The following is a 115,343-nucleotide window of genomic DNA, read 5'->3' as shown; positions in this document are numbered from 1 at the left end:
GCGCATCCTGCACGCAGCCGCGGACAACCTGATCCCGTCGACGGTCGAACTCGGCGGCAAGAGCCCGAACATCTTCTTCGCCGACGTGCTCGATCGCGACGACGCGTTCCTCGACAAGGCGCTCGAAGGTCTCGCGATGTTCGCGCTGAATCAGGGCGAAGTGTGCACGTGCCCGTCGCGCGTGCTGGTTCAGGAGTCGATTTACGAGCGCTTCATCGAGAAGGCGATCGCGCGGGTGGAACGCATCAAGGCTGGCCATCCGCTGAACCTCGAAACGATGATCGGTGCGCAGGCATCGCAGCAGCAGCTCGACAAGATCCTGTCGTATATCGACATCGGCCGGGACGAAGGGGCGCGGTGCCTCGTCGGCGGCGAGCGCGCAACCCCTGGCGCCGGCCTCGGCGAGGGTTTCTACGTGAAGCCGACGATGCTGTTCGGCAACAACGATATGCGTGTGTTCCAGGAGGAGATCTTCGGGCCGGTCGCCTCGGTGATGACGTTCAAGGACGAACAGCAAGCGATCGAACTCGCGAACGACACGTACTATGGCCTGGGCGCGGGCGTGTGGACTCGCGACGGTACCCGCGCTTACAAGTTGGGACGCGAGATCGAGGCGGGACGCGTGTGGACCAACTGCTATCACCTGTATCCGGCGCATGCGGCCTTCGGTGGCTACAAGCAGTCGGGGATCGGGCGCGAAACACACAAGATGGCGTTGTCGAACTATCAGCAGACGAAGTGTCTGCTGGTCAGCTATCAGGCGGAGGCGCTGGGGTTCTTTTAAGCGAAGTGCGCGTCGTCTATGGACGGCGCGTGCCGAAGAATGCAGCCGTGCGGCGTGGTGGCCGCTCCGGCTGCATCAATCGATGCGAAATCACGAAGTCCCCTCAGACCTCAGTCCGCCTCGACTTCTCCGCCAAAGCCGCATTCCGTCATCAGTCTTTCTAAAACCGGAAGCATCGGCTCGCGAGCGCGCTGTTGGCAGGTTCATCCGGGGCCTCGGCGCATGAGGGATGCTTCTTCCTGGAAGCTGTGAGATCCCGTTCGCCCGACAAATCAAATAAATCGCCTACATAGGCTAAAAATTCATCCAATTCCGAATGCTCCTGGTTGCCCCGCTCCCGATACTGTCGTTCGCACATAACAGAGGATGAGCGATGAAGAACGGCAACGGCCAGCCGATGATCCGGCTCGCAGACAAGACGACGCACGACGGCACGGTCATCGAGGCCGCGACAGACCTCATGCACATGGGCATCCCGGTTGCACTCGATGGACACGGCGTCGAGTGTCCGAGGTGTGGCGGTGTCTATCCGATCACCGCGACCGGCCAGCGAACCCACAACGGCAAGCGGGTCAGCCATGCCGGCGACAGGACGGGCTGCGGCGCGATCCTGATCGCTTCATGATCGCTTCCCGATTGCCACGAAACACCGAGCTCCTTGCACGCATGGTCGAACCCGCACAGGACCGCACGCTAGGTCTTTCCAGTGACGCGCTACCCACATGGGGCAATGAGCCTTTGCTGGCTCCGCTACGCCTGCGCGGCACCGAATCCCTGGGCAAGCTCTATCGATACACGCTCGATGTGGCGACGATCGAAAGTCCGACGCTCGGATTGTGGCAAGCCCAGGAACTGGTCGTACCCGATAACCTGATTGGCAAAGTCATCGACATTTCGATCGCGTTCGACGGGAACGGATTGTTCGGTCAACAGGAGTTGGAATCCGGTGACGTGGCACACGCGGGCGCGGGCCGCCGCACGATTTCGGGGCTCGTCACAGGCATGAAACAGACCGGCACCGACGACCGGCGCGCCCATTACCGCTTCGTCGTGCGCCCCTGGCTGTGGCTGGCCACGAAGAACCGCGAAAGCAGGATCTTTCAGGACGCGAGCGTGGTGGACATCACCGACCGGATACTCAAGGAGCGTTATCACTTTCCGGTGGTGATGGAGTTGGGCGCGACCGGTCTGTGCGAAGGCTACCCAAAGCGGGACCATGTCCGGCAGATGTGGGAATCCGATTTCGAATTCCTCACGCGGATCTGGAGAGAATGGGGAATCTACTATCTGTTCGACGGAATGACGCTGGTACTGTGCGATTCGCCCGGCTCGCACAAACAGCACGACAACGGCTACGACACTATCCGCTATCACGCGCCTGACAGCCGGCACGTCGACGAAGAACACATTCACAGGCTCGAGGTCTCGCGTCAGATCACGACGGGCAAGGTCAGTCTGATCGACTACGACTACACGCGCCCCGGCATGCACTTCGAGGGCGAGTACGAGAGCTTCAGCGAACGGGCCTTCGACAACATCGAGCAACACGGCTGGGGCGACTACTCGCAACCGCTCGCCGGCGCGACGGGATTGTCGGGTAGGCCAAATAACTTCCGCAATGAAGCCGAACACCTCGCGAGCGTGCGCGTCGACGCAATGCGCTGCCACCGGCTACGTCTGAAGGGCCGAGGGAATCTGCGCGGCCTGACAACCGGGAAAACATTCTGGCTCGACAACCATCCGCAATGCGACATCAACGCCGAGTACCTGGCGGTATCGACCACACTCGACATTCGCAACGCGCCGCAGAACACACAGCCGTCCGATAACGACACGAACGACGCGTTGCGCCGGTGCGTGACCAGCTTCGTGCTTCAGCCTGCCAATACATTCTTCAGAAACCGCCCGAAGAAAAAGCCGCGCTGCGCGGCGGAAACGGCGATCGTGGTTGGGCCCGAGCACCAGCCGATCTGGGTCGATGGATACGCGCGCGCCAAGGTGCGTTTCGTGTGGGACCGGCTTGGCCCGAAAAACGAGAGCGCCAGTTGCTGGGTGCGCGTGTCGTCGCCGTGGCAAGGCAATGGCTTCGGCGCGATCTATCCGCCGCGTGTCGGTCAGGAGGTCATGGTCAGCTACCACGAAGAGGACCCGGACAAGCCGTACGTATCGGGCCGGATGATCAATGGCTGGAACCAGCCGCCCTGGAAACTACCGGATAACCAGGCACTTTCAGGCGTCTTGAGCAGTGAGCTCAAAGGTGGCTGCGACGGCCAGACCAATCACGTCGTACTGGATGACACGCCGGGCCAACTCCAGGCACAGCTCGCCAGCGATCACGCACGCTCGCGCCTCGTGCTGGGCTACAACACGCGGGTCGTGCGCGAGGCCGGCCGACAGCAGGCCCGCGGCGAAGGCTGGGAACTGGCCACCGACGCTTGGGGTGTCGCGCGCGCCAACAGAGGCATGCTGATCACCACGGAGGCGCGTCGCGGCGCGACCGAGCCGGCAAAGGATCTCGGCGAGACCGTGGCGCGCCTCACGCAGGCGCGCGATATCCACGAGAACCTCGCGGGTCTCGCGCGGCAGTATGAGGCACAGGAGCAGCAGACCAGTCAAAACGACGTATCGCGGGCCATCAAGGCGCAGAACGAGGCGATACGCGGCGTCGCGGCGCGTGCGGACCTTCCCTTCCCGCAACTGGGCGCACCCGACATGGTGCTGGCCAGCGCGGCGGGGGTCGGTCTCACCGCAGCGCAAAGCACGCACGTGGCGAGTATCGAACACATCGCGCTCACAGCGGGCGGACACGTCAGCATGGCGGCGGCGAGATCGCTGCTGGCGTCGGCAATCAACGGCGTGCGGGTGTTCACGCAGAATCTCGGCATCAGGCTCAAGGCCGCGTCAGGCAAGGTGCGAATCGACGCGCAGAGCGACGATGTCGAGATCATCGCGCAGCGGGTCGTCAGCATCATCAGTAGAACCGATTCGATCAATCTGATGGCCAGCAAAGAGATCGTGCTCCATGCGGGAAGCACGAAGGTGGTCATCAATTCGGAAGGGTACAGGGTCTATACGGATGGAGAGCATCGGGTCCATGCGCGTGGTCATCAAACCGACAGGCCAGCGGCGCGGCCTGTCAGTGTGCCGGTAACGCCCGGAAAGCCGGGCAAGCTGGCCGCGCATCATGTTCTGATCGAACACGATACGGGCTTTGCACTGCCGAACCAGCCGTACCGGATCACCCTCGACGATGGTCAGGTGATTCAGGGCGTGACCAATGCGCTGGGAGAAACGAGGCTCGTCACGAGCAATCTGCTTGCATTCGCGACGGTTGAAGTGTTCGCCAAGAGTGAACCGGACAAGGTTATTGCGGTGAGCAGAGGCGCGGTAATCAGGGAGGCGGACGAGCCGTTTGCGGGCGCAGTGCCCAACGCCGAGAAGCGCGCCGCCAGGGTCGCAGGAAAGGCCGTGGCCTCTCCCAATCAAAGCGCGACGACGGAAGACAAGCCGCCCGAATTCGTTTCATGCGATCCGATGAACTTCGGTCTGCGCTTTCATCACTTCATCAACGGTGCGACCGAGGCTGATGCGCCGGCTGGTATATCGATGCGCAAGGATGTTGAATATCCGGTGACCAAGGCTTATACGGCTGCGATCAAGACGGCGTTGCAGGGAATCGATTGGGCCGGGGTGACGTGGCCGTTGACTTCCAGTTTGAGAGACATGATCCAGAATGCGGTCAGGTCGAAATTGGAAGACGCGCTTGCTGCCGGGCCCTTCGGATTGCCACGAAGCGATGCCGCCAACCCGAAAAATGGTGGTGCCATGCCAGAGCTTGTGATTGTCAATCCGCTGCGGGCAACACAGTACGCTCTGCGACAGGATGTCAGCGCAGCGTTCATCGGTGGCGATTGGGTTATCGCCGTCAACGAGAGCGAGATCGCGCACATCGTCGAACTCGGGGGCCAGCCGGCCTCGCTGGATAGCCGTCTCAGGGCATTCGCCGACACGCTATATCACGAGTCTCGCCACTGCCAACAGTACTTCTGGATGGCTTCTTTGCTTCAGCACTTTCCGGACGACTACAGGGACCTGCCAAATGTCCAAACGTTGTATTGGTCGACGATGCTGCAAGAAGCCTATATAGCGGCTGGAAACACACCGCTACCCGACGATCATCGCGTTCACATCGGTCTGCACAGGATGCTTGTATTCCACTACTACTGGCTGACTTCTTACCTGCACGACAAGCCCGGCTGGGAGTATGTCAGGCGAGATCTCCCGCTTGCCGAAAGGAAAGTGTGTGACCTGCTGAACGTCTCTGCTGAAACAGCACGAAAAATGGCGCAATTCGAAACCGGCTACAGGAGCCAACTTCATGAAGAAGATGCCTACGCCTGCGCGGAGGTGGTTCAGGCGTACTGGCAGAATCCTGGTGATCCTCTCGTTCGCAATCCCGGTACATGCACAGCTCAGTACGCCGACGCCCTCAGGACCGTCGGGGCCAGGAGCTGAGATGAGACCGACTGTGACCGATGCTCAGCGCGACATGGCCTTCAGGATACTGATCACGGCAATGGCGATCCTGCGCGACGACCAGCCCTTCAATCCCGTGCATACGATATTCGGCAGCATTCTTGCGGCGCGACGAGAGCGCGGCGTGGTAGGCGTTACGGAGTATTCCTTCGTGAATCCGGTGTTGCCGGACACGCAAATCATCGTAGTTGTGGTACCCGATCCGCTCGACCCCTCGGCCGACCGCACGAAAATCAAGCAGGTCGTGAGGCGCTTCACGATCCGCTTCAATCCACTATTGACGGACATCAACCGCTCGACGCTGGAAGATCTCCTTCAGGTCAATATCGGCTACTGGATCGACGGCAAAGGCGAGCGACGGCCCGGCAATGATATGGGAACCGTGCCTCCACAGATTCGTCTGCATCACTATCGCTATCGTGCTTCGAATCTGCCAACGAGCCGATTTCCGGTGGATGTCGAATTTGCTTTCGGCGACCCCGGCCCAAAGAATCCAGCTCCGGACGAACCCAAAACGCCGGTCCTGATGGACGTTCGCCTCAATCGTGACTATTCCGCGTTGAAACGGCAACACCGTGAATGAAGCCCGTCTTGAACAGCAGGTGGCAAAGCGCCACGGCGCGCGGAAGTGGTTCAGGCCTACTGGCGCAATCCTGGTGATCCTCTCGTTCGCAACCCCGATACATGCACGGCTCAGTACGCTGACGCCCTCAGGATCGTCGGGGCCTGGAGCTGAGATGAGACCGATTGTGACCGACGCCCAGCGCGACATGGCCTTCAGAATATTGACCACGGCAATGGCGATCCTGCGGGACGACCAGCCCTTCGATCCCGCGCATACGATTTTCGGCCGCGTTCTTGCGGCGCGGCCTGAGCGCGGCGTGGTAGGTGTTACGGAGTATTCCTTCGAGAATCCGGCGTTCCCACGGACGGAAATCACCGTAGTTGTGGTACCCGATCCGCTCGACCGCTCTGCCGACCGCGCGCAGGTCAAGCAAGTCATGCTGGACTTCACGATCCGTTTCAGTCCACTGTTGACAGACATTAACCGCTCGACGCTGGAAGACCTCCTCCATGTCGATATCGGCTACTGGGTCGACGGCAACGGCGAGCGCTGGCCCGGCAACGATATGGGAACGACGCCACCGCAGATTCGGCTGCATGGCTATCGCTATCGTGCTTCGAATCTGCCGACGAGCCGATTTCCGGTGGACGTCGAATTTGCTTTCGGCGACCCCGACCCGAACGATCCGGCGCCGGACGAACCCCAAACGCCGGTCCTGATGGACGTTCTCCTCAAGCGTGGCTATTCCGCATTGAAACGGCAACACCGTGAATAGAGCCCGTCTTGAACCGCAGGTGGCAAAGCGCCGCATGTACAGAGACGACATCCGCATTTTCAGCTTTGCATGGACTCGCTTGCGACCACCCTGTTTCGCCCACCCGCCTTCGCGGCGTACAGTCGCTGGTCCGCGACCGCAATCAACCCCTCGAGGTCAAGGCAGTTATCCGAGACACTCTCCGCCACCCCGATCGATATCGTGAACCATATCTCACGGCCTGACGCGGTACGGGTTAATTGCGTCTCCTGAAGGACGCAGGCGTTGCGGGCGACGGCCTCGCGCACGCGCTCCGCAATCCGGGCCGCGTCGTCCGCGGTCGTATCGGGCAGCAGCACACAGAACTCCTCGCCACCCAGACGTGCCATCAGATCCCCCGGGCGCCCGGAGTACTGCCTGGAGCGAGGCATCCGGTGTTCGATCGAGCTGTGCTGTCCGGTCCGCAAGGAGCCCCTCGGCACTCTCGCGAAGAAACTGCAAGTGCTGCCTGTTATTCCGGACCGCGACATCGAGAACCCTGGCCTGAATCTCGAGCCGATGCGAACGGTTATCGAGCTCCCGGGCACGTACGAGAAAATATTGGTGTACGGCAAGAATCAACGTGACAACGAATACCACGCCGAAACACAGGATCACGGTATGCCGCGGACGTGAACTGGCGCGGTCCCAAACCGTTTTCGCAGGCGTTTTGGACGCGGACGGCAGGCGCATGCCGGCTCTCCGGTGATCCAGCTCCAGGTCCAAATACTATTCCTTCCCAACCCCCTCGACATAGCTATCAACCGCACTGTTTACCGTCGGATGAAAGCACGCATCGCCAATCAGATCCGTCAACTCGAAGCGTCTGAGCTTGTCGCGAACCGGATCCTTCACCTCTGCAAAGTGCAGCGCAATCCCGCGCTCGTCGAGCGTGCGCGTCAGTTCCCGCAGCATGTCGGCGGAGGTGACGTCCACGCTCGTCACCGGTTCGGCCGCCACCACCACACGCCGCACCGGTGCCGGCGATTCGGCGACGGCTTCCAGCAGGCGCTCCTGAAACTGCTCGGCATTCGCAAAGAACAGCGGTGCATCCCAGCGAAACAGCACGAGCCCGGGGATTCGCTGGGCATGCGGATAGCGCTGCAAGTCGTGATAGCCGCGCAAACCTTCGACGCGACCGAGCACCGCGTAGTGCGGTCGCCAGCCGTCCCACAGAAATTCGATGACCGCGATCACCACCGCGAAGCAGATGCCGGGAATCGCACCGAACACCGCGACGCCGGCAAAGCAGGCCATCGACAGCCAGAACTCCCATTGCTGGATGCGGAAAATCCGCTTCAGGTCCGTGATCTCGAACAGACCGATCGCCGCCGCGATGACGACCGCGGCGAGCGCACTGTTGGGCAGGTAGCGCATCAGATTGGGCGCGGCCATCAGCAGCGCCGCGACCGCCAGCGCGCCGACGACGCCCGTCAGTTGCGTCTTCGCACCCGCCGCCTCGGCGACCGGCGTGCGCGACGAGCTGCTGCTGATCGGGAAGCCGTGGAACAGGCCGGCCGCAAGATTGGCCGCGCCGAGCCCGACCATCTCCTGATTGGGGTCGACGCGGCTGCGAAAACGTGCCGCGAAAGTTCGCGACAGCACGCTGGTATCCGCGAACGAGATCAGCGCGACCGCGCAGCCGCCGAGCAGAATCTTGACCAGATCGGCGTCGGTGACCCACGGCAGCGCAAAGGTCGGCAAACCTTGAGGAATCTTGCCGAGCACTTTCACACCAATGCTATCGAGGTGCAATGCGGTTACGCACAACGTCGCGACGATCACGGCGATCAGGATGCCCGGCAGCTTTTCGAAGCGCTTGAGAAACAGGATCAGCACGAGGCTTCCAGCGCCCACCGCGAAGCTATACCAGTTGGATTTGCCATCGGCGATGGCCTGCACGAGGCTCACGATGTCCCGCAATGGCCCGCGCTCTTCGATTGAGATGGCAAACAGTTTGGGCAGCTGACTGACCAGCACGGCGAGCGCAATGCCGTTCATATAGCCGTATCGAATGGGTTTCGACAACAATTCAGTGATGAATCCCAGCCGCAGCAAGCCCATCACGATACAGAACAGGCCGGACACGATCGCCATCATGCTGGCCGCCGCAATCGCGCGCGACGGGTCGCCCGCAGCGATTTGCACCACGACCGCCAGAATCGGAGCGGCGAGCGCGGAGTCGGGACCGAGCACGAGAATCCGGCTCGGACCGAACAGCGCATACGCCAACAGCGGAACGATCGTCGCGTAGAGGCCGTACACGCCAGGGACGCCGGATGCCTCCGCGTAAGCGATCCCAACCGGCACCAGCATCGTGGTCAGTACCAGTCCCGCCGTCAGATCGTTCGGCAACCAGCTCAGCCGGTACGTCTTGAGCACCGTCAGTCCCGGCAGCCAGCGCATCCAGCGGCGCGCGCTGCTTACAGCAGTCTGTTCTTTGTGAGGAACTGGCCTGTCCGCGTCCATTTTTGGAATGTTCGTAGTCGAGGACGCCGCGCCACGGTTTGTGGGCGGTACCGTCATTCGAAGGATAGTCCAGACATTCCGTCGGCGACAGAGATGAGGCCGACCGGCCGCGCATCAGGGCCGCTTGCGCCTCAGCAGCCACGCGACGCCCCCCGCCAGCGCCATCGCTGCCGCGCCGTACACCGCATTGCGATGCCGATCGGTGAACATCTGCCAGCAGTACGCACGCGCCTCGTCATCGAAGCGACCATGCGAAGTGTAGTGGCCCGGCACCGGCTCGTAGAGATTCGCGGGCGCATCGGCGGGCAACGGTTCATCGGTCAATTGCCCGTCGTAACCCGCCCGCGCGAGATAGCGGTCGAGCAGCGTCGGCGCGATCCGGTTCGCGAGGATCGCCTTGACCGTCGACCACCCGACCCACACCTGCCGCCGTCGATGGGTGGCCGCAAAGTAGATCGCCCGTGCCGCCACTTCCGGCTGAAACACCGGCGCCACCGGCCGCGCCCTGCGCCCCGTGCGATTGAGCGCCCAGTCGAATTGCGGCGTATTGACCGCGGGCAGATCGACCATCGTCAGATGGATATCGACTCCGTTGTGCAGCAACTCGGAACGCAACGAATCGGTGAAGCCGCGCACGGCAAACTTCGCGCCGCAATAGATCGCCTGCAACGGCACCGACCGGTACCCGAGCGCCGAGCCGACATTGACGATCGTCCCGTGCCCGCGCGCGCGCATCACGGGGAGCGCCGCCAGCATGCCGTTGACCTGCCCCAGATAGGTCACCTGCGTGCCGCGCTCGACATCGCGCGCGCTGAGCGCCGACACCGGCGCAAACGCGGTCGCCATCGCGACGTTGACCCAGACGTCGATGCCGCCCCACTCGCGCTTCACGCGCTGCGCCGCGCGCTCGATCGCGTCGGCATCGGCGACATCGGCCGGAATGGCGAGTGCGCGCACGCCATAGGACGCGGCGATCTCCTCGGCGGCACGAGCGAGCCGTCGCGGCTCGCGCGCGATGAGCCCAACGTCATAGCCCTGCCGCGCGAATTCGGACGCGCTCGCGCGCCCCACGCCGGCACTTGCCCCTGTAATGACGACGACGCCCTTGCGCTCGACGTCGCCGCTGCGGGTCTCGGTTTGCACCGTCACAGCGTCGCTGGCCACTTTGAACACCTCCGAGGTTGCACATCCAGTGAGGTGGTGAAGCAAAGCGCAGTCCCGACGATTCGAGCTCGGGATCTACGAATTGCGCGCGAGTCCAGCGCACGCTCGGCCGCCGGGACGCCGGCCGCGGAAGCCGGAAAAAACAAAAGGCCGCAGCGCGGGGCTGCGGCCATCAGGTAGCGGTTTCCGAGGCTTGCGCGCTTCAGCGCATGGCCGAAAATGCCGAACTCACGTCACGTTCATCGCCAACGCACTCTCGCGATAGTGCTGGCTCGCCTTGTCGGTATCGCCCAGCTGCTCGTGCAGACGCGCGAGCGCGCGATGCGAGCGGATCTTCAGCGTCTCGTTGTCGGCAAGCTTCAGCGCGCGTTCGAGGAACGACTGCGCCTTGCCCCACAACTGCTGATGCAGACACAGACGCCCCAGCGCGAACATCAGGTCCGCGTCTTCCGGCCGATCCTTCTGCCACGCCTCGGCCTTCTGGATCAGCGGCAACGCGTCGCCGCCGGCCGTGTCCGGATAGCGTCGCAACAGGCGCGCATCCCAGTTCTGCGCGAGCGCCTCCTCGACGATCTTGCGCGCCTCCTGCGGACGGTTCAGCGCGACCAGCAGTTCGGCGGCGGTGTCGGCGAGGCGCGGCGAATGACGCTCGGTCGCCGACAGCGAGTTCCACAGTTCGAGCAGCGCGTCCGCATTGTGGCGACGATCGCGCAGCAGATTTTCCGCCGCCAGTTGACGCAGCCGCACCGCGACCGCCGGATGGATCGCCTCGCGCTTCTCCAGCGTCTTCACGAGCTTCAGCACTTCGCCCCAGTTCTTCAGTTGCTGCTGCGCGCGCAGCATGATTTGCTGCGCGTGAATGCGCCGCGCGCCCTGCGATTGCATCTCGGTCAGCGCATTGAGCGCGCCGTCGGCGTCGCGGCCGTCGGCGCGCATGTCGGCGGTGGCCATCAGGCGCGCGTCCTGCCAGTCGGCTTCGTCGATCTGCGCGAGCCATTCGTCGCGCCGCGCGTACTCATGCATGCGATGCGCTGCGGTCGCCGCGATCAAACCGGCCGCGCCCTTGTTGTCGCCATTCGTGAGCGCGTCCTTGGCGGCCTTTTCCGCGCGCGAGAAACGCCCCGCGTACAGGTTGCCGATCGCATCGCGCAACGCCGCATGCGCCTTCGCGACACGCGCGCGTGCGCGGTACGCGGCGACGCGCTGCGGCATGCGCCAGATATTGCGGATGATGCGCAACAGCGCATAGAGCAGGATGAACAGCACCACCAGCCCGACGACGAACAGGTTCAGCGACATGTCGACGCGGTACGGCGGATAGATCAGCAGCACTTGCCCAGCGTCGAAGCGCCCGCCCACCGCGAGCACGACCGCGACGGCGAACAGCGCCGCGAGCCATAGGAGTCCCCGGATCGCCATGATTAACCCCGGTTCCGGTATTGATTGACGGCCTGCAGGCTCGTATCGAGGTTCGGCAGCTCGACCGCGGCCGAATCGGCGTCCACCTGCTTGACCAGATCGATGACCGTCTGCGTGTCTTTCGACGACGCGTCGAAGTAGCGCGTCAACGCGGACTGCGCCGCCTGCAGGTCGGACTTCAGCGTGGTCTGGTTGCGCGACAGCAGCGCGAGACGCGCCGACAGCAGACGCAGCTTCAGGTTCTCGCGCACGAAGTAGCCTTGATCCGGCGTGACCAGCATCGCGTCGGCGTTGTCGATACGGCGCACCTGCACGAGGCTCGTCAGCTGTTCGGCGATGCCGTGCGTGACCTCGTCGATCCACACTTCCCAGCGCGGCTTGCCGGTGGCCGCGGCCACCTTCGCGGTGTCGGCCCACGTGGCCGCATGCGGCGTGGCACGCGGAATCGGTGCTTCACCCGACAGCGGCAGGCCGTTCACGCGATCGATCGCGTTGTCGAGCTTGATCGCGAGGCCGGTCAGATCGGTGGACGGCGCGGCCTTCAGCTTGTCGATGTCCTGCGCGATCGCCTTGCGCACCGCGACCGCCTGCGGACTGTCCGACGCCGCGAGGCGCATATCGGCGCTTTGCAAGGCGAACAGCGCGAGCTGCGTATTGCCGGTCAGCTGCAACTGCTGGCTCGCCGCCGACAGCATCTGCCCGACTTCGGCGAGCGTCCAGTCGTCGCGATTGCGCGCGAGATCCGCGTATTGCTGTTGCAGCGCCTGCTGCGCGGCCTGCGCATCGGCGAGCTTGCCTTCGAGCTGCGCGACCTGCGAGTCCGATTGATGCACGGTGGCGAGCGCCTGGTCGATCTTGATGCGCAGCTCGTTGGTCTGGGTGTCGTTGGCCTGCTGACGCTGCGCGAGTTCCTGCTCGGTGCGCACCAGCTTGCGGTTCATCGCGAAGCCGCCCACGCCCGCCGCGCACGCGATGACCACGATGACCAACCACAGCAGCGGTCCGCTCGCGCTGCGGCGCTTTTGCGCTTCGTACGGCGTGAAGGGTGGGTTCGGCGGCAAGGCGGCGCTTGCTGGCGGCTGGGGTGAGGCGTTCGTGGATGCGTTCGTTTCAGTCATGCGTGGTTGAGCCGGGTTGGACGATACCGGTTGGACGACGGGAGGCACGGCGGCTGCGGCAACGAGGGCTCGAACTATGCGCTCGTCGCCCGCGCCGGACACCGTAATCCTATCAAAACCCAATGCCCGCGCGGTCTGCGCGATGCGCGGATGCGGCGTGACGAGGGGCGCGTGTTTGAGCTGCTCGATCTCGCCGGCGGTCAGATGCTCGTGCGCGAGTTCGTGCAGATTGCGTACGCCTTCGGAGCTGGTCAGAAGCCATGCGTGCGGCGTGCCCGCGAGCAGTTCGTGCACGCGCGCCCATGCGCCGATCGACGGCTCCGGCACGATGCGCCGGTAAGCGGCCACCGCGTCGACTTCGGCGCCGGCTTCACGCAGGCGCTCGCTCAGCCATTCGCGGCCGCCGTCGCCGCGCACGATCAGCACGCGCTTGCCTTCGAGGCCCGCGGCACCGAGTTGCGCCTCGAGCGCGGCAAACAGGCTCTCGGAGTCGAAGCTCGTCGATTCGTCGTCGGCGCCCGCCGCGGGGCTGATCACGCGATGCTCGGGCGCGCTGACGCCGTGGCGCGCGAGCGCTTGCACGCTGCCCGGGCCGACCACGCCGATCGGCAGCGCATGCGGCCAGATATCGTGCTGGCGCGCGAACGCGTGATCGACTGCGTTCGGCGACACGAACACGACGAGCGCGTAGCGTTCGAGCGACGCGAGCGCGGCGCACAACGGCGCGTCGTCGATGACGGGCGCGATGTCGATCAGCGGGAAGTCGAGCGACGCGAGTCCGGCTGCTTCGAGCCGTTCGACGAGTTCGCTCGACTGGCCGGCCGGCCGCGTGATCACGACCGTGAAGGGCGCCTTCTCGGGCGAGACGGCGGCCATCACTCGCTGGCCGCCGCGCCGGGCGCGGCCGCGGGACCGCTCGCCGTACTGAGCGCGCGGACGATGTCGAGGGCGCCCTGCTGCACGAGCGAGTGCGCCACTTCCTCGCCGAGCGCGAGCGCGCGCTCGACGGTGGGCGCCGGCGCCGACGCCTGCGCGCTCAGCACGCGCTGGCCGTCCGGCGTCGCGACGATGCCGCGCAGATGCAGCGCGCCATCGCCCCAGGTTGCGTAGGCCGCGAGCGGCACCTCGCAGCTGCCGCCGAGCACGCGCGATACCATGCGCTCCGCTTCGACGGCGGCCGCCGTGTGCGGATGATGCAGCGGCGCGAGCCATGCGGCGAGGTCCGCGCGATCGGCGCGAATCTCGATGCCGAGCGCGCCCTGGCCCGCCGCGGGCAGACTGTCCTCGGGATCGAGCAGCGCGCGGATGCGATCGGCGAGACCCAGCCGCTTCAGCCCGGCCGCGGCCAGAATGATCGCCGCGTAATCGCCGCGATCGAGCTTGGCGAGTCGGGTATCGAGATTGCCGCGCAACGGCCGCACGTCGAGATGCGCATAGCGCATACGCAGCATCGCCTCACGCCGCAGACTCGAGGTGCCGACCACGGCACCGGCCGGCAGCGCGGCGAGCGAGTCGTACTGATTGGACACGAGCGCGTCGCGTGGGTCCTCGCGCTCCATGATGGTGGACAGAGCGAAACCGGCGGGCAACTCCATCGGCACGTCTTTCAGCGAATGCACCGCGAGGTCGGCGCGGCCATCGGCGAGCGCGGCTTCGAGCTCCTTCACGAAGAGCCCCTTGCCACCCACCTTCGACAGCGTGCGATCGAGAATCTGATCACCGCGTGTCGTCATTCCGAGGATTTTTACGTCACAAGATGGATATAATTTGTGCAGCGCACATCGCACATGCCCGGCTTGCCACATGGCAAGGCGGCTCTCTCGCGACGCAATCACAAGCGTGTGGGGTGGCGTGGAAAACGTCTCGGTGTTCATTAGCTTGCTGCTGGATGTCGGGATGGAATAACAATCAATGTTAGCACGCGCCCTCGTTCGCGCCCTTTGGTTCCAAGGCACGGCGAAGCGCCGTGCGCAAGCGGCATCGACGGAGGAGACGGGCTTCGCGCCACGCGCGAAGGCCCCCATTCCGCGTTGTCACGTACGGTCGTTCGCGCACTGCGCGGCGGCATGCGGGATGATGCAATGCGGCGAACATGCTGAGGCGATGCCTGACGCGTGTTCGGTCCCAGTGCGGGCTGGCAGCCCGTGGCTCCTCTCTCCCTCGTCGGCGTCGCGCGATTCGGCAGCGCTCGTGTCGTTCCGCGTACGCGGTGCGGCACGCGCGGGCCCCGCTTCTAGTGGGTCGAGCAATCGCCGTGTACAGTCGCCGTTTCAAGTCTCCGTTGCAGTTGCACTAGCAGTCCGTCTTGTAGTCCGTTGCGTAGTCCCTGTTGCACGCAGTTCACGTTGCACTTGCTGGTGGCAGTTCCGCAGTCGCAGTTCATCAATCAACAGACCCTGGCTTTCCCGAGGAAACTCATCGTGACGTCTTCCGGATCGGCGCGCCCCGCCCGCCGCAACACTGCCTCGCCCACCGCTCGCCCGGCCGACGCCGCGGCGCCTGACGCCCTGTCCGACGTTGCCGCGCACGCCATATCGTCGAGCGTCGGTCAACATGGCGACACGCGCGCCGACCAGCGCGCCAGGCGCCGCGCCCTCGCCGCTCGCGCCACCAAAGCCCCGAAGGCCGCGCAGACCTCGGTGCCCGTCAAGCAGGACAAGGCGCAAAAGGCGTCGGAAGCCGGCAAGGCCAGCAAGGCTGAACAGGCCGCGACGTCGGCCACCGCGCGCAAGCCGGCCAAGGCCAAGGCCAAGGTCGATGGCGACGCAAGACCCCCGCGCGCCGCGAAACCGTCGAAACCGAAGGACGTGCCGCCGGCTGAGTCCGTCGCCGCGACCACCGCGAAGAGCGGCGGCCGCACGCGCGAGGACAAGGACCACCCGCTGTTCCAGGACATCCGCTATCTCGGGCGTCTGCTCGGCGACGTGCTGCGCGAGCAGGAAGGCGAGGCGGTGTTCGACATCGTCGAGACGATCCGGCAGACGGCAGTGCGTTTCCGTCGCGAGGACGACAGCGCCGCCGCGCAGACGCTCGACAAGAAGCTGCGCACGCTGACGCCCGAGCAGACCGTCAGCGTCGTGCGCGCGTTCAGCTACTTTTCGCATCTCGCGAACATCGCCGAGGACCGTCACCGCAACCGCCGTCACCGAATTCACGCGCTCGCGGGCTCGGCCTCGCAGCCGGGCACGATCGCCCATGCGCTCGAGCGGCTCGCCGCGGCTGGTGCCGCCGCGACACCGGTGCTGCAGCGGTTTTTCGACGACGCGCTGATCATGCCGGTGCTGACCGCGCACCCGACCGAAGTGCAGCGCAAGAGCATTCTCGACGCGCAGCACGACATCGCGCGTCTGCTCGCCGAGCGCGACCAGCCGCTGACGAACCGCGAGCGAGCGCACAACGAAGCGATGCTGCGCGCGCGCGTCACGTCGCTGTGGCAAACGCGCATGCTGCGCGACTCGCGTCTGACGGTCGCCGACGAAATCGAAAACGCGTTGTCGTACTACCGCAGCACCTTCCTCGAAGAACTGCCGGCGCTGTACGCCGACATCGAGGAGGCGCTGAAGGAGCATGGCCTCGAAGCGCGCCTGCCGCCGTTCTTCCAGATGGGCAGCTGGATCGGCGGCGATCGCGACGGCAATCCGAACGTCACCGCCGAAACGCTCGAAAATGCGATCACGCGTCAGGCCGCGGTGATCTTCGAGCACTACCTGGAGCAGGTGCACAAGCTCGGCGAGGAGCTATCGATGTCGAATGTGCTCGTCGGCGCGAGCGATGCGCTGAATGAGCTCGCGGCCATCTCGCCCGACCATTCGCCGCATCGCACCGACGAGCCGTATCGTCGCGCGCTGATCGGCATCTACACGCGGCTCGCGGCAAGCGCGCGCGTGCGCCTCGGCGAAGGCAGCGTGCCGCTGCGCAGCGCCGGCCGCGGCGTCGCGCCGGTCCGCGCGATCCCCTACGACGACGCCGCCGACTTCGTGCGCGATCTCCACGTGCTGATGGATTCGCTCGCCGAGCATCACGGCGCGCCGCTCGCCGCGCCGCGTCTCGCGCCGCTCGCGCGCGCGGCCGAAGTGTTCGGCTTCCATCTCGCGAGCATCGATCTGCGGCAAAGCTCCGACATCCACGAAGCGGTGATCGCCGAGCTGCTCAAGCGCGCCGGTGTCGAGGACGATTACGCGGCGTTGCCGGAAGCCGACAAGCTGACCGTGCTGCTCGCCGAACTCGCGCAGCCGCGCGCGCTGCGCGTGCCCTCCGCCGACTACTCCGAGCTCGTGAAAAGCGAACTCGCGGTGCTCGAGGAAGCGCGCATGACGCGCGAGAAGTTCGGCGCGCGCGCGGTGCGCAACTACATCATTTCGCACACGGAGACCGTTACCGACCTGGTCGAGGTGATGCTGCTGCAGAAGGAAACCGGCCTGTTGCGCGGACGCCTCGGCGACGAGCACGACCCCGCGCGCGCCGGCCTGATGGTGATCCCGCTGTTCGAGACGATCCCCGACCTGCGCAACGCGCCGCACATCATGCGCGATCTGATCGCGCTGCCGGGCATTAGCGCGCTGATCGAACATCAGGGCAACGAGCAGGAAGTGATGCTCGGCTACTCGGACAGCAACAAGGACGGCGGCTTCCTGACGTCGAACTGGGAGCTGTATCGCGCGGAGCTTGCGCTCGTGTCGCTGTTCAACGAACGCGGCGTGACGCTGCGTCTGTTCCATGGGCGCGGCGGCACCGTCGGGCGCGGCGGCGGCCCGACCTACCAGGCGATCCTGTCGCAGCCGCCGGGCACCGTCGACGGTCAGATCCGTTTGACCGAGCAGGGCGAAGTGATCGCGAGCAAGTTCGCGAATCCGGAAATCGGCCGGCGCAATCTGGAAACCGTCGTGGCCGCGACGCTCGAAGCGTCGCTGCTGCCGCACGACCACACGTTGGCCGAGCTGCCGGTGTACGAGGAAACGATGCAGCAGCTGTCCGATACGGCGATGGCCGCGTATCGCGCGCTCGTCTACGAAACGCCGGGCTTCAAGGAGTATTTCTTCGAGTCCACACCGATCGCGGAGATCGCCGAGCTGAACATCGGCAGCCGCCCCGCGTCGCGCAAGCTGCAGGATCCGAAGCAACGCAAGATCGAGGATCTGCGCGCGATTCCGTGGGGCTTCTCGTGGGGTCAATGCCGGCTGCTGCTGACCGGCTGGTACGGCTTCGGCAGCGCGGTCGCCGAGCACCTCGACAGCGCGCCGTCCGACGCCGAACGCGCGCGCCGTCTCGCGCTGCTGCAGAAGATGCACAAGAGCTGGCCGTTCTTTTCGAACCTGATGTCGAACATGGACATGGTCATCGCGAAGACCGACCTCGCGGTCGCGTCGCGTTATGCCGCGCTCGTGACCGACAAGAAGCTGCGCAAGCATGTGTTCGAGCGCATCGTCGCCGAGTGGGAGCGCACGTCGAAGGTGTTGTCGGAGATCACCGGCAAGAGCGAGCGGCTCGCCGAAAATCCGCTGCTCGCGCGCTCGATCAAGAATCGCTTCCCGTACCTCGATCCGCTCAATCACCTGCAGGTCGAACTGCTCAAACGCTATCGCGCGGGCGACACGAATGCGCGCGTGCGGCGCGGCATTCATTTGAGCATCAACGGGATCGCGGCGGGGTTGCGCAATACCGGTTGAGGTTGCCGCATCGGCGGACAAAAGCCGGGTGTGGCCGACGCAGGTCACACCCGGCTTTTCTCATTGCGCGAATCCGGCCGCTACAATAGAGCCCGCCATGTACCAGTACAAGTTCGGCAATTATTCTGGTATCTCTATTACCCCCTCCACGCGCAGCCGATAGCATGACGACGCCGTCTTCCGCCGATCACCCGCCGCCGCTCGACGCCACCCCGGCCCGCGCGCTCGGCGACTTCATCCGCGCCCATCGCGAGCGGCTGTCGCCGCAGGCGGTCGGACTGCCGCCGGGGCCGCGTCGCCGCACGCCCGGTCTGCGGCGCGAGGAAGTCGCGCAGCTGTGCGGCGTGAGCCCGACCTGGTACACGTGGATCGAGCAGGGCCGGCCAGTGTCCGCTTCCGCCGATGCGCTCGCGCGCATCGCGGTCGCGTTGCAGCTGTCGCGCGCCGAGCGCGCGTATCTGTTCGAACTGGCTGCGCAACGCGATCCGGCCGAGCCCGACCCGGCCGCCGCCGATGCGCCCGCCACGCTGCTGCAAACCGTGCAGCTCATCGACACGCCCGCCTACGTGCTCGACCGGCAGTGGAATGCGCTTGCGTGGAACGAGCGCGCGGCCGATCTGTTCGTCGGCTGGCTCGACGGCGCGCACGACCGCAACCTGCTGCGCTACACGTTCACCGAGCCGGCCGCGCGCGCGTTGATCGTCGATTGGGAAACGCGCGCGCGGCGGCTCGCCGCCGAATTCCGCGCCGACTCGATCCGCCATCTGAACGATGCGCCCACACGTGGGCTGATCGATTCGCTGTCGGCCGCGAGCGACGAGTTCGCACGCTACTGGGCGTCCCAGGACGTCGGCGGGCGCGAAGGTGGCAGGCGCGAGTTCAACCATCCGCGCGACGGGCGCATCGTGTGTGACCAGATCACGTTCAAGCCCGCGCATCGCGAGGATCTGAAGCTCGTGGTGCTGGTGCGCGAATAGGCCCGCGATGGACGGCAGCGCTTTGGCCGCCCTCACCCGGTGTTAAAATCTTCGTCTTTCTTCGCTGCGGCGGCGCTCTTGCACGATTCGCGCACTCGCGTTGCCAGCCTCTTCACCGCTCGTTTTTACCGCCCAACACCATGACGTCCCAACTGCACAAAAAAGGCGAAGCCTGGTCGGCCCGCTTCTCGGAGCCGATGTCGGAACTCGTCAAACGCTACACGTCGTCGGTTTTCTTCGACAAGCGTCTGGCGTTCGTCGACATCGAAGGGTCGCTCGCGCACGCGTCGATGCTCGCCGCGCAGAAGATCATTTCCGCCGACGACCTCGCCGCGATCCAGCGCGGCATGGCGCAGATCAAAGGTGAAATCGAGCGCGGCGAGTTCGAATGGCAGCTCGATCTCGAAGACGTGCACCTGAACATCGAAGCGCGCCTGACCGCGCTGATCGGCGACGCCGGCAAGCGCCTGCACACCGGCCGCTCACGCAACGACCAGGTTGCGACCGACATCCGCCTGTGGCTGCGCGGCGAGATCGACCGCATCGGCGAGCTGCTCACCGAACTGCGCGTGGCGCTGCTCGAGATCGCGGAGAAGAACGCCGCGACCATCATGCCGGGCTTCACGCACCTGCAGGTCGCGCAGCCCGTCACGTTCGGCCACCATCTGCTCGCGTACGTCGAAATGTTCTCGCGCGACGCCGAGCGCATGATCGACTGCCGCAAGCGCGTGAACCGTCTGCCGCTCGGCGCGGCCGCGCTCGCCGGCACCAGCTATCCGATCGACCGTCACGCCGTGGCGAAGACGCTCGGCTTCGACGGCATCTGCGCGAACTCGCTCGACGCAGTCTCCGACCGCGACTTCGCGATCGAATTCACGGCCGCCTCCGCGCTCGTCATGACGCACGTGTCGCGCTTCTCCGAAGAGCTGGTGCTGTGGATGAGCCCGCGCGTCGGCTTCATCGATCTGGCCGACCGTTTCTGCACCGGCTCGTCGATCATGCCGCAGAAGAAGAACCCGGACGTGCCCGAACTCGCGCGCGGCAAGACCGGCCGCGTGAACGGCCATCTGATGGCGCTGCTCACGCTGATGAAGGGCCAGCCGCTCGCGTACAACAAGGACAACCAGGAAGACAAGGAGCCGCTGTTCGACACCGTCGATACGGTCGCCGACACGCTGCGCATCTTCGCCGAAATGGTCGCCGGCATCACGGTCAAGCCGCAGGCGATGCGCGACGCCGCGCTGCAAGGCTTCTCGACCGCGACGGACCTCGCCGACTATCTCGTCAAGCGCGGCCTGCCGTTCCGCGACGCGCACGAAGCAGTCGCGCTCGCGGTGCGCGTGTGCGCCGATCGCGGCTGCGATCTCGCGGACCTGACGCTCGACGAAATGCGCGGCGAACTGCCGAACGTCGCGCATCTGATCGGCGACGACGTGTTCTCGTATCTGACGCTCGAGGGCTCGGTGGCGAGCCGCAATCATCCGGGCGGCACCGCGCCCGAGCAGGTGCTGGCCGCGGTGAAAGCGGCGCGTGCGACGTTGAAGTAATCGACGCCTGGGCAGCGCCGTGAGCCTAAGCTTGCGGCGTAGCTGGTTGAACCGGAATCGAAAAGGCGAACCCGCTTGGCGGGTTCGCCTTTTTTATTGCCGCGTGTGAATGGCGAATCGAAGGCAAAAGAAAGCCCGCCAGAAGCGGGCTGAAAAGACTTCCACCGATGCCTCAGCAAGAGGCCATCAGAGTGTAGGCGGGTTTCGCTCGCCGACCAATGCGCGCACATTTCCGGCCATTACATCGGAACGCAAAGCGCCTCAGCGGGGCACGCACGATGACATCCGGCGGGCGAACGCCAATTGAATCCCGGCAGTTTTTGACTACCATTCAATCAGGTTCTCCTCGCGGTTCGTCGACGATGCTCTCTCGCACTTCTCCCCCTCCTGTTTCTCACCGTGTGGCTCTGCGCTCCTTCACGGCCGCTCGCATGCATCGGCTATCGCTCGCCGCGCTCGGTGTTGTCGCCGTGGCCGGTTGCACGATCACACCGCTGACGCCGCACGAAACCGTCAGCACACCGGTGGCCGCGATCAACAGCGCGACGCTCGATCAATATCGCGACGCGGTCGCACGACGGATCGTCGAGCGCAATCCGTCGTATGTGCTCCAGGGCAGGCCTCAGCCGATGCTGCGCTCGCTGGTGGTGGTGTCGTTCACGGTCGATCGTTATGGACACATCGTCGAGTCGTCGGTGTATCGCACGAACGGCGACGACGAAGCCGAAAGCACCGCGCTCGCGACGCTGCGCCGCTCGGCGCCGCTGCCGCTACCGCCCGGCAAGCTGCTCAACGGCCGCGGCCAGCTCGAGCTGTTCGAAGACTGGCTGTTCAACGACAACGGCAAATTCCAGTTGCGCGAACTCGCCTCGCCGCAAGCGGAAACCTACGACTGAGCGCGGTTGGCGCGTGCGCTGACACGCACCGCCCGGCGCAGCCGCGCATGGGTCGGCCACGCGCGAGCTACTCGAGTCATCGCGCATCACTCATAAAGCCGCCCTCGTTGCCGCGCAAACTTACACCGCCATTGCTGCGCGACGAGCGCGCTCGCTATAATTTTCCGATTCCCCGCGCCGGAGCCTTCCGGCATGGCTCACGCCGTCCGCACACCCGCCGGCGCGGCGCATGAACCGACTGCAGTGCCGCACCGCCACCCCGCGTGCGGCGCCCAAACCTATACCTCAACGAGGATGCCGCCCTTGCGCGCCGCCTGTCTGCGACGCACGGCTCAGCGCGCCGCGGCCTCATACAATTGGAGACCCTGCATGTCCACTTCGCCGATTTCCGCCGCTCAGCCCGCAAGCGGGCAAAACAGTAGGGCGCGGATCATCTTCGCGAGCTTCATCGGCACCGCGATCGAGTTCTACGATTTCTATGTCTACGCGACCGCCGCGGCGCTCGTGATCGGACCGGTATTCTTCCCGCATGGCTCGGCCACCGCGCAGGCGCTGTCGGCGTTCGTCACGTTTGGCATCGCGTTCGTCGCGCGACCGATCGGCTCGTTCCTGTTCGGCCACTTCGGCGACCGCATCGGCCGCAAATCGACTCTGGTTGCGTCGCTGCTCGTGATGGGCCTGTCGACCACGCTGATCGGCTTCGTGCCGGGCTACGACGCGATCGGCAGCCTCGCGCCGATCCTGCTGTGCGTGCTGCGTTTCGGCCAGGGTATCGGCCTCGGCGGCGAATGGGGCGGCGCCGCGCTGCTCGCCACCGAAAACGCGCCGGCCGGCAAACGCGGCTGGTTCGGCATGTTCCCGCAGCTCGGGCCCTCGATCGGCTTTCTCGCGGCCAACGGCCTGTTCTTCGCGCTCGCAATGTCGCTCTCCGACGAGCAGTTCCGCAGCTGGGGCTGGCGCGTGCCGTTCATCGTCAGCTCGGTGCTCGTCGCGCTTGGGCTGTACGTGCGGCTGAAGATTGCCGAAACGCCCGCGTTCCAGGTAGCGATCGAGCGCAAGGAGCGCGTGCGCGTGCCGATCGCGACGCTGTTCTCGCAGCACTGGCGGCCAACCGTGCTCGGCGCGCTCGCGATGGTGGTCTGCTACACGCTGTTCTACAACGCGACGACGTTCTCGCTGTCGTACGGCGTCGGGTCGCTGCATATTCCGCGGCAGACGTTCCTCGGCCTGCTGTGCATCGCGGTCGTGTTCATGGCAATCGCGACGCCGCTGTCGGCCCGTGCGAGCGATCACTTCGGGCGTAAGCCGGTGCTGATCGTCGGCATCATCGCGGCGATCCTGTCGGGCTTCACGATGGCGCCGCTGCTCGGCAGCGGCGAGCCGTTGCTCGTGCTGCTGTTTCTCGTGATCCAGCTGTTCCTGATGGGCGTGACCTTCGCGCCGATGGGCGCGCTGCTGCCGGAACTGTTTCCGACCAACGTGCGCTATACGGGCGCCGGCGTCGCGTACAACCTCGGCGGAATTCTCGGCGCGTCGGTCGCACCGTATATCGCGCAGGTGCTCGCCGCGCACGGCGGCTTGGCGTGGGTCGGCGCGTACGTGTCGGTCGCCGCGGCCGTGAGCCTTGTCGGCGTGCTGTGCATGCGCGAGACGCGTGATGAGAGTTTGATGAAATGATGCAACGCGCATCGACGGAACGACGCTTTCGTCGATGCGCGTTTGCCGAGGTTCGATCGATGCTGCACCCGCGCAGTTTTTACGCGTCTGCGGCAGCATGCAGAGAGCATTATTTCCTCGCTGTTTCCGCGGCCCGGCCCGGGTAAAACCCCCGCCTTGCGCGTCCTTTTGACTTGCCTATACTCCCTGACATAACCCTATAAAAAACGGGGAGATCCGCATGAACGTCCATCTTCACAATGCCGATATCGTGACGATCATCGCGCTGGCCTTGCTCGGCTCGCTGCTGCTCGCGCTGCGCTTCCGTCCGAAGACATGGAAATCCGTCGTCGTCGAGGCGCTGGCCGCGAACGCCGCGGCCATTGCCGCGGTGGTCGCGTTCGAAATGCTGGTCGCCTGAGGCTGGTGCTCCGGGCCTGAGCACGGCGCGCGGCTTAGCGGTAGTAGTAGCCGTGATGGTAGTAGCCACCGCCGCCGTAGTAATAGCCCGGCGCCGGCGCGATAACGCAGCCGCCGAGTGCCGATGCGAGCAGCGTGCCGGCCACGAGAGTCAGGATCAAGCGTTTCATGTTGTTCTCCATCGAGTCAGATTGATTCGAGCGCAAACCCCGAATGACCCGATTGGACACGATGCGCGCCGCAGCGAACGTTGCCATTTGTAAGGGAACATCACCGAGCTGTTACAGGACGGGCGCGCTGGATCGGCGCGTTCGATCGACCGCCCCGCTGCCGCCGGATCGCGCCACGATGGCGGAAAACACCGCCTATACTCCGTTGAGCGCACTGTCGCGATAGCAGCCTTGCTGGCCGCGCCAGCGTCGCCGCAATCGAGCGGTTCGACGCGCGCCGTGCGAGCCTCGACGCACCGCGGCGTATCAGCTTGCCGCCCTGGCGTGCGCGCATCGGACGCTTCGGCGTCCAACGAAAAGCGACAGTTTTAACAGACGTGTAATCGATTCCTCTCCGCCCGCTGTTCCCCGACACGGGCGTTCTTTGAGGCGCGACGATGCAGTCCCCGCCAGCAAGGGTGGACTACGCATCGCGCCTCTTTTCTTTTGCGCAAACGATTGCGCGAGCGCGCGAACGAACTCAGGCGGCGGCTGATGCTTGCTGCATCGCGAGCACCGGCTCTGCCGCGTACACGTAGTCGATCGCTTCGAGCGCCGCGCTGATGGGCGGCACCGAGTCGCCGTCGCCGATCGAGGTCGAGCGATACGGCGCCTCGACGCCGCAATGCGATGGCGACGTCGCGACGAAGATCATCACGGTGCGCTTCTGCAGCGCATGCGCGAGGTGCACGAAACCCGTATCGGTACCGACCACGAGCGCGCACGCGCCGATCATCTGCGCAACTTCGGTCACACTCAATGGCGGCAGCACGGTCGCGCCTGGCACCTGCGCGGCGATCTGCCCGGCTTCGGCAAGCTCACCGCCCGAACCCCACGGCAGCACCACACGGAAACCGCGCTCGCTCAACTCGCGTCCAAGCGCCGTCCAGTGCGTGAGCGGCCATTTCTTGTCGGCTTTCGAGGTGGCGTGAAAGAGCGCCGCGACAGGCGCGTCTGGCATCGCGAACGGCTGCGGGACGGTTTCGGGTAGCTGCAGGTCGTAGATGGGCGGTCCTTCCACTTCGTAGCCGAGCGCCTCGCTGGCGCTGATGCGCATGCCGTGCCACGCGTTGCCTTGCGGACGTGGGCCGAAACGCCCGGTGTAGGCGAACGCCGCGCCACGCTCGCCCAGATCCAGGGATTGATAGCCGATGCGCCGCGACGAGCGCGCGAGGAAGGCGATGATCGCGCTCTTGTAGACGCCGTGAATGTCGATGATGTAGTCGTAGCGATACGCGCGCAGCTCGGCGATGGATGCCCAGATCGCCTTCAGATCACTCCAGCGACGCGCCTTCTTGAAGCGGCGCAGCGGCGCGCACAGCACGCGATCGACGCCCTGGCTCCAATGCACGACTTGCGCGAATGCTTCGTCCGCCGCCCAGTCCACCTGAACGCCAGGAAATGCGCGTTTGATGTCGGCGACGACTGGCAACGCCTGCACGATATCGCCTAGTGAAGTGACCTTGACAATAAGTATTCGCTTCATTGAGGGTCTGTTCGTTGTTCCAAGTTGAAACTATTCTAGCTGACGTTTTTACCGATCCCGCCAAATGGCCGTTGCGCGCGCGGTCCGATTTTCAATACGGCACGTTACAGCAAAAAATATCCGCCTGATGATTCACTTCACTTCATTATTTCAAACATCTTTCACGTATTCTGGTCGGTCCCGCACGCTTTATACTTGGCCCTTTGCACGAATCTAATTCATGTCCCGGCCCTTCCCTTCCCGTTCGCCCGCTGTCATGCGTCGCGCAAAACGCCTGTGGCGGCAATACGGCATCTTCTGGCTCGGTGCAATCGCCGTCGGCCTGGTCGCGGTGCTGTACGCGCGTCTGATCGACTGGGGGTATGACGCGTTTCTCGATGTCCGGCAGCGGTATGTGTGGGCGCCGCTCGTGATCACGCCCGCGGTTGCCGCACTCGCGGTCTGGCTCACGCGCAAGTTCTTTCGCGGCTCCGAGGGCAGCGGCATCCCGCAGGTCATCGCAACGCTGCACACGAAACAGCGCGGATACGGCACGCGGCTGCTGTCGCTGCGAATTCTGCTCGGCAAAATCGGCGTGTCGTTTCTCGCGATTCTCGGCGGCTTTACGATCGGCCGTGAAGGACCGACCGTGCAGGTCGGCGCCGCGCTGATGTTCAATCTGCGCCGGTTCTATCCGCGCTCGAATGCACAGATCGAACGGCAGCTCACGTTGGCGGGCGCGGCAGCGGGTTTGTCGGCGGCGTTCAATACACCGCTCGCGGGCGTCGTATTCGCAATCGAGGAATTGACGCGCAGCTTCGAGGCGCGCACGAGTGGCGTGCTGATCACGGCGATCATCATTGCGGGTGTCGTCGCACTGGGCCTGAACGGCAACTACACGTATTTCGGCACGATCCAGATCGGCGCGCATTTCCCTGATCTGCTCGCCGTCGCGGTGGTGCTCACCGCGATCGTCACGGGAATCGCAGGCGGTATCTTCGGCTGGCTGCTGCTCAATACCGCGCGCTGGATTCCGGAGCCGCTGCGTCAGTTGCACGGCGAGCGGCCGGTTGCGTTCGCCGCGCTGTGCGGCTTCGCGATCGCGGTGGTCGGCGTGATCTCGGGCGGCACGACGTTCGGCAGCGGCTATACGGAAGCGCGCGGCCTGCTCGAGGGACACGAGCAGTTGTCGGTGTTCTATCCGTTCCTGAAGATGATCGCGATGGTCGGCTCATACCTGCCGGGCATTCCGGGCGGCATCTTCGCGCCGTCGCTGTCGATCGGCGCGGGCTTCGGCAATCTGCTGCACATGGTGTTCGATTCGATGCAATTGCCGATGCTGATCGCGCTCGCGATGGTCGGCTATCTGGCCGCGGTCACGCAGTCGCCGATCACTTCGTTCGTAATCGTGATGGAGATGATCGACGGCCACGCTCTCGTGATTTCGCTGATGGCCACCGCGTTGATCGCGAGCCGAGTGTCCCGCCTGTTCGCGCCGCCGCTCTATGAGTCGCTCGCCGAGCGCTACGTGGCGCCGCTGCCGCAGCCCACGCCCGCGCCAGTGCCGGAAGTGCCCGAGGTCGAGGTGCCGGAAGCGGAAAGCGAGGACGGCGAGCCGAGCGCCGACGATGCCGCAGGCGACATCACGACGGATACCGCCGACTCGCCGCGTCAGTAGATGCGCGAGGGCGACGCGAGGCTGACGTTGCGCGGGTAACGGCACCGCTGGAGTGCAACGGTTCATTTCGACCGGGAAATGGCGAGCGCCGTGGAGATGCGAAGAGACGGCTTCAGACAGAAGCCAGACGACGAGCCGAACGCCGCACCGCATCACGTCGCTGCGACGCGACGCCCTGCGACGTCCTGCACATGATGCGAGATGGACCGCGGTCCATCCGAAGCTCAGGCCTGGGGTATTTCGATCTTGACTTCGAGCACTTCGAGATCGTCCTGACGCTCGAGACTCACGCGTATGTCGTCGTCGGAAATCTTCACGTACTTCGAGATCACGGCCACCAGTTCGCGTTGCAACGCAGGCAGATAATCGGCGGGCGCATGGCCGCCGGCGCGCTCGTGCGCGATGATCAACTGCAGGCGTTCCTTCGCTACCGACGCGGACTTCTTTTTCTCGCCCAGCAAAAACGAAAGAATCGACATGACGTGCGCTCCCCTTACTTGGTGCCGAAGAGGCGCTGCAGCAGCCCGGGCTTCTGGTAATCGACAAAGCGAAGCGATTTCTGCTCGCCGAGGAAACGCGACACGACGTCCTTATAGGCTTCGGCCACATCGGTGCCGTCCAGATGCACGGCCGGCAGACCCTGGTTCGACGCGTGCAGCACCGCTTCCGATTCCGGAATCACGCCGATCAGATCGATGCGCAGAATTTCCTGGATGTCGGTCAGCGACAGCATTTCGCCTTCGCTGACGCGCTTCGGGTTGTAGCGGGTGATCAGCAGGTGCTCCTTGATCGGTTCCTTGCTTTCGATCGCGCGCTTGGTCTTCGACGACAGGATGCCGAGAATGCGATCGGAGTCGCGCACCGACGACACTTCCGGGTTCGTCACGATCAGCGCTTCGTCGGCGAAGTGCATCGCAAGCAGCGCGCCCGACTCGATACCGGCCGGCGAATCGCAGACGATGTATTCGAAGTCCATCGCGATCAGATCGTTGATGACCTTCTCGACACCTTCCATCGTCAGCGCGTCTTTATCGCGCGTTTGCGAGGCCGGGAGGATGAACAGGTTCTCGCATTTCTTGTCTTTGATCAGCGCCTGGTTCAGATTCGCTTCGCCCTGGATCACGTTGATCAGGTCGTACACGACGCGGCGCTCGCAGCCCATGATGAGGTCGAGGTTGCGCAGGCCGACGTCGAAGTCGATCACGGCGGTCTTGCTGCCGCGCAACGCGAGGGCCGACGCAAAGCTCGCGCTCGTGGTCGTCTTGCCCACGCCACCCTTGCCCGAAGTCACCACAATGATTTTTGCCATTACCCTTACCTTGTGTTCGTCAAATGCGTCAATTGGTGCGCGGCCCGCCTCGCCGTGAAACGCCGCGTGCCGCAATCGCTCGGGGCAGCGCGCGTTTCGCGGCGCTTTACGTGAGCCGCAGCGGTTCGATCATCAGTTTTTCTTCTTCGAGCCAGATCTGCACCGGCTTGCCGAGCACGTCGGCCGGCAGCGGGTTCTCGGTCGTTCGATAGATGCCCGCGATCGAGATCAGTTCCGGTTCGAGACACGTGCAGAAGATGCGCGCGTCGTGATTGCCCTGCACGCCGGCCAACGCCCGGCCGCGCAGCGGCGCGTAAATGTGGATGTTGCCTTCCGCGATCACCTCGGCGCCATAGCTGACCAGACCGAGCACGACCAGATCGCCTTTTGCGTAAATACGCTGACCCGAGCGCAACGGCTTGTCGACCACCATCGTTTGCGGCGACGTGGCAAGACGCACCGGCTCGGCGGCGGGCGTGGGTTCGACGGCGGCGGCAGCGGCCGTGCCCGTGGCCGCGCTAGCGGCTGCGGATGCAGAGCTGGCGGACGCGCTCGTGCCCGCGCTTGCCTCGGTGCCTGCTGCCGCGTTTGCCGCGCTCGCCGTGCTGTCCTCATCGGCCTGCTTCGCCGGCGCGCCGCGGCGATCGCGCGCTTCGAGCAACGGCAATCCCGACTCCGTCGCCCACTGTTGCTCCGCATTCGCGACCACGCCGACCGGACGCATGCGCACGCTGTCGAGCAGTTGCGCGATGTCGGCGAGCGGCACGCGTTCGTTGCCGGCGAGACGCCGCACGTCGATCGCGACGACGTCGTTAGCGAAGAATTCGGGGGTCGCCTCGAAGCGTCGCGTCAGCTCGGCACGCATCGCATCGAGGTCGGTCGTTTTGACCACGAACATCAGCGTGTCGACAGAGCCGCTGCGCAGTTCGAAAAAGGGCGATTTCTTGGGCGACATAGCGTTCGGCGAAAAATTTTGCGTATTTTACAGGCGTACAAGCGCGCGGCCACTATTTTTCCCGGGAGAATCGGTGCTCGCGCGCGCGAGCGCAACGCGTGTCGTCGATGCGATCGACGCGCGACGGTGCGAAAGAAACGCTGGCGGGAAAAAGACCGTGATGAAGGGACGGCGAAGACGAGCGGCGCGCGCGACGCGCCGCTTGGGCGATCACTGCTGTAACACCTGCGAAGTAGTCGGCACGTGCCGCACCAGCAGACTTTCGACCTGCTCGGGTGCGCGCTCGACGCGCCGGTGCTCGCCGGTCGGGCCAAAGCCCAGCGCTTCGTAAAAGCGCATCGCGTTGCGGTTCGCGTCGGCCACCCACGCGTAGATTTCCGTGGCGCCCGCATTCGCGAGCCAGCTGCTCGCGGTATCGACGAGCAGCTCGCCGCCGCGCAGATGGCGCACGGCCGGCGCCACCCACAACTCGCAGACGAACGCGCGACGCGCCGCGGTGTCGTCGAAATGCGCCTCGATCAGCCCGGCCGGATGACCCTCGGTATAGAGCAGGAATGCACCGACGGACTGCGAAACCGCGTGATTCGCCGCGGTCGCGTCGAAACTGGCGGCATCGGCCGACAACGCGTCCTCGAGCGTCGCGCCGAAGGCGTACGGCGCCTCCCGCAGCGAGGCAGTGCGGAGTTCGCGAAAAACGGCGCCCTGATCAGCAGTGATGCGGCGAACGGTCAATGACGGACTCATGCAGACGAAACCCCTGGAAACCCTAACGCGTAGCTTTAACCGAACCGGCCGGCGAGTCAAATTTATTATTGACCAGAATATGCGGTCCCGCTCACGGCGCGTCGTAGTCGCCCGTGCCGTCCGGCCACGGCGTCAGCAGTTCATAGCCGTCGTCGGTCACGGCGACCATGTGCTCCCATTGCGCCGACAGCGAGCGGTCCTTCGTGATCACGGTCCAGCCGTCGCGCTGTACCGACGTGCCGGCGCGGCCCGCGTTGATCATCGGCTCGATCGTGAAGACCATGCCCGGCTTCAGGCGCACCCCCTGCCCCGGCTGCCCATAGTGCAGCACCTGCGGGTCCTCGTGATAGACCTTGCCGATGCCGTGCCCGCAGTAGTCGCGCACGATCGAGAAGCCCTCGCGCTGCGCGACCTTCTGGATCGCGTGGCCGACGTCGCCGAGCGTCGCGCCCGGCTTCACCTCGCGGATGCCGGCCACCATCGCCTCGTAGGTCGTGTCGATCAGCGCACGCGCGACCGTGCTCGACTGGCCGACGCAGTACATGCGGCTCGTGTCGCCGAAATAGCCGTCCTTGATGATCGCGACGTCGATGTTGATGATGTCGCCGTCCTTCAGGATCTCGTTGCGATTCGGGATGCCGTGACACACGACATGATTGACCGACGTGCAGACGGTCTTCGGAAAGCCCAGATAGCCGACATTGGCCGGAATCGCTTTCTGCGTGTGGACGATGTAGTCGTTGCACAGCGCGTCGAGGTCCTCGGTGGAGACGCCTGCCTTGACGTGCTCGCCGATCATTGCCAGCACATCGGCCGCGAGGCGGCCCGCAATGCGCAGCTTCGCGATATCGTCGGGAGTCTTGTAGGTAATGGCCATGAATTCAGTCGATGTGAGTCGCGGGTCAAGCGCGAGACGACCCGCCGCGCCCGAAAGCCCGGCGGCCCGCAACCGCCGCTCGATTGGGCGATTTCGGGCAATTGTACAGAGGATCGCGGATGGACCCCGCGCAAATCGGCTGAAGCGGTGCGCGGCAGGAGGCGGTGGCGCTAGCGGAGCTATGCCGTGGCGCGCGCCCGAATCATAATGACGGGCTTTTGCTCGGCCAGCTTGCGGGCCTGCTCGTTCAGATGGACTGGCGGCAAAGGGACTCGAACGATCATCGAGCCGGACATCGTGATCGTTCAGTTTTCCGAACTAAAATTCGGGCGTCCCGTCATGCCGCCCGCTGCGTTCCGCCCTTCGCCATATCGTACGGATCACGCTGATTGCGGGCGTACTGCTTCGGCGCCATTCCCGACCAGCGCCGGAACGCGCGAATGAATGCCTTCTCCGACGCAGCGGTGCACTATGCGTCGGTCGTCGCGCTCGGCGAGACGGCCTCCGCGATGGAGCAGCTGAGCGCGACCGTGCAGCTCAATGCGAGCAATGTCGAACAGGCGAGCGAACTCGCGCGCGGCGCGTCGAACCTCGCCGCGCATGGCCGCGACGCTGTCGGCAGCAAGATCGAAACGATGTGCGCGATCCACACGGGCTCGGCGCAGATGACGGGCATCATCAGCACGATCGAGAGCATCGCATTTCAAACCAACATCCTCGCGCTCAACGCAGCGGTCGAAGTCGCGCGTGCCGGCGACGAGGGTCGCGGCTTCGCGGTCGTCGCCGGCGAGGTGCGCGGCCTCGCGCGAGATTGGCGCGCTGACCGCCGCTTCGACGTCAAGCGTCGAACGCGGCGCGGGACTCGTCGAAGACGCGGGCGGCACGATGCAGCAGATCGAAGCGGCGATCGCGCGCGTGACCAGCATCGTCGGTGACATTGCGCAGGCGTCGCGTGAGCAGAGCGATGGGATTCAGCAGGTGGGCATCGCGATCACGCAGATGGACGAGGTCACGCAGCAGAATGCGGCGCTCGTCGAGGAAAGCGCGGCGGCCGCCGCGTCGCTCGCGGAACAGGCGCGGGCGTTGAGGGAGGTGATGGAAGGGTTTCGGGTGGGATGAGACGCCCGTCCCCTGGCCTCGATACGCTGAAGGCAACGGTTGGGCGCCGCTGTCAGGCCCGGCGACGTGCTGCCCTTGACACCGGGCAGCATCGACCACAGACGTGCGGGCCTGCTTACGTCAATATCCGCGGCTTAGTTGTCCGGATGGGCCGCCGTGAAGCTTTGGAACGCACTGTACGACGGATTCAACGGCGAGCCGTTCATCATGATGCCGAAGGTCTGGTCGCCGCTGTCGAGCACGTAATACATGACGGCCTGGATATTGTGCGTCTTGCGGTTCTGATAGAACTCGCCGAGCTTCGTCGTGATGTAGTTCCCACGATAGGTCTCGTTTTGCTCCGGTCCGGTGTTCCACTCGGTGATGATGAACGGCACGCCATACCGGGCCTTGCAATAGATCGGCAGATCGAAGCCAGGTTGGGCGCCGTCCGCACCGAGGGAGAACACATCGCCATACACCTCGTAGTTGTGCCACGTGGTGATGTCCCAGCGCACGGTCGGGTGACCGCCGCTGCCATCCGGCTGATTACCGTCCCACAGCGCGTCCGCCGCGCCGACATCGTTCACGCAGAAATTGATGCCGCACTTCGCGTTCGACTGAACCGCTTTCACGCCGTCGATCATCCCGCGCATCACGCCGCGCATCACCGGCCAGTTCGCGTTGTTGAAGTCCGCTGCCTTCGTGCCCGCAGCGTTGAAGTCGAGCACGGTGGCGTTCGTGCGCGTCAACTCGTTGCCGCATTCGTAAATGGTCACGCCATACGGTTTCAGTGCGTTCGCGACCGACTGCGCAACCGCGTAACCCTGGCTGTAAGCGGCATTCTCGCCAGCCAGCAGGTTGCCGTTGGAGTCGTAGACGCCCTGGTCGATCAGCGCGACCAACGTCATGCCCGCCGCCTGGAAAGCCTGTGCGAGCCCGATCGCCGCGTTCAGCTGGTTCGAACTGTTGGTGACGCCGACGCGATAGCTCGTGCAGCCCATGGCCTTCAGGATCGAGACGATCTGCTGGGGCGTGTACGTGTAGTCGAAGTGGCCGTTCATGCCATAGAACATGCCGGCCTGCGGTGTGATCGCGATGCGCGGATCGTTGCAATGCAGCCATAGGTTGGGGACGTCCGCAGTGACGTAGAACTCGCCCCCCGTGCCGCAATGCCAGATCTTGCCGCCGTAGAACAACACGAGCGACACGTTGTACGTGATGCCGAACGTCGCGCCGTTGCGATAAATGACGCCGTTGGAGAGCGTCCACGTCGCGCCGAACTGGTCGATGATGTACGGCGCGGAAGGCAGTGAGGTGCCATCGGGCGACATGTTCGGGACACTCGCCTTCGCGACCGGCGACGTATTGTCCGCGGTGCTGGAGGTAGCGGACGCACCCGAAGCTGCCGCGGCACCGGAAGCACCGGTCGCGGCGGCTGCCTTGCCAGTCGCGTTCGATGACCCACTGCCCCCACCACACGCGGTCAAAAGATAACTTGCGCTCAGGGCCGTCAGGCCCCCAATGAATTGACGTCGTTTTATCATCGCGGAGTAATTCCAAATGTCGGGAAAATTCCCGATAAAAAGACCAAAAGGTGGATTCGCTGTGATTCGACGGACAATCAATAAGGATTCGATGCAAATGAATTTGCAGGCCTTAAAGACTATTGTCCCGAAGTGCTTTGAACGCACGTCTGTGTTGTCCGATTGAACCGAGGCGCGCGAAGGTGCTCCTCGCGGTGGTTCAGATTGACAGGGCTGGGTGCGCGTTGGTTCGCAAACGTTTGCGGTGCAAACGTTTTACTGATTAATTGCCGAAGCTTTCATTTTCAGGAAAATTCTTCCTGTAAAAGCTTCTGACGGCGTAAATCGTACCCTGAACGAATGACCGAGCCCAACCAAAAATCGTATTTATCTGTAAAAAAGGGCAGATCTTGCGGAGATCTGTGGGGTCGGCGAAGATTCGCACTTTCAGAAGTCGATCGGGGGGCGGGTCGCCCGCAAATTTTCTGACTTCGACCCCTTATAGCGTGCAACAGCCACGCCCCGAATATGTCCGGTATATGAATTAGGGGACAGTGCAGTACGGATGACTTAAGATATTTGTATGGAAATGAGATGAAAAAGACCACGAGCAACGAATGGCTTATGTAAAAAATTGAAACAAAGGATTTCGCCAAAATAGAAATGATGCTTGAATAATTTCGAATTGCCTTGGCAAAGCCATTCGAGAACTCAAAGCAAAAACCCCTTGATCTCGGTGAAATCAAGGGGTTTCAGAATTTGGCGGAAAGGGTGGGATTCGAACCCACGGTACGGGGAAACCGTACGCCTGATTTCGAGTCAGGTACATTCGACCACTCTGCCACCTTTCCGGGTATTCCAACTCGCTACTGCATCGTCGGATCCAAGCGGGCCGTTGCTTGGGAGAAAAAGATTATAGAACAGCTCGAATTAGTTTTCCAAGCCCCCTCGTCCAAAAAATTTCTAAAAAATTTTCGCGGGACCTCGATGCCGTTCGCGGCATCCATCGTCAGACACGCGACGACACCGCGCCTGCGCGCGCATCGGCGACGCTCAGGCCGCCGGCACTTGCAGCCGCTCGACGCCGCCGAGGTAAGGCCGCAGTGCCGTGGGCACCGTCACCGAGCCATCGGCGTTCTGGAAGTTCTCGAGCACCGCGACGAGCGTGCGGCCCACCGCGAGACCCGAGCCGTTGAGCGTATGCACGAGCTCCGGCTTGCCCTGCGCGTTGCGGAAGCGTGCCTGCATGCGTCGCGCCTGGAACGACTCGGTATTCGAGCAACTCGAAATCTCACGATAGGTGTTCTGCGCGGGCAGCCACACTTCCAGGTCGTAGGTCTTCGCTGCGGAAAAGCCCATGTCGCCGGTGCACAGCGTGATCACGCGATACGGCAGTTCGAGCTTTTGCAGAATCGCCTCCGCATGGCCGACCATCTGCTCGAGCGCGTCGTACGATGCGCCTGGCGCTACGACCTGCACCATCTCGACCTTGTCGAACTGATGCTGGCGGATCATGCCGCGCGTGTCGCGGCCATACGAGCCCGCTTCCGAGCGGAAGCACGGCGAGTGCGCGGTCAGCCTGATCGGCAGCGCGTCCGCTTCGACGATGCTCTCACGCACCGTGTTCGTCAGCGAAATTTCCGAGGTCGAGATCAGGTACTGCGTGACCGTGTGTTCACCGCCGCCCTTTTCGACGCGGAACATATCGTCCGCGAACTTCGGCAGCTGGCCCGTGCCGTACAGGATGTCGGGATTGACGATGTACGGCGTGTAGATCTCGGTATAGCCGTGCTGCTGCGTGTGCGTGTCGATCATGAACTGCGCGAGCGCGCGATGCAGCCGCGCAATCTGGCCGCGCAGCATCGTGAAGCGCGCGCCCGACAGCTTCGCGCCGGTCTCGAAGTCGAGGCCGAGCGGCGTGCCGACGTCAACGTGATCCTTGACCTCGAAGTCGAACTGGCGCGGCGTGCCCCAGCGGCGCACTTCGACGTTGCCGGCTTCGTCGTTGCCGACCGGCACGCTTTCGTGCGCGAGATTCGGCACGTCGAGCAGCAGATCGGACAGACGCTTCTGGATGTCTTCGAGCTTGACCGCCGACGCCTTCATCTCGTCGCCGATGCCGCCGACTTCGGCCATCACCGCCGACGTGTCTTCGCCGCGTCCTTTCATCGCGCCGATCTGCTTCGACAGGCTGTTACGGCGCGCCTGCAGTTCTTCGGTACGGGTCTGGGTATCGCGGCGTTCCGCTTCGAGCGCGGTGAAGGCCGCGACGTCGAGGGTATAGCCGCGGTCGGCGAGGCGCTTTGCGACGCCGTCGAGGTCTTTGCGCAGCAACTGGATGTCGAGCATGGGATGGGACGGATGTTCGTTGTATGAAAACGCGATTTTAACGCACCGGCAAAGGTGAAACGCCTCAAGCCTTCTTCGGCTTGTTCTCGGCGCGCCACCGCGCATCGAGCTCGCCAAGGCGCGCGAGCTTCTCGCCGATCTTGCCTTCGAGACCACGCGGTGTCGGCTCGTACCAATGCGGCTCGCGCATGCCGTCGGGCAGATAGGTTTCGCCCGCCGCGTACGCATCGGGTTCGTCGTGCGCGTAGCGATAGTCGTGGCCGTAGCCGAGTTCCTTCATCAGCTTCGTCGGCGCGTTGCGCAGATGCACCGGCACCGCGCGCGACTGGTCCTTGCCGACGAAGCGCCGCGCCTCGTTGTACGCGTTGTACCCGGCATTCGATTTCGGCGCGACCGCCAGATAGATGATCGCCTGCGCAAGCGCGAGCTCACCTTCGGGCGAACCGAGACGCTCGTAGGTTTCGGCGGCGTCGAGCGTGATGCGCGCGGCGCGCGGGTCCGCGAGGCCGATGTCTTCCCACGCCATGCGCACGATGCGACGTGCGAGATAGCGCGGGTCCGCGCCGCCGTCGAGCATGCGGCAGAACCAGTACAGCGCGCCGTCCGGGTTGCTGCCGCGCACGGATTTATGCAGCGCGCTGATCTGGTCGTAGAAGGCGTCGCCGCCCTTGTCGAAGCGGCGCAGATTCTCCGCGAGCGCGCTGCCCAATAACGCGCCGTCGATTTCGGTGGTCTTCTGCCGGGCGGCCGCGCGCGCGACGATCTCGAGGTTGTTCAGCAGCTTGCGGCCGTCGCCGTCGGCGGATCCGATCAGCGCGGCGCGCGCTTCGTCGGTGAACGTGAGGCCGCCGAGTTCGTTCCGCGCGCGCTCGAGCAACTCGCCCTGTTCGTCGTCGGTCAGGCTCTTCAGCACGTAGACGGCGGCGCGCGACAGCAACGCGCTATTGACCTCGAACGACGGATTCTCGGTCGTCGCGCCGACGAACACGAACAGGCCCGACTCGACGTGCGGCAAGAACGCGTCTTGCTGGCTCTTGTTGAAGCGATGCACTTCGTCGACGAACACCAGCGTCTGATGGCCGTTCGCGCGATGGATCTGCGCGGTTTCGACCGCCTCGCGGATATCCTTCACGCCCGACAGCACCGCCGACAACGCGATGAACTGCGCATGAAACGCATCGGCCATCAGCCGCGCGAGCGTGGTCTTGCCGACGCCCGGCGGGCCCCACAGGATCATCGAATGGGCCTCGCCCGATTCGAACGCGACCCTGAGCGGCTTGTTCGGACCGAGCAGATGCGACTGGCCGATCACTTCGTCGATATTGCGTGGCCGCAGGCGTTCGGCGAGCGGAACATTGGCACGGGTTTCTTCAAACATGACGTTTTGGGGATAATCTCGGCTTTCCGGGGCACGCACCGCTTCGGAGCAGCGCCTCGCGGGACAAGCGCAAAGCCCGCGTCCGGCCGGAAACACAGGCACGAACGCGGGCAACGTCCTGCATTATGACAGTGACGGCGGCCAAGCGATGGCCGACCCGAGGCGCCGGCAACGCAAAGAATCACAGCACCACCAACAGGAACGAACATCAGATGGCTCAAGATTCCGTCGCCGGCGACGCCGGCTCCACCTACGCGCCGCTCACGCCGGTGCCCGACGCGCGCCGCGCGTTTCGCACCGGCGACGCGTTCGCGCTGTGGTTCTCGCTCGGCATCGGCCTGCTCGTCGCCCAGGCGGGCGCGCTGCTGGTGCCGGGGCTGTCGCTGCCGCATGCGCTCGTCGCGATCGTGCTCGGCAGCGTGATCGGCGTCGTGCTGCTCGCGCTCGTGGGCGTGATCGGCACCGACACCGGGCTCGCGGCGATGTCGTCGCTGCGTCCGACGCTCGGCGTGCGCGGCGCGTCGGTGCCGGCCGTGCTGAACATGGTGCAACTGGTCGGCTGGGGCTCGTTCGAGGTGATCGTGATGCGCGATTCTGCCGATGCGCTCGCGAAACAGGCGTTCGGCCTGTCGATGCCGCTCGTGTGGACCGTGATCTTCGGCGTGCTCGCGACGCTGCTCGCGATCAGCGGCCCGCTGTCGTTCGTGCGGCGCTTTCTGCGCAAGTGGGGGATCTGGCTGCTGCTCGCGGGCGCCGCGTGGCTCACGTGGAACCTGCTCGCGCGCCACAATCTCGCGGACCTGATGCGTCGTCCCGGCACCGGCGAGATGTCGTTCGGCGGCGCGGTCGACCTCGTGGTCGCGATGCCGCTGTCATGGCTGCCGCTGATCGCCGACTACACGCGCTTCGGCCGCCGCGCCGGCGAGACGTTCCGCGGCACGCTATACGGCTATGGCATCGCGAACATCTGGTTCTATGCGCTCGGCGCGGTCTACGGGCTCGCGGCCGGCGGCGGCGATGCATTGCTGACCGGCGCGCTCGCGCAAGCGGGCGGCGGGTTTGCGCTGCTGCTGATTCTGATCGACGAAATCGACAATGCGTTCGCCGACATCCACTCGGCCGCAGTATCGACCGGCACGTTCTGGACACGCGCGAGCGTGCCGTTGCTGTCGGCCGCGTTCGGTGCGCTGTGCACGCTGATCGCGCTGCTCGTGCCGATGGCGAAGTACCAGAACTTCCTGCTGCTGATCGGCTCGGTATTCGCGCCGCTGTTCGGCGTCGTGCTGATGGATCACTTCATCCTGCGCAAGCGTCGCGTCGACGCCGCGGTGCTCGCCGATGTGCGCGGCCGCTACGGCTTCTCGGGCGGCTGGCACCTGAGCGCGTTCGTCGCTTGGGCGATCGGCATCGCCTCGTACCAGGTGATCAATCAATGGCTACCGAATGTCGGCGCGACGCTGCCGTCGCTTGCGATCGGCGCGGTGTGCTATTACGCGTTCGTATCGGCGCGCAAGACCGCGTATGCGTGAGCGCGTCACCCTCAGAGCGTTGCATTAGACGCAGCTGTCACAAAATAAAAAAGACCTGCAATCCAAATGCAGGCCTTTTTTTGTGACCGTCGAACGGCCAATCACAGGGCGCGCCGCGGGCTATTTTTTCGCCGCTTTGCGCCGACGCGATTCGGCCTTGCGACACAGATCCGTGAGCAGCCAACGGGCGACGGTCTCCGGCCGATTCGGCGCGTACGAGGCGAATTTGCTCTCGTTCGCGAAATGGACGACGACGGTGCCCGTCATGACGCGATAAGTTCCGGCGTAGTTTACGCCGTCCAGTTCCACGCTTAGCGCGTGGGTGGTTTCATATTCCGCGAAAGTCAAAATAAATGCGATATCTCGAAACGAGACATTATCGCTACGATTTTTCGGAAGTCAAAAAAATATGCAATTGGTTGCATATTAAATTATCACCGGCGGTAATTCTTGCGTTTCCCGCTCGAAAACCCAAATAACGGGCTGCCGGATACGTTAGATAACCTGACCGCCTTACTGCCGTTCAAGCGGAACCGCCGGCGTATCGGCGAAACGCTCAAGCGCGCGATTGCCTTCCCGATGGGCTTCGGCCTCATCGATAAAGGTTTTTTCACTATATGCAACGACCTTGAAACCACTTCCGGCCGCGCGCGGAACCGTTATTCCCCAATGCCACCCGCCCTCCTGCTGGAACACATGGAGGGATGGGGACAAGCGTGAATCGTGTGAAGAAGACAATCTCATGACATGCCTCACCTTTCCAGACATCTGAAGCGACAACCCAGATTCGATCAGTTTAGGCGTTATTTTGTTGCGTTGCAGCAAAAAAATTGTTAGAGATTGCGTACCCAATCCCGGAAAATGATCGGACGCGCCAACTCCAGCCCATGAGCAATGCCGCTCTTTCCAGTCTCGCACTAAATCATTACGTCTGCCGGTACGACGATTTAATGTTCGTCGCGGCGCCGGGCGCGCATCCCTAAGCAATCCACGCGCCGCGCGAAATAAAAAGCCGCGCTCGACAAGCGCGGCTTCGCGGGCGTTTGCAAAGGCGCCAGTGTCGGCGCCTACCGCGCGGTTTATCCGTTGATCACATCCGCGCCCTTCGGCACCGTGAACTTGAATGCATCGGGCGGCAGTTGCGGATTTTTCTGGATGTTCGAGAACGTGAGCAGCGTCACGTTACCGAACACGTCGTGCAATTCCATCGCTTCGAGATTGCCGTCCTTGAAACCGATGCCGACGCGCTCGAACTGCGTGTCCTTCGCCTTCGGCGTCAGTTCGAGCCAGTCGATGCCGGCCTTCACGCCCGCGTCGCGCAGCGAGAAGTTCTTGTCCAGATCGTTGCTGCCGAACAGGATCGCCGCCGGGCTTGCGCCGAGCGCGTTGCCGAGCGGGCGCACCGTCACCTGGTTCAGATCCTTGTCGTAGACGTAGAACTTGTCGCCGTCCGCCTGCAGCAATTGCGAGTAGGGCTTCTCGTATTGCCAGATGAACTTGCCGGGCCGCGCGAACATGAACGTGCCGCTCGACGTGGTCGGCTTGGCCGGGTTCGCGGTGGACAGCGCGCCGCTCGCCGCGCCCTGCGCCTTGCTCGGCGCGCGCACTTCCTGCTGCACGAAGGTGCCGCGCGCCGAATGGACCTGCGCGATGAATGCCTTCAGTTGCTCGGTGCCGCTCGCGAATGCGTGCGAGGCGACGAACAGAGACGCACCGATCGCGACACTGCCCACGGCGCGCGCGATCTTGCGCATGCCGCGGGACACGCGCTCGCCGAGGCGGCCCGCTCGACGCTGTCGGGCATCCTGCTGCGCGATTGCTTGCATAGGTTTTTCTCCCTTGAATGAATTCGGTGATGGGCTGCGCCGGCTCGATGCACTCGCTGAACACAGCCTGACTGGCCCGGCGTCGAGCCGCAATGGCGCACCGGACGGTGCACGCGGCGTCGCTCGCGATGGCCGCCATGGCTCGTTGCGGCTATTCCGCCTCGCGCGCCGGCGCCAGGATCTCGCGATTGCCGTTCGACGACATCGCCGACACCACGCCCGAATTCTCCATCTGTTCGAGTAGACGCGCCGCCCGGTTGTAGCCGATGCGCAGATGCCGCTGCACGAGTGAAATCGACGCGCGGCGATTCTTCAGCACGACGTCGACCGCCTGATCGTATAACGGGTCCGACTCGCCTTCGGTGGACGCGGTTCCCGCCGAGCCTTCGTCGCCCTCGCCGCTAACGCCGCCTTCGAGAATGCCCTCGATATAGTTCGGCTCGCCCTGCTCCTTGAGCTTGTCGACGACGCGATGCACTTCATCATCCGACACGAACGCGCCGTGCACGCGCACCGGCAAACCGCTGCCTGGCGGCAGATAGAGCATGTCGCCCATGCCGAGCAGCGACTCGGCGCCCTGCTGGTCGAGAATCGTGCGCGAGTCGATCTTCGACGACACCTGGAACGCCATACGGGTCGGCACGTTGGCCTTGATCAGGCCGGTGATCACGTCGACCGACGGACGCTGCGTAGCGAGAATCAGATGGATGCCGGCCGCGCGCGCCTTCTGCGCGATCCGCGCGATCAGCTCTTCGACCTTCTTGCCGACGACCATCATCAGGTCGGCCAGTTCGTCGATGACGATCACGATGTTCGGCAAACGCGTCAGCGGTTCCGGATCGTCCGGCGTCAGGCTGAACGGATTCGGCAGCTTCTCTTCGCGCTTGGCCGCTTCGTCGATCTTGTTGTTGTAGCCGGCGAGGTTACGCACGCCGACCTTGCTCATCAGCTTGTAGCGGCGCTCCATTTCGGCGACCGCCCAGTTCAGCGCGTGGCCCGCCTGGCGCATGTCGGTGACGACCGGACACAGCAGGTGCGGAATGCCTTCGTAGACGCTCATTTCGAGCATCTTCGGATCGATCAGGATCATGCGCACCTGCTCGGCGCTCGCCTTGTACAGCAGCGACAGGATCATCGCGTTGATACCCACGGACTTGCCCGAACCAGTCGTGCCGGCGACGAGCAAATGCGGCATCTTCGCGAGATCCGCGCACACGGGCTTGCCGCCGATGTCCTTGCCGAGACCCATCGTGAGCGGCGACGCGGCATCCGCATACACGGCCGAGCCGAGAATTTCGGACAGGCTCACGGTCTGACGGCGCTGGTTCGGCAGCTCCAACGCCATGTAGTTCTTGCCCGGAATCGTTTCGACGACGCGAATCGACACGAGGGACAGCGAGCGCGCGAGATCCTTCGCGAGATTAACGATCTGACTGCCCTTCACGCCCGTGGCCGGCTCGATTTCATAGCGCGTGACGACGGGCCCCGGATACGCGGCGACCACGCTCACGTCGACACCGAAGTCCTTCAGCTTCTTCTCGATCAGGCGCGACGTGAATTCGAGCGTGTCCGCGGAAATGGTTTCCTGCGCGGCTGGCGCGGGATCGAGCAGCGCGATGGGCGGCAGCGTGGAGTCGCCGGGCAGATCGGTAAAGAGCGGCACCTGGCGTTCCTTCTCGACACGCTCCGACTTCGCCGGCGTGGCGAGCGGCGGCACGATCACTACGGGCTCGTGCTCCTCGATGCGCACGCGGCCCTTCTCGACCTTGCCTTCGCGCTTCACGGCGGCCGCTTCGCCGAGCTTGCGATCGAGCCCGGCCTCGCGGCGCAGCTTCGCGAACGTCACCGCGGAAATGATCGATTCGCCGACCTTCTCCGCGACCGACAGCCACGAAAAACGGAAGTACAGCGACAGCCCGATCCCGAGACCGAGCAGCAGCGCGAGCGTGCCACCGGTGAAGCCGAGCGCATGCGAGATGCCGCGCGCGACAGCCTCGCCGATCACGCCGCCAGGCGCGCGCGGCAACTGCACCTTCAGCGACCACATGCGCAGCGCCTCGAGGCCGTTGCACGACAGCAGCACGAGCATGAACGCGAACGCGTCCGCGAGCCAGCTGACGCCGCGCGGCGCGTCGTCGTCCTGCGGCTCTTCGTTGCGGGTGATGCGCTTGTAGTTCGCGGAGATGTGGCGGCCGAGCAGCACGATCCACCAGTAGGCGGACAGGCCGAACAGCAGCAGCAGGATGTCGGAAGTCCACGCGCCGACGCGGCCCGCCCAGTTCGAGATATGGTCGACCTGCGCGGCATGGGTCCAGCTCGGGTCGTGCCTGCTGTAGCTGACGAGCGACATCAGCAGGAACACGCCGAGGGCCACCTGCAGAATCCAGCGGATTTCGGTGAAGAGGCGCGACATGCGGTGCGGCAATGCCTGCGCGCTCGCGGTATAGGGAGCTTTTGCCATTGATCCTGTTGCCTGGGGTAGCCGGTTCAGGCTGAAACTGCCGCCGGGAACGCGGCCCGAGCCTCGCCGCGCACGGCTTCGGGCCCGATCCCGGCTACCGGAAACTTCGATCCGGGCTATTGTAAACGCTGTGTCCCGCGCGAGGCTGTAAATGACGGTAACCTGGCTGTTTGACCACAGACCACAGACGCATGCGCGAGGCGCGCTGAATTCGTCGTATCGCGCCGCGGGCTCGCCCCGAGCGCCCACGCCGCCACGCTATCGCGGCGATCAGAAAGCTTGATGGCGCAGCGGCACGCCCCGCCCTTTATAATGCCCGACTGATACCCATCTACAGTTTCAGCTCAAAAACGCACGGCTACGCAGCGGCGAGCCGCGCGCCGTACAAGGATTCGATCATGCCCGCAACTGCAACGAAACACGCCAAGGTTCTGATTCTCGGTTCCGGTCCCGCCGGCTACACGGCGGCGGTTTACGCGGCGCGCGCCAACCTCGCGCCGGTGCTCGTCACCGGCATCGCGCAAGGCGGCCAGCTGATGACCACGACCGACGTCGAAAACTGGCCCGCCGACGCCAACGGCGTGCAAGGCCCGGAACTGATGGCGCGCTTCCTCGAGCACGCCGAGCGCTTCAATACCGAGATCATCTTCGACCACATCCACACGGCGAAGCTCGATGAGAAGCCGATTCGCCTGATCGGCGATTCGGGCGAATACGCGTGCGATTCGCTGATCATCTCGACGGGCGCATCGGCGCAGTATCTCGGCCTGCCGTCGGAAGAGGCGTTCATGGGCAAGGGCGTGTCGGCCTGCGCGACCTGCGACGGCTTCTTCTACAAGCAGCAGCACGTCGCCGTGATCGGCGGCGGCAATACGGCCGTCGAAGAGGCGCTGTACCTCGCCGGCATCGCGAAGAAGGTGACCGTGATCCATCGCCGCGACAAGTTCCGCGCCGAGCCGATCCTGATCGACCGTCTGCTCGCGAAGGAGAAGGAAGGCGTCGTCGAGATCAAGTGGAACCATGTGCTCGAAGAAGTAACCGGCGACAACTCCGGCGTGACCGGCCTGCGCATCAAGCACACGCAGAGTGGCGAGACCACTGACATCGCGCTGCAGGGCCTGTTCGTCGCGATCGGCCACAAGCCGAACACGGACATCTTCGAAGGCCAGCTCGAGATGAAGAACGGCTACATCATCACGAAGGGCGGCCTGAACGGTTTCGCGACCGCGACCAGCGTGCCGGGCGTGTTCGCCGCGGGCGACGTGCAGGACCACGTCTATCGCCAGGCGATCACCAGCGCGGGCACCGGCTGTATGGCCGCGCTCGACGCGCAGCGCTATCTCGAGACCATCAACGAGATGGCCGGCGAGCACGCGATGAGCGCGGAAGCGGACCGCTGATCCGCGCCGCGCTGCCGTATGGCGAGACGAAGTCCCGACAAGCGGGCGCGACAGTAAAATGACGGTGGCGCAGCGCTGCTGTCATTGGCTCACGAAGGCCGCGGCTGAAATGCCGGCGGCCTTTGTCGTTTTTGCCGCTTTGTCAATGTGCGTCGAGCGCGTTGGCAGCACCACCGACCGACCTTTCCGCCTGTATTGCCGACATGCCGAAGAATCAGCCCCATCCGAACGAACCGAAACGCCCGCAAGCCGCCACGCGTCCCGCGCCCGCAACGGCTGCGCCCGCCGTCGCCCCGAAGCTCGATCGCGCATCGGGGCTCGCCGGACTCGGTGCGTTGCGTGAAGCGTTGAAGGGCGAAGCCGAGCGGCGCGAGCGCGAACAGGCGGCGACGCGAGCGGCGCAGCGCGAAGCGGCCGCCGACGCCGATCTGTTCCGCCGCGAGATCGGCGAAGTCGCGCCGCTCGCGATTCCGCCGCGCGCGACGCTCACGCGCAATCCCCCGCCGCCGCTGCCGGTGCAGACGCTGCTCGACGAGGAGGCGGTGCTGCACGAAGCGATCTCCGACGAATTCGACCCCGAAGTGCTGCTCGAAACCGACGAAACGCTGTCGTATTGCCGCCCCGGCTTGAGCCGCGACGTAGTGCGCAAGCTGCGGCGCGGCGACTGGATCGTGCAGGCGCAGATCGACCTGCACGGCATGCGGCGCGAAGAGGCACGCGAGGCGCTCGCGGAATTCATCCGCGAATCGGCCAAACGCGGCCTGCGCTGCCTGCGCGTGATTCACGGCAAGGGTCTGGGGTCGATCGGCAAGGAGCCGGTGCTGAAGGGCAAGGTGCGCGCCTGGCTCGTGCAGAAATCCGAAGTGATCGCGTTCTGTCAGGCGCGCCCGCATGACGGCGGCGCCGGTGCGGTGGTCGTGCTGTTGCAGCCGGGGTCGTTGCCGCCGCATGGGGCGAGCGCAAAGGTCTGAGGTCGATTTTTTCGGCCGTCGTTCGTCGTGGGGTAAACGGCCAGCCCGGCCGTCGCGCGGTGTGGCTCTCGTCGTCACTGCGTACTCGTGCTGTGCAACCGTCAAAGGTGATCGCGATGCCCGTGCTGCTTTATGCCCATCCGTTCTCGTCCTACTGCCAGAAGGCCCTCACCGCGCTGTACGAAAACGGTACGCCGTTCGAGATGCGCGTGCTCGCGCATGACGACCCGAAGGTCATGGCCGAATTGGCCGCGCTGTGGCCGATCAGGCGCTTCCCGGTGCTCGTCGACGGCGGGCGCACGGTGGTCGAGGCGAGCATCATCATCGAATATCTGGGCCTGCATTATCCGGGGCCTGTCACGCTGTTGCCCGCCGATCCGCGCGCCGCGCTCGAGGTGCGCACGATGGACCGCTTCTTCGACAACTACATTTCGACTCCACAGCAAAAAGTCGTGTTCGATAGCCTGCGTCCCGAAGCCGAGCGCGACCGGCGTGGCGTCGCCGATGCGCGCGCGCTGCTCGACACTTCGTACGCATGGCTCGACCGTCACATGGCCGAGCGCGAATGGGCCGCCGGCGACAGCTTCAGCCTCGCCGACTGCGGCGCCGCCCCGTTCCTGTTCTACGCCGACTGGACGCACCCGATCGACCCCGCGTTCGCGCACGTGCGCGCGTACCGGCAGCGGCTGCTCGCGCGGCCCTCGTTCGCACGCGCGGTCGACGAGGCGCGGCCCTACCGGCCGTTATTTCCGCTGGGCGCGCCGGAGCGGGATTGAGCCACGAGCGGCGGTGGCAGTTGCGCGCGAACGAGGCCCGGCAGACAAGCTGTTTTGCTGGCTGTAGACTTCCTGTCGTGTCGCAAACCTGTCCCGCCCTTCTTCTGGCTCACCACCCACAAGGCACACCATGGACCGTTTCGAAGCGATGGAGATCTTCACGCGCGTGGTCGAAGCGAACAGCTTCACCAAGGTTTCGGAATCGCTCGATCTGCCGCGCGCGAAGGTCAGCCGCACGATCCAGGCGCTCGAGGAACACGTCGGCGTGCGGCTCCTGAACCGCTCGACGCGCCAGGTCAGCGTGACCGAAGACGGCGCATCGTTCTACGAGCGCTGCGTGCGCATTCTCGCCGACGTCGCCGATGCCGAGTCGTCGCTGTCGAGCAAGCGCGAGAATCCGGCCGGGACGATCCGCGTCGACACCTCCGGCACGCTCGCGCGCTCGCTGCTGCTGCCCGCGCTCGACGACTTCTACGCCCAATACCCCGCGATCGACGTGCGCCTCGGTCTCGCGGACCGCAACATCGATCTGATCCAGGACGCCGTCGATTGCGTCATCCGCATGGGCACGCCCGAAGAATCGAGCCTCGTTGCGAAGCGCATCGGGCTTGCGCGCATCGTCACGTGCGCATCGCCCGCGTATCTGCGCAAGTTCGGCACGCCGACCACACTGGCGGAGCTCGGCGAGCATCGCGCGGTCAACTACGTGTCCGCGCGCAGCGGCAGGACCTTCCCGTTCGAATACGAAGTGGACGGCGAAATCGAGCGCGTCGCGATGGATAGCACGCTCGCCGTCAACGACGGCTCGGTGTACATCACGGCGGCTGTGTTGGGCCACGGCATCATCCAGCCGTCGCGCTTCATGGTCGCCGAGCTGATCGAGCAAGGCGCGCTCACGGAGATTCTCGGCAACTACACGAGCCCCGGTACACCGCTGTCGATTCTGTATGCGCATCGCCGCAATCTGAGTTCGCGGCTGCGCGCGTTTATCGATTGGGTCAGCGAGCTCGCGCGCAACAATCCGGACTTGCGTTTGCCCGAGGCGGCGTAACGCCCGCAAAAGAACAGAAGCCCCATGCGCAATTCAACGCATGGGGCTTTTCTGTAGCGACGGATTCAGCGCTTAGGCGACGACTTACGCAATCCGCTCTTCATTCGCCGGATCGAACAACACCGCCTTCGACGTATCGAACAGCAGCGTCGCATTGTTCTCCGGTTGCGGGTTCGACGCCGGGTGCACGCGGCTCACCACGCGCTTGCCGTTGATCTGCGCGAACACCAGCGTGTCGGGACCGGTCGGCTCGATCACGTCGACCTTCACTTCGACCGGCTGCAGCTTCGAGTCGTCGCCGTGCGCGCCGCGCGCATCGGTGATGCGTTCCGGACGCAGGCCGAGAATCACGTTGTTGCCGACGTGCGAGCGCACCTTCGCCGAATCGAACGGCAGCACCAGCACCTTGCGCGCGACGCCCGTATCGAGTTCGATGCCGACGCCCGAGCCCTGCTCGACCAGCTTGCCTTCGATGAAGTTCATCGGCGGTGCGCCGATGAAGCCCGCGACGAACAGGTTCGACGGCGAGTCGTAGATTTCCTGCGGCGCGCCGAACTGCTGAACGATGCCGTCCTTCATCACCGCGATGCGGTCGCCGAGCGTCATCGCTTCGATCTGGTCGTGCGTCACGTAGACGATCGTCGTGCCGAGGCGTTGATGCAGCAGCTTGATTTCCGAGCGCATCTCGATGCGCAGCTTCGCGTCGAGGTTCGACAGCGGCTCGTCGAACAGGAACATCACCGGATCGCGCGCGAGCGCGCGGCCCATCGCGACGCGCTGACGCTGGCCGCCCGACAGCTGACCCGGCTTGCGATCGAGCAGATGCTTGATCTGCAGCGTGTTCGACACACGCTCGACAATCTGCGTCTGCTGCTGCTTCGGCACCTTGCGGATGTTCAGGCCGAACGAGATGTTGTCGCGCACCGTCATCGACGGATAGAGCGCGTACGACTGGAACACCATCGCGATGTCGCGATCTTTCGGCGACAGGTTGTTGACCGTCTTGCCGTCGATCTGGATCTCGCCCTTGGTCACGGTTTCGAGACCGGCAATCATGTTGAGCAGCGTCGACTTACCGCAGCCTGAGCCGCCGACCAGAATCAGGAACTGGCCGTCTTCGATGTCGATGTTGACACCCTTCAGAACCGGCACCCCGTTCGGGTAGGTCTTGTACACGTCACGGATGGAAAGGCTTGCCATGCTGTGAATCCTCTAGTCTCTGGTACTGCTTGAAAACGTCTTGTCAGGCGACGACGGCACGCGTTCGGTGAAACGCCGTCGCTCCAGGGTGATTTAGCCCTTCACCGCGCCCGCGGTCAGGCCGCGCACGAAGTAACGTCCGGCAATGATGTAGACGAGCAGCGTGGGCAGCGCCGCGATGATCGCGCCGGCCATGTCCACGTTGTATTCCTTCACGCCGGTCGAGGTGTTGACGAGGTTGTTCAGCGCCACGGTGATCGGCATCGAATCGACGCCGGAGAACACGATACCGAACAGGAAGTCGTTCCAGATCTGCGTGAATTGCCAGATCAGGCACACCATGAAGATCGGCAGCGACACCGGCAGCAGGATCTTCGTGAAGATCGTGAAGAAACCCGCGCCGTCGATCCGCGCGGCCTTCACGAGTTCAGCCGGCACGCTCACGTAGAAGTTGCGGAAGAACATCGTCGTGAACGCGATACCGTAGATCACGTGCACGAGCACGAGGCCGCTCACCGTGTTCGCCAGGCCGAGGATGCCTTCGAGGCGCGCCATCGGCAGCAGGATCGCCTGGAACGGAATGAAGCAGCCGACCAGCAGCATCGTGAAGATCGGATCGGCGCCGCGGAACCGCCAGTGCGTGAGCACGTAGCCGTTGAACGCGCCGATGATCGACGAGATCAGCACGGCCGGAATCACCATGCGCACCGAGTTCATGAAGAACGGCTGCATGCCGTCGCAACGCACCCCCGTACACGCGCCGCTCCACGCCTTGAGCCACGGCGCGAAGCTCCAGCTCGTCGGCGGCGTCAGCAGGTTGCCGGTGCGCAACTGGTCGATGTCCTTGAACGACGTCGACAGCATCACGTACAGCGGGAACAGGAAGTACAGCGCGAACAGAACCAGGGCCGCGTAAATGACGGCACGGCTAATCGTCATCTTAGGCTGCATTGCGGGTGCTCCTCGATTCCAGATACATCAGCGGCACGAGCACGGCCACTACGGTAGCGAGCATCATGATCGACGATGCCGCGCCGACGCCGAGCTGCCCACGGTTGAACGAAAACGTGTACATGAAGATGGCCGGCAGCGACGTCGACGTACCCGGACCGCCGGCGGTCAGCGCGACGACCAGGTCGAACGTCTTGATGGTGATGTGACAAAGGATCAGCAGCACGGAGAAGAACACCGGCCGCATGCTCGGTATCACGATCTTGCGGTAGATGGTCGGCAGGTTCGCGCCGTCCATCTGCGCGGCCTTGAAGATCTCGCTGTCGACGCCGCGCAAGCCGGCGAGGAACAGCGCCATCACGAAGCCGGTGGACTGCCAGACCGCCGCGATCACGATACAGAAGATCGCCCTGTCCGGGTCGCCGAGCCAGTTGAACGAGAAGCTCGTCCAGCCCCAGTCGTGAAACACCTTCTCGATGCCGATGCTCGGCGTCAGAATCCATTGCCACGCGGTGCCGGTCACGATGAACGACAGCGCCATCGGATACAGGAACACGGCGCGCAGCGCGCCTTCGTTGCGGATCTGCTGATCGAGCAGGATCGCGAGCAACAGACCCAGACCGATGCAGATACCGATGAACGGAATGCCGAACCAGCCGAGGTTCGCGGCCGAAGTCCAGAACACGTCGTTCTGGAACAGTTCGCGATAGCGGTCGAGACCCGCGAACTCCCAACGAGGCATCAGCCGCGAAGTAGACAGCGACAGATAGCCGGTGATTGCGATAAAGCCATACACGAAGATCAGGCTGATCAAGACGCTGGGTGCGAGCACCAGCTTCGGAATATAGCGATCGGCAAGGGCCGCCATGGGCGACGTGCGGCGGGTGACGGTGGCCGTTTTCCCGTTCCCGCTGATGGAAGCAGTCACTACTCGACTCCTGCTGAAACTGTGCCGTCGGGCTGCCCGTGCACGCATGGCGCGGGACCGCGACAGTCATGGGTGTGACTCCATGAAACCAGGGTGAGCCGGGTGGCGCCGGACTGCGCTGCGAACGAAAGCAGCTCGAGGTCCGACTCGACACGGCCCGAAGGGCGCGCCCGGTGCTTCGGATGCAAGCCGCCGGGCGCAACACTTCGTACTGACGCTTACTTGGTCTTCGCTGCCTTCGCGAGAGCCTGAACCGCGGTCTTCGAATCTTCCTGCGAGTTCATGAACTTCGTGACGACGTCGGAGATCGCGCCTGCCGCGGCATCCGGCTGAGCCATGCCGTGAGCGAGCGACGGCACATAACCGCCGGCCTTGATCGCAATCTGCTCATCCGCGTACGACTTCTTCGCGCAGTCGTCGAACTTGTCCATCGGCACGCCGAGACGCACCGGGATCGAGCCCTTGTACAGGCTGAACTGCTCCTGGAACGCCGGCGACATGATCGTCTTCGCGAGCGCGAGCTGGCCCGGCGTCGCGGCCTTCTGGCCCTTCTGCTGGAAGAACACGAACGAGTCGACGTTGAACGTATAAGCCTTGTCGGTGTTCGGCACCACCGCGCAGATGTAGTCCGTGCCCGACTTCTTGCCAGCGTTGGTGAACTCACCCTTCGCCCAGTCGCCCATGAACTGCATGCCGGCCTTGCCGTTGATGACCATGGCCGTGGCGAGGTTCCAGTCACGGCCCGTACGGCCCGCGTCGAAGTAGCCCTGGATCTTGCGGACCGTGTCGAACACCTGAACCATCTTTTCCGAGGTCAGCGTCTTCTCGTCGAGGTCGACGAGCGCCTTCTTGTAGAAGTCCGCGCCTTCCGACAGCACGACGTCTTCCCACAGCGTCAGGTCTTGCCACGGCTGGCCGCCCATTGCGATCGGCTGAATGCCCGCGGCCTTCATCTTGTCGGCCACCGCGAAGAACTCAGGCCACGTGGTCGGCACCTTGCCGCCGGCCTTGTCCAGCGCTGCCTTGTTGATGTACAGCCAGTTCACGCGGTGCACCGAGAAGGGAGCGGCGACGTAGTGGCCGTCCGCGCGAATGATCTTGTCGATTTCCGGCGGCAGGTTCTTCTTCCAGTCGCCCGCGACCGAGTCGATTGGCACCAGCACGCCCTGCGAAGCCCACTCCTGGATCAGCGGACCCTTGATCTGCGCGGCGCTCGGTGCGTTGCCCGAGATCACCTGCGTCTTCAGTGCCGTCATGGCAGCCGCGCCAGCGCCGCCCGCGACCGCGAAGTCCTTCCACGTGTAGCCCTGCTTCGTCATGTCGTCCTTGAGGACGCCGACGGCCTTGGATTCGCCGCCCGAAGTCCACCAGTGCAGCACTTCGATCGACTCGGCGGCCTGCACGGCCGACACGCCACACATCAGACCCGCAGCGCACAGAGCGCCCATGATCGCGCGAAATTTCATTGCTTATCTCCTCCAGACACCTGAACAAAAAAACGAATGGCCCCTGATGTCGCCAGGGTGCTGTGGTTGGTTCAAACAGGCAAAACACTGGCGATCGAGCACGGTCGGGCGCATGCGCGAGGGCATGTGCCGGCGGACCGATGTCCGGCCGCTGGACGCTCAAGAGGTGAGTGGTTCGGGATGCAACTGACTGTCTCCTCTTTTGATTTTTGCCTGCCCGCATCGCGCTGCAGACTCGAGGTACCTCATACGCCAACTCGACGCCAGCCTGACGTCGGCTGCGGGCAACGACCCGCAAGCCCGTCGACTCCCCGGCTTTCCGTAAGGTCCGCCGGCACCCTGCTGGCGCGTACCGGAAGGCGTTGTCCCATTGTCCGTTAGCGTGCCGGGGACGCCCGCCGATTCGCAAAAAGCGTGCATTCCGTCAGTACAGCGCACGCTTTTTTCATCGAATTAACGCTACCTCTTGATTTGGATTGTAGTTAAACTACAATTCAGTGTCAAAAAATATTTTATCGGACTACGGTCGCTCTTCCGGGGCGCTGCGCGTGCAGTGTCCGATCAGCGCGGCGGCCCTTCAGGACATCGACGGAGACTCATGCATACCGACTCAAGCTTCACCTTCGTTCTCTTCGGCGGAACCGGCGATCTGTCGATGCGCAAGATCCTGCCCGCGCTGTTCGAGGCGCACCGCGCGGGCGGCATGCTCGCCGACAGCGGCAAGATCGTCGCGCTCGCGCGGCACGTCGAGGATCGCGGCGAGTATCTGCAGTGGGTCGACGGGCACGTCAAGCCGCATGTGTCGAAGAACGGCCTCGACGAAGCCGCGTGGACGAGCTTCCTCGCGCGCATCGAGTTCGTGAAGATCGATCTCGGCAATCCGGATGACTTCGCGCAACTGCGCGACGCGATCCAGGAGATGCCCGGCATCCGCGTGTTCTATCTGGCGACGGGTCCGTCGCTGTTCGTGCCGATCTGCCATGCGCTCGCCGCGGTGGGTCTGAACCACAACGCGCGCATCGTGCTCGAGAAGCCGCTCGGCTACGACCTGAAGTCGTCGAACGCAATTAATGATGCGGTCGGCGAAATCTTCGCGGAAGAACAGATCTACCGGATCGACCACTACCTCGGCAAGGAGCCGGTGCAGAACCTGCTCGCGCTGCGCTTCGGCAATGCGCTGTTCGAGCCGCTGTGGCGCCGCGAGTGGGTCGAAAGCATCCAGATCACGATCGCCGAGGAACTCGGCGTCGAAGCGCGCGGCGATTTCTACGACAATACCGGCGCGCTGCGCGACATGGTGCAGAACCACCTGCTGCAGTTGCTGTCGATCGTCGCGATGGAGCCGCCCCACTCGATGGATTCCGACTCGGTACGCGACGAAAAGCTGCGCGTGCTGCGCGCGCTCAAACCAGTCGAGCCGCAGGAAATCGGCAAGGTCGCGGTGCGCGGCCAGTATCATTCGGGCGTGATCCGTGGCAACACGGTCCCGGCCTACGCGACCGAGCACGGCGTGAAGCCCGATAGCTCGACCGAGACCTTCGTCGCGCTGAAGGTCGAGATCGAGAACTGGCGCTGGGCCGGCGTGCCGTTTTTCCTGCGCACGGGCAAGCGGCTCGCCGATCGCGTCGCCGAGATCGTCGTGAATTTCCGTGCGGTGCCGCATTCGGCGCTTGGCGCGTCGGCGCTGCGCGCGGGCGCGAATCGCCTCGTGATCCGTCTGCAGCCGAACGAGACGATTCGTCTGTACTGTCTGGCGAAGCAGCCCGGCGAGGGTATGAACCTCGCGAGCGTATACCTCGATCTCGCGTTCGACCGGTTCTTCCGCGAAGGCCAGATGGAAGCCTATCAGCGGCTGCTGCTCGACGTGATCAACGGGCGCCTCGCGCTGTTCGTGCGGCGCGACGAACAGGAAGCCGCATGGCGCTGGGTCGAACCCATCCTGAACGAATGGAAGGCCTCGACCAAGCCGCCCAAGCCGTACGCGGCGGGCACGTGGGGACCGGCCGCGGCGAGCGCGATGCTCGCCCAGCACGGCACCTGCTGGCTCGAGGAAGAGAATTGAGTTTGATGAATTGATGGACGGCGCCGCGCGCGATGAACACCTCGGCGCGCGGCGCCGGCAACACCACCGACGAACTGAACGGAGTCGCGCCGGTATCGCGTCATGCGTTTGCAGGCCACCCGCCTTGCAGGCATCGTGCGAGAGCAGTCAGGCTGATTCCGCAGACCTAACAAGAAAGCAGCACGGAGGAGAAGTGATCGAGCTTCACGCTTTCGACGACCAGCGCGCCCAATCCGACGCGCTGGCGAAAGCGGTGGGCGACGCGTTACATGCGTCGCTTGCCGCACAGGCGGCCGGCACCGGCACGTCAACCCCGCTCGCGCGCCCGGCCATGCTGGCGGTGTCCGGCGGCAGCAGCCCGCGTCCGTTCCTGCAAACGTTGTCGACGCAGACGTTCGACTGGCCCCGCATCGCGATCACGCTGGTCGACGACCGCTGGGTGCCGGAGACCGATAGCGCGAGCAACGCGCAGCTCGCGCGCGCCACGTTGCTGCAGAACGCGGCGCAACACGCGACCTTCTGGCCGCTCGTCGACACCACCCAGGATCTGCATTCGCACGTCGCCGCGCTGAACGCGGACGCGCGCTTTGCCACGGCGCCCGACGTCGCGGTGCTGGGCATGGGCGAAGACGGCCACACCGCGTCGATCTTCGCCGATGCGCCCGAATGGGATCACGCGATCAACACGACCGAGCGTTTCGTCGCCGTGCATCCGGGCGCGGCGCCGCACGCGCGCGTGAGCTGGTCGCTGTCCGCGCTGAAGGACGTGAAGCATCTGTTTCTGCTGATCGCAGGGCCGCGCAAGATGGACGTGCTCAACGCCGCGTCCGCCGCGCTACAAAAAAATGCCATCTCGCAGCTGGCAAACGACAAGGGAGTGAGACTCGATGTCTACTGGTGTGCAAACTAAAGCTGTGCCGGGCGCGGTCCAGCACGCCGATGGACCGAGGCTCCTGGCCGACATCGGCGGTACCAATGCGCGTTTCGCGCTCGAGACGGGCCCCGGCGAAATCGGCTCGGTGCAGATCTATCCTTGCGCCGACTACCCGAGTGTCGCCGACGTCATCAAGAAGTATCTGAAGGACACGAAGATCGGCCGCGTCAATCACGCGGCGATCGCGATTGCGAACCCGGTCGACGGCGACCAGGTCAGCATGACCAATCACGACTGGACCTTTTCGATCGAAGCGACGCGCCGCGCGCTCGGCTTCGACACGCTGCTCGTCGTCAACGACTTCACCGCGCTCGCGATGGCGCTGCCCGGCCTCACCGATGCTCAGCGCGTGCAGGTGGGCGGTGGCCAGCGCCGGCCGAACAGCGTGATCGGCCTGCTCGGCCCCGGCACCGGCATGGGCGTGTCGGGCCTGATTCCCGCCGACGACCGCTGGATCGCGCTCGGCAGCGAAGGCGGTCACGCCACCTTCGCGCCCGCCGACGAGCGTGAAGATATCGTGCTGCAGTACGCGCGCAAGAAGTGGTCGCACGTGTCGTTCGAACGCGTGGCCGCGGGGCCCGGCATCGAGGTGATCTATCGCGCGCTCGCGGGCCGCGACAAGAAGCGCGTGCCGGCCAGCGTCAATACGGCCGATGTGGTCAAGCGCGCGCTCGAAGGCGAGCCGCTCGCGGCCGAATCGGTCGACGTGTTCTGCGGCATTCTCGGCACCTTCGCCGGCAATATCGCGGTGACGCTCGGCGCGCTCGGCGGCATCTATATCGGCGGCGGCGTCGTGCCACGCCTCGGCGAGTTCTTCGCGCGTTCGTCGTTTCGCCAGCGCTTCGAGGCGAAGGGCCGCTTCGAGGCGTATCTGCAGAACGTGCCGACCTATGTGATTACCGCCGAATACCCGGCGTTCCTCGGCGTATCGGCGATTCTGGCGGAGCAGCTGTCGAACCGCGCGGGCGGCAGCTCGTCGGCGGTGTTCGAGCGGATTCGCCAGATGCGCGAAGCGCTGACGCCGGCCGAGCGCCGCGTCGCCGAACTCGCGCTGAACCACCCGCGTTCGATCATCAACGATCCGATCGTCGACATCGCGCGCAAGGCCGACGTCAGTCAGCCGACCGTGATCCGCTTCTGCCGCTCGCTCGGCTGCCAGGGGCTGTCGGACTTCAAGCTCAAGCTCGCGACCGGTTTGACCGGCACGATTCCGGTCAGCCACAGCCAGGTACATCTCGGCGACACCGCGACCGACTTCGGCGCGAAGGTGCTCGACAACACCGTGTCCGCGATTCTGCAATTGCGCGAGCATCTGAACTTCGAGCACGTGGAACGCGCCATCGACCTGCTGAACGGCGCGCGGCGCATCGAGTTCTACGGACTCGGCAATTCGAACATCGTCGCGCAGGACGCGCACTACAAGTTCTTCCGCTTCGGCATTCCGACCATCGCGTACGGTGACCTGTACATGCAGGCGGCCTCGGCCGCGCTGCTCGGCAAGGGCGACGTGATCGTCGCGGTGTCGAAGTCGGGGCGCGCGCCCGAGCTGCTGCGCGTGCTCGACGTCGCGATGCAGGCCGGCGCGCAGGTGATCGCGATCACGTCGAGCAACACCCCGCTCGCGAAGCGTGCGACGGTCGCGCTGGAAACCGATCACATCGAGATTCGCGAGTCGCAACTGTCGATGATCTCGCGCATCCTGCACCTCGTGATGATCGACATTCTCGCGGTCGGTGTAGCGATTCGGCGCGCGGTGCCGAGCGACGACGTCGCCGAGACGGTCGAAAAAGCCCGCGAAGGCGCCGACGACGACGCGACGGCCGTGCTCGACTGGCTCAGTCACGGCGCTGCTTCGTCGCCGCGCGACTGAGCCTCCGTTAACGGCTGTCCCGATCCGCTCGCGGTGAACGAATCCGCGGCGTGTGCATCGTCTTCGATGCGCCCGCCGCGGGTTTTCCTGTTTGGGGACGCGAAAAGCGACCGATAATAGGCGCTCTATCTCCTGGCCGAACCGCTTTGCCATGATCATCCGCCCGCATCTCCACTGGTTTCACATGCTGCTCGCGTGGCGCGGCTCGGTGCTGCCGCAGTTGCTACCGCGGCTCCTGCTGATCTTCTTCATCTCGATCATTGCGCTCGCCGCACACGATCATCTGCTGCCCGTCAGCCTGAACCTGAACTCGATCGCGCCGTTCTCGCTGGTCGGCATTGCGCTCGCGGTGTTTCTCGGCTTTCGCAACAACGCGAGCTACGACCGCTGGTGGGAGGCGCGCAAGCTGTGGGGGCAGTTGCTCAATGAGTCGCGCTCGCTGACGCGCCAGGCGCTGACGCTGCCGTCGCGCGAGTTGCCCAAAGAAGAAGCCGCCGCGTTTCTGGCGATGCTGAGCGCGCTCCCGCATGCGCTGCGTCATCAGTTGCGCAAGACCGAACCGCGCGACGACCTTGCCGCGCGGCTGCCCCGCGCACTGTTTGAACGTGTGATTGGATCGCGCTACAAGCCAGCCGCGCTGTTGCTGTGCCTCGGCGAATGGGTGCAGCGCGCGGCACGCGCGGGGGCGCTCGATCCGATGGCGGTGCTCGCGTTCGACCGCAATCTGAACGGGCTGTCGGATGTGATCGGCGGGTGCGAGCGCATCGCGTCGACGCCACTGCCGTTCGCGTATTCGGTGATGATCCACCGCACCGTGTACTTCTTCTGCGCGTCGCTGCCATTCGGACTCGTCAATAGCATCGGCATTTTCACGCCGGTGTTCGCGGTGTTCGTCGCGTACACGTTCATGGCGCACGAAGCGATCGCGTCGCAGCTCGAAGAGCCGTTCGGCACCGACGACAATGACCTCGCGCTCAACACGATGTCCGCGATGATCGAGGATGCGATGCGCGATCTGCTCGGCGAGCCGGCGCTCGCGCCGCCGCAGCCGCGCGAAGACCGTTATCAATGGGATTGAATGCGCGGTGGGCCGCGCCGGTCGGCGGCCGTCAGTGGTTGCCGGCCGTTTCGGAGAGCCGTTTGATCGTCGCGACGCGCGCGCCGATGATGTCGATACGCCCGTGCTCGTCGACGAGCCGCGTCGCCGCCGTCAGATACGCGCTCCACGCGCGTTGCGCGTGCACGAGCGTCGGCCGCGATTGCGCCGGCATCTTCGATTCGAGCACACGATAATAGCGGTTCAGATCGAACATCGCGTGTTCGCAACGCGCGTCGGCGTTGCAGGCGCGCGGCCGGCGCGGCGCCGGACCGTTCGCATCGGCGAGCGCGCTGCGCAGCGCGAGCGCGCGGTCGCGCACCGGCTGCAGCTGCATGTCGGCTTCGGAAAGCACGTACATCGAACCCTGGGTCGTGGCGAAGACCGCGGCGAGCAACTGCTTCTCGGCATCGCGCGACGCGAGCCAGCTCGACTGGCTCCTTTCCCACAGCCTGCGCCGCGCGGGCGGCAGCTTCGCGAGCAACTGCTGGTACGCGTTGTCGACCGCGACCTTCCAGCCGATGCGCGCAGTGTCCATGCACTGCACCTGTCCCATCGTCGTCGACATGTCGGCGCGCGCGAGGCACGCGCGCATCGACGCGTCGATCGGATCGGCGGCGGCCACCTCGGCATGCGCCGCCGGACTCGCGATGCCGCCGAACACCACCGTGCCGGCCGCCAGCGCGAAGGCCAGCACGCCGGCCCCGCGCCGCCAGCGGCCGATCGCTGCCAGGGCCGGCAGAAACGTCACCCACCCCATCGTCAGATCCGCACGCAATCGACGAAGTATTCGATGCGCCCGTTGACCATTTCGCCGACGAGCCCGTGGATATCCGTATGGAAGCCCGGGAAGCGCTCGTTGAACTCGCGCGCGAAACGCAGATAGTTGACGATGGTCCTGTTGAAACGCTCGCCCGGAATCAGCAGCGGAATGCCCGGCGGATACGGCGTCAACAGGATCGACGTGACACGGCCTTCGAGCTCGTCGATCGGTACCCGATCGATGTCGCGGTGCGCGAGCTTCGCGAACGCGTCGGAGGGCTTCATCGCCGGCTCCATGCTCGACAGGTACATCTCGGTCGTCAGACGCGCGATGTCGTTCGCGCGATACACGCTGTGGATCTGCTGGCACAGGTCGCGCAGGCCGACACGCTCGTACATCGGATGATGCTGCACGAACTCGGGCAGCACACGCCACAGCGGCTGGTTGTTGTCGTAGTCGTCCTTGAACTGCTGCAGCTCGGTCACCATCGAGTTCCAGCGGCCCTTCGTGATGCCGATCGTAAACATGATGAAGAACGAGTACAGGCCCGTCTTCTCGACGATGATGCCGTGCTCGGCCAGGTACTTCGTGACGATCGCGGCCGGAATGCCGGTTTCGCCGAAGCCGCCGTCCATGTCGAGACCCGGCGTGACGATCGTCGCCTTGATCGGGTCGAGCATGTTGAAGCCTTCGGCGAGCGGGCCGAAGCCGTGCCATGCGTCGTTGGGACGCAGCATCCAGTCGTCGCGCGAGCCGATGCCTTCCTCGGCGAACTGGTCCGGGCCCCACACCTTGAAGAACCAGTCGTCGCCGTATTCGGTGTCGACCTTGGTCATCGCGCGGCGGAAGTCGAGCGCTTCAGCGATCGACTCCTCGACCAGCGCGGTGCCGCCCGGCGCTTCCATCATCGCCGCGGCCACGTCGCACGACGCGATGATCGCGTACTGCGGGCTCGTCGACGTATGCATCAGATACGCCTCGTTGAAGCGATGCTTGTCGAAGCGGCTGTTCTTCGAATCCTGCACGACGATCTGCGACGCCTGCGAGATGCCGGCGAGCAGCTTGTGCGTGGAGTGCGTCGCGTACACCATCGCGCCGATGCGCGGACGGCCCGCGCCGATGGCGTGCATGTCCTGATAGAACTCGTGGAATTCGGCGTGCGGCAGCCACGCTTCGTCGAAGTGCAGCGTGTCGAGCCATTCGCCCAACATCTCCTTGATCATCTCGACGTTGTAGATCACGCCGTCGTAGGTGCTTTGCGTGATAGTCAGAATGCGCGGCTTCAGGTTCGGGTTCTTCGCGAGCGCTTCGCGCGCGAACGGGTTCGCCTCGATCTTCTTGCGGATGTTCTCCGGTTCGAACTCGCTGCGCGGAATCGGGCCGATGATGCCGAAGTTGTTGCGGGTCGGCGTCAGGAACACGGGAATCGCGCCGGTCATCGTGATCGCGTGCAGGATCGACTTGTGGCAGTTGCGGTCGACCAGCACGATGTCGCCCGGCGCCACCGTGCCGTGCCAGACGATCTTGTTCGAGGTGGAGGTGCCGTTGGTCACGAAGAACACGTGGTCGGCGCTGAAGATGCGCGCGGCGTTGCGCTCCGAGGCCGCGACCGGACCGGTATGGTCGAGCAGCTGGCCCAGTTCGTCGACCGCGTTGCAGACGTCGGCGCGCAGCATGTTCTCGCCGAAGAACTGGTGGAACATCTGGCCGAGCGGGCTCTTCAGGAACGCGACGCCGCCCGAGTGACCCGGGCAGTGCCACGAGTACGAACCTTCTTCCGCGTACTGCACCAGTTCCTTGAAGAACGGCGGCGCCAGCGAGTCGAGATACACCTTCGCCTCGCGGATGATATGGCGCGCGACGAACTCCGGCGTGTCCTCGAACATATGGATGAAGCCGTGCAGCTCGCGCAGGATGTCGTTCGGCAGATGGCGCGAGGTGCGCGTTTCGCCGTACAGGAAGATCGGAATATCGGCGTTGCGGCGGCGCACTTCGGTCACGAACGCGCGCAGCGCGACGATCGCGGCGGCAAGCTCGGGCGTCTCGCCTTCGACGACCACGTTATCGACGTACGGCAGCAGCTCGTCGTCGTCGATCGACAGGATGAAGCACGACGCGCGGCTCGACTGCTGCGCGAACGAGGTCAGATCGCCGTAGCTCGTCAACCCGAGCACTTCCGCGCCTTCTTTCTCGATGGCTTCGGCCAAAGCCCGGATGCCGGAACCCGAGATGTTCTCGGAGCGGAAATCTTCGTCGATGATGACGACGGGGAAACGGAACTTCATGGGCGATTCTCCAAAAAGAAAACGACCGCTGCGTTACGCAAAAAAGCGCAGCGGTTACCCGAATAACTAGTGGGTCAAGACGCTGCCGGCGTCACGTTTTCGGCAACGTGACGCCGTGCTGACCTTGATACTTGCCGCCGCGATCCGCGTACGACGTTTCACAAATCTCGTCGCTTTCGAAAAACAGCACCTGGGCGACGCCTTCGTTCGCGTAAATTTTCGCAGGCAAAGGTGTCGTATTCGAGAATTCGAGCGTGACGTGGCCTTCCCATTCCGGCTCGAACGGCGTCACGTTGACGATGATCCCGCAGCGGGCGTAGGTCGATTTGCCGAGGCACACGGTCAGCACGCTGCGCGGAATACGGAAATACTCGACCGTGCGCGCGAGCGCGAACGAGTTCGGCGGGATGATGCAGACGTCGCCCTTGAAATCGACAAACGACTTCTCGTCGAAGTTCTTCGGATCGACGATCGTCGAGTTGATGTTGGTGAAGATCTTGAATTCGTCGGCGCAGCGGATGTCGTAGCCGTAGCTCGAGGTGCCGTAGCTGACAATCTTCCGGCCGTCTTCGGAGACGCGAACCTGATCGGGCGCAAACGGCTCGATCATCTTGTGCGACTCGGCCATGCGCCGGATCCACTTGTCAGATTTGATGGTCATAGGTGAGAGCTGCTCGACGTGAATATCAGGTGTGACGAAAGATAGATGAAAACGGCCGGCGGCGGCGCCCAGCCGGCAAAGGCCGCTTATTTTACGCGATCACGGAGATGCTGCCGCAGATGGCGCGAGGCGCGCCCGATGAAGGGGGTCCGCCGACTGGCACGACGCCGTTGCGGGACGGGCGCGGCGAAAGCGCGCTCGCGCTTCACTGCTGGCGAATCACGCCGCAGGCGATCGCCGCGCCCGCGCCATGCTGAGGGTAAGCGTAGGGATCGGTCGCATCGCGGTGGAGCAGTACCGCGCGCTGCAGCACCGAGCGGATGCCGTCGAGCGACACGTCCGGCGCGACGATGAAGCCGGTGGCCACGCCGTTCGCGTCCGCATGGATGTTGCCGAGATCGCCCTCGACGCGCGCGCCGGCCTTGAGCCGTTCGGCCGCCGGCGAAAACACCGGACCGGCGCTGGAGCCGTCGGCGGCGTTGCAGTCGCCACGCTCGTGCACCTGCAGCGCGTGGTCGCTATTGGGCGGCAAGCCCGTGAGATTGTAGGTGACCTGGACGCCGTCCGAGCGCTCGATAAAGGTCACGAGACCGTGCGCCTGATTGCCCACGGTGGGCAGCAGTTGCGCGTCGGCGCGCTTTTCCTGTGGTCTCAGGAATACGCCACAGCCGCTCAACAGCACACAGCCGGCAGTCAGGACGATGAACGCATGTACCGCGTGCCCGTCGATTCGTTTTCCCATGCGATCCTCTTGTCGGCCTGGCGGCTGCCCCTGCGGCCGCCGAGCCGAACTCGTGAAGTCGACATGATACCGCGAGAGTTCGTGAAAATAGGGATCGAGATCACCCCTAATCCCTCGCCGGAACGGCCGCTCAGGTGTTCTGCACGACGATGTTCGGAAACTTCGAGCTCATGTCGCGCGCGCGTTCGGCGATATGCACCGCGACCTTGCGCGCGATCGAGCGATAGAGCTCCGCAATGCGCCCGTTCGGGTCCGCGACGACCGTGGGACGGCCCGAGTCGGCCTGCTCGCGGATCGTGATGTCGAGCGGCAGGCTGCCGAGCACGTCGACGCCATACTCCTTGCCCATGCGCTCGCCGCCGCCGGCGCCGAAGATGTGCTCCTCGTGCCCGCAATTCGAACAGATGTGCAGGCCCATGTTCTCGACGATGCCGAGAATCGGGATGCCGACCTTTTCGAACATCTTGAGGCCCTTCTTCGCGTCGAGCAGCGCGATGTCCTGCGGCGTCGTGACGATAACGGCGCCCGTAACCGGCACGCGCTGCGCGAGCGTCAGCTGGATGTCGCCGGTGCCCGGCGGCATGTCGACGATCAGATAGTCGAGTTCGTGCCAGTTGGTCTGGCGCAGCAGCTGTTCGAGCGCCGAGGTCGCCATCGGGCCGCGCCACACCATCGGGTTGTCCGCCTCGATCAGGAAACCTATCGAGCTGGCCTGCACGCCGTGGCCGGTCATCGGGTTCATCGATTTGTCGTCGGGCGATTCGGGGCGACCCTCGATGCCGAGCATGGTGGGCAGCGACGGGCCGTAGATGTCGGCGTCGAGAATGCCGACCGCCGCGCCCTCGCTCGCGAGCGCGAGCGCGAGATTCACGGCGGTCGTGCTCTTGCCGACCCCGCCCTTGCCCGAGGCAACCGCGACGATGTTCTTCACGCCGGGCAGCAGTTTCACGCCGCGCTGCACGGTGTGTGCGGCAATCTGTTGCGAAACCTCGACGCGCACGTTCGCGACGCCGGGCACCGCGCGCAACGCGTCGGCGAACCGCTGGCGGATCGCGTCGAACTGGCTTTTCGCCGGGTAGCCGAGCGTCACCTGAAGGTTGACCGCGTCGCCCTCCACAACCACGTTGCGGATGCTCTTCGCGGCCGCGTACGGCGCGCCCGTGTTGGGGTCAGTGACGGCCGCGACGGCGGCGTCGACCAAAGCCCGATCGATACTCATTGATACTCCGTGGGGAAGAGGTGCGGCGCGGCGAGATGGACCGATCGGCCACGCGGCGGAATTTGCAAGAAATTGTTATGCGGCATTGCGAAAATCGAACGTGCCGGGCACCCTTCGGGGCACGCGGGACGCCGTAGGGTCGCATCGCTGTGTGTTTCAGGCACTATTGTAGTGTCTGACGGCACACGGTGCCCGAAGACCCTTCTTCGCTGTAGGACCGCGCGAAGCAAGGCGCAGGAATCGTTCCCGAACTTTCTGAGTGGTCAGTGCATTGCCGTAATGTTCGCTGCATAGACTGACCGCTACCCGCTAGCTCATTCGCACTCGAAAGGAAACCAAAATGAATGCAAGAATCATGACTCGCGTGGCCGTATTCGCCGTGGCCGGCTCGCTGGTGGCAGGCTGCGCAACCCAACAGGGCACCAACACAGCAGTCGGCACCGGCGTGGGCGCTGGTGCCGGCGCGGCGATCGGCGCGATCTTCGGCGGCGGCAAGGGCGCGGCGATCGGCGCGGCCACCGGCGCCGCGGTGGGCGGCATCACCGGCTACAACTGGGACAACATCCGCAACCGCATGTCGGGCGCGACCAAGGGCACCGGCACGCAGATCACCGAGCAACCTGACGGCTCGCTCAAGCTGAACATCCCGAGTTCGGTCACGTTCGACACCAGCAGCTACGCGATCAAGCCGTCGTTCGCACCGGTGCTCGACCAGCTCGCACAGACGCTGCAGCAGAATCCCGAAGTCGTCGCGTCGGTCGTCGGCCATACGGACAGCACCGGCTCGCTGCAATACAACGAGACGCTGTCGGTCAATCGCGCGCAGAGCGTGACCGGCTATCTGGCGCAACGCGGCATCGCGCCGCAACGCCTGTCGGCCACCGGCATGGGCCCGAACCAGCCGATCGCCGACAACAACACCGAAGCCGGCCGTGCGGCCAACCGTCGCGTCGAGATCTATCTGCGCGCCACGGCCCAGCACGCGACCCAATAAGGGCAACTCTCAAGGAGAAGGCACCGCCGGGCCGGCCGGGCGTTTCAGCCGCACGCGCCCGGCTTGCGGCCGGGACGAGCCGCCGGACCGGTTTGTCGACGGATCGAAAAAAATTTCGAACTCTGCGGAAAATCCGCGGTCTGTCTTTACGGTACGTGGCTGGCGAAGCCATCACGTCACCATTCTCCTCTTGTCGTTGTTGCTCCGGGGTTTATCGACCCCGGTTTTTTTTGCCCGCGCGGTTTTGCACCCCGCTTCGCCAGGCATCGTTCCTGGCTGTCCCCCACCGCAGCGCCCGCCCCCATCCCCCTCTGTTCCGCGCGTCCAGCCCGCCGCGCCCGGTCCGCGTGCGGCGTGCGCCCTGCTAAAATCACCGTTTCGTCCCACCGCAGGCACCCCCGATCCTTATGTCAGCACCCGCCACCGACCTCCCAGCAGGCGCGCCGCCCGGCCGCCGTCAGATTCTCGTCACGTCGGCCCTTCCTTACGCGAACGGGCAGATTCATATCGGCCATCTGGTCGAATATATCCAGACGGACATCTGGGTCCGGGCGCTGCGAATGCACGGCCACGAGGTCTACTACGTCGGCGCGGACGACACGCACGGCACGCCGGTGATGCTGCGCGCGGAACAGGAAGGTCTGACGCCGAAACAGCTGATCGATCGCGTCTGGCTGGAACACAAGCGCGACTTCGACAGCTTCGGCATTTCGTTCGACAACTACTACTCGACGGACTCCGAGGAAAACCGCGTGCTCAGCGAAAACGTCTACCTCGCGCTGAAGGAAGCGGGGCTGATCGACGCGCGCGAGATCGAACAGGCGTACGACCCGGTCAAGGAAATGTTCCTGCCGGACCGCTTCATCAAGGGCGAGTGCCCCAAATGCGGCGCCAAAGACCAGTACGGCGACAGCTGCGAAGTCTGCGGCTCGACCTACCAGCCCACCGAGCTCGTCAATCCGTACTCGGTCGTCTCGGGCGCGACGCCGATTCGCAAGACCTCGACGCACTACTTCTTCCGCCTGTCCGATCCGCGCTGCGAGAACTTCCTGCGCGCCTGGGTCGGCGGCCTCGCGCAGCCCGAAGCGACCAACAAGATGCGCGAGTGGCTCGGCGACGCCGGCGAAGCCAAACTCGCCGACTGGGACATCTCGCGCGACGCGCCGTACTTCGGCTTCGAGATTCCGGGCGCGCCCGGTAAGTATTTCTACGTGTGGCTCGACGCGCCGGTCGGCTACTACGCAAGCTTCAGGAACCTCGCCGAAAAACGCGGCCTCGACTTCGACGCGTGGGTCCGCAAGGGCTCGACGGCCGAGCAGTACCACTTCATCGGCAAGGACATCCTGTATTTCCACACGCTGTTCTGGCCCGCGATGCTCGAGTTCTCGGGCCATCGCACGCCGACCAACGTGTTCGCGCACGGCTTTTTGACGGTCGACGGCGCGAAGATGTCGAAGTCGCGCGGCACCTTCATCACCGCGCAAAGCGTGATCGACACCGGCCTGAATCCGGAATGGCTGCGCTACTACTTCGCGGCCAAGCTGAACAGCACGATGGAAGACCTCGACCTGAATCTCGACGACTTCCAGGCGCGCGTGAACAGCGATCTGGTCGGCAAATACGTGAACATCGCGAGCCGCGCGGCCGGCTTCCTGATCAAGCGCTTCGACGGCCGCGTGCAGGACAGCGCGATGCATCATCCGCTGCTCGGCACGCTGCGCGCGGCGCTGCCGCAGATCGCCGCGCACTACGAGGCGCGCGAGTACAGCCGCGCGCTGCGTCAGACCATGGAGCTCGCCGACTCGGTCAACGCCTACGTCGATACCGCCAAGCCCTGGGATCAGGCGAAAGACCCGGCCAACGCGGTCGCGCTGCACGAGACCTGCAGCGTCAGCATCGAGGCGTTCCGTCTGCTGTCGCTGGCCCTGAAGCCGGTGCTGCCGAAGCTCGCCGAAGCGGTCGAGGCTTTCCTCGGCATCGAGCCGCTCGTGTGGGCCGACGCCACCGTGCCGCTCAGCTCGGCGCGCCCGATCAACGCGTACAAGCATCTGATGACGCGCGTCGATCCGAAGCAGATCGAGGCGCTGCTCGCGGCCAATCGCGACTCGCTGCAGGCCACGCCGGAAGCGGCGCCGGCCGATGCGAAGGCGAAGGCGAAGGCCCACGCCAAGGCCGTCGCCGCGAAGGAAGAAGAGGCCGGCATCATCACGATCGACGACTTCGCGAAGGTCGATCTGCGCATCGCGAAGATCGTCGACTGCAAGGCGGTGGAAGGCTCGGACAAGCTGCTGCAACTGACGCTCGACGTCGGCGAAGAGAAGACCCGCAACGTGTTCTCGGGCATCAAGTCCGCGTATCAGCCGGAGCAGCTGATCGGCAAGCTGACCGTGATGGTCGCGAACCTGGCGCCGCGCAAGATGAAGTTCGGCATGTCCGAGGGCATGGTGCTGGCGGCATCGGCGGCGGACGAGAAGGCCGAACCGGGCCTCTACGTGCTCGAGCCGCATAGCGGCGCGAAGCCCGGCATGCGCGTGAAGTAACGCGCGGCGCCTTCGGGCGCCTCGCCCCACCTCGCCGCAGGCAGGTATGACGAAAACGGCACGCTTCCAGGCGTGCCGTTTTTTATGTTGCCCGCGTCACCACGAGATCCGGTCGAAGCGCCGCGTGTACAGCACGTCGGCGCCATAGAACGTGCCGCCATACACGACCAGCGACCAGTATCGCGTCAGATTGATCGTTGCCTTGATCGCATTGCTCGCCGACTGCAACCCCTGCTCGTAGCCGATCACGAGCCGCTCGCTGATCGCCTTCGACACCATCACGACTTGCGGATCGGTCAGGCCGACCTCGCTGCGGCCGATCGAAAACTCGTCGAGCCCGACGGTCTGCGCGATCCGCTGACCCGTCGCGCTGCCGAGCAGCGCGAGCGCGGTCGTCATCGTGCTCTGCTGGCCGAGGTTATTTCCCTGGTCGGTGCCGTGGCCGAACAGCAGCCACGACAGTTTTTCGTTGTCCGGCACGCTTGGCTCCGACACGAGCCGCGCGACCGGCGCCTGCAGCGTGCCCGTTACCTGTACGCCGGCCTCGACCTGCTGGTTGCGGCGCATCGCGAGAATGTTGATGCCCGGATTCGTGACCGGCCCGTTGAACGTGAAGAAGCCGTTCTCGATCGCGAGCTTGCGGCCGAATGCGGTGTAGGTCGAACCCGGCGTGACGCGCACGTTGCCGACCGCGCGCAGCGGCGTATTCGGCGCGCTCGTCGCGGTGATCGTGCCGGCGAGGCCGAGATCGGCGCCCTTCCCACGGAAGCGGAAGTCGTTGCCGAGGCCGATCTCGATGTTCGCGCGCGGCGCGAACGGGCTCGCCGGCGGCTGGCCGCCTTCGCTCGGAGGCGGCCGGCCGCCCGAGCGCGTGCCGTCCGGGCGGATGATCACGACGTCGTCGCCGAGGCTCGGCGCGGCCTGCTCGGGCAGATCGAACCGCGCGCTGTCGACCACGAACTTGCCGTCGATCACGGGGCCGCGCTCCACGCCGCCGTTCGAGATGTTCGCACTGCCCGACAGCGACAGATGGCGGTCCGGCGACGCGAACACATCGAGCTTGTCCGCGACGATGCTCGCGGTCATGTCGGGCTCCGAGCTGTCGAGACGCACGCGGCCGGTCGCGCGCAGCGTGCCGCTCGCGCCGTGGAACTCGACCTGCTGGAAGTCCACCATGTTCTGCGACAGCGCGATGCGCACGACCCCGTCCTTCAGTTGCACGCCCTGGCTCACGACCGTCGCGGACAGACCGTCGCCGGTCAGCGAGCCGGTCACGTTCGGTTTCGCGACCGTGCCGCCGAGCGCGAGCTTCAGCGCGAGATGGCCGTCGAGCAGATAGCTGGGGCCGAGCAGGCCGCCCGTCGTGCGCAGCGACGGCACGTTCGCGTTCACGTTGCCCGACAGCGCGCTTTGCGGATCGACGCTCAACATGCCGTCGCGCAGTACGAGCGGCGTGTGCGCGTCGGCATCGATCACGCCGACGCGGCTCGCCTGCGCATGCACGGTCGCATTGAGCCGGTTGCCGCCGGTGAATTCGGCGCGCGCTCGGATGTCGCCAATGCCCATCGACGCGAGCCCGCGGCCGATCTCGACCGTCACGTCGCCGCTGCGCCGGCGCAGCTCGATGTGGCCGCTCGCCGTCGCGCCGAGCGAGAAGTCCCAGTCGCCGTCGAACACGAGGTCGGTGCGCACGGCGGGCGGCTCGCCGGTGATCTGGCGACGCAGCTCCTGCAAGTGCGCGAGCGACACATCGGTCAGGCTGCCGGCCGACTGGATGCGGCCGTGATCGAACGCGAATGACTTCAGGGTCAGCACCGAGCCTTCGATCGTCAGGCGCGTTGCGCCGAGCGTGAGGTGCCCCGGCCCGGCGCTGAGCGCGAGCGGCGATTCGAGATTGAGCGCCGGCGTGCCGCGATTCTGCAGACGCGTGACGGTGCCGTCCCAGCGCGAGCCGTCGCGCGTGTCGGTCAGCTTGCCGTTGACGGCGAGCGTCAGATCGAGCGGTCGGTCCTGCAGCTTGCCGGTCGCGGCGGCTTCGAGCGTGTGGTTCGCGCGTGTGCCGGACAGGCGGGCGGTCAGCGTGGCGAGGTCGACGCCGCCCGCGTTGACATTGCGCGCGTCGGTCGTGAACGCGAGCGCGCCGTTCGCGCCGTCGCGCAACTCGGCGTGGCCTTCCGCATGGCCGATGCGGTTGCTCGCGAACACGACGCTGTCGGCCTTGTAATTCAGCGTGACGTTCGGATGCGCGAACGAGCCGGTAACGTCGCCGTCCGCGGCGACCTCGCCCGCGAGGCCGAAGCCGAGCCGATCGAGCTGCGGCGCGTCGATGCCGAAGCGCAGCCGGTCGCCGGCCGCGCCGAAGCTGCCTTGCAGAGTCACCTGGTTGCCCGCCACCGAAAGATTCGCGTGGCTCGGCAGGATTCGCGAGCCGGCCAGCTGGATCATGCCGCCGCCCGTGAGCGGCAGGTCGTTGTAGACGCTCGGACCGAGCGTGAATTCGGCGCGCGTCGTGAAGACCGGCGCGAGCACACCTGCTGCCGTGACCGTGGCGTTCACGCGCGCCTCGATCCTGCGCGCTGGCGGACCTGCCTGCGCGGCTGCGCGTGGCGCAGGGCCCGCGCGATGCGCGGGCGGTGGCGTCCTGCGCTCGAGCACTTCGGTCTGCGCCGCGGCTTGCGCTTGCCGCTCGCGTTGCGCGCCGCTCGCGGCGGACGCGCCGGATGTCGTGACAGGCGTGCGGGCGGGCATCTGCGAGGTCAGCGACAGCGGATCGAAATCGGTCAGTTGCGCCTTCAGGTTGTAGGTCGAGTTCTCATCGTGCTTCAGCGCGCCCGATAGATCGATGCGGCCACGGCCCGACGTGACGCGCACGTCGTTGAAGCTGATGCGTGCGGGGTCGAACGTAATCTTGCCCTGGGCGCGCAGCGCGGCGGCGGGGTCGGCGAGATCGAGCGTCAGGGTCTGGATGTCGTCGTTCAGGCGGATGCCGATCGGGCCGGACAGTTGCGTCGGCCGCACGGTCGCCTGCAGCGCGTTCAGGTCGAGCCGCGCGACGCTCAGATCGAGCCGGCCGTGCCGGCCGCTCAGCGTGCCGCCGCCGGTGAGCGTCGCGTTGCGCACGAGCCGCACGTTCAGGTTCGAGATGCTCTGCGTGTGGGCGTCGAGGCGCACGTCGGCGTTCGCATCGATCAGCGGCAGCAGTTTCTGGTCGATTGCGCCGGGTTTCGCGTTGACGATCGAGACATGGCCGGCGACGGCGAAACCCGCCGCCGGTTTGGCCGGCGCGTGGTGGCCGCCGATGATGTGGTGCGGATGGCTGGCGGCCGACGGTTTCGCCGCGCTGGCTGTGCCAGGGGCGGTCGCCGCGCCCTGCTCGACCGGCTGCAGCTCCGCGCGCACCGCCAGATCGGCCAGCGGCGCACCCGGCGCGAAAGCCTGCGGATTCACATGATCGAAGCTCAGCGTCGCGCGCTGCAACGGCACCGCGGCGAACGGCGTCGCTTCGACCCGCGCGTGGCCGGCGAGCTTCATGCCGCTCGCATCGAGCTCGGCGACGAGCTGCTCGAGCGTGCCGCTCAGGTGGCCGGCCACCTGCACCGCTTCATCGTTGACCTTGCCCGCATAACCGACTTCGCCGGTGAGCGGAAACGGCCGCACGCCATCGAGTTTCGCCGCTGCCGTCAGCGCCCCGAACGGCGTATCGAGCCGATCGATCGCGGCCTCGTGATGACGCCCGTCGCTGCGCCCATGAAACGCGAAGCTGGACAGCTCCGTCGTCGACGCGCCCTGGTGCAGCAGCAGCCGCTCGACCTGCACGTCGCGGATCTCCAGCTGCATCGGTAGCTGCAGATCCTGCGGCAAGCTCAGCGGCTCGCTGGTGCTCGCCGACGACGGGCCGACGCGCGCCTCGATCGTGCCGACGTGCAGGTAGTCGATCGTGAACCGCCACGGCTCGCGCGCGAGCGCCCAGCTGCCCGCGACGCGGTCGATCTCGATGTCGGTGCCGCTGCCGTCGAGGCTGCGCCAGCGCACGTCGCGCAGTTGCACGCCGCGCGCGAGCGTGCCGCCGTCGAGCGTGCCGGCGAGCCGGCCGCCGAGCAGCTTCACGGCCGCGTGCCACGCGTACGCGGTGCCGCGCTCGGTCGTCAGCGCCCCGTACAGCAGACCGACCGCGAGTGCGGCGAGCAGTACCAGCATGACCACCGTGCCCGCGACCGACTTCAGCAGCAGCCGGCCCCAGCGCCGCTTCGGCGGCGGCGTGTCGGGCGGCTGCTGCCCCTCCGGCGGTCCTGGCGGCATGGCGCCGGGCGGCTGCGCGGGGGGCGGGGCGGTGACGTCGGTGGTCATGCGTGAATACGGTGGCAAATAAGGTAGTGGGTTGTCGTCAAAACGTCAGAACGCGATGCCGAGCGTGATATACGGCCGCACCCGGTTATCGCGGATCCCGTAAGCGACATCGAGATTGACCGGGCCGACCGGGCTGCGCCAGCGCGCGCCGACGCCGGCGCCCGGATAGAAAACTTTTTCGCCCCAGGTGTCGGTCGCGGTGCCGATGTCGAAGAACACGGCCGCGCCCCAGTTGTGCGAGAACCAGTGCTGGTATTCGGCCGCGCTCGTCACCAGGTACTTGGTCGGCAGGATCGAGCCGGCGACGTTGTTACCGATGCTCTGGAAGCCGTAGCCGCGCACCGAGTTCGAGCCGCCCGCGCGGAACAGCAGCGACGCCGGAATGCCCCTCGAGCTGCCGCTCGTGAATACGCCGCCGAGTTCGGCGCGGATCAGCACGATGTCGTCGACGCCGATCGGGAAATACTGCTGGCCGCGCGCGTAGCCGCGGATGAACGACTGGTCGGCGAGCAGACCTTTCACCGCGAAGCCCGCCTCGACGTGGATCAGGTTGCCGCGGCGCGGGAACAGCGGGTCGTCGGTGTCGCGCCGCGTCCACGACCACCCCGGCACCAGCGCGTGCGCGCGGGTCGGCGGCGCCGCGTTCTGGTCGAGCTGATCGTCGTAGAACAGCAGCGAATAGCTGTAGTCGAGGAACTGCGACGTGCGCGAGCGCTGCACGCCGCCGCGGATGCTGTAGATGCGCGTGTCGGAGACGTCGGTGGTCGTGTACGACGCGAGCACGCTATTGGTCCACCCGCGCTGGCCCGGCGGCATCGACAGCTGGATCTGCCCGTATTGCTGCGTGTTGTCGGCGCGGCCCTCGACGGTGAACGGCCACGCCGCGCCGAACGTGTTCAGATACGTGTAGCCGCCCTGCACGAGCGGGCCGTTGTCGGTCGAATAGCCGACGCCGCCGCGGAAGCTGTGATACGGAAACTCCGACACCTTCACGTGCACCGGCGTGTCGAGCGGCTTGGCGGGGTTGTTGTCGAGGTCGATCGCGACGCTCGCGAAGTACGGCGTGTTCTGCAGTTGCCGCTGCAGTTCGGCGACAGTGCGCGTGTCGTAGATGTCGCCCGGCGAGATCGGATTGACGTTGTGGACGATGCGCTCCGGATAGCGCTTCGTGCCCTGCACGTCGAGTTGGCCCATCGTGAAGGTCGGCCCGCTGTCGTAGATCACCGACAGCTTCGCCGTGTGCGTGCGCGGATCGATCAGCGCCTCCGAGTGGTAGATCTTCGCGGCGAGGTAGCGGCGCGATTGCAGCTCGTGCAGCGACGCGTTCTTCGCGTCGTCCCAGGCGCCCTGCGAGAACGGCTCGCCCTCGTGCAGCGAGAACGCGAAGCGCGTCGCGTTTTCGCGCGATGGGTCTTCGGTCAGCACCGCGCCGCGAAACGACAGATCGACCGACGTGACTTTGGTCTGCGGGCCCGGCTCCACGCGCACGGTGACCTGCCGCAGGTTGTCGACGGTGCGCACGTCGGTGCTGACGAGCGGCGAGAAATAGCCCTGCGTCGCGGCGAGATCGCGCACCTGCTGTGGCGTCGCGGTGATCAGGAACGAGAACTGGTCGTCGGTGACGTCGGGCCGCTTCGCGAAACGCGAGATATCGAGGTTCTGTTCGAGCAGCCGGCGCAGCGCGCGCGGCTCGGCGACCACCTCGACCTTGTAGCTCGGTGCCTTGCTCGCCGCGTGAGCCTTGCCCAAGGCGAGCAGCGACATCAGGAGGCCGAGGCCGATGGCGAGCGACACACGCAGCCAGCACCGCGCGAGCGCCTCGCGCTCACGCGCGCGCCCGCGCGCCTGGCCGGTCTCGCCGCGCAACGCACGCGGCATGTCGATCGTACCTCCCGCCAAACAGGACCTCCGGCCTCAATGAGTGAATTCTCGCGCCCCGGCCGCGCATGCGATCGAGGCATGCTATTTGACCACAACGCGACCCCGATCGGCCTCTCTCGTGCCCCTGGCGGAGCTCCGCGCTTCATCTCAAAAATGGGCGGCCCGCGGCGATTTTCGACCGCCCGCGACGCATGCGGTAAAATCGCGGACGACGGCGCCCTCCCCGCGGCACCGCGCAGCGGCCAGCCCGAGAGCCGCCACCCTACCCACCACGGACGTCGAGCCATGTATCAATCGGACATCACCCAGTTCCTGAACCAGCTCAAACAACAGAAGCCCAATCTGGAGGCCGAGCAACGCAAAGGCCGCGCACTGCTGTGGGACAAACAGCCGATCGATCTGGAAGAGCGCGCCGAGCAGAAAACTTCGCGCGTGCAGCAGACGCCTTACTCGTACTACCAGAACTTCTAAGCTCCCCAGTCACGCCGACGATGAGTCACGCTGACGAGGTGCATGGTCCGCTTCACGGCCCGATACACGGCCCGATACACGGCCCCGTTCACGGCCCGGTTCACGGCCCAGCGCCGGCACCGTCCGACACCGCGCTTTCCACGCCCGCCACCGATTCGACGCCCGACACGGTCGACGGCGTCGCGTTCGCGCGTCTGTACGGCGAGCCGCTGTTCAAGCTGCCGAACGACCTGTACATCCCTCCGGACGCGCTCGAGGTATTCCTCGAGACCTTCGAGGGGCCGCTCGACCTGCTGCTGTACCTGATCCGCAAGCAGAACTTCAACGTGCTCGACATCCCGATGGCGGATGTCACCGTGCAATATCTCGGCTACGTCGAGCAACTGCGCAAGACCAATCTCGAACTCGCGTCCGAGTATCTGCTGATGGCCGCGATGCTGATCGAAATCAAGTCGCGCATGCTGCTGCCGGTCAAGAAGGCCGACACCGGCGAGGAAGCCGAAGACCCGCGCGCCGAACTGGTGCGCCGCCTGCTCGAATACGAGCAGATGAAGCTCGCCGCGCAACGCATCGACCAGTTGCCGCAGCTTGGGCGCGATTTCCTGCGCGCCGAGGTCTACATCGAGCAGAGTGTCGCCCCGCGCTTCCCGGACGTGAACAGCGACGACCTGCGCGCCGCGTGGGCCGACGTGATCAAGCGCGCGAAGCTGGTCCAGCATCACAAGATTTCGCGCGAGGAGTTGTCGGTGCGCGAGCACATGAGCCTGATCCTGCGGCAGTTGCAGAATGCGCGCTTCATCGAGTTTTCCGATCTGTTCGACACGAGCCGCGGCGTGCCGGTCGTCATCGTGAATTTCATCGCCGTGCTCGAGCTGTGCCGTGAATCGCTCGTCGAAATCACCCAGGCGGAGCCGTTCGCGCCGATTTACGTGCGGCTGGCGTATCTGCCGGCCTGAACGCTGAATGACGGCCGCTTGACGGCCGGACCGCGGCCGGACCGTGGAAATCTCGCTACGAACACCGTCGCAGCGAAGCTTGGCGGGCCTCAGCGGGGAGTGCGCGGCAAGCTCGTCGCGCGCCGCTCGGAAGTGCCGCCGCGTTTCGGTGCGTCCGCTGCCCAAATCCACTACAATCCGCGCTCCGAACCCGTCATTTGCCGGTGAGGCGATGACCCGCGCGATTCCGCCAGGTGTCGCGCCAACCGGATCGCGCGGCGCGCGAGCCTATCCCTGCCCGATCATGAAAGTCATCAGCTCGATCCATGAATTGCGCGACCAGTTGCGCGGCCAGAATCGCACGGCCTTCGTGCCGACGATGGGCAACCTGCACGAGGGCCACCTGTCGCTGATGCGCCTCGCGCGCCGGCACGGCGACCCGGTCGTGGCGAGCATCTTCGTCAACCGCCTGCAGTTCGGCCCGAACGAGGATTTCGACAAATATCCGCGCACGCTCGAAGCCGACATCGAGAAGCTGCAGAAGGAAGGGGTCTACGTGCTGTTCGCGCCGACCGAAAGGGACATGTATCCGGAGCCGCAGGAATACCGCGTGCATCCGCCGCACGATCTCGGCGACATCCTCGAGGGCGAATTCCGCCCCGGCTTCTTCCACGGTGTGTGCACGGTCGTGATGAAGCTGATGTCGTGCGTGCAGCCGCGCGTCGCGGTGTTCGGCAAGAAGGATTACCAGCAGCTGATGATCGTGCGCCAGATGTGCCACCAGTTCGCGCTGCCGACCGACATCGTCGCCGCCGAAACCGTGCGCGACACCGACGGCCTCGCGCTCAGCTCGCGCAACCGGTTCCTTTCGGCCGCCGAACGCGCCGAGGCGCCGATGCTGGCCGCCGAACTCAATCGGGTGCGCGACGCGGTGCTCGCGGGCGAGCGCGACTTCGCGAAACTCGAAGAGTCGGCCAAAGCGACGCTCGCGGCGCGCGGCTGGAATCCCGATTACATCGCGATCCGCAAGCGCTCGAACCTGATCGCGCCCGGCGCGCAGGACGCCAGCGCACCGCTCGTGGTGCTGGCCGCCGCGAAGCTCGGCGCGACCCGGCTCATCGACAACCTCGAAATCTGACGCCGCAACCGCCCGCGCGAACACAGTTACACTGCGCAGTCACACAGGATTGGATTGATCATGCAACGCAATATGCTGAAGTCGAAGATTCACCGCGTCGCGGTCACGCACTGCGAGCTCCACTACGAGGGCTCGTGCGCGATCGACGAAGATCTGCTCGAAGCGGCGAACATCGTCGAAAACGAGCGTATCGACATCTGGAACATCAACAACGGCGAGCGCTTCTCGACCTACGCGATCAAGGGCGAGCGCGGCAGCGGCATGATTTCGCTGAACGGCTCGGCCGCGCGTCGCGCGCAGCTCGGCGATCTGGTCATCATCGCGGCGTTCGCGGTGGTCGACGAGGCGGAGTTGAAGGCGGGCTGGAAGCCGGACCTCGTGTTCGTCGATGAAAACAACAAGATCAAGGGCAGCCGCGACCACGTGCCCACGCAGGCCTGGAGCTGAGCGAAGCTCAGCTTGACGCTTGACTGATGGCGGGCAGCCCCCGCCTCAGCCCTTCTTCCCCGCGCCGTTCGTCCACTCGACGATCGGCTGCCACTGCTCCAGATCCTTCTCCACACGGCTTTTCGCGACGTCCCACAGCGTCAGGCCGTGCGCCGCGAGCTGCACGTAGTTCTGCGTGTCGCGCAGAAAACCGAGCACCGGCAGCTTCAATCCCTCGACGAAGCGATGCAGCTGCTCGGCCGAGCGCGTGCGCGCATCGACGCGCATGCCGACCACGCCGACCTCGATCGCGCCCTTCCTGACCGCCTTTTCCTTCGCCAGCCGCTCGAGAAATTCCTGGGTCGCGAGAATATCGAACAGCGACGGCTGCAACGGCACGATCACCTTGTCGGCGAGATCGAGCGCGATGTTCAGGCGATTGCCGTGCAGGCCGGCCGGCGTGTCGACGACCGCGTGCTCGAGGCCTTTCGGCGGCTTGGCCGGCGTGTCGGGATTGACCTCCCAGGTTTCGATGTTCGGCAGCGTGGCGGGCCTTAATTCGAGCCACGCATGCGCGGAGTGCTGCTTGTCGAGGTCGGCCAGCGCGACCCATTCGCCCGCTGCGGCGAAATAGCCGGCCAGATTGGTCGATAGCGTGCTCTTGCCCACGCCGCCCTTCGGATTCGCCACCACGATCACCGACATGAAATCTCCCGGAAAGAAGGCTGGACACCGCCAGCCGGTTTGCCGCGCTATTGCTCCGTCCCCGCCGATCCGCTGTGACCGGCGTCGGCGGGCTCCACGATCGCTGCCGTTCGAAGTTCGGTTTCCAGGGACGCCCACCGGTCCAGCCGTTGATAATATCGACAAATTCAGCGCGGCCGAAGCCCCCGCATCGCGAATCGGCCGCTCCAACCCGCCGTTTTTTTCCACAAGGACCTGAATCTCATGAGCAAACTGCGCCCGGAATACACCGTCGAACGCCTGCTGGAGCGCCAGAAGGGCACGCTGCCGGACCTGCTGGGCCTGCGCGTGCTGACCTTGGAACAAGGCACGCTGGTCGCCGAACTGACCGTGCGCGAGGCGCTGCTCGCGCCGAACGGCTTCCTGCACGCGGCCACGGTGATCGGCCTCGCCGACACCGCGTGCGGCTACGCGTGCATCGCGCATCTGCCCGAAAACTCGCGCAACTTCACGACGATCGAGTTGAAGAGCAACTTCCTCGGCACCGCGACGCAGGGCACGATCCGCGCGGTCGCGAAGGGCGTGCACCTTGGGCGCAGCACGCAGGTCTGGGACGCGACGGTCACCGGTCCGGACGGTAAGACCATCGCGCTGTTTCGTTGCACGCAGATGGTGTTGTACTGAGCGAACCGCGCTCGCAGCAATCGCGTTCAGGCCGATAAAAGAGGCCGGCGCAAAGCGTCACCCCAGCGCCGCGAACAGCCTGCGCATATCGACGTGCCCGGCCAGCGTATCGGCCAGCCGCTCCAGCGACGCCTCGCGCAACGCCGGATAGTCGAGCGCTTCGGCATCGCTCAAACCCGCCCATGCGAGCAGCGCCGCGCACGCGGCCGGCGTGTCGAACAGGCCATGCACGTAGGTCGCGAGAATCTGGCCATCGGCGGACATCGCGCCATCGGGACGGCCAAAGTCCGCGCCGCCCTCGTGCGGGCCAGCGTGGTCGAGTCGCAGCGCCGGCTTGTCCAATGCCGGCCCGCGCGTCTCGCCCATATGAATCTCGTAGCCGGCGACGTCCGGCGTGCCGGGCAGCGCGAGGCGCCCGGTCACATTCTTCAGCGCCTTGTCGCGCGTGAGCACCGTCGCATAGTCGAGCCAGCCGAAGCCCGCGAAGGTGCCGGGTGCGCCCTCGACGCCATGCGGATCCGCGATCTCGCGGCCCAGCATCTGCATGCCGCCGCAAATGCCGATCACGCGGCCGCCGTAGCGCAGATGCCGCGCGAGCACGTCGTCCCAGCCCTGTGCGCGCAGAAACGCGAGGTCGTCCGGCACGTTCTTCGAGCCCGGCAGGATGATCAGATCGGCGGCCGGCGGCGGCGTACCCGCGCGCACATAGTGAAAATCGACCTGCGGATGCGCGCGCAACGCATCGAAGTCGGTGTGATTGCTGATGTGCGGCAGCACCGGAACGACCACGCGCAGCAGACGGCGCGAATCAACGCTCGCCGCCGCGCGCAGCTCGGGCGGCAGCATGTCCTCGGCGTCGAGCGTCAGGCCATGCAGATATGGCACGACACCGAGCACCGGCTTGCCGGTCTTCGCTTCCAGCCAGTCGAGCCCGGGCTTCAGCAGACCGATGTCGCCGCGAAAGCGGTTGATGATGAAGCCGCGCACGCGCGCCTGCTCGCTGTCGGACAGACACGCGAGCGTGCCGGTCAGGTGCGCGAACACGCCACCGCGATCGATGTCGGCGACCAGCACGACCGGGCAGTCGACCGCCTCCGCGAAACCCATGTTCGCGATGTCGCGCTCGCGCAGATTGATCTCGGCCGGACTGCCCGCGCCTTCGACGAAAATCGTGTCGTACGACGCGCGCAGTCGCGCATACGACTCCAGCACCGCCTCGAACGCGACTGGCTTGTAGTCGTGATACGCGCGGGCGTCGAGGTTGATGCGCGCCTTGCCGTGGATGATCACCTGCGCGCCGCGATCGCTGGTCGGCTTCAGCAGCACCGGGTTCAGATCGGTGTGCGCGTCGATGCCCGCGGCGAGCGCCTGCAATGCCTGCGCGCGGCCGATCTCGCCGCCGTCGACGGTCACCGCGCTGTTCAACGCCATGTTCTGCGGCTTGAACGGCGCGACCCGCGCACCCGCGCGCCGCGCGAGGCGGCACAGTCCCGCAACCAGCGTGCTCTTGCCCGCGTCGGACGTGGTGCCCTGGATCATCAGCGTGCCGCGCGGCACGGGCAGGGTGTCGGGAGGAATGGTCATTCGGGTCACGGCGGTGCAGGTGGAAGATGGACAGTGTGGACAGTGGCGTTGCAATGCAATCGAGCGGCATTATCCCATCGCGCCGGTACAATCATAGGATGACTCCCCGCGACCTCACCTTCGTCCTCGGCGGCGCCCGCTCAGGCAAGAGCGCGCATGCCGAGCGGCTCGCCAGCGACAGCGCCTTCCCCGTCATCTACATCGCCACCGCCCGCGTTACCGACGACGCCGAATTCAACGCGCGCATTGCGCATCATCGCGAACGGCGGCCCGCGCATTGGGGGCTCGTCGAAGCGGACGACGACCTCGCCGGCGCGCTCGCGCAACACGACGCGCCGGGCCAGTGTCTGCTGATCGACTGCCTGACGCTGTGGCTCGCAAACCTGCTATGTCCCGCCGACGGCGCAGCGGCGCCGCTGTCGCACTACTACGAGCAGGCCGCCGCGTTCGAAGCGGCGCTCGCCGGCGCGCGCGGCAAGATCATCGTCGTCAGCAACGAGATCGGCCTCGGCGTCGTGCCGCTCGGCGAAGCCACGCGTCTTTACGTCGACGAACTCGGGCGCTTGAATCAGCGCATCGCCGCGTTGAGCAGCGCGGCCACGCTGATGGTCGCGGGACTGCCGCTCGCGCTGAAAAGCGCGAGCCGCGCGTGATGCCGCCGCTGACCATGCCGCTGGTCGCGACGCTCGCGGTCGCGGGCGTCGCCGTCGACCGCTGGTTCGGCGAGCCGAACCGCCGGCATCCGCTGATCGGGTTCGGCAACTGGGCGGCGCGTATCGAGGCGCGCTTCAATCACGACCGGCGTCTGCGGCTCAGGGGCCTGCTCGCATGGGCGCTCGCGGTTCTGCCGCCGGTGTTGATCGCGTGGTGGCTCGTCGCCGTGCTGCCGTTGTTCGCGGCCTGCGCGCTGCATGTCGCGCTGCTGTGGTTCGCGCTCGGCGCGCGCAGCCTGCGCGATCACATCGCGCCGATCGCGCGGGCGCTCGGCCAACGCGATCTGGCCACGGCACGTGAGTTGACCGCACGGATCGTCTCGCGCGACACCGCGCAGTCGGACGAGGCCGCGCTCGCGCGCGCCGCGGTCGAATCGGCGCTCGAAAACGGCAACGACGCGATCTTCGGCGCGCTGTTCTGGTTCGCGCTCGCGGGCGGGCCTGGCGCGCTCGGCTTTCGCCTCGCCAATACGCTCGACGCGATGTGGGGTTATCGCACGCCGCGCTATCTGCGCTTCGGCTGGGCCGCCGCGCGCATCGACGACGTGCTGAACTGGATTCCCGCGCGCCTGACTGCCACGAGCTACGCGCTGCTCGGCGACACGCTGACCGCCTGGCGCTGCTGGCGCGAGCAGGCGCCGCGCTGGGACAGCCCGAACGCGGGCCCGGTGATGGCCGCCGGCGCCGGCAGCCTGAACGTGCTGATCGGCGGGCCGGCCGTGTATCACGGCACGCTCGAGCATCGGCCGACGCTGGGCTTCGGGCGTCCCGCCGAGGCGCGTCATGTGGGCGCCGCGTTGATGCTGGTCGAACGCACGGTGATTCTCTGGCTGGCCGTGCTGATCGTGCTGGCGTTGTTGAGCGTGCCGTTTCATGGCTGAGCGGAACGACGCGCGTAGCGATGGGATGAGCGCATGAGCGACTGGACGCAACCGCGCGAGCACGCCGCAAGCGGCCCGATCGCGCACGGCGGCAACCTGCACGAAGCGGCGGCGCGCTACGGCATTGCGTACGCGCAGTGGCTCGATCTGTCGACCGGCATCAATCCGCACGGCTATCCGGTGCCGCCGCTGCCCGCCGACGCGTGGCGCCGATTGCCCGACGAAGGCGACGGCTTCGCCGAGCGGGCCGCGCGCTACTACGGCGCGCCCGATGCCGCGCACGTGCTGCCCGTCGCCGGCAGCCAGGCGGCGATTCGCGCGCTGCCCGCGTTGCTCTCGCCCGCGACGGTCGGCATCGCGCCGCTGACCTACGGCGAGTACGCGCCCGCGTTCGCGCGCGCCGGACACGCGGTCGCGCCGCTCGACGTGCATCGCGACACGCTGCCCGCCGCGCTCACGCACGTCGCGATCGTCAACCCCGACAATCCGACCGCCACGCATATCGATGCCGCCAGGCTGCTGCACTGGCACGCGCAGCTGCGCGAACGCGGCGGCACGCTGCTCGTCGACGAAGCGTTCGCCGATACGCTGCCGGCCGCGCGGGTCGCGTCGCTGGCGGCGCATACGCATCGGGACGGGCTCGTCGTGTTGCGCTCGCCCGGCAAGTTCTTCGGGCTCGCGGGTGTGCGCGCCGGCTTCGTGCTGGGCGCGCCCGCATTGCTCGCCGCGTTGCGCGACAGGCTGGGGGCGTGGACCGTCAGCGGTCCCGCGCGCCATGCGGTGAGCGCCGCGTTCGACGATGCCGCGTGGCAAACGCGGATGCGTGAGCGGCTCATCGGCGACAGCGCGCGGCTTGCCGGGCTGTTGCATGCGCACGGTTTCGCGACACGGGGCACGCCGCTTTTCGCATGGACCGACGATGCGCGCGCCGCCGCGCTGCATGAAGCGCTCGCGCGGCGCGGCGTGTGGACGCGCCTGTTTCCGCCATCGCTTCGGGTGCCATCGGCCAGTGTGCGCTTCGGGCTGCCGGGCGACGAAGCCGAATGGACCCGCTTCGAGCAACAGTTGCAACAGGCGGTTGACTCGATCGATACCGCGCGGTCGAGTTAGCGCAGTGACCTTCGCACCCAAGCCGCTCAACGCTTCGTGATCCGCCCTCGTCCGATGATCCGCTTTGCTCGTTCCATCCGCTTTGCCCCGCCCGCGCATAGCTTCCTCCATTGGTTCGGCGCCGCAGCCCTCGCGCTGACCGCACTGAGCGCGCACGCCGCGATCACCGTCACCGACGACAGCGGCGCGACCGTCACGCTCGCCGCGCCCGCGCGGCGCGTGATCAGCCTCGCCCCGCACGTGACCGAATTGCTGTACGCCGCGGGCGGCGGCCCAAAGATGGTCGGCGCCGTGTCGTACAGCGACTATCCGCCCGAAGCGAAGCAACTCCCGCGCGTCGGCGACAACAAGGCGCTCGACCTCGAACGCATCGTCGCGCTGAAACCGGACCTGATCGTCGTATGGCGGCACGGCAACGCGCAGCGCCAGCTCGAACGCTTGCGCGAGCTACACGTGCCGCTCTTTTTCAGCGAGCCGCGCCGTCTCGACGATATCGCCGTGTCGCTGACCAGGCTCGGCCGGCTGCTCGGCACATCGGCGAGCGCGGATGCGGCGGCCGCCGCCTTCCGCGACGACATCGCCCGTCTGCGCGCGCGGTATGCGAACCGCCCGGCCGTCAGCGTCTTTTATCAGGTATGGGACCGGCCGCTGATGACGCTCAACGGCGAGCACATGATCAGCGACGTGATCACGCTATGCGGCGGCCGCAATGTGTTCGCGGACCTGCAGCCGCTCGTGCCGACCGTGTCGATCGAAGCGGTGCTCGCGGCGAATCCGCAGGCGATCGTCACCGCCGCACCCGGCGCGACGCGGCCCGACACGATGCTGCCGCAACTCGACACATGGCGCGCATGGCCGGGCCTCGCGGCCGTCGCGAACAACAACCTGTTTGCGATCGACGGCGATCTGATCAATCGCCCCGCGCCGCGCATCGCGCAAGGCGCGCGGCAACTGTGCGAGGACCTCGAACTGGCGCGCTCGCGCAGCAAGCAGCCCGCGCCATGACGGCGCCGCGTGTGGCGAGAAAAAAGGATCGGTTTTCCGGATGACCACGCGGGTCACGCATTCCATCGCACGAGCGACCACTGCAGCGTCTCGTCGTTACGTCGCAACCAGACGATCCCCGTCATATCTAGCGACCACTGCAGGCAATGCGCGAGCGGCACCTCCAGCACCCACGACGCGATCGCGCGCATCACGCCCGCGTGCGTGACCACGTATGCGGGCGACAGCTCGCGCGTCAGCGCGAACGCATCGAACCACGCTCGCACACGCGCGACGAATTGCGCGACGCTCTCGCCGCCGTGCGCGCGCGCATGTTCGAAATTGGCGGCCCAGTCGTCGAGCAGCGCGCGATCGATCGTATCCCAGCGCTGCGCTTCCCACTCGCCGAAATCCATTTCCTTCAAGCGCTCGTCGTGGCTGACCACGCAGCCGAAGTCGTTCGCGATCTCGGTCGCTAGCGCGGCGCAGCGCGTAAGCGGACTCGTGATCAGCACACGCGGCGCCGGCACCTGCAAGCTCGCGAGCTTCACCGCCAACGCATTGGACGTGACCTCGGCGCTTTCCGCCAACGCGACATCACTATGGCCGTAACAAATCCCCGCCTCGAGCGCGACAGCGGGATGTCGAATCAGGACGATATCCATGCAAGCCCCACCAGGTAGATGCTCAATTCGAAGATCTGCTGCGCGAAGCCGAGGCAATCGCCGGTATAGCCGCCGATGCGTCTGACGAAATAACGGCCCATCGCAAAGCGCAGTGCGAACAGCACAGCACACGTGAGCGCGGCAAAACGCCAGTCGGGCATGCCGGGGCCGTTCGGCCACAGCAGCCAGGGCAGCCCGAACAGCGCGGCGCACAGCAGCGCCGGCCCGCTCAAACGCTGCGCGACCGGCTTGGCTTTGCCGGCCGCGCGCACATAGTCGAGCGTGGCCAGGTAACTGATCGCGCACGCGCGGCTCGCGCCATGCGCCGCAAGCATCAGGCTTGCGGCACGCAGCGGTGGCAACGCCGCGAGCGTTTGCCACTTGATCGCCAGGGCGATCACGAGCGCGATGGCACCAAAAGCACCGATGCGCGAGTCTTGCATGATGCGCAGCGCATCGTCGCGCGTATAGGCGCCACCGAACGCATCGATGCAATCGGCGAGACCGTCCTCGTGAAATGCGCCCGTGACCACGAGCGACGCGGCCATCGACAGCAGCACCGCGACACTCGCCGGAAACACGCACAGCGCGGCCAGATAGACGAGCGCGCTGAAGCCGCCGACCAACACGCCGACGAGCGGAAAATAGCGCGCCGCGGCGTTCAGATAATGCGGCTCGAAACCGACCCAGCGCGGCACGGGCACGCGCGTGAAGTAACCGAGCGCCGTGAAGAAATAGCGCAGTTCCGCGAGCGGGTTCATGAACGTGGCGAGTGCAGGTTCACGGCGCTGCGGGCCGAGCTTCGCGTTATCGCGAAGCGCGTGCTCACGCGCTTCACGGTTCGCGATCGGCGACGCCCGCCGAATCGAAGCTGGCCATCTCGTTGACGAAGGCCACCGCCGCGCGCAGCAACGGCACCGCGAGCGCGGCGCCCGTGCCTTCGCCGAGCCGCATGTCGAGCGACAGCAGCGGCTGCGCGCCGAAATGATCGAGCATGCGCCGATGCCCGGCCTCGTTCGACGCATGCGCGAACACGCAGTACTCGCGCACGTCGGGCGAGAACGCATCGGCGACCAGCAGCGCGGACGTCGCGATGAAGCCATCGACGAGGATGGTCATGCGCGCCTCGGCGGCCGCCAGATACGCGCCCGCCATCATCGCGATTTCGAAGCCGCCGAAGGTCGCGAGCACGTCGAGCGGCGCGCGTGCATCCGCATGGCGCGCGAGCGCCGCCGCGAGCACGTTGCGCTTCTTCGCGAGTCCGGCATTGTCGAGACCCGTGCCGCGGCCGACGCAGTCGTCGATCGGCACACCGCACAGGCGGCTCATCAGACACGCGGCCGCCGAGGTGTTCGCGATGCCCATCTCGCCGAAGCCGATCACGTTCGTGCTGAGCGCCGCGTGATGACGCACGCGCGCGGCGCCCGCCTGCATCGCGGCGAGCACTTCGGCGTGCGTCATCGCGGCTTCGTGTGCGAAGTTGCGCGTGCCGGGCCCGACCGGAATGTCGACGAGTCGGTCCGTGGACGGCAGCGGCGTCGCGATGCCCGCGTTGACCACTTCGAGTTCGAGACCCGCGACGCGACTGAGCGCGTTGATCGCCGCGCCGCCCGCGATGAAGTTCGCGACCATCTGCGCGGTCACCGCTTGCGGATAGGGGCTCACGCCTTCGGCGGCGATGCCGTGGTCGCCCGCGAAAACGATCATCGCGGGACGCTGCACGGTGGGACGCGTACTACGCTGGATCAGGCCCATCTGGCGCGCGAGGGTTTCGAGCCGGCCGAGGCTGCCGGGCGGTTTGGTGCGCGTATCGATGATCCGCTGCAGCTCGGCGCGCAGCGTCTGATCGAGCGGCGCGACTTCGGGCAAACCGGCTGGGTGTGGGATGCGAGTCATAGGTGTGATCGAAACAAGGGATAGGAACGAATATCAGCCTGACTGTGCGTCATGGCCGGCAGGCGATTCGTGACGCGCGCGCGGCGCGGGTATCAGCGCCTCGTGCTCGCCGTCGCGAATCAGAATCAGCGGATAGCCGAACGCGCGGCTCGTCAACGCGGGCGTCAGCACATCGCGCGCTGGGCCCGCATACGCGCCGCCCGCGCCGTCGAGCAGCAACGCGTGCGTCGCGAAGCGGCGCGCGAGGTTCAGGTCGTGGCACGAGAACAGCACACTACGGCGCGGTTCGCGCGTCCATGCGACGAGCGCTTCGAGACAGTCGACCTGATGATGCAGGTCGAGATGCGACAACGGTTCGTCGAGCAGCAACAGCGGCGCGTCCTGGCACAGCACCGCCGCGAGGGCAACGCGCTGACGCTCGCCGCCCGATAGCGACAGCACGTCGCGCGCCGCAAAGTCCGCAAGGCCGAGCCGTTCGAGCGCCGCCCGCGCGGCCGCGCGATCCTCGTCGCGCTCCCAGCCCCAGCCGCCCAGATGCGGGAAGCGGTTCAGCAGCACGATGTCGAGCACGCTTGCGTTGAACGCATCGGCCGCGCTTTGCGGCATCAGCGCGCGGCGCCGTGCGAGCGGCAGCGGCTGCCAGCCGGCCACGCGCACGCCATCGAGTTCGACATGGCCCGCCGCCGGATGCAACAGCCCCGCCAGCGTCGATAGCAAGGTGGTCTTGCCCGCGCCGTTCGGCCCGGCGATGCACCAGATTTCGCCCACATGGAACGTGTGCGTGAACGCGTCGAGCAAGGTGCGCGCGCCGGCGCGCAACGTCAGGCGCTGCGTGCTCAGCATCGAACAGGTGGGGCTGGGTTCGGCTCGTATCATCGGCGGCGTTTGAGCAGCATCCACAGGAACACCGGTACGCCGACCAGCGACGTGATCACGCCGACCGGCAATTGCGCGGGCGCGATCACGGTCCGCGCGATCAGATCCGCGCCCATCACCGCGACACCGCCGCCAAGCGCGGCCGCCGGCAGCAGCATGCGCTGATCGTTGCCGAACGCGAGCCGCAACATGTGCGGCACGACGAGACCGACGAAGCCGATCGTGCCCGCGGTCGTCACCGCCGCGGCCGCCGCCAGCGACGCGACCAGGTACACACGCAAACGCAGCGGCATCACGGCGACGCCCAACGCCTGCGCGGCCACGTCGCCGCGCAGCAACACGTTCAGACGCGGCGCGGCCGGCACGATCGCAAGCAGCACGAGCGCGAGCGCCATCAGCGCGGTCCACGGCAGCGCGCCGCCGTTGAGGTCGCCGGTGAGCCAGAACAGCATGCCGCGCAGACGGCTGTCGGGCGCGAGATTGAGCAGCAGCGTGATCAGCGCGCCCCACCCGGCCGCGATCACCGCGCCGGTCAATAGCAAACGGGGCGACGTGTCCTGCGGCTCGCCGCGCCATAGCTCGCGACGCGCGAGGCCGAGCACCAGCAGGATCGACACGAACGCACCCGCGAACGCGCTCGCATCGACGAGCCACCATGCGCCGCCCGCGATCATCGCAACGAGCGCGAACGTCGCCGCGCCGCCCGACACGCCGAGCACGTATGGCTCGGCCAGCGGATTGCGCAGCAGCACCTGCAGCAGCGCGCCGGCGAGCGCGAGCAACGCGCCGCACGCGAAGCCCGCGAGCGCGCGCGGCAAACGCAACGTACGCACGATTTCGCCGGCGAGATCGTCGCTGCCCGTGCCGCCGAACGTGTGCGTCGGCACGAGTGCCGCAAGCACGCGCGACGGCGCGAGCGGCACGCTGCCGAGCACCAGCGACGCGCCGAGCACCGCCACGGCGGCGAGCGCGAGCCCGAGCCAGATCGCGGCCGCGCGTTTCGCGTTCATCGGGCGCGGCGTCGCCATCGCGGCGCGCAGCGAAGCGGACGCGCGACTCATCCGCATGCGCTCACGCATGCGGCCAACCCGGCGCGCGCGTCACTGCTGCTGCCAGCCGAGCGTGACATACGCACCGCGTCGCGGCGAGTTATACGAGTAGGCCGTTTCATAATCCTTGTTGAACAGATTGTCGATTTGCGCACTGACGTACCACGCTTTGGTGACGTTGTAGCGCGCCGACATATTCACGATGCCATAACCGCCGAGGTTGCCCGTGCTATCGGTGCGCGGACCGCTGACGATCCACTCGCCGCCAACCCGCCAGCCACCGATGCTGCGATTCACCGCGAACGACCCGAACCGACGCGCGCGCCGCACGAGGTCGGTACCGTTGTCGAGATCGACCGGGTTCTGCAGCGTCACCGTTGCGCGCACGTCGGTCTTGCCGACATGACCGCTCCACGATCCCTCGAGTCCCTGCACCTTCGCATGGCCGACGTTCTCCGCGAGGTAGATGCCGGGGATCGTCTGCACGTAGTCGATCAGATTCGTATAGCGCGTCTGGAATGCGTTCAGACGCATCACGCCGAGCGCATCGGTCGCGTACTGCAAACCGGCTTCGACCGAATGACTACGCTCGGGCTGGATCGACGGGTTGCCGCTGATCGGATAGTACAGATCGTCGAAGCTCGGCGCGCGGAACGCATCCGAATAGCTTGCGGTTACCTTCCAGCGCGACGTGATGTCGAATCCGTAGCCGAGATAGTAACTGTTCGCTCCACCGAAATCGGAGTACTGGTCGCGTCGCACGTTGGCCTGAATCTGGTTGCGGCCGAAGCGCGCGCTGTAGCCCGCGAAGACCGAATCGACGTGACGGTCGGGCGCGGCGAACGTGTCGGAGTCGAGCGTCTGGTCGAGATGCTCGTAGCCGAGTTGCAGCTTCTGGTTCGCGGCGAGCGCGAAATCGTTCTGCCACGTGTACTGGCGATTGTCGGTATCGAAGCGGCCGTTGTAGATGCCATTGGTGTTCGACACGCTGCGGTCGTCGCCCTCGGCGAGCGTGACGTGGGTGGTCCACCAGTCGGTCAGCTTGCCGTTCGCGAATACCGACACCTGACGCACCTTGCTATAGAGATTGTTCAGATCGGTGGGCTCGCCGTACGCATTGTCGTAGCTGTTGTCGTTGTTCGACTGGAAGTAGCTGACGCCCGCGTCCCACCTGTCGGTGAACTTGTGACGCAGCGACGCGCTGATGCTCTCGTTCAGATTGCCGTTTGCGTTCGGATTCGCGTTCGGCGCCTCGAGCGGATTGAGCGACGAAAAGCCGTCGTCCTTCGTGCGCGCGAGCGAGATGTTGAAGGTCGTGCGCCCGTCCTGATCGAGCGCGCCGTTCACGCCGGCCGTTTGCGTCTGCGTGCGATAGCTGCCGTAGCCGAGCGAAAAATTGAAACGCGGCGGATGATCGCCGCCGTCTTTCGTGAACACCTGCACGACGCCGCCGATCGCGCCCGAGCCATACAACGCCGACACGTTGCCGTTCACCACTTCGACGTGATCGACCTGATCGAGCGGAATCTGTGCGAGTTGAGCTGAGCCGAGACTCACCGAATCGACGCGCACGCCGTCGATCAGCAGCAGCGATTGCGTCGACGATGCGCCGCGCAGAAAGAGGCTCGTGGTCGAACCGGGGCCACCCGTGCGCGAGATTTGCGCGCCTGGCGCGAGTTGCAGCAGGCCGGGCAGATCGGTCGCGGTCGTGTCGGCGATGTCCTGCTGATCGAACCGCGTGGTCTGCGGGATCGCATCGCGCAACGCTTGCGGTCCGCGTTGCGCGGTCACGACGATCGGCGACAGCAGGTTGCCCGGCGCATCGGTGGAAGTGAGATTGGCCGCGTCGGCAACGTTTGCGGCGCTCGCAGCGGTTGCATCCGTCGCGGACGATGAAGACGCGGGCTCGGCGCTTTGCGCATGCACGACGAGCGGCAGGCTCGCGAACGCGAGGAGCGTTGCGCGGGCGATGGGGGACAGCATGGGATGACATTCCTGTGGATAGCGTGCGCGGCCTGCTTCCCCGCAGGCCGACGCGTCACGAGGCGCCCCCTTGTTTAGCGTTTTCGCGGGGGGACGTCCCTCTTTTCTGGCCGGTATCCGGGCTACGACACATCGATCCCGCCTTCCCACGCGTGACGCGCAGTGGCACACTCGCACGTTGAACTTCCAACCTTGCGACCAGGACCGACCTGCATGAGCACATCACATGCGGTCGCTTACCGTTGCGGGGGCAGCGCAGGTTCGCGCATCCGGTTTTGGCACCGCGCGCGCCCTGCTTCCCGTTTAACTGCGCGCGCCGAAAAGCGCGCGCGGGCACCAGAGTGCGGGAAGTTTAGGAGCGGCGTCGCGGGGCGTCAAGAAAGGTCGACCGGAGCGCAATCGGTTCTGTTGAATGCAGGTTATTGTCGGATGGATTGCCGGTTTTTATCTTATGGTCGACGACGCGACACCCAACGAACGTGCACGAAGCGATGCTGTTACGTCTCGAAACGAGACAATTGTCGGAACCTGTAATATTCCGCGCTAAAATGCGATGTCTTTAGAGGACGCAGCACATGCTCACCGAACTCGAATCACTCTCCCAGAACATCGGCAAGCTGATTGCGATCAGCCAGCGCCACAACGAAGCGCGGCTCGCGCTCGAAGAGCAGCTCGCGCAAACGCGTGCCGAAGTGCAAGCCACGCATGCGGAACTCGCGCAATTGCGCGAAGAGCGCGACGCACTGCAGGCGGAACGCGACGCGCTGTCCGCCAAGATCGACGACGCTCAGGTGCGCCTGAATGCGATTCTCGAAAAATTGCCGCGCGCACGCGCGAGCAGCGAACCGGATAACCAGCTCGATCTGCTCCAGTCCGCCCAGCCCGAACACGAGGAAGCGGAAAGCGACGTGAGCCGACACGGAGAAAGCGCATGACCACCAAGCAGATCGAAGTATCGATTCTCGAAGTACCCTATCGTCTCGCCTGTTCGCCGGAAACGGAAGGCGCGCTGCTCGAGGCGGTCGCGCGCGTCGACGCCGAGATGCAGAAAATCCGCAGCGGCAGCAACGTGCGCGGCACCGATCGCATCGCGGTGATGGCTGCGCTGTCGCTGGCATCGGAACTGCTTAAGCTGCAAAGCAGCGTGCGACACGGAGAAGCATTTCCTGCTGAAGAAATCCGGCGTACAATGCAACAAATGAACGAACAGCTAGGTACTGTGATCGAGCAGTACAGCTTGCAGTAAGCAGTAGTGGGCCGGTTTCGAACCGGTCACGTGTTGAACGGTTTGGGTTGTAGCTTCATCGGTTTAGCTTCCCTGCCTGGTTCGCCAAGGTCATACATTCCTTGAACCAATGCCATGTGCACGGTTGCGGAAATTTGTAGCACGGGTGTGCGCGTCACTCAGTCTGATGTACCCGAAGTGTTGCTAACTGCGACCAATTCTGAACCCTCGGTTCAGGATGCCGGCCTAGCGGCTAAGGCGGGGATCTTATCTGGAACGGCATCGGACTTCGGTTCGATGCCGTTTTTCTTTGGTCGTCGTTTTTTCGTTTGAGCGCCTTTTTCAGGGGCTTTTCCGTACGCGCCTGCTGTTGGAGCGCTTCGTTCAATCTCACACGCTCACTCCGATTCATGCGCTACTGGCTGATGAAGTCCGAACCGGACGAAGCAAGCATCGACGACCTCGCCAACGCACCTCATCGCACCTTGCCGTGGACCGGCGTACGCAACTATCAGGCGCGCAACTTCATGCGCGACGTGATGCAGGTCGGCGACGGCGTGCTCTTCTATCATTCGAGCTGTCCGGAGCCCGGCATCGCGGGCATCGCGGAGGTCTCGTCGACCGCGTATCCGGACCCTACGCAGTTCGATAAAAAGAGTCCGTACTACGACGCGAAATCGTCGCCAGAAACGCCGCGCTGGATGCTCGTCGACGTCGTGTTCAAGAAGAAAATCGCGCTGATTCCGCTTGCCGCGCTGCGCGAGCATGCCGAATTGCAGGACATGCGCGTGCTCGCCAAAGGCAATCGCCTGTCGATCACGCCGGTGACCGAAGCCGAATGGCGCTTCATCACTAAACAGCTGGTTTAAGGGCGAACGCGCGACGCGGCACCTGTCGTGATCGCATCCAGGTCATCGTTTCCGATGCGGCGGCGAAGCACTAATTGGGGAACCAAGCGTCGGTAAAACGCGCCTAATCGGTCGACGAAAGCGTGAGCTCGAACCGGCCGCTCGACGGCAAGCCGATGCATTCGCCAGCGCATCCGTCAAACCGCGCGCCACACCCGGCGCTCGCGTCGAACGTGCACAACCTGTTCAAACAAGGATTCCAGTCATGACGACAAAAACCGCACGGTCCCTCGCACTTGCGCTCGCCTTGGGCGCGCCTGTGGCACTTGCACTGAACCCTGCGCCCGCTCGAGCGCAGACCATGATGCCGCAGCCTTCGGGCGTGCTGTCGCTGAATGCGCAGGCGAGCGCGGAAGTCCCGCAGGACGAAGTCGAAATCACGCTGTTTTACGAGCAGGAAGCGAGCGAGCCGTCGTCGCTGACGTCGACGCTGAACGAACGCGCCGACGCGGCATTGCAGAAAGCGCGCGGCGTCAGCGGCGTGACCGCGCGCTCGGGCGCGTTCTCGATCTTCCCGTCGACGGACCGCGACGGACGCATCACGACGTGGCGCGGCCGCACGGAAGTCGTGCTCGAATCGCGCGACTTCGCCGCGGCATCGAAGCTCGCCGGACAGATGGCATCGATCATGCAGGTTGGCAACGTGCGTTTCTCGCTGTCGCCGCAAGCGCAGCGCGCGGCCGAACAGCGGCTCAGCGGCGAGGCGATCAAATCGTTTCGCGAGCAGGCCGCGGCGGCCTCGCAGGCGTTCGGCTTTAGCGGCTATTCGATCCGCGAGGTCAACGTGAATCACAGCGGCGTGATGCCGCGTCCGATGATGATGATGAGCGCACGCGCGATGGGCGCCGACGCGAAGAGCGCGCCGCTGTCGCTCGAAGGCGGCACGTCGACGGTGACGGTCAACGTGTCGGGGTCGGTGCAGATGAAGTGACGCGCAAGCGCAAGCCCAAACAGAAAACGCCACGGCATCCATCGATGCCGTGGCGTTTTTTCATGCAACGCTCGCTACGCTAGCCGAGCGCCGCTCAGTTCGCGCCAACCGCCTGCGCCTGCTCGCGACGCCCACGGCGATACGCCCACACCATCAGGCCGATGCCCGCGAGAATCATGGGCAGCGACAGCCATTGACCCATCGACAGCCCCATCGCGAGCAGGCCGAGGAAATCGTCCGGCTCGCGCGCGAATTCGACCGTGAAGCGCGCCAGGCCGTAGCCGATCAGGAACATCGCGGAAATCGCGCCGAGCGGCTTCGGTTTGCGCGAGAAAAAGATCAGCACGAAGAACAGCGCCACGCCTTCGAGCGCTATCTCGTACAGCTCCGACGGATGTCGCGGCAGCATGTGATATTGCGCGAACACTTCGTTCAGATGCCATTGCGCGGCCAGTTGCGGATGCGCGGCGAGCCATGTGGCGTCGTCAGGCGCGGCGCCGGGAAACAGCATCGCCCACGGCGCGGACGGATCGGTCACGCGGCCCCACAGCTCGCCGTTGATGAAGTTGCCGAGGCGCCCCGCTGCGAGGCCCGTGGGCACCATCGGCGCGACGAAGTCGGTGACTTGCAGCCACGAGCGCTTGCGCTGATAAGCGAACAGCATCATCGCGATCGTCACGCCGAGAAAGCCGCCGTGAAACGACATGCCGCCTTCCCACACCTTGAAGATGTCGAGCGGATGCGCGAAATAAAAGCTCGCCTTGTAGAACAGCACATAGCCGAGCCGGCCGCCGAGGATCGTACCTAGCACGCCGTAGAACAGCATGTCGTCGATATCCTTCGCGGTCCAGCCTTGCGCGGCGACGTACGGCAGCCGCAGCCGCAGCCGGGCGACGACGATCGCCGCGACGAACGCGACGAGGTACATCAAGCCATACCAGCGCACGGCGAGCGGCCCCAGATGGATGGCGACAGGGTCGAAATTGGGGTGAATGAGCATCGTGTAGTTATGGGCAGTTCAGGTTCGAAAGCAGTTTTTACAGGGAATCAGAAGCGGGATCTAGACACGCGACGCGACGCTCGCCGCATGCGCGCGCACGATGTCGATGAAGCCCGCGAGCACCGGGCTGACCTCGTCGGTGCGCCAGACGAGGCCCGTCTCGATCGCGGGCACCGACTCGGACAGCGGCCGGTACACGACGCCCGTGCGCCGCAGGTTACGCAACGATTGCGGCACCAGCGCGACGCCCATGCCGGCCGACACGAGACTCACGATGGTCTGCATCTGGATCGCCTCCTGGCCGATCCGTGGCGCGAGGCCCGCAACGCCGTAGCAATCCATAATGATGTCATAAAAGCCTGGCGCGAGACGCCTTGGGAAGATCACGAGCGGCGCGTCGGCGACATCGCGCAGGCTGACGGGCATGTCGAGCCATTCGGCGGCGGGGTCTTCGGCGGCGCTGCCCTTGCCGTTTGCGTTCACGCTGCCCCGCAAGCCTTGCGCCATCTCCGTCGACATCGCGATCACGAGCGGCTCGCGCGCGATCGGCAGCCACGACAGCTGCGCCGCATGCCGCGACGGCAGCGGCGCGATCACCAGACCCGCGTCGATACGCCCGGCCACCAGTTCCTCGACCTGCACGTCGCTGGTCGCCTCGGTCAGTTCGAGCCGCACGCGCGGATGCCGCGCGCCGAAATCGCGCAGCAGCAGCGGCAGCAGGCCGTAATCCGCGGTCGACACGAACGCGAGCGACAGCACGCCCGCCTCGCCGCGCGCGAGGCTCTGCGCGAGCGGCCTGAGCCCTTCCGCGGCCGCGAGCAGCCGCTGCACCTCCGGCAACAGATCGGCGCCGACCGCCGTCAACTCGACCGAGCGCTTGGTGCGCGCGAACAGCTCGACGCCGAGCGTCTCCTCGAGCGCGCGGATCGCCTGCGACAGCGGCGGCTGCGTCATCGACAGACGCGCGGCCGCGCGCCCGAAGTGCTTTTCCTCGGCGACGGTAACGAAATAGCGCAACTGGCGCAGGTCGGGGATCGTCGGCAGCATGATTAATATATTTTACGACCTGAACAACCGCGAATAATACACACGACGCGTGTCACGCAAAACCGCCGGTTTGCACGGTCTGGCGGAACTACACTGAACGGATGCGCGCGCGGACGCCGCCGCGCGCTTTCATCAGAACAGCCAGACTGGAGCTCCCCATGGCCTACAACCGTCGTTCGAAGAACATCACGCAAGGCATCGCGCGTTCACCGAATCGCTCGATGTACTACGCGCTCGGCTACCAGAAGGAGGATTTCGACAAACCGATGATCGGCGTCGCCAACGGCCACTCGACGATTACGCCGTGCAACGCCGGCCTGCAGCGTCTCGCCGACGCGGCCGTCACCGCGATCAGGCGCGCCGACGCGAACCCGCAGACCTTCGGCACGCCGACGATCTCGGACGGCATGTCAATGGGCACCGAGGGCATGAAGTACTCGCTCGTGTCGCGCGAGGTGATCGCCGATTGCATCGAGACCTGCGTGCAAGGGCAATGGATGGACGGCGTGGTCGTGATCGGCGGCTGCGACAAGAACATGCCGGGCGGCATGATCGGCCTCGCGCGCATGAACGTGCCGGGCATCTACGTGTACGGCGGCACGATCCGGCCGGGCAACTGGAAAGGCACCGATCTGACGATCGTATCGTCGTTCGAGGCGGTCGGCGAATTCACGGCGGGCCGCATGTCGCAGGAGGATTTCGAGGGCATCGAGAAAAATGCGTGTCCGTCGACCGGTTCGTGCGGCGGCATGTACACGGCCAATACGATGAGCTCGTCGTTCGAGGCGCTCGGCATGTCGCTCATGTATTCGTCGACGATGGCGAATCCCGACCAGGAGAAGGTCGACTCGGCCGCCGAATCGGCGCGTGTGCTCGTCGAAGCCGTCAAGAAGGATCTGAAGCCGCGCGACATCATCACGAAGCAGTCGATCGAAAACGCGGTTGCCTTGATCATGGCGACCGGCGGCTCGACCAACGCGGTGCTGCACTACCTGGCGATCGCGCACGCGGCCGAGATCGAATGGACGATCGAGGACTTCGAGCGCATGCGCAAAAAAGTGCCGGTGATCTGCAACCTGAAGCCGTCGGGCCAGTACGTCGCCACCGATCTGCACAAGGCGGGCGGCATTCCGCAGGTGCTGAAGATCCTGCTCGACGCCGGGCTTCTGCACGGCGATTGCATGACGATCACCGGCAAAACGATCGCCGAGGAGTTGAAGGACGTACCAGCCAAGCCGCGCAGCGATCAGCAGGTGATCTTCCCGATCGACAAGGCGCTCTACGCCGAAGGCCATCTCGCGATCCTGAAGGGCAATCTGGCCGAAGACGGCGCGGTCGCCAAGATCACCGGGCTCAAGAACCCCGTCATCACGGGCCCGGCGCGCGTGTTCGACGACGAGCAGAGCGCGCTCGAAGCGATCCTCGCCGACAAGATCGTCGCCGGCGACGTCGTCGTGCTGCGCTATCTTGGCCCGAAGGGCGGCCCCGGCATGCCGGAAATGCTCGCGCCGACCTCGGCGATCATCGGCAAGGGGCTCGGCGAATCGGTCGGGCTCATCACCGACGGCCGCTTCTCGGGCGGCACCTGGGGCATGGTGGTTGGGCACGTCGCGCCGGAGGCGTTCGTCGGCGGCACGATCGCGCTCGTGCAGGAAGGAGATTCGATCACGATCGACGCGCACCGGCTGCTGCTGCAACTGAACATCGACGATGCCGAGCTGCAGCGCCGCCGCGCCGCATGGCAGGCGCCGAAACCGCGCTACACACGCGGCGTGATGGCCAAGTATTTCGCGCTCGCGCAGCCGGCGAATCGAGGGGCGGTGACGGGGTAATGACCGCGGCCGGCGTGGCCCGCCCCGACAGGGATAACCCGCCGCCACGTTACGCGAAAACGCAAGGGGCGCACGAAAATCCGTGCGCCCCATTGCTCTTATAATGCGTGCACCACGAGCCGGGCATCTGCACTGGCGGAGACCATAATGAAATCGATGTCGTACGCAGCCGTGGCAGCCACTGTTGCGCTCGCCGCCGCATTGAGCGCCGCCAGTCCCGCAGCCCGAGCCGAAACAGCCGGGCTCGCGCTCGCCCAGCAGAAGAACTGCATGAGCTGCCACTCGGTCACTCGCCCGTTCATGGGGCCGGCGCTGCACGACGTTGCAGCCCGCTATGCGGGCCGCAACGACGCCGCCTCCTATCTGAAGCGCAAGATCCTCGATGGCGGCACCGGCGTATGGGGAACCGTGCCGATGCCCGCGAACACGCAACTGACGCCCGATCAGGCGGCCACGCTGGCGGCTTGGGTGCTGACGCTCAAATAACGGCGCTCTCAGGTCACCGCGGCGTCAACGCGAGCGCCGCGCGATTTCTTCTTCCACCGCTTCACGTACCCAGTCGGTCATCTCGGCTTCGAGCGTCTGCGCGACCTCGCGCGTGATCTGGCTCACGAGCAGACTCGTGTGCTGCTGCACTGCATCACGGCAGCGCGCCTCGATGATGCCGCGCCCCTCGCCCGTCAGAAAACGCTGGAAGCGTCCGTGCAAACGTGCGGCGAGTGCGTCGGCATCGAGTGTGGGCTGAGCGGGAGCGGCTTCGTGCGCGCCTTCATGGTCGATATCCGGCGGCACGGTCGCGCCGGCTTCGAGCGGTATGAAGGGCTCGGTACGATCGAACACGCCGGGCGACACCTCCACGTCCTCATGCAAGTCGTCATGCCCATGTCGCACATGAATGCCGTGATGCGGCCGTGCGTGTTTTCTCGGGCGCGTGTGATCAGCCACGTGCGGCTGATGAAGCTCGGTCTGCGCGAGAGGCTCATGCTCCGCCGCATGCGGGGCTTCTCGCGTCGGCATCGGCTCCGGCACGAGCACGGGCTCCGGCGAACTCAGTTGCTCGGGCGTGGGCACCGGTTGGGGCGCGAGTACCGGCTCGGGCGCCAGCGTCGGGTCGGCTCGATGCACGGGCGGTGGCACGAACGCGGGCTCCGTGCGGGAAGCGGGCTCGGGCACCGCCGCCGGTTGCGCGACGGCTGGGCTTGCGGGCTCGGCACCCGGCTGGGATGCAGGCGCGGCGGCATCGGTCGACGCCTCGCGCGTCTCGCGCGCGCGGCCCGGCACGAGGACCTCGTTCAGGACCGGAATCGAATTGTCGTGGGGATCGGACACGTGCGCTCTCCGTGTTTGAGTCGAAGCCAGGGCAGGCGGTCCGCATGCCGCGTTCCTCGCGGCCATGACGCGCAGCGCAACGAACTAGCCGCCCTGCTTGTAGTTGTTCAAAGCATAGCCGCGATCGCGATAGAAGCGATAGCGCTCGCGGCCCGCGGCGAGTTCCTCGTGTGCGTTACCGACCACTTCGAGCAATCTTTCGAAGCGCGCGAACTGCGCCGGCACCGATGCGCCCAGATTGAGCAGCACCTGATGATGCGGCACGTCGTCGAGATTCGTGGCCAGCACGACGGGCGTGTCGGTGGCAAGCGGCGCGCCCGCCATGCAGTGCGGCACGAAGTCGAGCGGCGAGAAGGTCCACAGCATTTCGTCGAAGGCGCGCAGGCGCGCGGGCTCGGCCAGCACGACGAGCGGCTGGCCCGCCAGATACGCCTTGCGCACGAGGCGGCACGCGTACAGCAGCGAATCGCCGACGTTCGAGTGAAAGTCGATTCTCGTCATCGGCCGCTCCGCGCCGCTTGCCGCGCGCCGTGCGCGCGCTTACCGCACTGCGTCATTGGCCGGCGCGGTCGATCAGGAACTGCGCGAGCAGCGGCACCGGACGGCCCGTCGCGCCCTTCGCGGTGCCGCTCTTCCACGCGGTGCCGGCGATGTCGAGATGCGCCCACGGGTACGAATCCGTGAAACGCGACAGAAAGCACGCGGCCGTCACGCTGCCCGCCGGACGCCCGCCGATATTCGCGACGTCCGCGAAGTTCGACTTCAGCTGGTCCTGGTACTCGTCGTCGAGCGGCAGGCGCCATGCCGGGTCGGCCGCTTCGCGCGACGCGTCAAGCAGTTCTCCGGCGAGCGCGTCGTCCTTCGAGAACAGGCCGCTGTTGTGATGGCCGAGCGCGATGATGCAGGCGCCCGTCAGCGTCGCGATGTCGATGACCGCGGCCGGCTTGAAGCGCTCCGCGTAGGTGAGCGCGTCGCACAGAATCAGGCGGCCCTCGGCGTCGGTGTTCAGCACCTCGATCGTGAGGCCCTTCATGCTGGTGACGATGTCGCCCGGCTTGGTGGCCGTGCCCGACGGCATGTTCTCGACGGCCGGAATGATGCCGACCACGTTGATCTTCAGGCCCAACTCGGCGACCGCGCGCAGCGTGCCGAGCACCGAGCCCGCGCCGCACATGTCGTATTTCATCTCGTCCATGCCCTCGCCCGGCTTCAGCGAGATGCCGCCCGTGTCGAACGTGACGCCCTTGCCGACCAGCACGACCGGCGCGGCCTTCGCGGCGGCGCCCTGGTACTGCAGCACGATGAACTGCGCCGGCTCGACCGCGCCCGCGGTGACCGACAGGAACGAGCCCATCTTCAGCGCTTCACACTGTTTCTCGCCGAGCACCTCGACCTTCAGCTTCCAGTCTTTCGCGAGCTTCTTCGCGGTGTTCGCCAGATAGGTCGGCGTGCAGACGTTGCTCGGCAGATTGCCGAGCTCGCGCGTCAGGTCCATGCCGTTGGCGAGCGCGGTGCCCTGCCTGGCGGCGAGCTTGGCGGCCTTCTCGTCACCGGTGTTGACGCTGAACACGATGCGCTTCAACGCGCGCGGCGTGTTGTCCGGCTTGCTCTTCAGTTGCGTGAAGCGGTAGGTCAACTCGCGCAGCGCGAGGATCGCGGCGCGCACACACCAGTCGGCCGTGCGTTCGAGCACCGGCAGTTGCGCGAGCGTGAACGTGACCTGCACGATCTTCGTGCCGAGCAGCGCGCGCCATGCGGCGCGGACCGCCTCGCCGTAGGCTTTCTGACTGAAAGCGTCCTGTTTGCCGAGCCCGACGAGCAGCACGCGCGACGCGCCGATGCCCGACACCTCGTGCAGGAACAGCGTGGTACCCGCCTTGCCGTCCATGTCGCCTGCCTTGATGACGCGCGTGAGCAGGCCCTTGGTGGCCGCGTCGATCTCCAGCGCGGCGCCCGACAGCGTTTGCGACTCGAACACGCCGATCACGATGCAATCGGATTTCCCGGTCAGGAAACCGTTCGTCGAGCCTTTGGTCCAATCACAGGCTTTTATGCTAAAGTCCATCGCGCTTGTCCTCGGATAAAATCTGGGCTTAAGATGAAAGCCGCAATTATCCGCTATTTTTCCCGCGGCGGCTGCACCGGAGGCGTGACGGGAACGAACACCCCCGCGTCGCCGTGAGCGCCCCCTCTCGTCATCAACAATGATCTTTGAACGCTCCCTCCAGCGCGAGCTCGCGTACACGGCTGGCGCCGTGTTCATGGTTCTCCTCACGCTCGTGCTGACGACGATGATGATCCGCATCGTCGGCTTCGCGGCCTCGGGCGAGGTCGACCCGCGCGACGTGCTGGTCCTGATCGGCCTCACCGTAATCGGCTATCTGGCCATCATGCTCGTCGCGACGCTGTTCGTGTCGATCCTGTTCGTGCTCACGCGCTGGTACCAGGACTCCGAGATGGTCGTGTGGCTGTCCTCGGGCGTCAGTCTCACGCAATTCATCAAGCCGATCGGCATTTTCGCCACGCCGATCATCATCCTGATCATGTTCTTCGTGTTCGTCGGCTGGCCGTGGTCGAACCAGCAGAGCAAGCTGATCCGCGCGCGCTTCCAGCAGCGCGACGAAGTCTCGCTGCTCGCGCCGGGGCAGTTCCGCGAATCGCCGACCACGCATCGCGTGTTCTTCATCGAGAAGATGTCGCCCGACCAGGGACATGTGGAAAACGTGTTCGTGACGAGCACCGAGGGCGGCAAGATCAACGTCGTGGTGTCGAAGAACGGCCACATCGAGACGCACAAGAACGGCGACCGCTTCGTCGTGCTGGAAAACGGCCGCCGCTACGACGGCGAACCGGGCCACCCCGATTTCCGCATCATGGAGTTCGAGCGCTACGGCGTGAAGATCCAGAGCCAGCCGGTCGTCAATACGCCGACCACCACCGGCTTGCCGACGCTCACGCTGCTGCGCAATCCCACTAAAGAGAACCTCGCCGAATTCGCGTGGCGCGCGGGTCTTCCGTTGATCGCGATCAACCTGATGCTGCTCGCCATTCCGCTCGCGCACCAGAACCCGCGGCGCAGCCGCACGATCAACCTCGTGATGGCCGTGTTGATCTACCTCACTTATTCGAATCTGCTGAACGTCGTGCAGGCGTGGATCGAGCAGGGCAAGATGTCGTTCGGCGTCGGGCTCGTGATCCTGCATGTGATCGTGCTCGGGATCGTCGCGTTCATCTTCTGGATGCGGGTGCGCAACCGGCCGCTATTTACGCGCGCCATGTTCAGCCGTTCGCAGGGAGCCTGAGCGATGCGCATTTATGAAAGGTATTTCGCGCGTCAGATCTATCTCACGTTCGTGTTCATCCTGTTTGCATTTTCAGGTCTGTTCTTCTTCTTCGACCTGATCAACGAACTGAACTCGGTCGGCCACGGCAACTACAAGTTTCAGTACGCGGTGCTGCGCGTCGCGCTGCAAACGCCGTCGCGTTTCTACGAAATCATTCCGGTCGCGGCGCTGATCAGCGCGATCTACGTGTTCGCGCAGATGGCGGCGAACTCCGAATACACGATCTTCCGCGTATCAGGCCTCGCGACGAATCAGGCGCTGCGCTCGCTGCTGAAGATCGGCATTCCGCTCGTGATCGTCACCTATCTGATCGGCGAAGTGGTCGGCCCGTATACGGATCAGCTCTCCGAGCGCGTGCGGCTCGAGGCGCTCGGCTCGTCGGTGTCAAGCAACTTCCAGTCGGGCGTGTGGGTCAAGGACACGCTGACCGAGCGCGCCGACGGCGAGCAGGTCACGCGCTTCGTCAACGTCGGCGAGCTGAAGCCCGACGCGACGATCAGCAACGTGCGCATCTACGAGTTCGATTCGAAGTTCCGCCTGACGAACATTCGCATCGCGCAGAGCGGCCGCTATCAGCCGCCGGGCCACTGGCTGCTGACCGGCGTGACCGATACGCAACTGCTCGACGTGGCCCCCGCTCCGGGTACGCCGGCAGATGCGCTCAATCCGGTCTATCGCGCGAAGCAGGTCACGCTGCCCGAGTATTCGCTGCGCTCGGAGCTGACGCCGCAGATCCTGTCGGTGCTGCTGGTGTCGCCGGACCGGATGTCGATGTTCAATCTGTTCCGCTATATCCAGCATCTGACCGAAAACCATCAGGACACGCAGCGCTATGAAATCGCGCTGTGGCGCAAGGTGCTGTATCCGTTCGCGGTGTTCGTGATGCTGGTGCTGTCGCTGCCGTTCGCGTATCTGCATACGCGCGCGGGCGTGGTCGGCGTGAAGGTGTTCGGCGGCATCATGCTCGGCATGAGCTTCCAGCTGTTCAACACGCTGTTCTCGCATATCGGCACACTCAATACGTGGCCCGCGCCGTTGACCGCGGCGACACCTGGGCTCGTCTACCTGGTGCTGGGGCTCGTCGGCTTGAAGTGGGTCGACCGGCACTAACGCCAGTGCGTTGAGGGGCATCGTCAGGAGCTGATGCGATGGCTATGCACGGACTGATTCTGTTTGGCCACGGCGCGCGCGATGCGCGCTGGCGCGAGCCGTTCGAACGGCTCGCCGACAAGCTGCGCGCCGCGCGCGCGGCGACGGGCGAAGCTCCTGCGGTTACGCTCGCCTTTCTCGAACTGATGGAACCCGACCTGCCGACGGCCGTCGCGCAACTCGTCACGCAAGGCTGCGATGCGATCACCGTGGTGCCGGTGTTCTTCGGGCAAGGCGGTCATGTCCGCAAGGATTTGCCCGCGATCGTCGATCATTGCCGCGCCGCGCATCCCGGTGTCGAGATTCACTGCGCGGTGGCAGTCGGCGAGGATGATTCGGTGCTCGATGCGCTCGCGCAGTATTGCCTGCGGCAGCTCTGATTTTTTCGTTCTGGTTGCTCAGATTCGCCGCTCTCGGGTCGGCCCCGCCGAGGATATTCAGGCCGCGACCAGCATCCCGTTCGACGAGCGCTTCGCCTCGGTCTGCCGCGCCGCGAACGCCTCGCCGATCATCAACAGACTCGGCTGCGACGCATCGACCCAGCGCTGCGCTTCGCCGGCCGCAAGATCTTCCAACGTCAGCGTCAGCATGCGTTCGCGCGGCGTGCTGCACGCCTCGACGATCGCCACGGGCGTCGTCGCGGGCTTGCCAGCATCGATCAGTTGCTGCGCGATTTCGACGCCGCTGTCGCGGCCCATGTAGAACACCAGCGAATCGGCGTTGACCTGCTCGCGGATCTCATCGGAACCTGGCGCGCGGCTGAACGTCGCGAGCGCGACGCTGCGCGACACGCCGCGCAGCGTCAGCGAACGCTTCAGCGTGGCCGCGCTCGCCAGTGCGGCGGTGATACCCGGCACGACCTCATACTCGATGCCCGCGGCTTCGAGCGCGCGCATCTCTTCGTCGGCGCGGCCGAACAGCATCGGATCGCCGCCCTTCAAACGCACGACTACGTCGTGCTCCAAAGCCGCATCGACGATCTGCTTGTTGATGAACTGTTGGGCCGTCGATAGCTGGCCGCAGCGCTTGCCGACCGCAATGCGCTTCGCGCGCGCGGGCGCGTAGTCGAGCATCGCCGGCTCGACCAGCGCGTCGTGCAGCACGACGTCGGCGGCGCCGAGCAGCCGCGCGCCGCGCACCGTGATCAGGTCCGCGGCACCGGGTCCCGCGCCGATCAGATAAACCTTACCCATTGACATCAACCTGTTCGTTGGAGCGTACGCGGCGGCGCGTTGCGCCGCCTGTGTGGCCCATCCGTCGCCTGCTAGCCTTGCCGTGCTCAGGCGGAAAACGCGCGGATCATGCCGGCGGCGACCGTGTGGTTCGTCGCCTCGTCGATCAGCACGAACGCACCGGTGCCCTGATGCGAGTCGTACGCGTCGCACACGAGCGGCTTCTGCAAGGTCAGCGCGACACGACCGATGTCGTTCATCGCCAGTTCCTTGCGATCGGTCGCCTGCGACAGCGTATGCACGTCGAGCACTTCCTTGATCGCGCCGATCCTGGCGAACACCGTGCTGGTGGTCTGCTTCAGCAGATACTTGCGCTGCGTCGACAGCGGCGTGTCGTCGAACCAGCAGAGGTCGGCTTCGAGCTTCTTCGCCGGCTCCGGCGCCGCTTCGCGCAGCACGAAGGTGTCGCCGCGCGACACGTCGACGTCTTCGGTGAGACGGATCGTCACCGTCTGACCGGCGAACGCACGGTCCACCTGCGCGGTGCCGCCGACCACCGGCGCGATGATCTCGGCCACGGTCGCTTCGCGATTGGCCGGCAACACGACGATCGTGTCGCCGAGCTTCACTTCGCCCGATTCGACCCGGCCCATGTAGCCGCGGAAATCGTCGGCCCGGCTGCCGTCCTGGCGCGCGACCCACTGCACTGGAAAGCGCAGCGCCTCGCCGCTCGCGGTTTCGACCGGCAGCGCTTCGAGCACGTCGAGCAGCGGCTCGCCCGCGTACCACGGCATGCGCTCGCTCGCCGTGACGATGTTGTCGCCCTTCAGCGCCGACACCGGCACGAAGCGCACGTCCTGCAGACCGAGGTGACGCGCGAGCTCGACGTACGCGTCGCGGATCTCGTTGAAGCGCGCTTCGCTGTAGTCGACGAGGTCCATCTTGTTGATCGCCACGATCACGTGCTGCAGACCGAGCAGCTTGACGATCGCGCTATGACGCTTGGTTTGCGGCAGCAGTTGCGCGACGCCGTTGTCGAACGTCACGCGCGTCGCGTCGACGAGAATGATCGCCGCATGCGCGGTCGACGCGCCCGTCACCATGTTGCGCGTGTACTGCTCATGGCCCGGCGTATCGGCGATGATGAACTTACGCCTGGCGGTGGCGAAGTAGCGGTAGGCGACGTCGATCGTGATGCCCTGCTCGCGCTCGGCTTCGAGGCCGTCGGTCAACAGCGACAGATCGATTTCATCGCCGACGGTGCGCTTGTTCTTCGCGCGCGACAGCGCCGAGAGCTGGTCGCTCAATACCGCCTTGCTGTCGTACAGCAGGCGGCCGATCAGCGTGCTCTTGCCGTCGTCGACGCTGCCCGCGGTGATGAAACGCAGCACGCCGAGGTCTTCTGGTTGATGAATACTGCTCATGGTTGCATTGCCCTAGTCGTGTGCTTAGAAATAACCCTGCTTCTTGCGCTGCTCCATCGCCGCTTCCGACACCTGGTCGTCCATCCGCGTCGCGCCGCGTTCCGTGATTTCGGTGACGGCCGTCTCGGCGATGATCTTTTCGATGACGTCCGCGTCGCTTTCGACCGGGCACGTGCAGCTGATGTCGCCGACCGTGCGGAAACGCACGAGCGCCTGTTCGCTCGTCTCACCTTCGCGCATCGGCGTGAGCGGCGTGACCGGCACGAGCAGGCCGTTGCGGCGCACGATCTCGCGCTGGTGCGCGTAGTAGATCGACGGCAGTTCGAGCTGTTCACGCGCGATGTACTGCCACACGTCGAGCTCGGTCCAGTTCGAGATCGGGAACACGCGCATGTGTTCGCCGTTGTGCAGACGCGCGTTGTACAGGCTCCACAGTTCCGGGCGCTGCGCCTTCGGGTCCCACTGGCCGAATTCGTCACGGAACGAGAAGATGCGCTCTTTCGCGCGGGCCTTTTCCTCGTCGCGGCGCGCGCCGCCGATCATCGCGGTATAGCCGTACTGCTCGATGGTTTCGAGCAGCGTCACCGCCTGCGCGGCATTGCGCGAATCCGTTTCGCGACGCAGACGCACGGTGCCGCGCTTGATCGAATCTTCAACATGGCCGACCACCAGTTCAGCACCGATCTCTTGCGCGCGACGATCGCGGAAGTCGATCACTTCGTCGTAGTTGTGGCCCGTGTCGATATGCACGAGCGGGAACGGTAGCTGCGTTTTGCGGTTCGCGCCGAGGCCGAACGCCTTCAGCGCGAGCGCGAGCACCACGACCGAGTCCTTGCCGCCCGAAAACAGCAGCGCCGGCTTGCTGCATTCGGCAACCAGTTCGCGCAGGATGTGAATCGACTCGGCTTCGAGCCAATCGAGGTGATCCATCCGGTTGACCGTGTTGGCAAGCGGAGCGTTGACAGAGGAATCGAGCGTGGTGCTCATAGCGGGTCCTTCGTTGGTTCGCCCGGCAAGCGCTGCTCGCACGGGCGAAAATATTCAGATCGGTTTCGGCAGTAATGCGCCGCAAGCTCGGTACGCGGCGCTCAGGCCGACGCGTTTTCGTTGCGCTCGACCGCAATCGGAGTAATCGCCGTGATATGCAAGCCGCATTCCTTCGTATCGCGCGACTCCCACCACCAGCGCCCCGCCCGGCTGTCTTCGCCGGGGCGGATCGCACGCGTACACGGCTCGCAGCCGATGCTCGGATAACCGCGCGCATGCAGCGGATTGACCGGCACGTCGAACGCACTAAGATAATCCCAGACTTCGGCTTCGGTCCAGTCCGCGAGTGGATTGAACTTGGCGATGTTGCGCGCGTCGTCGTGCTCTTCCTGGTGCAGCTCGGCACGCGTGACCGATTGCTCGCGACGCTGCCCGGTCACCCAGGCGCTGACCTCGGCAAGCGCGCGATTGAGCGGCTCGACCTTGCGGATCTCGCAGCAGCGCTTGCGCAGCTCGACGCTTTCATAGAATGCGTTCAGACCGTGCCCGTTCACATACTGCTCGACCGCGGCCGCCTGCGGATGAAACTGCTCGATGTCGTAGCCGTAGCGCTCTTTCACGCGGTCGAGCATGCCGAGCGTTTCCGCATGCAGACGCCCCGTGTTCAGCGAAAAGATGCCGATCTTCACGCCGCGCGACAGGATCGCATGCGTGAGCAGCATGTCTTCGGCCGCGAGGCTGCTCGCGAGCTTCACGTTCGCGTGACGCGCGGCGATCGAGTCGAGCAGCGCGTCGAGACGCTCGACCTTCGCTGCGAGCTCCGGGCTCAACGATTGCGCGGTGCTCATGCCGGGACCTTGGCGGCGCCAGCCTGCGCGGCACGGCGGCGGAACAGCGGCGACGTGTCCACGGCGCCCTGGTACTGCACGCTAAAGTCGTCGAACGCTTTCAACGCGTCGTTGATGTCCTTGTCGGCGCGCAGTGCATACGCGTCGAAGCCGCAGCGGAACATGAACGTGATCTGGTCGCGCAGCACGTCGCCGATCGCGCGCAGTTCGCCCTTGTAGCCATAGCGCTCGCGCAGCAGACGGCCGATGCTGTAGCCACGGCCGTCGCGGAACACCGGGAAGTCCACGGCGATCAGGGCGAGCTTGTCGAAGTCGCCGACGAGGTCCGCAGGTTCGTTATCCGGCGCGAGCCACACGCCGATGTCGGCGGCTTGACGCGCGGCCACGAGCGCTTCACGCGCGGCCTGCCACAGCGCCAGCGGCACGATGACCTTGCCGGCCGGCAGTTCGGCCACTGTCGGCAAAGCGCCGTCTTCCGCGGCACGCACGACGCTCCAGTCGTCGTTGACGATCGCGCGGTTCTTGATGATTGAAGCCATCTGTTCAGTATCCTTTCGCGGTTACGCGTGAGCCGGTTGACGCGCGGCGTACACGCGCTCCTTGAACGGCGCGATGCCGATGCGGGTGTACGTATCGATGAAACGCTCGCCTTCCTGGCGGTTTTCCACGAACGTATCGATCACCTTCGTCATCACGTCGGGCATTTCCTCGGCCGAGAACGACGGGCCGATCACACGGCCAAGGTGAGCGCCGGTCGCGCCGGTGCCCTGCTCGCCGCCGAGCGTCACCTGGTACCACTCGGAGCCGTCCTTGTCGACGCCCAGAATGCCGATGTTGCCGACGTGATGGTGACCGCACGCGTTGATGCAGCCCGAGATGTTCAGCGACAAGTCGCCGAGGTCGTGCACGTAGTCGAGATCGTTGAAACGTTCCTGGATCGCGAGCGCGATCGGAATCGACTTCGCATTCGCGAGCGAGCAGAAGTCACCGCCCGGGCACGAGATGATGTCGGTCAACAAGCCGATGTTCGGCGTCGCGAAACCCTGCGCCTTGGCCTTTTCCCACAGCGCGAACAGGTCGCGCTTCTTGACGTCGGCGAGGATCAGGTTCTGTTCGTGCGACACGCGGACCTTGCCGAACGAGTATTCGTCGGCCCAGTCGGCGACCGCGTCCATCTGCACGTCCGTCGCGTCGCCCGGCGCAACCGTGGTCGGCTTCAGCGACAGCGTGACCGACGCGTAGCCCGCCACCTTGTGCGGACGCACGTTACGCTCGACCCAGCGCGCGAACGCGCGGTTTTCCAGCAGATGCTTTTCGAACGACGTGTCGGTGTCCGGCAGCTTGTCGTAAGCGGGCGGCGCGAAGTATTGCGTCACGCGATCCACTTCGGCCTGGGTGAGCGTCGACGGACCGTCCTTCAGGTGCTGCCACTCTTCTTCGACCTGCGCGGCGAACTTCTCCGGCGACAGCGCCTTCACCAGAATCTTGATACGCGCCTTGTACATGTTGTCGCGGCGGCCGTAGCGGTTGTACACACGCAGCACGGCTTCGCAGTAGGTCAGCAGGTGCTGCCACGGCAGATCGCGGCGGATCACCGCGCCGACGATCGGCGTGCGGCCCAGACCACCACCGGCGAGGATGTCGGCCACCAGTTCGCCCTGTTCGTTCTTGCGCAGATACACGCCCATGTCGTGGATCTGCACAGCCGCGCGGTCTTCCTTCGAACCCGACACGGCGATCTTGAACTTGCGCGGCAGCCACGCGAATTCGGGGTGGAACGTCGACCATTGACGCAGGATTTCGGCCCACGGACGCGGATCGACGACTTCGTCGGGCGCGACGCCGGCGAATTGATCGGCGGTGATGTTGCGAATGCAGTTGCCCGAGGTCTGAATGCCGTGCATCTGCACCGAGGCGAGCTTGCGCAGGATTTCCGGCGTTTCTTCGAGCTTGATCCAGTTGTACTGGATGTTCGAACGCGTCGAGAAATGGCCGTAGCCGCGGTCGTGTTCGCGCGCGATCTGCGCGAGCACGCGCATCTGGTCGCTGCGCAAGTTGCCGTACGGAATCGCGATGCGGTGCATGTACGCGTGGCGCTGGTAATACAGACCGTTCTGCAGGCGCAGCGGACGGAATTCCTCTTCGCTCAATTCGCCCGACAAGCGGCGGCGAACCTGATCGGCGTACTGCGCGACCCGTTCATCGACGATGGTCTGGTCGTACTGATCGTATTGGTACATTCGGGGGCCCCAATTTTTTCGAAACTTGCGTGACACGCGACCGTCCGGATCGGCCGCGGCTTGAATACCGGCTTTGTCAGCTATCGCAAGCGAACGTTTAGACCCATCGCTCATTTGCTTATAACAAATACAGATATCCATATTGAAAAAGATGGACAGATCGTAATAAACTCGCCTTATATTTCAAACGACTAAAAAATTCTTTTTATATGCGGCGAGGTTATATATGAACCTGCACCAATTCCGCTTCGTCCGCGAGGCTGTGCGGCAGAACTTCAACCTCACCGAAGCGGCCAAGGCGCTGTTTACGAGCCAGCCGGGCGTCTCGAAGGCGATCATCGAGCTGGAGGACGAACTTGGCGTCGAAATCTTTACCCGCCACGGCAAGCGCGTGCGCTCGCTGACCGAGCCGGGCCGCATCATATTGGAGTCGGTCGAAAAAATCCTGCAGGAAGTGGAAAGCCTGAAGCGGGTCGGCAAGGACTTCGCGGCGCAGGATCAGGGCAACCTGACGATCGCCGCGACCCACACGCAGGCGCGCTACTCGCTGCCCGCGGCGATCGCCGAGTTCAAGAAGCGCTTTCCGAAGGTTCACCTTTCAATTCTGCAAGGCAGCCCGACCCAGGTCGCCGAAATGGTGCTGCACGACCAGGCCGACCTCGCGATCGCGACCGAGGCGATCTCGAACTACAAGGATCTGGTGTCGCTGCCCTGCTTCCAGTGGCACCACGTCGCGGTGCTGCAGCCCGACCATCCGCTGCTCGAGCGCAAGCTGCTATCGCTCGACGACCTGACCCAGTACCCGCTGATTACGTACGACAACGCGTTCGCCGGCCGCACCAAGATCAACGAGGCGTTCCGCCTGCGCGGGCTGCATCCGGACATCGTGCTCGAGGCGATCGACGCCGACGTGATCAAGACCTACGTCGAGCTGGGCCTCGGCGTCGGCATCATGGCCGACATCGCGTTCAACGCCGAGCGCGACCGCCATTTGCGCGCGATGCCGGTCGGCCATCTGTTCGGCAGCAACGTGACGCGCGTCGCGCTGAAACAGGGCGCGTATCTGCGCAGCTACGTGTACACGCTCGTCGAGCTGCTGTCGCCGAGCCTGAGCCGCAAGCTGATCGAGCAGGCGCTGAAGGGCGAACACGAAACCTATGAGCTTTGAACCGCTTCCATACCGCTCTCTCGCTACGGAGACCTTCCGATGAAGTTGCATAACAATAAAGTGCGCAACACCCTGCGCGGCCTCGCGGCCGCGGCGCTGCTCGTCGCCGGCGCGGCGCACGCCGACCTGAAAGTCGGCATCGATCTGTCATACACCGGACCGGCCGCCGTGATCGGCATCACGAGCAAGAACGCGATGCTGATGTGGCCGCAGACGATCGCCGGCCAGAAAGCCGACTACATCTTCCTCGACGACGCGTCCGACCCCGGCAACGCCGTGCGCAACATCCGCAAGCTGATCGACGAGGACCACGTCGACGTGGTCGTCGGCCCGAACATCACGCCGGCCGCGATGGCCGCGCTCGATCCGGTCGCCGACAGCCAGACGCCGATGATCACGCTGATCGGCTCGGCGATCGTCGTCGAGCCGCAGGAAGGCAAAAAGATCTGGGCCTACAAGATGGCGCAGACCGATAGCGCGATGGCCGACGTGATGACGCGCTACATGTCGAACCACGACGTGAAGACGGTCGGTTTCATCGGTTTCGCGGATGGCTACGGCGAAAGCTGGCTCAACGAGTTCAGCAAGTTCGCTGCGCTGCGCCATATCCGGCTGGTCGCGACCGAGCGCTACAACCGCACCGACGCGAGCGTGACCGGCCAGATCCTGAAGCTGATGGCCGCGAAGCCCGACGCGATCCTGATCGCCGGCGCGGGCACCCCGACGGTACTGCCGCAGCGCACGCTGATCGAGCGCGGCTACAAGGGCCCGATCTATCAGACGCATGGCATCGCGACGCCGGAGTTCATCAAGCTCGGCGGTAAAGACGTGGAAGGCACGCTGTTCCCGACGCAACCGGTCGTCGTCGCGCGCACGCTGCCGGCCGATCATCCGTCGAAGAAGGCGGCGCTCGCGTTCGTCGACGCGTACGAGGCGAAGTACGGCCCCGGCAGCGTCACGCAGTTCGCGGGCGACGCGGCGGGCGTGTACCCGCGCCTGCAGGACGCCGTCGCGCGCGCGTTGAAGACCGCGCAGCCGGGTACGCCGGCGTTTCGCGTCGCATTGCGCGACGAGCTCGAACACGCGCATGAGCTGGTGGTGCCGAACGGGGTCGTCAATACGAGCCCGAAGGATCACGTCGGTCTCGATCAGCGGGCGAGCGTGATGGGCACCATCAAGAATGGCAAGTTTGTTTACCTGAGCCAGTAATCTGGCATCGGGGCGCCGATCAGGCGCCCCTGACGGCGGCTTCGCGAATGTGCAAGCCGCCGTTCGTTCAGCGGGCACCCCATCCGCTTTCTTTCGCCTTTCGGTAGAACTTCCCTCACAGCGCGTCCGCACGATCGGCCACACCGCGCCAGCGAACGCCTACACTGCATGGATCCGCTTCTCCGTTGGCGCATTGCACGCATGCGACGCATGCTGCGTCACGGTCAACGCGTTGCCCGTCCGGCAGACCTGATCACGCGAACGCTGCCGGAGCACAACATCCGCACGGGAGGCATGATGGCCACCGCTTCGATCACAGAGAACGCCAGCGCTGGCATCGTCACCGTTGCAAGCACCCATGCGGGCGACGCGACCGCCGAGCGTCTTCAAACCTTGATTCTGGAGCGAGGGCTGACGGTTTTCGCGTGCATCGATTTCAGCGGTGACGCTGGGCGCGAGGGACTGGCGATGCCGTTCAGCCGGCTCCTGATCTTCGGCAATCCCAAAGCCGGTACACCGTTGATGCAACTCGCGCCGACCGCCGCGCTCGATCTTCCTTTGAAGGTGCTTGTCTGGGAGGACGCGGACGGCCGTGCGTGGCTATCCTTCAACTCGACGGCCTATCTTCGTGAGCGGCATGGTCTGCCGGACGATTTGATGAAGCCGGTGAGCGGTGTGGCCGCCCTCGTCGATGCGGCCGCGCGGTAACGCGTCGAACCAAGGAGACCGCCATGTCCATGCACGCTCTGGTCCTCAGCCAATACAACGGCCAGCTCGATTACACGCCGCTGCCCCGCCCGGAACCCGCTGCCGGCCAGGTCCTGGTGCGCGTCGCCGCGAGCGGCCTCAATCCGCTCGACATCAAGATTCGCGCGGGCGAGGCCGCGCACGCGCAACACCCGTTGCCGCTCGTCCTCGGTATCGACCTCGCGGGCACGGTGGAGGCGCTCGGCGATGGCGTCGGCGGGTTCGCTGTCGGCGACAACGTGTATGGCATGACCGGCGGCGTCGGCGGCATCCAGGGGTCACTCGCCGAGTACGCTGCGGTCGATGCCGCCCTGCTCGCCCATGCGCCGCGCAATCTGTCGCTGCGCGAGGCCGCCGCGTTGCCGCTCGCGTTCATCACGTCGTATGCGGGTATCGTCGATCGCGCGCATCTGCAAGGCGGAACCAAAGTGCTGGTCCAGGGTGGCGCCGGAGGGGTCGGCCACATTGCCGTGCAACTGGCGCGCGCGCTCGGCGCCGACGTCTATGCAACCGCGAGCGCACACAATGCCGAGCTGGTGCGGCGGCTCGGCGCGACACCGATCGACTACCGCGCGCAGACGGTCGAACAGTATGTGGCGATTTTGACCGATGGCGAAGGCTTCGATCTGGTCGTCGATACGGTAGGGGGGGCCTCGCTCGATGCGTCGTTCGCCGCGGTCCGGCATTTTGGGCACGTGGTCAGTGCGCTTGGCTGGGGGACGCATGCGCTTGCGCCGCTGTCGTTTCGTGAAGCCAGCTATTCAGGGATCTTCACGCTGTATCCGTTGCTGACCGGTCGATATCGCGCGCACCTCGGCGAGATGATGCGCGAAGCGACGCGGCTCGTGGAAAGCGGCGCGCTCGCGCCCGTGGTCGATCAGACACGGTTCGATTTGCGCAGCGCGGACGAGGCCTATCAGCTCGTCGGCAGTGGGACTGGACGTGTGAAGGTGGTGGTCGACGTGGATACCGCGCAACGCTGACCCGGTCATGAACAACCCGTCGAAATCAGCGCAGTCATCCGACTCAGGTATGCTGGGCCCTTTGTAACCGCTTCCGTTCAAGGGGAGACCATGCGGCGCGTTGTATTCAATCAGAAAGGTGGCGTAGGCAAATCGACCATCGTCTGCAACCTGGCGGCCATCAGCGCGAGCGAAGGGCTGCGCACGCTGGTGATCGACCTCGATGCCCAGGCGAATTCGACCCAGTACCTGCTCGGCCCGCAGGCGAGCGAAGTCCACCCCACCGTCGCGGGCTTCTTCGAAACCGCGCTCGGCTTCAGCTTCAAACCCGTGGAAGCGACCTCGTTCATCCATCCGACGCGCTTCGAGAATCTCGACGTGATGCCCGCCCATCCGGACCTCGACACGCTGCACGGCAAGCTCGAATCGCGCTACAAGATCTACAAGCTGCGCGACGCGCTGAACGAACTCGACATGTACGACGCGATTTACATCGACACGCCGCCCGCGCTGAACTTCTACACGCGCTCGGCGCTGATCGCCGTCGAGCGTTGTCTGATTCCGTTCGACTGCGACGACTTCTCGCGTCGCGCGCTCTACACGCTGCTCGAAAACGTCAAGGAGATCCAGCAGGATCACAACGACGCGCTGCAGGTGGAGGGCATCGTCATCAACCAGTTCCAGCCTCGCGCGAGCCTGCCGCAAAAGCTCGTCGACGAACTGATCGGCGAAGGCTTGCCGGTGCTCGGGTCGCGCTTGTCATCGTCGGTGAAGATCCGCGAGTCGCATCAGCTGGCGACGCCCGTCATTCATCTCGATCCGGGACATAAGCTCGCGCAGGAGTATCGGGCGTTGCATCGGGAGTTGAGCGAGCACGCCGGAGCGACGCGTTGCGCTGCCAGCAAGCGATGATCTTGCCGTCGCTGAGCGGGTCGTGGTTCATCGCGTGTTTTCGTCCGTAGTCCCCAACCGCATACCGTCGGCAAAATTGTTAAAGTAACGCTCTCGTCAATCAGCCGCCGCAGTCCCCATCATGCGCACCACCCGAGCCATCCACGCCGTCGAGCGCCTGAAAACGCGCAGCGGCAACCCGCGCTTCGCCGCGATCAGTCTGTCCGGCGGCCTGTTCTATCTGGTCGACAAATCGAGCGGAGTCGACCAGAAAGTGTCCGACCCGCTGACGCTCGACGACTTCGTCAAGTTCGTCGACGCGTACGGCCCGCAGAAGCCGCGCAAGGCCAGCAAGCTCGATATCGCGTTCGAAGCGCAGATCAAGAAAAGCAAGGGCGGTTGACGCTTCGGCAGCTTCGTCGACCTGGCGTTTTGTTGCAACGCTTCATGCCCCTTCCATCTGCACCCACCGCCCATCCGCCGTACTGCTTTTCAGCACCGCGTCGATAAACCGCAAACCGTCGACGCCATCATCGACCGTCGTCAACAGCAGGCTCTCGGCTGGCGGCGCGCGACCATCGTTCAACGCATCGATCTGCAACGCCGCATCCTGGTACAACTGCGCGAACGCTTCCAGATAGCCTTCCGGATGCCCGGCCGGCACACGGGTCGCATGCGCGGCAACCTGACTATTCACCCGAGCGCGCGTCAATCGTTCGGCAGCGCCGCCCAACGGCGTGAACCACAAGGCGTTCGGCTCCTCCTGATCGAACGCGAGTCCCGCCTTCGTGCCATACACGCGCAAGCGCAGCGCGTTCTCCGCGCCGCTCGCCACCTGGCTCGCCCACAACATGCCGCGCGCGCCGTTCGCATAACGCAGCATCGCCTGCACGTGATCGTCGACACGACGCCCCGGTACGAACGTGTGCAACTCGGCCGACAGCGCGCGCGGCATCATCCCCGTCACGAAAGCGGCCAGTTGATACGCGTGCGTGCCGATATCGCCGAGGCACCCGGCCGGCCCCGCCAACGCCGGATCGGTGCGCCAGCCCGCCTGCCTGTTCGCGCCGCCTGTTTCGACCGGCTCGGCGAGCCAGTCCTGCGCATACTCGACCTGCACGACGCGAATCTCGCCCAGTTCGCCACGTTCGACCAGCTCGCGCGCATGCCGCACGAGCGGGTAGCCCGAATAGGTATGCGTCAACGCAAACAGCCGCTTTTTTGACTGCGCGAGCTTCGCGAGCGCTTCGCCTTCGGCGAGCGAAACCGCGAGCGGCTTGTCGCAGATCACGTGGATGCC

Annotated in this window: 100 protein-coding genes, 1 tRNA gene, 1 other RNA gene and 1 riboswitch (2 of these 103 only partly in view); of the genes, 51 read left to right on the top strand and 51 right to left on the bottom strand. The window is 65.2% G+C overall.

The annotated features are described in order from the left end of the window. From HDG32_RS08400 to HDG32_RS08380, 5 genes are all read left to right on the top strand, one after another. Positions 1-784, top strand: partial view of an aldehyde dehydrogenase family protein gene (locus HDG32_RS08400; protein WP_184065446.1) — the 3' portion only. It extends 743 nt beyond the left edge of the window; 784 of the gene's 1,527 nt are visible here — the last part of the coding sequence; its start codon lies beyond the left edge, outside the window; its stop codon occupies positions 782-784. A gap of 373 nt (positions 785-1,157) precedes the next feature. Continuing rightward, on the top strand, positions 1,158-1,409 hold the full coding sequence (locus HDG32_RS08395; protein ID WP_184065443.1) for a PAAR domain-containing protein: 252 nt from the start codon (positions 1,158-1,160) through the stop codon (positions 1,407-1,409). Continuing rightward, a complete protein-coding gene (locus HDG32_RS08390; protein ID WP_260336407.1) occupies positions 1,406-5,299 on the top strand; it encodes a type VI secretion system Vgr family protein in 3,894 nt (1,297 codons plus the stop codon). Before HDG32_RS08395 ends, HDG32_RS08390 begins: the two co-directional genes overlap by 4 nt. A 1-nt stretch (position 5,300) precedes the next feature. Continuing rightward, positions 5,301-5,903, top strand: a complete 603-nt coding sequence (locus tag HDG32_RS08385; protein WP_184065440.1) for a hypothetical protein — start codon at positions 5,301-5,303, stop codon at positions 5,901-5,903. Between the two features lie 154 nt (positions 5,904-6,057). Further along, entirely contained in the window at positions 6,058-6,660 is a 603-nt protein-coding gene (locus tag HDG32_RS08380) for a hypothetical protein (RefSeq protein WP_184065437.1), read from the top strand. Between the two features lie 59 nt (positions 6,661-6,719). On the opposite strand, the gene HDG32_RS08375 is transcribed toward HDG32_RS08380, so the two are convergent. The 6 genes from HDG32_RS08375 to hemC form a co-directional block, all read right to left on the bottom strand. Further along, entirely contained in the window at positions 6,720-7,070 is a 351-nt protein-coding gene (locus tag HDG32_RS08375) for a diguanylate cyclase (protein ID WP_260336406.1), read from the bottom strand. A gap of 337 nt (positions 7,071-7,407) precedes the next feature. After that, positions 7,408-9,147: a SulP family inorganic anion transporter gene (locus HDG32_RS08370; RefSeq protein WP_184065430.1), complete on the bottom strand. Its 1,740-nt coding sequence runs from the start codon at positions 9,145-9,147 to the stop codon at positions 7,408-7,410. Between the two features lie 114 nt (positions 9,148-9,261). Beyond that, entirely contained in the window at positions 9,262-10,290 is a 1,029-nt protein-coding gene (locus HDG32_RS08365; protein ID WP_184065746.1) for an SDR family oxidoreductase, read from the bottom strand. A gap of 249 nt (positions 10,291-10,539) precedes the next feature. Next, positions 10,540-11,730: a heme biosynthesis protein HemY gene (locus tag HDG32_RS08360; RefSeq protein ID WP_090803508.1), complete on the bottom strand. Its 1,191-nt coding sequence runs from the start codon at positions 11,728-11,730 to the stop codon at positions 10,540-10,542. Positions 11,731-11,732: 2 nt separating this feature from the next. Beyond that, a complete protein-coding gene (hemDX, locus tag HDG32_RS08355; RefSeq protein ID WP_184065427.1) occupies positions 11,733-13,724 on the bottom strand; it encodes a fused uroporphyrinogen-III synthase HemD/membrane protein HemX in 1,992 nt (663 codons plus the stop codon). Continuing rightward, positions 13,724-14,722, bottom strand: a complete 999-nt coding sequence (gene hemC / locus HDG32_RS08350) for a hydroxymethylbilane synthase (RefSeq protein WP_184065424.1) — start codon at positions 14,720-14,722, stop codon at positions 13,724-13,726. The genes hemDX and hemC overlap by 1 nt, the downstream gene beginning before the upstream one ends. A 546-nt stretch (positions 14,723-15,268) precedes the next feature. Between hemC and ppc the strand changes: the two genes are divergently transcribed. The 6 genes from ppc (at position 15,269) to HDG32_RS08320 (ending at position 24,011) form a co-directional block, all read left to right on the top strand. Continuing rightward, positions 15,269-18,514 carry a phosphoenolpyruvate carboxylase gene (ppc, locus tag HDG32_RS08345; protein WP_184065421.1) on the top strand — a complete coding sequence of 1,082 codons (3,246 nt, stop codon included), beginning with the start codon at positions 15,269-15,271 and terminating at the stop codon, positions 18,512-18,514. 164 nt (positions 18,515-18,678) lie between these two features. Next, entirely contained in the window at positions 18,679-19,491 is an 813-nt protein-coding gene (locus HDG32_RS08340) for a helix-turn-helix transcriptional regulator (RefSeq protein WP_090803503.1), read from the top strand. 140 nt (positions 19,492-19,631) lie between these two features. Beyond that, the gene (gene argH / locus HDG32_RS08335; RefSeq protein ID WP_184021209.1) at positions 19,632-21,038 is read left to right on the top strand and encodes an argininosuccinate lyase; all 1,407 of its coding nucleotides are present in this window, start codon (positions 19,632-19,634) and stop codon (positions 21,036-21,038) included. Between the two features lie 362 nt (positions 21,039-21,400). Beyond that, positions 21,401-21,934, top strand: a complete 534-nt coding sequence (locus HDG32_RS08330; RefSeq protein WP_184021206.1) for a TonB C-terminal domain-containing protein — start codon at positions 21,401-21,403, stop codon at positions 21,932-21,934. 369 nt (positions 21,935-22,303) lie between these two features. Continuing rightward, entirely contained in the window at positions 22,304-23,611 is a 1,308-nt protein-coding gene (locus HDG32_RS08325) for an MFS transporter (RefSeq protein WP_184065418.1), read from the top strand. A gap of 220 nt (positions 23,612-23,831) precedes the next feature. Then, positions 23,832-24,011, top strand: a complete 180-nt coding sequence (locus HDG32_RS08320; RefSeq protein WP_184065415.1) for a hypothetical protein — start codon at positions 23,832-23,834, stop codon at positions 24,009-24,011. A gap of 34 nt (positions 24,012-24,045) precedes the next feature. On the opposite strand, the gene HDG32_RS36305 is transcribed toward HDG32_RS08320, so the two are convergent. Both HDG32_RS36305 and waaC read right to left on the bottom strand, forming a co-directional pair. After that, on the bottom strand, positions 24,046-24,180 hold the full coding sequence (locus tag HDG32_RS36305; protein ID WP_260321106.1) for a hypothetical protein: 135 nt from the start codon (positions 24,178-24,180) through the stop codon (positions 24,046-24,048). A gap of 520 nt (positions 24,181-24,700) precedes the next feature. Further along, the gene (gene waaC, locus HDG32_RS08315) at positions 24,701-25,705 is read right to left on the bottom strand and encodes a lipopolysaccharide heptosyltransferase I (protein ID WP_184065412.1); all 1,005 of its coding nucleotides are present in this window, start codon (positions 25,703-25,705) and stop codon (positions 24,701-24,703) included. Between the two features lie 220 nt (positions 25,706-25,925). Between waaC and HDG32_RS08310 the strand changes: the two genes are divergently transcribed. Beyond that, positions 25,926-27,362, top strand: a complete 1,437-nt coding sequence (locus HDG32_RS08310) for a chloride channel protein (protein ID WP_260336405.1) — start codon at positions 25,926-25,928, stop codon at positions 27,360-27,362. Positions 27,363-27,586: 224 nt separating this feature from the next. On the opposite strand, the gene minE is transcribed toward HDG32_RS08310, so the two are convergent. The 5 genes from minE to map form a co-directional block, all read right to left on the bottom strand. Beyond that, positions 27,587-27,841, bottom strand: a complete 255-nt coding sequence (minE, locus tag HDG32_RS08305; RefSeq protein ID WP_008922443.1) for a cell division topological specificity factor MinE — start codon at positions 27,839-27,841, stop codon at positions 27,587-27,589. A 14-nt stretch (positions 27,842-27,855) separates the two neighbouring features. Further along, positions 27,856-28,671 carry a septum site-determining protein MinD gene (gene minD / locus HDG32_RS08300; protein WP_184065409.1) on the bottom strand — a complete coding sequence of 272 codons (816 nt, stop codon included), beginning with the start codon at positions 28,669-28,671 and terminating at the stop codon, positions 27,856-27,858. A gap of 106 nt (positions 28,672-28,777) precedes the next feature. Continuing rightward, positions 28,778-29,626: a septum site-determining protein MinC gene (minC, locus tag HDG32_RS08295; protein WP_184065407.1), complete on the bottom strand. Its 849-nt coding sequence runs from the start codon at positions 29,624-29,626 to the stop codon at positions 28,778-28,780. A 210-nt stretch (positions 29,627-29,836) separates the two neighbouring features. Further along, the gene (locus HDG32_RS08290; protein ID WP_090803490.1) at positions 29,837-30,370 is read right to left on the bottom strand and encodes a GNAT family N-acetyltransferase; all 534 of its coding nucleotides are present in this window, start codon (positions 30,368-30,370) and stop codon (positions 29,837-29,839) included. Positions 30,371-30,461: 91 nt separating this feature from the next. Next, positions 30,462-31,247, bottom strand: coding sequence for a type I methionyl aminopeptidase (gene map, locus HDG32_RS08285; RefSeq protein ID WP_184065403.1), 786 nt, complete (start codon positions 31,245-31,247; stop codon positions 30,462-30,464). 440 nt (positions 31,248-31,687) lie between these two features. On the opposite strand from map, the gene HDG32_RS37215 reads away from it, so the two are divergent. Beyond that, complete coding sequence (locus HDG32_RS37215) at positions 31,688-32,182, top strand: methyl-accepting chemotaxis protein (RefSeq protein ID WP_409340012.1); 495 nt, start codon at positions 31,688-31,690, stop codon at positions 32,180-32,182. Further along, positions 32,067-32,366 carry a methyl-accepting chemotaxis protein gene (locus tag HDG32_RS37210; RefSeq protein WP_260336416.1) on the top strand — a complete coding sequence of 100 codons (300 nt, stop codon included), beginning with the start codon at positions 32,067-32,069 and terminating at the stop codon, positions 32,364-32,366. The genes HDG32_RS37215 and HDG32_RS37210 overlap by 116 nt, the downstream gene beginning before the upstream one ends. 134 nt (positions 32,367-32,500) lie before the next feature. Here HDG32_RS37210 and HDG32_RS08275 read toward each other — a convergent pair whose 3' ends face one another. The 4 genes from HDG32_RS08275 to HDG32_RS08260 form a co-directional block, all read right to left on the bottom strand. After that, positions 32,501-33,892 (bottom strand): hypothetical protein, encoded by a 1,392-nt coding sequence (locus HDG32_RS08275; RefSeq protein WP_184065400.1) that lies wholly within the window; start codon positions 33,890-33,892, stop codon positions 32,501-32,503. A 739-nt stretch (positions 33,893-34,631) separates the two neighbouring features. Beyond that, positions 34,632-34,722, bottom strand: a tRNA-Ser gene (locus tag HDG32_RS08270). A 202-nt stretch (positions 34,723-34,924) separates the two neighbouring features. After that, the gene (gene serS, locus HDG32_RS08265) at positions 34,925-36,220 is read right to left on the bottom strand and encodes a serine--tRNA ligase (protein WP_090803484.1); all 1,296 of its coding nucleotides are present in this window, start codon (positions 36,218-36,220) and stop codon (positions 34,925-34,927) included. Positions 36,221-36,284: 64 nt separating this feature from the next. Then, on the bottom strand, positions 36,285-37,598 hold the full coding sequence (locus HDG32_RS08260; protein WP_184065398.1) for a replication-associated recombination protein A: 1,314 nt from the start codon (positions 37,596-37,598) through the stop codon (positions 36,285-36,287). A gap of 212 nt (positions 37,599-37,810) precedes the next feature. Between HDG32_RS08260 and cytX the strand changes: the two genes are divergently transcribed. Continuing rightward, positions 37,811-39,127: a putative hydroxymethylpyrimidine transporter CytX gene (gene cytX / locus HDG32_RS08255; protein ID WP_184065395.1), complete on the top strand. Its 1,317-nt coding sequence runs from the start codon at positions 37,811-37,813 to the stop codon at positions 39,125-39,127. A 120-nt stretch (positions 39,128-39,247) separates the two neighbouring features. Here the strand turns inward: cytX and HDG32_RS08250 are convergent, their stop codons facing one another. Continuing rightward, entirely contained in the window at positions 39,248-39,436 is a 189-nt protein-coding gene (locus HDG32_RS08250; RefSeq protein WP_244144826.1) for a hypothetical protein, read from the bottom strand. Positions 39,437-39,577: 141 nt separating this feature from the next. Here HDG32_RS08250 and HDG32_RS37205 point away from each other — a divergent pair, with 141 nt between their 5' ends. Next, positions 39,578-39,847, top strand: a complete 270-nt coding sequence (locus HDG32_RS37205) for a hypothetical protein (RefSeq protein WP_184065392.1) — start codon at positions 39,578-39,580, stop codon at positions 39,845-39,847. 359 nt (positions 39,848-40,206) lie between these two features. Here the strand turns inward: HDG32_RS37205 and lolA are convergent, their stop codons facing one another. After that, on the bottom strand, positions 40,207-40,953 hold the full coding sequence (gene lolA, locus HDG32_RS08240; RefSeq protein WP_184065389.1) for an outer membrane lipoprotein chaperone LolA: 747 nt from the start codon (positions 40,951-40,953) through the stop codon (positions 40,207-40,209). A 151-nt stretch (positions 40,954-41,104) separates the two neighbouring features. Then, the gene (locus HDG32_RS08235; RefSeq protein WP_184021169.1) at positions 41,105-43,414 is read right to left on the bottom strand and encodes a DNA translocase FtsK; all 2,310 of its coding nucleotides are present in this window, start codon (positions 43,412-43,414) and stop codon (positions 41,105-41,107) included. A gap of 398 nt (positions 43,415-43,812) precedes the next feature. Here HDG32_RS08235 and trxB point away from each other — a divergent pair, with 398 nt between their 5' ends. The 4 genes from trxB to HDG32_RS08215 all read left to right on the top strand — a co-directional run bounded on the left by trxB (position 43,813) and on the right by HDG32_RS08215 (position 47,612). After that, entirely contained in the window at positions 43,813-44,814 is a 1,002-nt protein-coding gene (gene trxB / locus HDG32_RS08230) for a thioredoxin-disulfide reductase (RefSeq protein WP_184065386.1), read from the top strand. Between the two features lie 203 nt (positions 44,815-45,017). Continuing rightward, positions 45,018-45,785, top strand: a complete 768-nt coding sequence (locus HDG32_RS08225) for a Smr/MutS family protein (protein WP_184059794.1) — start codon at positions 45,018-45,020, stop codon at positions 45,783-45,785. Positions 45,786-45,901: 116 nt separating this feature from the next. After that, a complete protein-coding gene (locus HDG32_RS08220) occupies positions 45,902-46,561 on the top strand; it encodes a glutathione S-transferase family protein (protein ID WP_184021154.1) in 660 nt (219 codons plus the stop codon). 130 nt (positions 46,562-46,691) lie between these two features. Further along, positions 46,692-47,612, top strand: coding sequence for a LysR family transcriptional regulator (locus tag HDG32_RS08215; protein ID WP_184065383.1), 921 nt, complete (start codon positions 46,692-46,694; stop codon positions 47,610-47,612). Positions 47,613-47,696: 84 nt separating this feature from the next. Here the strand turns inward: HDG32_RS08215 and HDG32_RS08210 are convergent, their stop codons facing one another. The 4 genes from HDG32_RS08210 to HDG32_RS08195 all read right to left on the bottom strand — a co-directional run bounded on the left by HDG32_RS08210 (position 47,697) and on the right by HDG32_RS08195 (position 52,157). Further along, the gene (locus HDG32_RS08210; protein ID WP_184065380.1) at positions 47,697-48,812 is read right to left on the bottom strand and encodes an ABC transporter ATP-binding protein; all 1,116 of its coding nucleotides are present in this window, start codon (positions 48,810-48,812) and stop codon (positions 47,697-47,699) included. A gap of 93 nt (positions 48,813-48,905) precedes the next feature. Further along, positions 48,906-49,763, bottom strand: coding sequence for a carbohydrate ABC transporter permease (locus tag HDG32_RS08205; RefSeq protein WP_167368627.1), 858 nt, complete (start codon positions 49,761-49,763; stop codon positions 48,906-48,908). After that, a complete protein-coding gene (locus tag HDG32_RS08200) occupies positions 49,753-50,691 on the bottom strand; it encodes a carbohydrate ABC transporter permease (protein WP_184065377.1) in 939 nt (312 codons plus the stop codon). The genes HDG32_RS08205 and HDG32_RS08200 overlap by 11 nt, the downstream gene beginning before the upstream one ends. Before the next feature lie 218 nt (positions 50,692-50,909). Then, positions 50,910-52,157, bottom strand: coding sequence for an ABC transporter substrate-binding protein (locus tag HDG32_RS08195; RefSeq protein WP_184065374.1), 1,248 nt, complete (start codon positions 52,155-52,157; stop codon positions 50,910-50,912). 598 nt (positions 52,158-52,755) lie between these two features. On the opposite strand from HDG32_RS08195, the gene zwf reads away from it, so the two are divergent. The 4 genes from zwf to HDG32_RS08175 all read left to right on the top strand — a co-directional run bounded on the left by zwf (position 52,756) and on the right by HDG32_RS08175 (position 58,101). Then, complete coding sequence (gene zwf, locus HDG32_RS08190) at positions 52,756-54,219, top strand: glucose-6-phosphate dehydrogenase (RefSeq protein ID WP_184065371.1); 1,464 nt, start codon at positions 52,756-52,758, stop codon at positions 54,217-54,219. A 193-nt stretch (positions 54,220-54,412) separates the two neighbouring features. Continuing rightward, positions 54,413-55,129, top strand: a complete 717-nt coding sequence (pgl, locus tag HDG32_RS08185) for a 6-phosphogluconolactonase (RefSeq protein WP_090803460.1) — start codon at positions 54,413-54,415, stop codon at positions 55,127-55,129. Further along, the gene (locus HDG32_RS08180; protein WP_184065367.1) at positions 55,107-57,023 is read left to right on the top strand and encodes a bifunctional transcriptional regulator/glucokinase; all 1,917 of its coding nucleotides are present in this window, start codon (positions 55,107-55,109) and stop codon (positions 57,021-57,023) included. Before pgl ends, HDG32_RS08180 begins: the two co-directional genes overlap by 23 nt. A gap of 151 nt (positions 57,024-57,174) precedes the next feature. Then, positions 57,175-58,101 carry a bestrophin family protein gene (locus HDG32_RS08175; RefSeq protein ID WP_184065365.1) on the top strand — a complete coding sequence of 309 codons (927 nt, stop codon included), beginning with the start codon at positions 57,175-57,177 and terminating at the stop codon, positions 58,099-58,101. A gap of 31 nt (positions 58,102-58,132) precedes the next feature. Here the strand turns inward: HDG32_RS08175 and HDG32_RS08170 are convergent, their stop codons facing one another. From HDG32_RS08170 to apbC, 5 genes are all read right to left on the bottom strand, one after another. Next, on the bottom strand, positions 58,133-58,879 hold the full coding sequence (locus tag HDG32_RS08170) for a lysozyme inhibitor LprI family protein (protein ID WP_260336381.1): 747 nt from the start codon (positions 58,877-58,879) through the stop codon (positions 58,133-58,135). A gap of 2 nt (positions 58,880-58,881) precedes the next feature. Then, positions 58,882-61,167, bottom strand: a complete 2,286-nt coding sequence (locus tag HDG32_RS08165) for an arginine/lysine/ornithine decarboxylase (RefSeq protein ID WP_184065359.1) — start codon at positions 61,165-61,167, stop codon at positions 58,882-58,884. Between the two features lie 91 nt (positions 61,168-61,258). Continuing rightward, positions 61,259-61,828: a dCTP deaminase gene (gene dcd / locus HDG32_RS08160; protein WP_008924193.1), complete on the bottom strand. Its 570-nt coding sequence runs from the start codon at positions 61,826-61,828 to the stop codon at positions 61,259-61,261. Positions 61,829-62,033: 205 nt separating this feature from the next. Beyond that, positions 62,034-62,570 carry a superoxide dismutase family protein gene (locus HDG32_RS08155; protein ID WP_090803451.1) on the bottom strand — a complete coding sequence of 179 codons (537 nt, stop codon included), beginning with the start codon at positions 62,568-62,570 and terminating at the stop codon, positions 62,034-62,036. A 130-nt stretch (positions 62,571-62,700) separates the two neighbouring features. Then, positions 62,701-63,789 (bottom strand): iron-sulfur cluster carrier protein ApbC, encoded by a 1,089-nt coding sequence (gene apbC / locus HDG32_RS08150; RefSeq protein WP_184021091.1) that lies wholly within the window; start codon positions 63,787-63,789, stop codon positions 62,701-62,703. A gap of 340 nt (positions 63,790-64,129) precedes the next feature. On the opposite strand from apbC, the gene HDG32_RS08145 reads away from it, so the two are divergent. Both HDG32_RS08145 and metG read left to right on the top strand, forming a co-directional pair. After that, on the top strand, positions 64,130-64,783 hold the full coding sequence (locus HDG32_RS08145) for an OmpA family protein (protein ID WP_184007820.1): 654 nt from the start codon (positions 64,130-64,132) through the stop codon (positions 64,781-64,783). Positions 64,784-65,190: 407 nt separating this feature from the next. Beyond that, positions 65,191-67,323 (top strand): methionine--tRNA ligase, encoded by a 2,133-nt coding sequence (gene metG, locus HDG32_RS08140; protein ID WP_184065356.1) that lies wholly within the window; start codon positions 65,191-65,193, stop codon positions 67,321-67,323. A gap of 96 nt (positions 67,324-67,419) precedes the next feature. Here metG and HDG32_RS08135 read toward each other — a convergent pair whose 3' ends face one another. Together HDG32_RS08135 and HDG32_RS08130 are read right to left on the bottom strand one after the other, a co-directional pair. Next, complete coding sequence (locus HDG32_RS08135) at positions 67,420-71,670, bottom strand: translocation/assembly module TamB domain-containing protein (protein WP_184065353.1); 4,251 nt, start codon at positions 71,668-71,670, stop codon at positions 67,420-67,422. 45 nt (positions 71,671-71,715) lie between these two features. Next, positions 71,716-73,569, bottom strand: coding sequence for an autotransporter assembly complex family protein (locus tag HDG32_RS08130; protein WP_184065350.1), 1,854 nt, complete (start codon positions 73,567-73,569; stop codon positions 71,716-71,718). Positions 73,570-73,836: 267 nt separating this feature from the next. Here HDG32_RS08130 and HDG32_RS08125 point away from each other — a divergent pair, with 267 nt between their 5' ends. From HDG32_RS08125 to panD, 4 genes are all read left to right on the top strand, one after another. Next, positions 73,837-74,022 carry a DUF3460 family protein gene (locus HDG32_RS08125; RefSeq protein WP_184007962.1) on the top strand — a complete coding sequence of 62 codons (186 nt, stop codon included), beginning with the start codon at positions 73,837-73,839 and terminating at the stop codon, positions 74,020-74,022. Between the two features lie 20 nt (positions 74,023-74,042). Beyond that, on the top strand, positions 74,043-74,978 hold the full coding sequence (locus HDG32_RS08120) for a ScpA family protein (RefSeq protein WP_221307657.1): 936 nt from the start codon (positions 74,043-74,045) through the stop codon (positions 74,976-74,978). 283 nt (positions 74,979-75,261) lie between these two features. After that, the gene (panC, locus tag HDG32_RS08115; protein WP_184065347.1) at positions 75,262-76,095 is read left to right on the top strand and encodes a pantoate--beta-alanine ligase; all 834 of its coding nucleotides are present in this window, start codon (positions 75,262-75,264) and stop codon (positions 76,093-76,095) included. A gap of 60 nt (positions 76,096-76,155) precedes the next feature. Then, positions 76,156-76,542, top strand: coding sequence for an aspartate 1-decarboxylase (gene panD, locus HDG32_RS08110; protein WP_018431692.1), 387 nt, complete (start codon positions 76,156-76,158; stop codon positions 76,540-76,542). A 45-nt stretch (positions 76,543-76,587) separates the two neighbouring features. On the opposite strand, the gene HDG32_RS08105 is transcribed toward panD, so the two are convergent. Next, positions 76,588-77,226 carry a ParA family protein gene (locus HDG32_RS08105; RefSeq protein WP_184059634.1) on the bottom strand — a complete coding sequence of 213 codons (639 nt, stop codon included), beginning with the start codon at positions 77,224-77,226 and terminating at the stop codon, positions 76,588-76,590. Positions 77,227-77,469: 243 nt separating this feature from the next. Here HDG32_RS08105 and HDG32_RS08100 point away from each other — a divergent pair, with 243 nt between their 5' ends. Continuing rightward, positions 77,470-77,889 carry a PaaI family thioesterase gene (locus HDG32_RS08100; RefSeq protein ID WP_184065344.1) on the top strand — a complete coding sequence of 140 codons (420 nt, stop codon included), beginning with the start codon at positions 77,470-77,472 and terminating at the stop codon, positions 77,887-77,889. A 57-nt stretch (positions 77,890-77,946) separates the two neighbouring features. Here HDG32_RS08100 and HDG32_RS08095 read toward each other — a convergent pair whose 3' ends face one another. Then, on the bottom strand, positions 77,947-79,473 hold the full coding sequence (locus tag HDG32_RS08095) for a cobyric acid synthase (RefSeq protein ID WP_184065341.1): 1,527 nt from the start codon (positions 79,471-79,473) through the stop codon (positions 77,947-77,949). Positions 79,474-79,571: 98 nt separating this feature from the next. On the opposite strand from HDG32_RS08095, the gene cobU reads away from it, so the two are divergent. From cobU to HDG32_RS08075, 4 genes are read left to right on the top strand one after another with little or no spacing between them, the layout of a single operon-like run. Continuing rightward, positions 79,572-80,126, top strand: coding sequence for a bifunctional adenosylcobinamide kinase/adenosylcobinamide-phosphate guanylyltransferase (cobU, locus tag HDG32_RS08090; RefSeq protein ID WP_184065338.1), 555 nt, complete (start codon positions 79,572-79,574; stop codon positions 80,124-80,126). Then, complete coding sequence (gene cbiB / locus HDG32_RS08085; protein ID WP_184065335.1) at positions 80,126-81,067, top strand: adenosylcobinamide-phosphate synthase CbiB; 942 nt, start codon at positions 80,126-80,128, stop codon at positions 81,065-81,067. Before cobU ends, cbiB begins: the two co-directional genes overlap by 1 nt. Before the next feature lie 33 nt (positions 81,068-81,100). After that, entirely contained in the window at positions 81,101-82,177 is a 1,077-nt protein-coding gene (gene cobD / locus HDG32_RS08080; protein WP_184065332.1) for a threonine-phosphate decarboxylase CobD, read from the top strand. A 54-nt stretch (positions 82,178-82,231) separates the two neighbouring features. After that, positions 82,232-83,182: a cobalamin-binding protein gene (locus HDG32_RS08075; RefSeq protein WP_184065329.1), complete on the top strand. Its 951-nt coding sequence runs from the start codon at positions 82,232-82,234 to the stop codon at positions 83,180-83,182. A gap of 53 nt (positions 83,183-83,235) precedes the next feature. Here HDG32_RS08075 and cobC read toward each other — a convergent pair whose 3' ends face one another. The 6 genes from cobC to HDG32_RS08045 form a co-directional block, all read right to left on the bottom strand. After that, positions 83,236-83,826 carry an alpha-ribazole phosphatase gene (cobC, locus tag HDG32_RS08070; protein WP_184021063.1) on the bottom strand — a complete coding sequence of 197 codons (591 nt, stop codon included), beginning with the start codon at positions 83,824-83,826 and terminating at the stop codon, positions 83,236-83,238. Then, complete coding sequence (locus HDG32_RS08065) at positions 83,811-84,587, bottom strand: adenosylcobinamide-GDP ribazoletransferase (RefSeq protein WP_184065325.1); 777 nt, start codon at positions 84,585-84,587, stop codon at positions 83,811-83,813. Before HDG32_RS08065 ends, cobC begins: the two co-directional genes overlap by 16 nt. Before the next feature lie 73 nt (positions 84,588-84,660). Next, positions 84,661-85,722, bottom strand: coding sequence for a nicotinate-nucleotide--dimethylbenzimidazole phosphoribosyltransferase (gene cobT / locus HDG32_RS08060; RefSeq protein ID WP_184065322.1), 1,062 nt, complete (start codon positions 85,720-85,722; stop codon positions 84,661-84,663). 33 nt (positions 85,723-85,755) lie between these two features. After that, on the bottom strand, positions 85,756-86,565 hold the full coding sequence (locus tag HDG32_RS08055) for an ABC transporter ATP-binding protein (protein ID WP_409340011.1): 810 nt from the start codon (positions 86,563-86,565) through the stop codon (positions 85,756-85,758). A 29-nt stretch (positions 86,566-86,594) separates the two neighbouring features. Further along, on the bottom strand, positions 86,595-87,659 hold the full coding sequence (locus tag HDG32_RS08050; protein ID WP_184065319.1) for an iron ABC transporter permease: 1,065 nt from the start codon (positions 87,657-87,659) through the stop codon (positions 86,595-86,597). A 39-nt stretch (positions 87,660-87,698) separates the two neighbouring features. Continuing rightward, entirely contained in the window at positions 87,699-89,630 is a 1,932-nt protein-coding gene (locus HDG32_RS08045; RefSeq protein ID WP_184065316.1) for a TonB-dependent receptor domain-containing protein, read from the bottom strand. A 90-nt stretch (positions 89,631-89,720) separates the two neighbouring features. Further along, positions 89,721-89,986: riboswitch (cobalamin riboswitch) on the bottom strand. A 219-nt stretch (positions 89,987-90,205) separates the two neighbouring features. Between HDG32_RS08045 and HDG32_RS08040 the strand changes: the two genes are divergently transcribed. The 5 genes from HDG32_RS08040 to HDG32_RS08020 all read left to right on the top strand — a co-directional run bounded on the left by HDG32_RS08040 (position 90,206) and on the right by HDG32_RS08020 (position 92,694). Then, entirely contained in the window at positions 90,206-90,565 is a 360-nt protein-coding gene (locus HDG32_RS08040) for an ATPase (RefSeq protein ID WP_184065313.1), read from the top strand. Continuing rightward, the gene (locus HDG32_RS08035; protein WP_184021048.1) at positions 90,562-90,876 is read left to right on the top strand and encodes a cell division protein ZapA; all 315 of its coding nucleotides are present in this window, start codon (positions 90,562-90,564) and stop codon (positions 90,874-90,876) included. Before HDG32_RS08040 ends, HDG32_RS08035 begins: the two co-directional genes overlap by 4 nt. Positions 90,877-90,942: 66 nt before the next feature. Beyond that, a non-coding RNA gene (ssrS, locus tag HDG32_RS08030) (6S RNA) lies at positions 90,943-91,124 on the top strand. Positions 91,125-91,265: 141 nt separating this feature from the next. Next, entirely contained in the window at positions 91,266-91,724 is a 459-nt protein-coding gene (locus HDG32_RS08025) for an EVE domain-containing protein (protein ID WP_184065310.1), read from the top strand. Between the two features lie 244 nt (positions 91,725-91,968). Further along, a complete protein-coding gene (locus HDG32_RS08020; protein ID WP_184065305.1) occupies positions 91,969-92,694 on the top strand; it encodes an SIMPL domain-containing protein in 726 nt (241 codons plus the stop codon). Between the two features lie 94 nt (positions 92,695-92,788). Here the strand turns inward: HDG32_RS08020 and lgt are convergent, their stop codons facing one another. Together lgt and HDG32_RS08010 are read right to left on the bottom strand one after the other, a co-directional pair. Continuing rightward, complete coding sequence (gene lgt, locus HDG32_RS08015) at positions 92,789-93,694, bottom strand: prolipoprotein diacylglyceryl transferase (protein WP_184065302.1); 906 nt, start codon at positions 93,692-93,694, stop codon at positions 92,789-92,791. Between the two features lie 60 nt (positions 93,695-93,754). After that, positions 93,755-94,741, bottom strand: coding sequence for a LysR family transcriptional regulator (locus HDG32_RS08010; protein WP_184065300.1), 987 nt, complete (start codon positions 94,739-94,741; stop codon positions 93,755-93,757). Between the two features lie 158 nt (positions 94,742-94,899). On the opposite strand from HDG32_RS08010, the gene ilvD reads away from it, so the two are divergent. After that, positions 94,900-96,573: a dihydroxy-acid dehydratase gene (ilvD, locus tag HDG32_RS08005; protein WP_184065298.1), complete on the top strand. Its 1,674-nt coding sequence runs from the start codon at positions 94,900-94,902 to the stop codon at positions 96,571-96,573. Positions 96,574-96,720: 147 nt separating this feature from the next. Further along, positions 96,721-97,059: a c-type cytochrome gene (locus HDG32_RS08000; protein WP_184021035.1), complete on the top strand. Its 339-nt coding sequence runs from the start codon at positions 96,721-96,723 to the stop codon at positions 97,057-97,059. A 24-nt stretch (positions 97,060-97,083) separates the two neighbouring features. Here HDG32_RS08000 and HDG32_RS07995 read toward each other — a convergent pair whose 3' ends face one another. The 3 genes from HDG32_RS07995 to HDG32_RS07985 form a co-directional block, all read right to left on the bottom strand. Next, complete coding sequence (locus HDG32_RS07995; RefSeq protein WP_184065296.1) at positions 97,084-97,902, bottom strand: DUF2486 family protein; 819 nt, start codon at positions 97,900-97,902, stop codon at positions 97,084-97,086. An 84-nt stretch (positions 97,903-97,986) separates the two neighbouring features. Continuing rightward, positions 97,987-98,403 (bottom strand): DNA polymerase III subunit chi, encoded by a 417-nt coding sequence (locus HDG32_RS07990; RefSeq protein WP_184065294.1) that lies wholly within the window; start codon positions 98,401-98,403, stop codon positions 97,987-97,989. Between the two features lie 52 nt (positions 98,404-98,455). Continuing rightward, on the bottom strand, positions 98,456-99,967 hold the full coding sequence (locus tag HDG32_RS07985; protein ID WP_184065292.1) for a leucyl aminopeptidase: 1,512 nt from the start codon (positions 99,965-99,967) through the stop codon (positions 98,456-98,458). A gap of 139 nt (positions 99,968-100,106) precedes the next feature. Here HDG32_RS07985 and lptF point away from each other — a divergent pair, with 139 nt between their 5' ends. The 3 genes from lptF to HDG32_RS07970 are packed head-to-tail and all read left to right on the top strand — an operon-like array spanning position 100,107 to position 102,775. Then, positions 100,107-101,204 (top strand): LPS export ABC transporter permease LptF, encoded by a 1,098-nt coding sequence (lptF, locus tag HDG32_RS07980; RefSeq protein ID WP_184065290.1) that lies wholly within the window; start codon positions 100,107-100,109, stop codon positions 101,202-101,204. Positions 101,205-101,207: 3 nt separating this feature from the next. Further along, positions 101,208-102,356, top strand: a complete 1,149-nt coding sequence (gene lptG, locus HDG32_RS07975; RefSeq protein ID WP_184065287.1) for an LPS export ABC transporter permease LptG — start codon at positions 101,208-101,210, stop codon at positions 102,354-102,356. Positions 102,357-102,394: 38 nt separating this feature from the next. Continuing rightward, complete coding sequence (locus HDG32_RS07970; RefSeq protein ID WP_184065284.1) at positions 102,395-102,775, top strand: sirohydrochlorin chelatase; 381 nt, start codon at positions 102,395-102,397, stop codon at positions 102,773-102,775. 57 nt (positions 102,776-102,832) lie between these two features. On the opposite strand, the gene cobA is transcribed toward HDG32_RS07970, so the two are convergent. The 6 genes from cobA to HDG32_RS07940 form a co-directional block, all read right to left on the bottom strand. Further along, positions 102,833-103,588: a uroporphyrinogen-III C-methyltransferase gene (gene cobA / locus HDG32_RS07965; protein ID WP_090803404.1), complete on the bottom strand. Its 756-nt coding sequence runs from the start codon at positions 103,586-103,588 to the stop codon at positions 102,833-102,835. 86 nt (positions 103,589-103,674) lie between these two features. Continuing rightward, a complete protein-coding gene (locus tag HDG32_RS07960; RefSeq protein ID WP_184065281.1) occupies positions 103,675-104,991 on the bottom strand; it encodes a sulfate adenylyltransferase subunit 1 in 1,317 nt (438 codons plus the stop codon). Positions 104,992-105,015: 24 nt separating this feature from the next. Further along, positions 105,016-105,978 (bottom strand): sulfate adenylyltransferase subunit CysD, encoded by a 963-nt coding sequence (cysD, locus tag HDG32_RS07955; protein ID WP_184065278.1) that lies wholly within the window; start codon positions 105,976-105,978, stop codon positions 105,016-105,018. 101 nt (positions 105,979-106,079) lie between these two features. Continuing rightward, positions 106,080-106,826, bottom strand: coding sequence for a phosphoadenylyl-sulfate reductase (locus HDG32_RS07950; RefSeq protein ID WP_184065275.1), 747 nt, complete (start codon positions 106,824-106,826; stop codon positions 106,080-106,082). Then, a complete protein-coding gene (locus HDG32_RS07945; protein ID WP_184065272.1) occupies positions 106,823-107,365 on the bottom strand; it encodes a DUF934 domain-containing protein in 543 nt (180 codons plus the stop codon). Before HDG32_RS07945 ends, HDG32_RS07950 begins: the two co-directional genes overlap by 4 nt. Positions 107,366-107,386: 21 nt before the next feature. Beyond that, positions 107,387-109,066, bottom strand: a complete 1,680-nt coding sequence (locus tag HDG32_RS07940) for a nitrite/sulfite reductase (RefSeq protein WP_184065269.1) — start codon at positions 109,064-109,066, stop codon at positions 107,387-107,389. A 226-nt stretch (positions 109,067-109,292) separates the two neighbouring features. Between HDG32_RS07940 and HDG32_RS07935 the strand changes: the two genes are divergently transcribed. The 6 genes from HDG32_RS07935 to HDG32_RS07910 all read left to right on the top strand — a co-directional run bounded on the left by HDG32_RS07935 (position 109,293) and on the right by HDG32_RS07910 (position 114,446). After that, the gene (locus HDG32_RS07935; protein ID WP_184065266.1) at positions 109,293-110,234 is read left to right on the top strand and encodes a CysB family HTH-type transcriptional regulator; all 942 of its coding nucleotides are present in this window, start codon (positions 109,293-109,295) and stop codon (positions 110,232-110,234) included. Positions 110,235-110,273: 39 nt separating this feature from the next. Continuing rightward, entirely contained in the window at positions 110,274-111,443 is a 1,170-nt protein-coding gene (locus tag HDG32_RS07930; protein ID WP_184065263.1) for an ABC transporter substrate-binding protein, read from the top strand. 201 nt (positions 111,444-111,644) lie between these two features. Then, positions 111,645-112,151: a DUF302 domain-containing protein gene (locus HDG32_RS07925; protein ID WP_260336303.1), complete on the top strand. Its 507-nt coding sequence runs from the start codon at positions 111,645-111,647 to the stop codon at positions 112,149-112,151. A 23-nt stretch (positions 112,152-112,174) separates the two neighbouring features. Further along, positions 112,175-113,173: a zinc-dependent alcohol dehydrogenase family protein gene (locus HDG32_RS07920; RefSeq protein ID WP_184065261.1), complete on the top strand. Its 999-nt coding sequence runs from the start codon at positions 112,175-112,177 to the stop codon at positions 113,171-113,173. 90 nt (positions 113,174-113,263) lie between these two features. Beyond that, the gene (locus tag HDG32_RS07915; RefSeq protein WP_184065258.1) at positions 113,264-114,064 is read left to right on the top strand and encodes a ParA family protein; all 801 of its coding nucleotides are present in this window, start codon (positions 113,264-113,266) and stop codon (positions 114,062-114,064) included. A 121-nt stretch (positions 114,065-114,185) separates the two neighbouring features. Next, entirely contained in the window at positions 114,186-114,446 is a 261-nt protein-coding gene (locus HDG32_RS07910) for a hypothetical protein (protein WP_184045518.1), read from the top strand. Positions 114,447-114,488: 42 nt separating this feature from the next. Here HDG32_RS07910 and HDG32_RS07905 read toward each other — a convergent pair whose 3' ends face one another. Then, positions 114,489-115,343, bottom strand: the 3' portion of a protein-coding gene (locus tag HDG32_RS07905; RefSeq protein ID WP_184065255.1) for a Gfo/Idh/MocA family protein. It continues 297 nt past the right edge of the window; 855 of the gene's 1,152 nt are visible here — the last part of the coding sequence; the start codon falls outside the window, past its right edge; its stop codon occupies positions 114,489-114,491.

Origin of the sequence: Paraburkholderia sp. CI2 (genome assembly GCF_014201055.1) — a bacterium.
Classification (GTDB): domain Bacteria; phylum Pseudomonadota; class Gammaproteobacteria; order Burkholderiales; family Burkholderiaceae; genus Paraburkholderia; species Paraburkholderia tuberum.
The sequence above is the reverse complement of the archived record's forward strand: the minus strand, read 5'-3'. Positions and strand labels throughout refer to the sequence as shown.

Bases quoted from the DNA above. Each gene is read 5' to 3' on its own strand.
- HDG32_RS08395 (WP_184065443.1), top strand. From the start codon at position 1,158: ATGAAGAACGGCAACGGCCAGCCGATGATCCGGCTCGCAGACAAGACG.
- HDG32_RS08390 (WP_260336407.1), top strand. From the start codon at position 1,406: ATGATCGCTTCCCGATTGCCACGAAACACCGAGCTCCTTGCACGCATG.
- HDG32_RS08385 (WP_184065440.1), top strand. From the start codon at position 5,301: ATGAGACCGACTGTGACCGATGCTCAGCGCGACATGGCCTTCAGGATA.
- HDG32_RS08380 (WP_184065437.1), top strand. From the start codon at position 6,058: ATGAGACCGATTGTGACCGACGCCCAGCGCGACATGGCCTTCAGAATA.
- HDG32_RS08375 (WP_260336406.1), bottom strand. From the start codon at position 7,070: ATGCCTCGCTCCAGGCAGTACTCCGGGCGCCCGGGGGATCTGATGGCA.
- HDG32_RS08370 (WP_184065430.1), bottom strand. From the start codon at position 9,147: ATGGACGCGGACAGGCCAGTTCCTCACAAAGAACAGACTGCTGTAAGC.
- HDG32_RS08360 (WP_090803508.1), bottom strand. From the start codon at position 11,730: ATGGCGATCCGGGGACTCCTATGGCTCGCGGCGCTGTTCGCCGTCGCG.
- hemDX (WP_184065427.1), bottom strand. From the start codon at position 13,724: ATGGCCGCCGTCTCGCCCGAGAAGGCGCCCTTCACGGTCGTGATCACG.
- hemC (WP_184065424.1), bottom strand. From the start codon at position 14,722: ATGAACACCGAGACGTTTTCCACGCCACCCCACACGCTTGTGATTGCG.
- HDG32_RS08340 (WP_090803503.1), top strand. From the start codon at position 18,679: ATGACGACGCCGTCTTCCGCCGATCACCCGCCGCCGCTCGACGCCACC.
- argH (WP_184021209.1), top strand. From the start codon at position 19,632: ATGACGTCCCAACTGCACAAAAAAGGCGAAGCCTGGTCGGCCCGCTTC.
- HDG32_RS08330 (WP_184021206.1), top strand. From the start codon at position 21,401: ATGCTCTCTCGCACTTCTCCCCCTCCTGTTTCTCACCGTGTGGCTCTG.
- HDG32_RS08325 (WP_184065418.1), top strand. From the start codon at position 22,304: ATGTCCACTTCGCCGATTTCCGCCGCTCAGCCCGCAAGCGGGCAAAAC.
- HDG32_RS08320 (WP_184065415.1), top strand. From the start codon at position 23,832: ATGAACGTCCATCTTCACAATGCCGATATCGTGACGATCATCGCGCTG.
- HDG32_RS36305 (WP_260321106.1), bottom strand. From the start codon at position 24,180: ATGAAACGCTTGATCCTGACTCTCGTGGCCGGCACGCTGCTCGCATCG.
- waaC (WP_184065412.1), bottom strand. From the start codon at position 25,705: ATGAAGCGAATACTTATTGTCAAGGTCACTTCACTAGGCGATATCGTG.
- HDG32_RS08310 (WP_260336405.1), top strand. From the start codon at position 25,926: ATGTCCCGGCCCTTCCCTTCCCGTTCGCCCGCTGTCATGCGTCGCGCA.
- minE (WP_008922443.1), bottom strand. From the start codon at position 27,841: ATGTCGATTCTTTCGTTTTTGCTGGGCGAGAAAAAGAAGTCCGCGTCG.
- minD (WP_184065409.1), bottom strand. From the start codon at position 28,671: ATGGCAAAAATCATTGTGGTGACTTCGGGCAAGGGTGGCGTGGGCAAG.
- minC (WP_184065407.1), bottom strand. From the start codon at position 29,626: ATGTCGCCCAAGAAATCGCCCTTTTTCGAACTGCGCAGCGGCTCTGTC.
- HDG32_RS08290 (WP_090803490.1), bottom strand. From the start codon at position 30,370: ATGAGTCCGTCATTGACCGTTCGCCGCATCACTGCTGATCAGGGCGCC.
- map (WP_184065403.1), bottom strand. From the start codon at position 31,247: ATGGCCATTACCTACAAGACTCCCGACGATATCGCGAAGCTGCGCATT.
- HDG32_RS37215 (WP_409340012.1), top strand. From the start codon at position 31,688: ATGAATGCCTTCTCCGACGCAGCGGTGCACTATGCGTCGGTCGTCGCG.
- HDG32_RS08275 (WP_184065400.1), bottom strand. From the start codon at position 33,892: ATGATAAAACGACGTCAATTCATTGGGGGCCTGACGGCCCTGAGCGCA.
- serS (WP_090803484.1), bottom strand. From the start codon at position 36,220: ATGCTCGACATCCAGTTGCTGCGCAAAGACCTCGACGGCGTCGCAAAG.
- HDG32_RS08260 (WP_184065398.1), bottom strand. From the start codon at position 37,598: ATGTTTGAAGAAACCCGTGCCAATGTTCCGCTCGCCGAACGCCTGCGG.
- cytX (WP_184065395.1), top strand. From the start codon at position 37,811: ATGGCTCAAGATTCCGTCGCCGGCGACGCCGGCTCCACCTACGCGCCG.
- lolA (WP_184065389.1), bottom strand. From the start codon at position 40,953: ATGCAAGCAATCGCGCAGCAGGATGCCCGACAGCGTCGAGCGGGCCGC.
- HDG32_RS08235 (WP_184021169.1), bottom strand. From the start codon at position 43,414: ATGGCAAAAGCTCCCTATACCGCGAGCGCGCAGGCATTGCCGCACCGC.
- trxB (WP_184065386.1), top strand. From the start codon at position 43,813: ATGCCCGCAACTGCAACGAAACACGCCAAGGTTCTGATTCTCGGTTCC.
- HDG32_RS08225 (WP_184059794.1), top strand. From the start codon at position 45,018: ATGCCGAAGAATCAGCCCCATCCGAACGAACCGAAACGCCCGCAAGCC.
- HDG32_RS08220 (WP_184021154.1), top strand. From the start codon at position 45,902: ATGCCCGTGCTGCTTTATGCCCATCCGTTCTCGTCCTACTGCCAGAAG.
- HDG32_RS08215 (WP_184065383.1), top strand. From the start codon at position 46,692: ATGGACCGTTTCGAAGCGATGGAGATCTTCACGCGCGTGGTCGAAGCG.
- HDG32_RS08210 (WP_184065380.1), bottom strand. From the start codon at position 48,812: ATGGCAAGCCTTTCCATCCGTGACGTGTACAAGACCTACCCGAACGGG.
- HDG32_RS08205 (WP_167368627.1), bottom strand. From the start codon at position 49,763: ATGCAGCCTAAGATGACGATTAGCCGTGCCGTCATTTACGCGGCCCTG.
- HDG32_RS08195 (WP_184065374.1), bottom strand. From the start codon at position 52,157: ATGAAATTTCGCGCGATCATGGGCGCTCTGTGCGCTGCGGGTCTGATG.
- zwf (WP_184065371.1), top strand. From the start codon at position 52,756: ATGCATACCGACTCAAGCTTCACCTTCGTTCTCTTCGGCGGAACCGGC.
- HDG32_RS08180 (WP_184065367.1), top strand. From the start codon at position 55,107: ATGTCTACTGGTGTGCAAACTAAAGCTGTGCCGGGCGCGGTCCAGCAC.
- HDG32_RS08175 (WP_184065365.1), top strand. From the start codon at position 57,175: ATGATCATCCGCCCGCATCTCCACTGGTTTCACATGCTGCTCGCGTGG.
- HDG32_RS08170 (WP_260336381.1), bottom strand. From the start codon at position 58,879: ATGGGGTGGGTGACGTTTCTGCCGGCCCTGGCAGCGATCGGCCGCTGG.
- HDG32_RS08165 (WP_184065359.1), bottom strand. From the start codon at position 61,167: ATGAAGTTCCGTTTCCCCGTCGTCATCATCGACGAAGATTTCCGCTCC.
- dcd (WP_008924193.1), bottom strand. From the start codon at position 61,828: ATGACCATCAAATCTGACAAGTGGATCCGGCGCATGGCCGAGTCGCAC.
- HDG32_RS08155 (WP_090803451.1), bottom strand. From the start codon at position 62,570: ATGGGAAAACGAATCGACGGGCACGCGGTACATGCGTTCATCGTCCTG.
- apbC (WP_184021091.1), bottom strand. From the start codon at position 63,789: ATGAGTATCGATCGGGCTTTGGTCGACGCCGCCGTCGCGGCCGTCACT.
- HDG32_RS08145 (WP_184007820.1), top strand. From the start codon at position 64,130: ATGAATGCAAGAATCATGACTCGCGTGGCCGTATTCGCCGTGGCCGGC.
- metG (WP_184065356.1), top strand. From the start codon at position 65,191: ATGTCAGCACCCGCCACCGACCTCCCAGCAGGCGCGCCGCCCGGCCGC.
- HDG32_RS08135 (WP_184065353.1), bottom strand. From the start codon at position 71,670: ATGACCACCGACGTCACCGCCCCGCCCCCCGCGCAGCCGCCCGGCGCC.
- HDG32_RS08125 (WP_184007962.1), top strand. From the start codon at position 73,837: ATGTATCAATCGGACATCACCCAGTTCCTGAACCAGCTCAAACAACAG.
- HDG32_RS08120 (WP_221307657.1), top strand. From the start codon at position 74,043: ATGAGTCACGCTGACGAGGTGCATGGTCCGCTTCACGGCCCGATACAC.
- panC (WP_184065347.1), top strand. From the start codon at position 75,262: ATGAAAGTCATCAGCTCGATCCATGAATTGCGCGACCAGTTGCGCGGC.
- panD (WP_018431692.1), top strand. From the start codon at position 76,156: ATGCAACGCAATATGCTGAAGTCGAAGATTCACCGCGTCGCGGTCACG.
- HDG32_RS08105 (WP_184059634.1), bottom strand. From the start codon at position 77,226: ATGTCGGTGATCGTGGTGGCGAATCCGAAGGGCGGCGTGGGCAAGAGC.
- HDG32_RS08100 (WP_184065344.1), top strand. From the start codon at position 77,470: ATGAGCAAACTGCGCCCGGAATACACCGTCGAACGCCTGCTGGAGCGC.
- HDG32_RS08095 (WP_184065341.1), bottom strand. From the start codon at position 79,473: ATGACCATTCCTCCCGACACCCTGCCCGTGCCGCGCGGCACGCTGATG.
- cobU (WP_184065338.1), top strand. From the start codon at position 79,572: ATGACTCCCCGCGACCTCACCTTCGTCCTCGGCGGCGCCCGCTCAGGC.
- cbiB (WP_184065335.1), top strand. From the start codon at position 80,126: ATGCCGCCGCTGACCATGCCGCTGGTCGCGACGCTCGCGGTCGCGGGC.
- cobD (WP_184065332.1), top strand. From the start codon at position 81,101: ATGAGCGACTGGACGCAACCGCGCGAGCACGCCGCAAGCGGCCCGATC.
- HDG32_RS08075 (WP_184065329.1), top strand. From the start codon at position 82,232: ATGATCCGCTTTGCTCGTTCCATCCGCTTTGCCCCGCCCGCGCATAGC.
- cobC (WP_184021063.1), bottom strand. From the start codon at position 83,826: ATGGATATCGTCCTGATTCGACATCCCGCTGTCGCGCTCGAGGCGGGG.
- HDG32_RS08065 (WP_184065325.1), bottom strand. From the start codon at position 84,587: ATGAACCCGCTCGCGGAACTGCGCTATTTCTTCACGGCGCTCGGTTAC.
- cobT (WP_184065322.1), bottom strand. From the start codon at position 85,722: ATGACTCGCATCCCACACCCAGCCGGTTTGCCCGAAGTCGCGCCGCTC.
- HDG32_RS08055 (WP_409340011.1), bottom strand. From the start codon at position 86,565: ATGCTGAGCACGCAGCGCCTGACGTTGCGCGCCGGCGCGCGCACCTTG.
- HDG32_RS08050 (WP_184065319.1), bottom strand. From the start codon at position 87,659: ATGAGTCGCGCGTCCGCTTCGCTGCGCGCCGCGATGGCGACGCCGCGC.
- HDG32_RS08045 (WP_184065316.1), bottom strand. From the start codon at position 89,630: ATGCTGTCCCCCATCGCCCGCGCAACGCTCCTCGCGTTCGCGAGCCTG.
- HDG32_RS08040 (WP_184065313.1), top strand. From the start codon at position 90,206: ATGCTCACCGAACTCGAATCACTCTCCCAGAACATCGGCAAGCTGATT.
- HDG32_RS08035 (WP_184021048.1), top strand. From the start codon at position 90,562: ATGACCACCAAGCAGATCGAAGTATCGATTCTCGAAGTACCCTATCGT.
- HDG32_RS08025 (WP_184065310.1), top strand. From the start codon at position 91,266: ATGCGCTACTGGCTGATGAAGTCCGAACCGGACGAAGCAAGCATCGAC.
- HDG32_RS08020 (WP_184065305.1), top strand. From the start codon at position 91,969: ATGACGACAAAAACCGCACGGTCCCTCGCACTTGCGCTCGCCTTGGGC.
- lgt (WP_184065302.1), bottom strand. From the start codon at position 93,694: ATGCTCATTCACCCCAATTTCGACCCTGTCGCCATCCATCTGGGGCCG.
- HDG32_RS08010 (WP_184065300.1), bottom strand. From the start codon at position 94,741: ATGCTGCCGACGATCCCCGACCTGCGCCAGTTGCGCTATTTCGTTACC.
- ilvD (WP_184065298.1), top strand. From the start codon at position 94,900: ATGGCCTACAACCGTCGTTCGAAGAACATCACGCAAGGCATCGCGCGT.
- HDG32_RS08000 (WP_184021035.1), top strand. From the start codon at position 96,721: ATGAAATCGATGTCGTACGCAGCCGTGGCAGCCACTGTTGCGCTCGCC.
- HDG32_RS07990 (WP_184065294.1), bottom strand. From the start codon at position 98,403: ATGACGAGAATCGACTTTCACTCGAACGTCGGCGATTCGCTGCTGTAC.
- HDG32_RS07985 (WP_184065292.1), bottom strand. From the start codon at position 99,967: ATGGACTTTAGCATAAAAGCCTGTGATTGGACCAAAGGCTCGACGAAC.
- lptF (WP_184065290.1), top strand. From the start codon at position 100,107: ATGATCTTTGAACGCTCCCTCCAGCGCGAGCTCGCGTACACGGCTGGC.
- lptG (WP_184065287.1), top strand. From the start codon at position 101,208: ATGCGCATTTATGAAAGGTATTTCGCGCGTCAGATCTATCTCACGTTC.
- HDG32_RS07970 (WP_184065284.1), top strand. From the start codon at position 102,395: ATGGCTATGCACGGACTGATTCTGTTTGGCCACGGCGCGCGCGATGCG.
- cobA (WP_090803404.1), bottom strand. From the start codon at position 103,588: ATGGGTAAGGTTTATCTGATCGGCGCGGGACCCGGTGCCGCGGACCTG.
- HDG32_RS07960 (WP_184065281.1), bottom strand. From the start codon at position 104,991: ATGAGCAGTATTCATCAACCAGAAGACCTCGGCGTGCTGCGTTTCATC.
- cysD (WP_184065278.1), bottom strand. From the start codon at position 105,978: ATGAGCACCACGCTCGATTCCTCTGTCAACGCTCCGCTTGCCAACACG.
- HDG32_RS07950 (WP_184065275.1), bottom strand. From the start codon at position 106,826: ATGAGCACCGCGCAATCGTTGAGCCCGGAGCTCGCAGCGAAGGTCGAG.
- HDG32_RS07945 (WP_184065272.1), bottom strand. From the start codon at position 107,365: ATGGCTTCAATCATCAAGAACCGCGCGATCGTCAACGACGACTGGAGC.
- HDG32_RS07940 (WP_184065269.1), bottom strand. From the start codon at position 109,066: ATGTACCAATACGATCAGTACGACCAGACCATCGTCGATGAACGGGTC.
- HDG32_RS07935 (WP_184065266.1), top strand. From the start codon at position 109,293: ATGAACCTGCACCAATTCCGCTTCGTCCGCGAGGCTGTGCGGCAGAAC.
- HDG32_RS07930 (WP_184065263.1), top strand. From the start codon at position 110,274: ATGAAGTTGCATAACAATAAAGTGCGCAACACCCTGCGCGGCCTCGCG.
- HDG32_RS07925 (WP_260336303.1), top strand. From the start codon at position 111,645: ATGCGACGCATGCTGCGTCACGGTCAACGCGTTGCCCGTCCGGCAGAC.
- HDG32_RS07920 (WP_184065261.1), top strand. From the start codon at position 112,175: ATGTCCATGCACGCTCTGGTCCTCAGCCAATACAACGGCCAGCTCGAT.
- HDG32_RS07915 (WP_184065258.1), top strand. From the start codon at position 113,264: ATGCGGCGCGTTGTATTCAATCAGAAAGGTGGCGTAGGCAAATCGACC.
- HDG32_RS07910 (WP_184045518.1), top strand. From the start codon at position 114,186: ATGCGCACCACCCGAGCCATCCACGCCGTCGAGCGCCTGAAAACGCGC.